Genomic DNA, 115343 nt, shown 5'->3' with positions numbered 1-115343 from the left:
ATTAAAAGCCATATATGGTTACACATAATTCAGACTTTTAAGGTTGCTGCAGCGAGGCAATAATTCATCTATTTTCAACCTGAAGGAATATCATGTTAAAAAAATACTTACTTGTTTTACCGATTTCTATTTTAACCGCCTGCGCGGGTTATTATCCTTATCCGCAATTTGAACCCGGTTATCCGACCCCTTCCGTGCAGTATGATGATGAAGAACATGCTGTTTTCAGCACCCGCCGCACGCATGAACCGAAATATCAGGATCCAAGATACAAAATTTCTACGGAAGACATGGAAAAATTCGTTTTAGCCAAAAATAACCTGGAATATTGTTTGTTGCCGGAACTGGGTAAGCAATCGGATGAACGTGTTACCGCCCTTGAAAAACGACTATTAAAAGATATGATCAATGACGAGTTGGCGAAGATTGTGGGCAAAGCGTCGGCACGCACGATTTTTGACGATCAGTCTTCTTACGATTATTTTCAATTTAAGTATCAACAACTCAATCACGATGTGAATAACATTCGTGAATTTGAATGCCGTGATTTGAAACGGCGTTTTCGTGATCGCCTCAACGAACGCAAACGCCGGCAAGGCTTAGCGGGCGACAGTCGTTCTGTTGAAAACCAAGTGCAAAAGCAACGACAAACGATAGATGACGCGTTTCGCCGTTTTCACACGCAACGAGAATCTATTGAACGCCAAATTCGCGGAGAAAGCGAACCGCTCTATAAAAGCAATAAAAATATCAATGTAGATTGGACGGATCCGTATTCGCGGGGTTGGTAAAGCATGGCGCGGCAGCTAATTCTCCTTGTTGGAGACGATGCCACGTTAGCGCGCCAATGGGAATACTTTCCTACCCTGAAAAGTGCGGTGTGGATTGGCGGTGTTTTGCCGCACTTTCCTGCTCAACCTCATTTCCCTTTTAGCAAAAGTAAAAATCTGCTCGGCAGCGAATTCCCCGCGCTCATTTATGATGGGCGCCAAGGCATTCATTTAGATGCCTTCGCTATTGCCGCCGGTGCGCTGTCGGAAGGCGGCACATTATTGCTGTTATTCAATGAGTGGCAGGATTTGGCGGCACAACCCGACGGCGACAGCCTGCGTTGGAGTAGTGAAAAACACCCGATAAACACACCGCACTTTATTGCTTTTCTACAAGAAAAAATCCGGAAATACAGCTTCCCCATTTATCAACATTTGCCGTCTGCGCTCGTTTTCCCTAAGATTGAAAAGTTGCTTTCAGAACAACACCAACCGACCCAGGAACAAGCCCATTTATTGCGGCAAATGGCGAAATCTGATGCGGAGATGTTAATCGTTACGGCAAAGCGCGGGCGGGGAAAATCCGCTTTGGCGGGCTTGTTCGCCAAACAGCAATTAGCGGCAAATAAGCCCGTTCTATTGACGGCGCCGAACAAAAGTGTGGTCAAGATTTTCAATGAATTTTCCGGTGCGGAAATCCCCTTTATGCCGCCTGATGAACTGCGTCGAAAGATTGACGAAGACCTGCGACCGTTCTCGGATCATTGGTTGTTTGTGGACGAAGCGGCGATGATCCCGTTGGATACGCTGTTTGGTTTAACGACCGCCTTTAAACGCATTGTGCTGACGACCACCATTCACAGCTACGAAGGCACGGGCAGGGGCTTCTTGTTAAAATTTATGGCGAAAACCGACCGCACTTTACGGCATTTTGAATTGTTCAGCCCGTTACGTTGGCAGGCGGATGACAAACTGGAGCGCTTTATTGATGAATTGTTGTTGTGTGATTGCGAAGATCGTCTGACGCAACCGCGTTACGATGCCAACCTTGCCAAACAGATTCAGATTGTTTACGAAGAACAGATTCCGCCTTATCAAATCGAATCGGTTTATGGCTTGCTGACCTTGGCGCATTACCGTACCTCGCCGTTGGATTTACGTCGATTATTGGATGCGCCGCGACAACAATTTTATCTTGCGCAGACGCAGGAGGTCTTGTTGGGTTGTGTGTGGGCGGTGCCGGAGGGCGAATTTGGTGACGACGTATTAATTCGTCAAATTCGGCGCGGACAACGTCGTCCACGTGGTAATTTGGTGGCGCAAATGTTATGTTTTCAGGCGGGATTGGAACAGGCGTGCAAATTACGCTCATTGCGCATTTCCCGTATCGCCGTGCAACCCAACTGGCAGCAGCGGGGACTGGGGCAGCGTTTAATTGAACAGGTTAAACAACAACGTGCGGTGGATTTCCTTTCCGTCAGTTTCGGTTACACCCCCGAGCTGCTGGCGTTTTGGCAAAAGTGCGGTTTTATTTTGGTGCATTTCAGCGAAAGCAAAGATGCGGGCAGCGGCTGTTATTCCGTAGTGGCATTGTGCCCGCTGACGGAGCGAGGACGGGCGTTGGTGCAACAGGCGGAACAACAATTTACACGCAATCTGCCCCTTTCATTGCACCCGCTGGCGACACAATTTGTCGGAACCGAAACGGATTGGTCGCTCAATGAAGCCGACTGGCAATGCTTGGCGGATTTTGCCGATTTCTTCCTGCCGTTGGCGTTTGCTTTGCCCGCTATTCGGCGCTTGATGAAATTAAACGGGGATCGGGATTTTCCTTTATTGACAGCCTATTGCAAGCGTCCTGATGACATTCAACATAAAAAAACGTGGCTGACAAATTGTCGGTTAGAAGTGAAGAAAGGGTTGCAAAAAAATTTCGCCTTCTTATGATAACAACCCAGAATAAAACGGCACGACTAAGGAGGCAACTATGACTGAAGAAGCCAAAAAAGGTTGGTTAAAACGCGCTTGGGATGCGTATTCCGATTTCTGCAAAGAAGCCGGCGTGGATCAAGGCACTTGCCGGGGCTGCGTACCGGTGGTGAAGTTTGATGAAGATCCCGAACCTAAGGAAAAAACGCCGAAGGAGAAAGAAACGCACTAAGCGTGGATACCCAGGGCAATGCCTTGCCCTAGGTAGGATTACTGTCTTTTTATACAGATCTTTATTGGAAATCCCCCTTGTTTGCGCTAAACTAACGGCAATTTTTTTCTTACTCTTTTGTCGTTTTATGCAAACTCAATTTTTTCATCTCGAAATTCCTACCCAAGCGAATGATCATAAAATTTTAGCCAATATCCTGCCCGGCGCGGATAGCCTTGCCATTAGCGAAATTGCCGCGCAGTTTGACGGTCTAACCGTGGTGGTGACCAATGACACCCGAAGTGCGGTGCGTTTGGAGAAAGAATTAAAGCAACCGGCGCCTTCCGCGTTATCGCAAAACGTGACTTTTTTCCCCGATTGGGAAACCCTGCCTTATGACAGTTTTTCGCCTCATCAGGATATTATTTCCGCACGTTTAAGTGCCTTATTTCATTTGCAACAGCGCAAGCAAGGTATTTTTATTTTACCTGTCGCTACCTTAATGCAGCGGGTTTGCCCGCCGTCTTATTTGCAGCATAACGTATTGCTGATTAACAAAGGCGATCGTTTTGTCATCGAATCCCTTCGCCTGCAATTGGAGAAAGCGGGCTATCGCGCCGTGGAACAGGTGCTGGAACATGGCGAATATGCGGTGCGCGGCGCGTTGTTGGATTTGTTTCCGATGGGAAGTGCAGAGCCTTTTCGCTTAGATTTTTTTGATGATGAAATTGATTCCATTCGCACTTTTGATGTGGACACCCAGCGTACGTTGCAGGAAATCGACCAAATCAATTTATTGCCGGCACATGAATTTCCGACGGATAGCACGGGTATTGAATTTTTCCGTAGCCAATTTCGGGCGGAATTCGGGGAAATCCGACGGGATCCGGAACACATTTATCAACAGGTCAGCAAAGGCACGTTGGCGGCAGGTATTGAATATTGGCAACCGTTGTTTTTTGAGCAAATGGCGACCTTGTTCGATTATTTCCCGGCAAATACGCTGTTTATTACCGCCGAGCAAAATCAAGCCCAAGGCGAGCGTTTTTACACCGATGCGCAGCAGCGTTTTGAAAGTCGTCGCGTAGATCCTATGCGTCCGCTGTTACCGCCCGATAAACTTTGGTTGCGCATTGATGACGTGAATCGTCATTTGAAGCAGTATCCCGCCATTGCGCTAAAAGCGGAAAAAGTGCGGTCGTCTGCGCGGCAGAAAAATTTAGCGATTGCGCCGGTGCCGCCGTTGACCATTCAATCTCAACAAAAAGAACCTTTGCATCAACTGCGTCAATTTATTGAGCAATTTAAAGGCAATATTTTATTTATCGTGGAAACGGAAGGGCGCCGCGAAACCTTGCTGAGTCTGCTTGCGCCGTTAAAACTCAAACCGAAACAAATTCATACTTTAGCCCAGGCGGAAGAACAAAAATTTGCGTTAATGGTCAGTCCGTTGGAGCATGGCTTTATCATTGAACAAGGTACTCCGCTTGCGATTATTTGTGAAACGGAGTTGCTAGGCGAACGCGTGCAACAACGGCAACGGGACAAATCCCGCACGGTGAATCCCGACACCTTGATTCGTAACCTGGCGGAACTGCAAATCGGTCAGCCCGTGGTGCATTTGGAGCATGGCGTAGGGCGCTATGGCGGTTTGGTAACGTTGGAAAACGGCGGCGTGAAAGCGGAATATTTGCTGCTTAACTATGCTAACAATTCCAAATTGTATGTGCCGGTGGCATCTTTACATTTGATCAGCCGCTATGTGGGCGGTTCCGATGAAACGGCACCGTTGCACAAATTAGGTTCTGAAGCCTGGGGCAAAGCACGCAGCAAAGCCGCGGAGAAAATCCGCGATGTAGCGGCGGAATTGTTGGATGTGTACGCCCAGCGGGAAGCACAAAAAGGCTTTTCGTTTCAATATGATCGTGAAGAATTTCAACAATTCACCGCGACGTTTCCTTTTGAAGAAACTCATGATCAGCTGATGGCGATTAACGCGGTGATTTCCGACATGACCCAACCGAAAGCCATGGACCGCTTGGTGTGCGGCGATGTGGGATTCGGCAAAACGGAAGTGGCAATGCGCGCGGCGTTTTTGGCGGTGATGAATCACAAACAGGTCGCCGTTTTGGTGCCGACCACGCTGTTAGCGCAACAACATTTTGATAATTTTAAAGATCGTTTCGCCAATCTGCCGGTAAACGTGGAAATGCTGTCCCGTTTTAAAACCGCCAAAGAACAAAAACGGGTGATTCAGGATTTAGCCGACGGCAAAGTGGATATTCTGATCGGCACCCATAAAATCATTCAAGGCGATGTACAATTTCACGATCTGGGCTTATTGATTATCGACGAAGAACATCGCTTTGGCGTGCGCCAGAAAGAAAAAATGAAACAATTGCGCGCCAATATTGATATTCTCACCCTCACCGCGACGCCGATTCCGCGCACCTTAAATATGGCGATGAACGGCATTCGCGATCTTTCCATTATTTCTACACCGCCGGCGCGCCGTTTAACCATTAAAACGTTCGTGCGTCAAACGGACGATTTGGTCATTCGCGAGGCGATCTTGCGTGAAATTCTGCGTGGCGGGCAGGTGTATTATTTGCATAACGATGTGGCGAGCATTGAAAATACGGCGGAAAAACTGACCGCACTTGTGCCGGAAGCGCGCGTCACCGTGGGGCACGGGCAAATGCGCGAGCGGGAGCTGGAGCGCGTGATGTCGGATTTTTATCATCAACGTTATAACGTGTTGGTGTGTTCTACCATTATTGAAACGGGCATCGATGTGCCGACCGCTAATACCATTATTATTGAACGCGCCGATAATTTCGGCTTGGCGCAGTTACACCAGCTTCGTGGGCGAGTAGGGCGTTCCCATCATCAAGCCTATGCCTATTTGCTCACTCCGCCGCCAAAACTGATGACCAAAGACGCGCAAAAACGTTTAGAAGCCTTGGAAAGTCTGGATAACCTCGGGGCGGGCTTCATCTTGGCAACCCACGATTTGGAAATCCGTGGTGCCGGCGAATTGCTGGGCAACGAACAAAGCGGGCAAATTGAAAGCATCGGTTTTTCTCTTTATATGGAATTGCTGGAACGCGCCGTGAAGGCCCTAAAAGAAGGGCGTGAACCGTCGTTGGACGAACTGACCCAGCAACAAACGGAAATCGATTTGCGCGTGCCGTCCCTGTTGCGGGAAGATTATTTGGGCGATGTGAATATGCGCCTGTCTTTCTATAAACGCATTGCCGGCGCAGAAAATACGGAAGCCTTGGACGAGTTAAAAGTGGAGCTTATTGACCGCTTCGGTGCGCTTCCACAAGCCACTCGCAATTTATTGCAAATCGCCCAATTGCGTCTGGATTTAAAACCGCTCAACGTTATTCGATTGGATGCCAATGCGCAGGGCGGCTTTATTGAGTTTGCGCCGAACGCCGATTTGGACCCGACGATCTTTTTGCAGCTGATCCAACGCAATCCCTCCGTCTATCGCTTCGACGGCCCGCACAAATTCCGCTTTAGCAAAGATTTAACGGACAATAAAGTGCGGTTAGAATTTGTGGTGGATTTAGTGTGGGAATTGATTATCCCCCGATAATTTCTGCGGCTAATGAATTTCTCGGGTATTGAGCGATACGCTGTTTTTGCATACAATCTACCGACTTTTCACGTTAAAGAAAAACTCAAAAGGAGAACCAGATGTATTTCGATCAAATCAAAGCCGAGCTTACCGAAGCGGCGGACGTATTAAACAAATTTTTATCTGATGACAACAACATTAAATTGATTCAACAGGCGGCATTATTAATCTCTGATAGTTTTAAACAAGGCGGTAAAGTGCTGTCTTGCGGGAACGGCGGTTCACATTGTGACGCCATGCACTTTGCGGAAGAATTAACCGGCCGCTACCGTGAAAACCGTCCCGGTTATCCGGCAATCGCCATTTCCGATGTCAGCCATTTGAGCTGCGTAAGTAACGATTTCGGCTACGATTATGTGTTTTCCCGTTATGTAGAAGCCGTGGGGCAAAAAGGCGACGTGCTGTTCGGTTTATCCACCTCCGGCAATTCTAAAAACGTGCTTAACGCTATTGAAGCGGCAAAAGCCAAAGGTATGAAGGTGATTGCGATGACCGGCAAAGACGGTGGCAAAATGGCGGGGCTTGCTGATGTGGAAATTCGCGTGCCGCATTTCCGTTACGCAGATCGTATTCAGGAAATCCACATTAAAGTGATTCACATTTTGATGATGTTAATTGAATTCGAAATGGCGAAAGCAGAATAAAAGTGCGGTCATTTTGACAAACGTTTTTAAAATCCCAAAATGAGTTGGGATTTTTTATAAGTTTCATTTGCATAATTATTCACTAAATACTAATATGTTTTCAATTTTAACGATGACTAAATGTAGAGAAGTAACAAACAATGACAATTAGTGTTGAGAATTTGAATTTTTTTTATGGCGCGAACCAAGCCTTGTTTGATATTAACTTAACCGCCGATGATGGCGATGTACTAGTGTTGCTGGGACCAAGTGGGGCGGGGAAAAGCACCTTAATTCGTACCCTGAACCTGTTGGAAGTGCCGCAATCCGGTAAATTGAGCATTGCCAATAACCAGTTTGATTTATCTTCCGGTAACGACCCGAAACAGCTTCGCCAATTGCGTCGCGATGTGGGCATGGTGTTCCAGCAATATAATTTGTGGCCGCACATGACGGTGTTACAGAATTTAATTGAAGCGCCAATGAAAATTCTCGGTGTCAGCGAAACGGAAGCCAAGCAACGGGCACTTGAATTATTACAGCGTTTGCGTTTGGATGAATTCGCCGATCGTTTTCCGTTGCATTTGTCCGGCGGTCAGCAACAGCGTGTGGCGATTGCCCGCGCATTAATGATGAAGCCGCAAGTGTTGTTATTTGACGAGCCTACGGCGGCGCTGGATCCGGAAATTACCGCGCAGATCGTGTCCATTATTGAAGAATTGCAACAAACCGGTATTACGCAGGTTATCGTCACCCACGAGGTGAATGTGGCGAAAAAAGTGGCGACCAAAGTGGTGTATATGGAACAGGGGCATATTATTGAAATCGGTGATAAGACCTGCTTTGAACAGCCGCATACGGAACAATTTAAACAATATTTATCACATAATATTTAACATTGAGTAGGAGAAATAACATGAAAAAATTACTGCTAAGCGCCATTTTATTGGGTTCCGCCGTTGTGGCTAACGCACAGGATTTAACTTTCGCCATGGAACCGAGCTACCCGCCGTTTGAATTCACTAACGAAAAAGGCGAAATTATCGGTTTTGATGTGGACATTGCGAACGCCATTTGTAAAGAAATTCAAGCTACCTGCCATTTTAAAGGTGAAGCCTTTGATTCTTTAATTACCAATTTAAGATCAAAGCGTTTTGATGCGGCAATTTCCGCCATGGATATTACCGAAGCGCGCGCGAAACAAGTGTTATTCTCCGATCCTTATTATGACAGCACCGCAAGTTACGTGGCGTTAAAAGGCAAAGCCACATTGGACAGCGCGAAAAATGTCGGCGTGCAAAACGGCACCACCTTCCAACAATATACCGTTGCCGAAACCAAACAATATGCACCGAAATCTTACGCCAGCCTGCAAGATGCGATTCTGGACTTAAAAAACGGGCGTATTGATATTATCTTCGGTGATACTGCCGTGCTTGCGGACATGATTTCCAAAGAGGCGGAAATTCAATTTGTCGGTGACAAAGTGACCAATAAAAAATATTTCGGTAATGGGTTGGGTATAGCCATGAACAAATCCAACAAAGTCTTGACGGAAAGCCTTAATAAAGTTTTGGCGGCGATCAAAGCTAACGGCGAGTATCAAAAAATCTATGATAAATGGATGACCAAATAATCTTATGTTTTCCGATTATTTTTCTTTAATGTTTACCGCAGCCCTGATGACTTTGGGGCTTGCGGTTTGTTCGTTGGTGCTTGGGCTGATTTTGGGGATGCTGTTCGCTGTGCTGGAAGCCAACCGCTTTGTGGGCAAACCGATGGCGGTGTTTGTCGCCTTATTACGCGGCTTACCGGAAATTCTGGTGGTGTTACTGGTGTATTTCGGTTCCAGCGAAGTGGTGGAAATGATCACCGGCGATTACATCGAATTCGGTGCGTTCGGTTGCGGTGTGTTTGCCCTTTCCCTTATTTTTGCGGCTTATGCTTCACAAACGTTGCGCGGTGCCATTCAGGCGATTGCTAAAGGTCAATGGGAATCCGGCGCGGCATTAGGCTTGAGTAAAGGCTATACTTTCATTCATATCGTTATGCCGCAAGTATGGCGTCACGCGCTGCCGGGCTTGAGCAATCAATGGTTAGTGTTGTTGAAAGATACTGCACTCATTTCTTTAATCGGGGTGGATGATTTAATGCGTCAGGCACAGCTGATTAACACCAATACCCATCAGCCTTTCACTTGGTATGGCATTGCTGCCTTGATTTACTTACTGGTCACTTTAGTGAGCCAAGTGGGTATTCGTAAATTAGAACTGCGTTTTACCCGCTTTGAAAGAGGAGTGTAATGATGTTTCAAGAGTATTTAAGCGTTATTGCACAGGGCATTCCTACCAGTTTGTTATTAACCGTCGTTTCATTGGCGATTGCGTTTTTCTTGGCGCTGGTGCTGACCGTTTTGCTTACTATGGGCAATAAAGCGGTTAAAAGTGCGGTCAATTTATACCTTACTTTATTCACCGGCACGCCGTTATTGGTGCAATTCTTTTTGATTTATGCGGGACCGGGGCAATTTCAGTGGATCGTCAACAGCCCATTGTGGTCGGTGTTATCTAATGCGTGGTTTTGCGCGGCGTTGACATTGGCGTTAAACAGTTCGGCATATTCCACCCAATTATTCCACGGCGCGGTAAAAGCCATTCCGAAAGTACAATGGGAAAGTTGCGAAGCGCTTGGGTTAAGCCGTTTACAAACCTTGAAAATCTTGATTCCGTATGCGTTAAAACGCGCATTGCCTTCGTATTCCAATGAAATTATTTTGGTGTTTAAAGGCACAGCGTTGGCGTCCACCATTACTATCATGGATATTATGGGTTACGCCCGCCAGCTTTATGGCACGGACTACGATGCGCTTACGATTTATGGTATTGCCGGCGGTATTTATCTGATTATCACCGGTATCGCAACACTCTTATTGCGCAGACTGGAAAACAAAGTACTTGCCTTTGAGCGCTTGGCTATGAAAAGCGTCTAAAAAGTGCGGTGATTTTTCCAAGCGTTTTTTAAAGTAGACTAAACCCTACAAGAGAACCTGAATAAAGGGCTTGCGAAGATTAAGAATAATAATGAATGTCCGAGAATTTATGCTAAATGGGTAGAGAAGTAGGTATCGAAAAGTGGGCGGAATGTCGCCCTTTGTTATTTACTATTGGCTATCCGGCAGGCCATAATCAGCACCAATTAAAATTGTCCTAAAATTAAGTGGAATTTCATGTTTTCAGGGTAGTGATATAACATGATTTCTGTGACGAAATAAGTTTTGATAAAGCGTATAACCCGGCGATTTTTTGTTTAAAACATAAGAAATTTATACCGCACTTTTTCGTTCAGCATGAAAATGTGATTAACATCACATTTTGTAAAGATATTTTGAAGCGAAGGATCATAGTTTATTTACTTAATAGTAACCGCACCCTAAAATAGCTTCGCTTGCTCGGTTTCGAGTTTAAATCAACCCGAACCGATGATTTCTCTGATTCATTAAATTCACTTTTCTCTCTCTGTAGGATGCTTATATGTTGTGGTTTTTCTTCTGTGTTTTAATGTTGATTTTAGGGTATTTTATTTATGGCAAAGTCGTCGAAAAGATTTTTGCTATTAATCCCAAACGTCAAACGCCTGCTTACGAACTCACTGATGGCGTGGATTACATGCCAATGTCAAAAACCAAAATTTGGTTAATCCAATTACTAAATATTGCCGGTACCGGTCCGATTTTTGGTCCGATTCTGGGAGCGTTATACGGACCGGTGGCAATGTTGTGGATTGTGCTCGGTTGTATTTTTGCCGGTGCGGTGCACGATTATTTCTGCGGTATGTTAAGTATTCGTCACGGTGGCGCAACCATGCCTTATTTGGCAGGCAAATTTTTAGGTCGTCCAGTTAAAGTTTTCATTAATCTTTTAGCGCTGATTCTTCTTTTATTAGTCGGGGTGGTATTTGTGGCAAGCCCTGCACAGTTAATGGGTACCATCACGATGGATATTTTCGGCGTATCACAAGGTGCTTTGCAACTAGGTGATGCTGAAGTGCTACATCATTCCGTTGAAGCCGGTGGTATTCAAGTATGGGGCATGGATAAAGCAACAGTGGTTTCTGTTTGGACACTCGCTATTTTTGCTTACTATATCCTTGCTACCTTATTGCCAATTGATAAAATTATCGGTCGAATTTATCCGCTCTTTGGTGCGTTATTACTCTTCATGTCTGTGGGTATGGTGTATGGTTTAGTCTCTGCACATTTCAGTGCTGCGGATCCAATTGAATTCTTCCGCACGGTGGATGCAGATGGTCAAGGTTTAACTTGGGATAAATTTACACAAAACTTCCAAGTAAAAGGTGATGTTCCGATTTGGCCGCTCCTGTTCTTAACCATTTCCTGTGGTGCACTGTCCGGCTTCCATGCCACTCAAACTCCATTAATGGCACGTTGTGCAGAAAATGAAAAAGAAGGTCGCTTTATTTTCTATGGTGCGATGATTACGGAAGGTATTATTGCTTTAGTCTGGTGTACGGTCGGTCTTGCATTCTATGAGAATCCACAAGCGTTACAAGACGCGATCACTGCGGGTTCACCGTCTAAGGTTGTATATGACAGTTCATTACATTTCTTAGGTTTTGTAGGGGGGATTTTTGCCGTGTTAGGTGTAGTGGTATTACCAATTACATCCGGCGATACAGCCTTCCGTGCGGCACGTTTACAATTGGCGGAAATCTTCCGTGTTGATCAACGTGTACTTTCCAAACGTTTATTGATTGCACTTCCATTGTTTGCGTTAGGTTATTTTGTCTCTACCATTGACTTCAGCGTGTTATGGCGCTATTTCACTTGGGCAAACCAAATGACTGCTATGGTGATGTTATGGACAGCGGCAGCTTATTTGTATCGCTACCATAAATTCCACTGGGTAGCTTCAATCCCGGCATGGTTTATCACCACCGTTTGTGCGACCTACCTGTACTACAACAAGATCGGTTTTAGCTTAGATTATCAGTTGTCTGTTTATTTAGGTTTCGCAACCACCATCGTATGCGTTGTATTGTTCTTCGTATTGGTTAAACGTTCGGGTGAGCCGGATCCTGATGCGTTAGAGGATAACTTCGCAAAACAATAAAAATTTCTACCGCACTTTTGTGGTAAGCATTTAAAGCACACACCCTGCTAATGAAAATTGGCAGGGTGTTTTTTTATATCTGTGATTTCGGCTTAAAAAGATCCTGACTTAAAAAACTTTACGTAGAAGATCCTGAAACAGCTTGCAACTTGAGCAAACAAATAATAAACTTAGCGGAAAGTGGTAGAAAGTGTTTTTTTGTGGAGAATTTTGGAAGAAAATCCCAAATTCTGACCATCCAAACGGAAAAAAGGAATAAATTGATGTTTCGTGGAGCTTCGGCGGTTAATTTAGATGCGAAGGGTAGAATTTCTATCCCGACCCGCTATCGCGCCGAACTTTTGGAACAAAATCAAGGGCAAATGGTTTGCACCGTGGATATTCGTCAACCTTGTTTATTGCTTTATCCGTTGCAGGAATGGGAAGTTATTGAACAAAAGCTACTCGAACTTTCCAACTTTGATCCTGTACAACGCAGTTTGCAACGGGTGATGTTGGGTTATGCCACCGAGTGTGAGTTGGATAGTGCAGGGCGGATTTTAATTAGCGGTCCACTGCGCCAACACGCCAAATTAGAAAAATCCATTATGCTGGTCGGGCAATTAAATAAATTTGAAATCTGGAGTGATGCGGAATGGAAAGCCCAGGTGGAACAAGACATGGCATTAGGTGCAACGGATACTTTTGCATTATCGGAAAAATTAAAAACGCTGTCATTATAAGAGGCAAACTCACAGAACAGCGGCACTAGCAAAAGATAAGCGGCAGTTACGCCGCTCTATCTTCTCTTTATTTTACATTGTAATTTTTATTTACCATTGGTAATGGATTATGACGCATTTAAATACCTTTTCTTCAACTGAGCATTTGACGGTTTTATTACATGAAACCGTGGACGGCTTGGCGTTGAAAGAAAACGGCATTTATATTGATGGTACGTTTGGGCGTGGTGGACACTCCCGTTTAATCCTTTCCCAATTATCGGTGAACGGCAAGTTGATTGCCATCGATCGCGATCCGCAGGCGGTAGCTGAAGCACAAAAAATTCAAGATCCGCGTTTTCATATTGAACACAATACTTTCTCGGAAATCCTGCCGATTTGTGAAAAATTCGGTTTAGTCGGCAAGGTTGATGGCATTTTGCTTGATCTTGGCGTGTCTTCGCCGCAATTGGACGATGCAGAACGCGGTTTCAGTTTTATGAAAGATGGTCCGTTAGATATGCGGATGGACAGTTCAAAAGGCATATCTGCTGCCGAATGGCTTGCACAGGTTTCCGAGCAGGATTTGGCATGGGTGTTAAAAACCTTCGGTGAGGAACGTTTTGCCAAGCGCATCGCCAAAGTCATCGTCGACTACAACAAAAGTGCGGTGCAAAATGGCGGTGAATTTTTAGCGCGCACTTTGCAACTCGCAGAACTCATTACACAGGCAGTGCCGTTTAAAGATAAATACAAACATCCGGCAACCCGCAGCTTTCAGGCAATTCGGATTTATATTAATGCCGAGTTGGATGAATTGGAAAATGTATTGCAGTCCGCATTAAGCGTGTTAGCCCCTAAGGGGCGTTTATCCGTGATCAGTTTCCATTCGCTGGAAGATCGTATGGTCAAGCAATTTATGCGCAAACAAAGCCAAGGCGAAGTCATTCCGAAAGGGCTTCCGTTACGCGAAGATCAAATTCAGCGCAATCGGAGGTTAAAAGTGATCGGTAAAGCGATTATGCCGAGTGAAGCCGAGATTGTACAAAACCCAAGAGCCAGAAGTGCCGTGTTGCGCATTGCGGAGAGAATAAACTGATGTTGGAAAATAACGATAGATACCCGTTACAAGACATTATTATGGAAGACTTATTTACGTCGAATAAGTTTGTCTTTATCTTGTTATTTTTGATTGTCATTACTGCGCTCGGCACAGTGTGGATTACCCATAAAACGCGGAGTCTGGTGGCGGAAAAAGGCGATTTGGTTCTTCAGCACCAAGCATTAGAAAACGAATTTTTAAATTTAAAATTGGAAGAGGCGACACAAAGCGATAACACTCGAATTGAAGCAATTGCCAAACAATTAGGCATGCAGCGTGCAACCCCCGAACAAGAAGTTGTTATTCTTGAGTAAAGCTGAAGGTGATGAAAATGGTGAAATTTAATAAATCGGTAAAACCTTTAAAACCAAAGAAAACGACAAAAACTTCTTCTAAAAGCGGTTCTGCGGTAAAACCGAACAAACCGAAACAAGTCTATGAAAGAAGTTTCCTGAAAGGCCGTTATTTCTCCGCACTAAGTTTTATTGTGGTGGGGTTAACCGCACTTATCGCTCAAGCGGCTTACATTCAAATTGTGAATGCCGATCCGTTGGTTAACGAGGCGGATAAGCGCTCCTTGCGCAAACAGGAAGTACAGTTCGTACGCGGTTCGATTTTAGATCGTAATGGTCAGTTGCTTTCCGTTAGCGTGCCGATGTATTCCGTGGTTGCCGATCCAAAATTCATTTTTGATGAAAACTCGCTGAAGGATAAAGAACGTTGGCAAAAACTGGCGGAAGCCTTGGGTATTTCATACAGCAATTTACTTAAACGGGTGGAAAAAGATCCGAAATCCCGCTTCGTGTATTTATCCCGTCAGATTTCCCCGACACTGGCAAGCTATGTTAAAGATTTAAAAATTACCGGCATTGTGTTGAAATCAGAGTCTCGCCGTTTTTATCCTCGTGTGGAAGAAACCGCACATTTAATTGGTTATACCAACATTGATGGGGCGGGTATTGAAGGTATCGAGAAAAGTTTTGATTCCATGTTGATCGGCAAGTCCGGTTTGCGTACTTATCGTAAAGATAAACTTGGCAATATCGTGGAAAATATTGCGGATGTGAAGAAATATGATGCGCAAGACGTGACCTTAAGTATCGACGAAAAATTACAATCCATGGTGTACCGTGAAATTAAGAAAGCGGTGGCGGAAAATAAAGCGGAATCAGGCACCGCCGTGTTGGTGGATGTACGGACCGGTGAGGTGCTGGCGATGGCGAATGCGCCGTCTTATAACCCGAATAACCGTACCGGTCTGAAATCCGAATTGACGCGAAATCGTGCGATTACCGATACCTTTGAACCGGGTTCCACTGTAAAACCGTTCGTTGTTTTGACCGCACTTCAACGTGGTGCAGTGCGTCGTGACGAAGTGATTAATACCGGTCCGTTAGTCTTAAACGGTCATGCAGTCAAAGACGTGGCACCTCGTGATAAATTAACTTTAGACGGTATTTTGGAAAACTCCAGTAACCGTGGTGTGAGCCGTTTGGCGTTGCGTATGCCGCCGAATGCGTTGATGGAAACCTATCAAAATGCGGGATTAGGTAAAGCAACGGATTTAGGTTTAATCGGTGAGCAATCCGGTTTATTGAATGCACATCGTGCCCGTTGGTCGGATATTGAGCGCGCCAATGTGGCTTATGGTTACGGAATCAATGCTACGCCTTTACAAATTGCACGTGCTTATATGACGTTAGGCAGTTTTGGGATTTATCGCCCGTTATCCATTACTAAAGTAGATCCGCCGGTAGTGGGGAATCGTGTGTTCTCTGAAAAAATCACCCGTGAAGTGGTTAACATGATGGAAAAAGTGGCGATTAAAAACGGTCGTGCCATGGTGGATGGTTATCGTGTCGGTGTGAAAACCGGTACGGCGAAAAAATTGGAAAACGGTCGTTATGTAGATAAATATGTGGCGTACACCGCAGGTATCGCACCGATTTCCGACCCACGTTATGCTTTGGTGGTTCTGATTAACGATCCGAAAGCAGGTCAATACTACGGTGGTGCAGTATCTGCACCGTTGTTCTCCAGCATTATGGGTTACGCATTACGCGCCAACAATATTGCGCCGGATGGTTTGGGGCAGGAAAAAACGGTAAAACGCACTGTGCGTTTGAGTGATAAAAAAGCGAGTGGCGTAAACTAAATTGATGAGAAAAAACAATGCACCGATTAACCGCACTTTTAGGGATTGATATTGCCGGAGACATCAACCTTACCGAAATGACATTAGACAGCCGTACTGCAAAGGCCGGCTGTCTTTTTATTGCCATTAAAGGGCACCAAACCGACGGTCGCCAATACATTCCGCAAGCCTTACGCAACGGCGCAAGTGCGGTCATTTTTGAAGCCGATTCTGCACAGCAACATCTTCAGGTTCATTACGAACAGGGGATTCCTCTCATTGCCTTTTATCGGCTAAGCGAAAATTTATCCCGTCTCGCCGATGTGTTTTATCAATATCCCTCCAAACACTTAACTTTGGTGGGCGTGACAGGTACCAACGGCAAAACTACAACTGCCCAATTATTGGCACAATGGACGCAACTGTTAGGACACACCGGTGCTGTGATGGGCACCATCGGTAACGGTTTATTCGGTCAGGTAAAAGAAGCCGCTAATACCACCGGTTCCGCCGTCGAGATTCAATCTTCGCTGGCGGATTTCGTCGCAAAAGGGGCAGACTTTGCGGCGATTGAAGTGTCTTCCCATGGTTTGGTACAGCATCGGGTAGAATCCGTGCATTTCAGCGCGGCGGTGTTTACCAATTTAAGCCGCGATCATTTGGATTACCATCACACCATGGAAAATTACGCAGCGGCAAAAAAACGCCTGTTTACCGAGCTGGATAGTCGTTATCAGATTATTGACGCGGATGATCCCGTCGGTGCGGTGTGGTTGGCGGAAATGCCTCATGCTGTGGCGGTCAGCGCTAAGGCGGATTTTCTCCCGCAACAAGCCAACTGGCTGAAAGCTGTCGATGTGCGTTTTAATCACAAAGGTGCAACGATTCAGTTTGAATCCTCCTGGGGCAACGGCGAATTACAAAGCCCGCTTATCGGTGCGTTTAATGTGAGCAATTTATTGTTGGTGACCGCAACCTTGCTAACGCTTGATTATCCCTTATCCGGCCTCATTAACAGCGTACATAAATTAACCGGCGTATGCGGTCGTATGGAAATGCTACACACACCACAGAAACCGACGGTGATTGTGGATTATGCACATACACCCGACGCATTGGAAAAAGCCTTACAGGCGGCACGACTACATTGCCGTGGTAAACTTTGGTGCATTTTTGGCTGTGGCGGCGATCGTGACAGCGGTAAACGCCCACTAATGGCAAAAATTGCCGAGCAGTTGGCGGATCATGTTATTGCCACCGACGACAATCCACGCACGGAAGAACCGAAGAAAATCATGGCGGATATTTTAAACGGTTTTGTTCATCCGCAAAGCGTGCAAGTTATTCATCAGCGTGCACAAGCCATTGCTACCGCGATTAAAAGTGCAGTGGAAAATGACGTTATTTTAATTGCCGGTAAAGGGCACGAAGACTATCAAATTATCGGCAAAACCAAATATCATTTTTCCGATCAGGAAGTGGTTCGTAACTATTTATCTCAATAAAAACAAATGATTACATTATCTCTTTCACAAATTGCCGCCATTTTAGGAGCAGAACTCATGGGCGATGGTACGGTTATCGTCGAAAACGTGAGTACGGATAGCCGTCAGGCGGTCAATAAAGGGTTATTTTTTGCCCTTAAAGGCGAAAATTTTGATGCGCACCATTATGTTGCCAAAGCTGCCGAACAAGGTTGTGTGGCGGCGGTGGTTGAACATCCGACAGAAGGCAATATCGCCCGGCTTATCGTTAAAGACAGTCGTCTTGCTTTGGGGCGGCTTGCCAAATGGCTGCGTGAAAAAATTAACCCGAAAGTGGTGGCGATGACGGGATCTTCCGGTAAAACCACGGTGAAAGAGATGGTTGCCTCCATTTTGCAACAAAGTGCGGTGGATTCTGACGACGTTTTATTTACTCAAGGCAATTTTAACAACGACATCGGCGTGCCGCTCACTTTGTTACGTTTAACAGAACAGCATAAATTCGCGGTGATCGAACTCGGCGCCAATCATATCGGCGAAATCGCGTACACGACTTCCTTGGCGCAACCTGATGTGGCGCTGGTCAATAATGTCATGGCGGCGCATTTGGAAGGTTTTGGTTCCCTTGACGGCGTGGCGACGGCAAAAGGCGAAATCTTTCGCGGCTTGACGGAAAACGGCGTTGCCATTATCAATTTGGCACATAATTATCAGCAAAAATGGCAGGCGGACATCGGTCGGCACGCCGTGCAGTATTTTGCTTACGATAACCCGCGGGCGGATTTTTACGCCGAACAAATTCATTTCTCCGAACAAGGCGCCTATTTCTTACTCCACACGCCGCAAGGCCGCGTGCAAATCAATTCACCGTATTTGGGTGAGCATAATATCTCTAATGCGTTGGCGGCAACTGCCTTGGCGATGAACGTGGGTGCCACCACGGCGCAGGTGAAAAAAGGGTTGGAAACGCCCTCTTTGGTGAAAGGGCGTTTGTTCCCGATTCAGCCTTGTGAAAATCTGTTATTGCTGGACGATACTTACAACGCCAATGTGGGATCTATGAAATCGGCGATTTCCGTGTTACAAAAATATCCTGCTTTTCGCGTCTTTGTTGTTGGTGATATGGGCGAATTAGGCGATAATGCGCAACTTTGCCATCAAGAGGTGGGGGAGTTCGCTCATGCCGCCAAGTTAGACTTAGTGCTTTCTTTCGGGTGTTCCAGTGGCGTTATAAGTGCGGTTAATTCGGGACGCCATTTTACCGATAAAACGGAACTTGTAACTTATTTAACACCGATTATTCAACAACAATTAGCACAACAAAAAGTCGTTGTTTTGGTGAAAGGATCACGCAGCATGAAAATGGAAGAAGTGATCGATTTATTAAAAGGTAATTTTTTATGTTAGTTTGGATTGCTGAGTTTTTAACCAAATATTATTCGAGTTTCCACGTTATTTCCTATATTACCGTGCGCGCTATTTTAGCCTTATTGACCGCGCTTTTAGTGTCTTTATGGATTGGTCCGAAAGTTATTCGTCGCTTACAAATGTTAAAATTCGGTCAGGTCGTGCGTAACGACGGACCGGAAAGTCATTTTGCCAAAAAAGGCACACCGACCATGGGAGGCGTGATGATTTTATTTGCCATCGGCGTGAGTACCTTACTTTGGGCGGATTTGCGTAATCCGTACGTTTGGTTCAGTTTATTCGTGTTATTCGGTTATGGCACGGTCGGTTTTGTGGACGATTACCGCAAAATTACCCGCAAAAGTACCGATGGCTTAATTGCCCGCTGGAAATATTTTTGGCTGTCCGTGGTCGCTCTAGTGGCAATTTTCGGTATGTACGCCATGGGTAAAGATACCGATGCTACCCGTTTGGTGGTGCCGTTTTTTAAAGAATTTATGCCACAACTCGGTGTCTTTTATATCGTGCTGTCTTATTTCGTTATCGTCGGCTCCAGTAACGCGGTGAATTTCACCGACGGCTTGGACGGCTTGGCAATTATGCCGACGGTGCTTGTTGCCGGTGCATTTGCCTTGGTGGCATGGGCGACGGGGAACATTAATTTCGCCGAATATTTACACATTCCGTATATTAAATTCAGTGCGGAATTAGTGGTGTTCTGTACCGCCATTGTGGGTGCCGGTTTGGGTTTTCTTTGGTTCAATACTTATCCTGCGCAGGTGTTTATGGGCGATGTAGGCTCATTAGCATTAGGCGGTGCGCTGGGCGTGATTGCCGTGTTAGTGCGTCAGGAATTTTTATTATTAATTATGGGCGGCGTGTTTGTCATGGAAACCCTGTCCGTCATTTTACAAGTGGGCTCCTACAAACTGCGTAATAAACAACGTATTTTCCTGATGGCGCCGATTCATCACCATTTCGAGAAAAAAGGCTGGCCGGAGCCGCGCGTGATTGTGCGTTTCTGGATCATTTCCCTGATGCTCGTGTTAATCGGTTTGGTGACGTTAAAACTGCGTTAAGCGGTCATTTTTGAGAGAGAATTTCAATGCAATATCAAGATAAAAAAGTCACGGTAATCGGGTTAGGCAAAACAGGCTTATCCTGTGTGGATTTTCTGCGTGCCAAACAGGCGGATGTGCGTGTCATAGATACGCGTCAACATCCTGCGGGCGCTGAGCAGCTTGATAAAGCGATTCCTCTGCATACGGGCGGTTTAAACCAGCAATGGCTGCTGGAAAGCGATCTGATTGTTATCAGCCCGGGGCTGGCGGTAAAAACACCTGAAATTCAGACCGCACTTCAAGCAGGTGTCGAGGTGGTGGGCGACATCGAATTATTCTGTCGCGAGGCGGATAAACCGATTGTGGCAATTACCGGTTCCAACGGTAAAAGCACTGTCACCACATTGGTGGCGGAAATGGCGAAGGCCGCCGGTTTAAGAGTGGGTATGGGCGGCAATATTGGTATTCCGGCACTTTCCCTGTTAAATCAACAACATGATTTGTATGTGTTGGAACTGTCCAGCTTCCAATTGGAAACCACCTATTCCCTCAAGGCTGTGGCGGCAACAGTATTAAACGTGACCGAAGATCACATGAATCGCTATGTGGATCTGCAGGATTATCGCCACGCGAAATTAAACATTTACAATCATTGCCAAACGGCGGTGATTAATGCGGAAGATGCATTGACGTTGCCAACGACCCAGCGACCGCAAAAGCAGGTTTCTTTTGGTGAAAACCACGCGGATTATTGGTTAAAAACCGAAAATAACAAAACCTATTTAATGGCGTACGATGAAGCGGTGTTAGCCTGTGATGAAATGAAATTGACCGGTCGCCATAATTACATGAATGCCTTGGCTGCCATTGCGTTGGCACAGGCGGCAGGCATAAATTTAACCGGAATTCGAACCGCACTTTGTGCGTTCGGTGGTTTGGAGCACCGCTTCCAAGTGGCGCATATCGCTGACGGCGTGCGCTGGATTAACGATTCCAAAGCCACTAATGTGGGTAGCACCGTTGCCGCCTTAACCGGTTTGCAGGTAGCGGGCAAGCTCCATTTATTGCTCGGCGGTGACGGCAAAGGCGCGGATTTCTCCGAATTGGCACGCTTAATTAATCAACCGCACATTTACTGCTATTGTTTCGGTCGCGACGGCAAACAGTTAGCCGCACTCTCTTCCCAAAGCCAATTATTTGACACCATGGAACACGCCATTGCGGCGATTCGTCCGCAGCTACAGGCAGGCGACATGGTGCTGTTATCACCGGCTTGCGCCAGTTTGGATCAATTCAGCTGTTTTGAAGCTCGCGGTGATGAATTTACGCGTTTGTCACGCTTAAGTTAAAGACGGGTTGGCACATGGGATTTTGGGATAGGTTCAAAGAAAGCAGTCAAAACGCCACCACAGTGGCGCCGACCAGTTTGCTATACGACCGCGCGTTATTGTGGTTGTATTTGGTGTTGTTGCTCATCGGTTTATTAGCGGTGTCCTCCGCTTCCATTCCGGTGGGGACCCGCTTGTATAATGATGCTTTTTATTTTGTCAAACGCGATATTATTTACATCATTTTGTCCTGTTTCACCTGTTACATCACCTTACAAATTTCCATGGAAAAATGGCAAAAATGGCATGCCAGATTATTTTGGGTTGCGATTATTCTGCTTGTTCTTGTGATGATTCCGGGCATCGGGCGTGAAGTTAACGGCGCACGCCGTTGGATTCCTATGGGGTTATTTAATTTCCAGCCGGCGGAATTCGCCAAATTAGCCTTAACCTGTTTCCTCGCCAGTTATTTCACCCGCCGTTATGACGAAGTGCGTAGTCGCAAACTGAGCGCGTTTAAGCCCTTTGTGGTGATGGGTGTCATGGGTTGTTTTCTGATTGTACAACCTGATTTGGGAAGTACTGTCGTATTATTTATTATCACTTTCGGCTTATTATTTATCGTCGGTGCCAACTTCTGGCAGTTCATCGGTTTAATCAGTATGGGCGTGTTCATGTTCGTGTGGTTGGTGCTTTCTTCCGCTTATCGACTGAAACGTATCATAGGTTTTATGGATCCTTTCAAAGACCCTTATGATACCGGTTTCCAATTATCCAACTCCTTAATGGCGTTCGGGCGCGGCGGCTTTTTCGGCGAGGGGTTAGGCAATTCCATCTTAAAACTGGAATATTTGCCCGAAGCGCATACGGACTTTGTGATGGCGATTGTGGGTGAAGAATTTGGTTTCTTCGGCATTTTCGTTATTATTATTTTGCTTGGGTTGTTGGTTTTTCGTGCCATGAAAATCGGGCGCGAATCCTTAATGTTAGAACAGCGCTTTAAAGGTTTTTTAGCGTTTGGTATCAGTTTCTGGATTTTCTTCCAGGGCTTCGTCAACCTCGGTATGGCGCTTGGTATGTTGCCGACCAAAGGCTTAACGTTCCCGCTCATCAGCTATGGCGGTTCCAGTATCATCATTATGTCCGTCACCATCGGTATGTTATTGCGTATTGACCATGAAAATCGCTTAATGCGTGGCGGTCAGGCGCGATTACGGGATGACTAAAGTGCGGTCGTTTTTTTCAGTGTTTTTTTAGAGAAGAAATATGGGTAAAAAATTATTAGTGATGGCAGGCGGAACGGGCGGACATGTTTTTCCTGCCATTGCCGTTGCACAAGAATTACAACAGCAAGGCTGGGAAATCCGCTGGCTGGGCACCAAAGACAGAATGGAAGCTCAATTGGTTCCAAAACACGGCATTCCCATCGAATTTATCCAAATTTCAGGTTTACGCGGCAAAGGCATCAAGAGTTTATTATTGGCGCCTTTTGCCATTTTGCGCGCAGTATGTCAGGCGCGTAATATCATCAAGCAATATCAGCCTAACGCCGTATTAGGCATGGGCGGTTATGTGTCCGGTCCGGGCGGGCTTGCGGCGAAACTCTGCGGCGTGCCGGTGGTGTTGCATGAACAAAATGCCATTGCCGGGTTGACCAATAGTGGGTTGTCAAAAATTGCCACCCGCGTGCTGCAAGCGTTCCCGAACGCCTTTCCTCATGCGGAAGTGGTGGGCAACCCCGTGCGCCGTGATTTATTCCAAACGGAAGCGCCGCAACAGCGTTTTGCCGCGCGTAATAAAACGTTGCGCATTTTAGTAGTCGGCGGTAGCCAAGGGGCACGAGTGCTGAATCAAACCGTGCCGCAAGTGGCGGTGAAACTTACCGCGCAGGGATTGGATATTTATGTGCGCCATCAGGTTGGCAAAGGCAATTTGGCGGGCATTGAAGAAGTTTATCAGGCAAATCACAACGGCGTTGCCACCGAATTTATTGACGACATGGCGGAAGCCTACGCGTGGGCGGACATTGTCATTTGCCGCTCCGGCGCGTTGACCGTATGCGAACTGGCGGCGGTGGGCACACCGGCAATTTTCGTGCCGTTTCAACATAAAGATCGTCAGCAGTTTTTGAATGCGAAATATTTAGCGGATGCAGGCGCGGCAGTCATTATTGAGCAGCCGGAATTTACCGAAGAACGTCTGTTGCGCGAAATAACCCCGTTATTGGCGGATCGTGAAAAATTATTAACCATGGCGTTAAATGCAAAAAAAATGGCGACACCGAGAGCGGCAAAACGGGTTGCCGAGGTGATTGAAGACGTCGCGAGCTAAGCGAAAGGTGCGGTCGTTTTTCGCGGTGTTTTTGCCTCTGATGATTCGCACGGGAGAGAAGGAAATAATCATGGAAAATTATCATCAACAGATTAGAAACATCATTCCGGAAATGCGCCGAGTAAAACAAATTCATTTTATCGGCATCGGCGGCGCGGGGATGTGTGGTATTGCGGAAATTTTATTGAACGAAGGCTATTCGATCTCCGGTTCGGATATTGCCGAAAGTGCAGTTACTCAGTGCTTAACCAAAGCCGGGGCGAAAGTGTTTATCGGACATCAAGCGGAGAATATTGTAGGCGCCAGCGTGGTGGTGATTTCCTCTGCCATTCATGGCGATAACCCGGAAGTGATGGCGGCGAAAGAAGCCCGTATTCCGGTGATTCAACGTGCACAAATGCTGGCGGAGTTAATGCGTTTCCGCCACGGTATTGCCGTTGCCGGTACGCACGGTAAAACCACCACTACCGCGATGGTTTCCATGATTTACGCCGAAGCGGGATTGGACCCGACGTTCGTTAACGGTGGCTTGGTGAAATCCGCAGGCACCAATGCTCATTTAGGCTGTAGCCGTTATTTGATCGCCGAAGCCGACGAAAGTGACGCGTCTTTTCTGCATTTGCAACCGATGATTTCCATCGTGACGAATATTGAACCGGATCACATGGATACCTATCACGGCGATTTTGATGAAATGAAACAAACCTATGTGAATTTTCTGCATAATTTGCCGTTTTATGGTTTGGCGGTGTTATGTGCCGATGATGAGGTGCTGATGGAGTTGGTTCCGCTGGTCGGGCGTCAGGTGATCACTTACGGCTTTAGTGAAAATGCCGATTATCGCATTGAAGATTATCAACAAACCGGTTTTCAGGGGCATTACACGGTGATTTGCCCGAACGGTGAGCGTATTGATGTGTTGCTGAATGTGCCGGGACGCCATAATGCACTGAATGCTACCGCCGCCTTGGTGGTCGCCAAAGAAGAAGGCATTAAAAATGACGCTATTTTAGCCGCGTTGGCGGATTTCCAAGGCGCAGGACGTCGTTTCGATCAATTGGGACAATTTATCCGCCCGAACGGTAAAGTGATGTTGGTGGACGATTACGGTCATCATCCGACGGAAGTGGGCGTTACCATTCAAGCGGCGCGTCAAGGCTGGGAAAATAAACGTATTGTGATGATTTTCCAGCCGCACCGTTATTCCCGCACCCGCGATTTATTTGATGATTTCGTGCAGGTGTTATCTCAAGTGGATGCGTTGATTATGTTGGATGTGTATCCGGCAGGCGAAGCGCCGATAGTAGGCGCGGATAGTAAGGCATTGTGCCGTTCTATTCGTAATCTGGGAAAAGTGGATCCGATTTTGGTTTCCGATACGGAACAGTTGGGTGAGGTGCTCGATCAGATTATTCAGGATGGCGATTTAATTTTGGCGCAGGGCGCCGGTAGCGTGAGTAAACTTTCACGTCAGTTGGTGGAATGTTGGACGAAAGAATAAGTGGATAATAAGATGAGTAAAACATTAAAACAGGAAAAAATCGCCGTTTTATTAGGCGGAACCTCCGCAGAACGCGAGGTGTCTTTAAATTCGGGGGAAGCAGTATTAAATGCGTTGCGTAAACAAGGGTATGACGCCCATCCGATTGATCCGAAAACCTTTCCGGTAGCGACCTTAAAAGAACAGGGATTTGATCGCGTGTTTAATATTTTGCACGGTCGCGGCGGCGAAGACGGCACGATGCAGGGCTTATTAGAGCAAATCGGCATTCCTTATACCGGTTGCGGCGTGATGACTTCTGCGTTAACTATGGATAAAATGCGTACTAAAATGTTGTGGAAGGCATTTGGTTTGCCGGTCGCCGAGATGGAAATCGTGACGACGGAAAATAGAGTAAACTTAAACCCGGAGTCTGTGGTCAAAAAGCTAGGATTACCGCTGATGGTTAAGCCTTCTCTGGAAGGTTCCAGCGTGGGGTTAACCAAAGTCAAAGCTGTGGATGAACTGGAAAGTGCGGTGGATTTCGCGCTTAAATTCGATAACACGGTGTTAATTGAAGAATGGCTTGCCGGCGATGAATTTACCGTGCCGGTGCTGGATAATGAAGTTTTGCCTTCCATTAAAATTGTGCCGGAAGGTGAGTTTTATGATTACGACGCGAAATACATCTCTGACAATACGCAATATTTTTGCCCGGCGGGATTAAGCGAGGAGCGTGAACAGGAGCTCCGCCGTTTGGTAAAACAGGCCTATGATGTGGTGGGCTGTCGTGGTTGGAGCCGTATTGATGTGATGGCGGATGCGGAAGGAAAGTTCCGTTTGGTGGAAGTTAATACCAACCCTGGCATGACCAGCCACAGTTTATTCCCGAAATCGGCGGCAACGGTCGGCTATTCTTTTGCGCAGTTGGTTGAGAAAATTTTAGAGTTGAGCGCGGAATGAATTTACTAAAACGCAAAACCCCACAAAATATAAGATATGGTGAACCTAAATCAAAAGTTTTTGTGCAAATTAAATTATTACTTGTGCTATTATGCGTTGGCATTTTGTTCTATTCTTGTTCAAATTGGCAAAATTTTTTAGAAAAATTAGATAGTAAGCCAATCAGCGCATTTGCTTTGGTCGGCACGCCGAATTTTACCGATGATGCGGATGTGCGCGAAGCCCTGCTGAAAATGGGAGAACTTAAAGGGTTTTTCGGTCAGGATGCCGATTTAATTCGTGAACAAATTGAGACAATGCCTTGGATTAAAGGCGCGGTTGTTCGCAAAATGTGGCCGAACAGGTTAAGCATTTGGGTTACGGAGTATCAACCGGTCGCTATTTGGAACGAAACCGAATTCCTCTCAAAAGACGGCGTGGTTTTTCAGCTGCCGATGAATAAATTGAAAGAGCAGCATCTGCCTCGTTTGTCCGGACCCGATTTCCAAAGTGAAAAAGTGCTGGATGCCTGGAATAGAATTTATGCCGATTTAAAACAAAAAGGGTTAACCCTTAAAGCGGTTGCTATTGACGCACGCGGCGCTTGGCAGGTGGTATTGGATAATGATGTGGTGCTGAAACTTGGGCGTGGTGAGTGGAAAACAAAACTGGATCGTTTTGTGACCATTTATCCGCAAATTGAGGTGCCTGAAAATAAAAAACTCTCCTATGTGGATTTGCGTTACGCTTCCGGTGCTTCGGTGGGTATGGTTGATTTAAATTAATGATTAACAGTGTGAAGTTAGAAAATGTCTAAAATTGTGGAATCAAAGACGATTGTTGGTTTGGAAGTGGGTACTTCTAAAGTCGTTGCCGTAGTCGGTGAAGTTTTACCGGACGGTGTCGTAAATGTGCTTGGCGTGGGCAGTTGTCCGTCTAAAGGGATCGATAAAGGAAGCATTACTGACCTCAATGCGGTGGTTATATCTATTCAACGGGCTATTGAAGCGGCCGAATCCGTTGCCGATTGCCGGATTATGAGCGTGACTTTGGCGATTACCGGTGAGCATATTCAAAGCCTGAATGAGAATGGCTTTGTACCTATTGCCGAAGGCGAGGTGACCCAAGATGAAATTGATTCTGCTATTCACACGGCAAGCTCGGTTAAAATGCCGGAAGGATTGTCGTTACTTCACATTATTCCGCAAGAATTTGCTGTCGATAAGCAAATGAACATTAAAAATCCGTTGGGCTTACAAGGTGTTCGTTTAAAAGCGCAGACTCACTTAATCGCTTGTCATCAGGACTGGTTAAATAACCTGAAGAAGGCGGTAGAACGTTGTAAATTAAAAGTCGATAAGATTGTGTTCTCAGGCTTGGCTTCCAGCTATTCCGTTTTAACCGAAGATGAAAAAGATTTAGGGGTTTGTTTGATTGATTTCGGTGCCGGTACCATGGACATTATGGTGTATATCAACGGTGCATTGCGTTTCAGTAAAGTGATTCCTTATGCCGGTAATCGTGTCACCGATGATATTGCGTATGCTTGTGCCACTTCTAGAATGGAGGCGGAAAGCATCAAAGTGAATCATGGTAGTGCATTAACGCCGCCGAAATATCATGCCGACAAGAAAATTGAAGTTTCCAGTATCGGCGGGCGAGGCCCTCGCACATTAACAAAAGAACAGCTTTCTTTAGTAACTTCGGCCCGTTATAAAGAACTATTGAGTTTGGTGAAAAATGAATTAATTTATTTGAAAACGGATTTGGAAGCTAAACATATTAAGTTTGATCTCATTGCCGGCGTTGTGATTACCGGTGGTGGTGCACAAATTGAAGACTTGAAAGATAGTGCGGCGGAAGTGTTTGGGCAAAATGCGCAGGTGAGAATTGGTAGCCCGCTAAATATTACCGGTTTGACCGATTATGTGAACAAACCGCAATACGCGACTGTCATTGGTTTGTTGCAATATGAACATAGCAATGAGGATGAAGGGCCGCTTAATGATGAGAATTCGGATAGCGGATTTTTTAGCGCATGCGGTAAGGTAGTGAAAAAAATTTTTAATAAAGTGCGGTCGGAATTTTGAGAATTTTGATTTTTCATCTACAATATGAACAGTTTGGGTTTTAATATATGCTGATAGTGTGTCGGCAGTGACGGAGAATAAGTATGTTTGAGCCAGTAGATTATGATCTCGGTGAAATGAATGGAGCACTGATTAAAGTGGTCGGTGTCGGTGGCGGTGGCGGTAATGCCGTTAACCACATGGTTGCCACGATGGTTAAAGATGATATTGGCGGTGCCCTTGTTGATGAAACAATGTTGAACACTGATGAACATGGAAAAATCATGTTCTATGCCATTAATACCGATGCACAGGCATTGCGTAAAAGCCAAGTGCAGCAAACGGTTCAAATTGGTGCGAATACCACCAAGGGTTTGGGCGCGGGTGCCAACCCGAATGTCGGACGTAAAGCCGCAGAAGACGATCAGGATGCCATTCGTCAAATGTTAGAAGGCGCTGATATGGTGTTTATCGCTGCCGGCATGGGTGGTGGTACAGGCACAGGTGCTGCACCGATAGTCGCTCAAATCGCAAAAGAATTGGGTATTCTTACCGTTGCTGTGGTTACCAAGCCATTTGCTTTTGAAGGTAAGAAACGAATGATGTTCGCCGAAATGGGGATTAAAGAATTATCCAAACATGTAGATTCCCTAATCATCATCCCAAATGAACAATTAGCCAAGGTTATGCCGAAAAATGCAACATTAATGCAAGCTTTCTCCGCCGCTAATGATGTGTTGCGTAATTCTGTTACCGGTATTTCGGATATGATTACCTCTCCGGGTTTAATTAACGTGGACTTTGCCGATGTTCGTACCGTAATGTCGGAGATGGGGCAGGCAATGATTGGTTTTGGTTCTGCATTGGGTTCACCGGGTGAAGGTCGTGCGGAAGATGCAGCTAAAATTGCAGTGAAAAGTGACTTGTTAGAGCGTGTGGATTTATCCGGTGCCAGAGGGGTATTGGTTAATATTACGGCCGGTATGGACTTAGGCTTAACCGAGTTCCAGGCAGTAGGCGATACAATTAAAGCATTTGCTTCTGATGAGGCTACGGTTGTAGTCGGTACAACATTGGTGCCTGATATGGTGGATGAAATCCGCGTAACCATTGTTGCAACAGGTATTGGTGAACCCGAAGCGCCGGAGATTCAAATTTCTCCACGTCCACAAGCAGCCCCGAATAATCAACCGATAAATACTCAGTTCGGCGCGCCGAGAACAAATGCGCCAACTTATGGACATAGTGCACAGGATGCGAATAATTTGTCCAATAACCAGCAAAACGTACAACGTAGTAGAGACGATTTAGATACGCCGATTACCGAACGCTTGAAAGATACTAATTTGTTCAATGTTCAAGGTTTTATGCGTAATGGCGATAAATAATATTATCTTGTGGTAACAGCAAGTTAAGAGAAAGGTTATGATTAAACAAAGAACATTAAAACAAAGTATAAAAGTTACCGGTGTGGGATTACACAGTGGTGATAAGGTTACTTTGGTTTTACGTCCTGCAATGCCGAATACCGGTGTTGTTTATTGCCGCACCGATTTGAATCCGCCGGTTACCTTTCCGGCGAATGCTAATGCAGTGCACGATACTATGCTTTGTACTTGTTTAGTGAATGAGCAGGGTGTGCGAATTTCAACGGTTGAACATCTAAATGCGGCTTTAGCAGGACTTGGTATCGATAACATTATTGTTGAAGTGGATGCGCCTGAAATTCCAATTATGGATGGTAGTGCAAGCCCGTTTATTTATTTATTATTAGATGCAGGCATTGAAGAACAAAATGCACCGAAAAAATTCATTCGTGTCAAACAAAAAGTTCGCGTGGAAGATGGTGATAAATGGGCGGAATTTTCTCCTTATAATGGTTTCCGTTTGAATTTCACTATTGATTTTAATCATCCGGTAATTAGCGAAGATGTACGTAATTATGTGATGGATTTCTCCGCGCAAGCATTTGTTCAGCAAATCAGCCGCGCGAGAACTTTTGGTTTTATGAAAGATATTGAGTATCTTCAATCTCAAGGTTTAGCGTTAGGCGGCAGTTTAGATAATGCTATCGTACTGGATGATTATCGCATTCTGAATGAGGACGGTTTGCGTTTCAAAGATGAACTGGTCCGTCACAAAATGCTGGATGCTATTGGTGATTTATATATGTGTGGTTATAACATTATCGGTGATTTCAAAGCCTATAAATCAGGTCATGGTTTAAACAATAAATTATTAAGAGCGGTATTGGATAATCAAGAAGCGTGGGAACTCGTAACCTTCGAAGACAAAGAACAAGTCCCACAAGGTTATATTTCTCCCGCACAAATATTGATTTAATAAAATGATTCTAAGAGCTATATTTCTTCGGAAATATAGCTCTTTTTTTCGCTACCTTTTCATAAAGCCACCTTAAAATAGTGGATTTTTTTGTCTTTCTTTTCCATAAAAGTGCGGTTAAAAAAGTAATATATTTTCAATACTTATTTTATTTATTGCCTTTGAGGTGTAACAAATGTGAATACAAAGGAAATATTATGTCATTGGATTTAAGTGAAATTCGTCGGCAAATTACGCAAATTGACCGTAGTTTATTGAAACTGCTGTCCGAGCGCCATCGTTTGGCGTTTGATGTGGTGCGGAGCAAAGAAGTGACGCAAAAGCCGTTGCGTGATGCCGCCCGTGAAGAACAGTTATTGCAGGAACTGATACAGTTCACGGAAAACGAAAACTATCAGCTTGAACCGCAATATATCACTTCGATTTTTCAGAAAATCATTGAAGATTCGGTGCTAACGCAGCAGGTCTATTTGCAGAAGAAACTTAATGAACAGCGTGAACAGGATATTCATATTGCGTTTCTCGGCAAACGCGGTTCGTATTCTCATCTGGCGGCGCGTAATTATGCCACCCGTTATCAGGAGCAACTGGTTGAAATCAGTTGTGCGAGTTTTGAACAGGTGTTTGAGAAAGTGCGTAATGGCGAAGCGGATTACGGCGTTCTGCCGTTGGAGAACACCACTTCCGGCGCCATTAACGAAGTGTATGATTTGTTACAGCACACCGATTTATTTTTGGTGGGCGAACTTGCCTATCCGATTCAACATTGCGTGTTAGTGAATGAACAGGATGATTTGAGCAAAATTGATACCTTGTACAGCCACCCACAAGTGATTCAACAATGCAGTCAATTTATCCAAGGTTTACGGGTGCATATTGAATATTGTGAAAGTAGCCTCCCATGCCATGCAGTTGGTTGCCGGTTTAAATAAGCCGAATATTGCGGCATTAGGTAATGAGGACGGCGGCAAGTTGTATGGCTTGAAAGTGTTGCGACGCAATATCGCCAACCAAGAAAACAATATTACCCGTTTTATCGTGATCGCGAAGAAAGCACACAGCGTCTCCCCGCAAATTCACACCAAAACGCTATTGTTAATGAGCACAGGGCAACAAGCGGGATCTTTGGTTGACGCCTTATTGGTGTTTAAAAAGCACCATATTAATATGACAAAGCTGGAGTCCCGCCCGATTTACGGTAAGCCTTGGGAGGAAATGTTTTATTTGGAAATTGAAGCCAACATTCACCACCCTGATACGCAAGCTGCGTTGGAAGAATTAAAAAAATTCAGTAATTATCTGAAAATTCTGGGGTGTTATCCAAGCGAAATTGTCAAACCGACAGTGCTCCCCGAATAACTTCCAACATCAAAGTGCGGTTGAAAAAATACTTAAATTTTCAACCGCACTTTTTTTACTACAGCTCTTGAAATTTTGCCTTCCGCACTTATATCCATAACGTTTTTAATTTATCAACATAAGTAGGAAGAAGATGAGTACAAATCAAGAAACCCGCGGCTTCCAGTCGGAAGTCAAACAACTGTTACAATTAATGATCCATTCTTTATATTCCAATAAAGAAATTTTCTTGCGCGAGCTGATTTCCAACGCCTCCGATGCGGCGGATAAATTGCGTTTTAAAGCTCTTTCCAATCCGGATTTATATGCAGGCGACGGCGAATTGCGCGTGTGTATCAGCTTTGACAGCGAGAAAGGCACCTTAACCGTAAGCGATAATGGTATCGGTATGACCCGCGAGCAGGTTATCGATCATTTGGGTACGATCGCCAAATCCGGCACGAAAGAATTTTTAGCGGCTCTCGGCAGCGACCAGGCGAAAGATAGCCAGCTTATCGGTCAATTCGGTGTGGGATTTTATTCCGCCTTTATCGTCGCTGATAAAGTCACCGTGAAAACCCGTGCGGCTGGCGAGCCGGCAGACAAAGGCGTGCTTTGGGAATCGGCAGGCGAAGGCGATTATACGGTAGCGGACATTGAGAAAAAATCTCGTGGCACCGATGTGATTTTGCACTTACGCGACGATGAAAAAGAATTCTTAAATGAATGGCGTTTACGCGACATTATCGGTAAATATTCCGATCATATCGGTCTGCCGGTGGAAATGCTGACCAAAGAATATGAGGACGAAGGCAAAGAAATCGGCGAAAAATGGGAAAAAATCAACAAATCCGATGCTCTTTGGACGCGTAGTAAAAATGAGATTTCCGATGAAGAATACAAAGAATTCTACAAGCATTTAAGCCATGATTTCGCCGACCCGCTATTGTGGGCGCATAACAAAGTAGAAGGCAATCAGGAATATACCAGCCTGCTTTATGTGCCGTCCAAAGCGCCTTGGGATTTGTTTAATCGTGAGCATAAGCACGGTTTGAAGCTCTATGTGCAACGCGTGTTTATCATGGATGACGCGGAACAATTCATGCCGAATTATCTGCGTTTTATGCGCGGCTTAATTGATAGTAACGATTTGCCGTTAAACGTGTCCCGTGAAATCTTGCAAGACAACAAAGTCACGGCGGCGTTACGCAAAGCCTTAACCAAACGTTCCTTACAAATGCTGGAAAAATTGGCGAAAGACGATGCGGAAAAATACCAACAGTTCTGGAAAGAATTCGGCTTGGTGTTAAAAGAAGGGCCAGCGGAAGATTTTGCCAACAAAGAAGCCATCGCCAAATTGTTACGTTTTGCCTCCACCCACAATGACAGCAGCGAGCAAAATGTGTCTTTGGAAGACTATGTTTCCCGCATGAAAGAAGGGCAAAAAGCCATTTATTACATCACGGCGGACAGCTACGTGGCGGCGAGAAACAGCCCGCACTTGGAGTTGTTCAATAAAAAAGGCATTGAAGTGTTGCTGTTATCCGATCGCATTGACGAATGGATGCTGAGTTACTTAACGGAATTCGACGGCAAACCGTTACAAAGCATCACCAAAGCAGATCTGGATTTGGGCGATTTGGCGGACAAAGAGGCGGAAGAACAAAAAGCACAAGACGAATCTTTCGGCAGTTTTGTTGAGCGCGTCAAAACCTTGTTGGGCGGGCGTGTGAAAGAAGTGCGTTTAACCCACCGTTTAACCGACACCCCGGCAGTGGTTTCCACCGATAACGATCAAATGACCACGCAAATGGCAAAACTTTTTGCCGCCGCAGGTCAACCGGTGCCGGAAGTAAAATACACCTTCGAGCTAAATCCGGAACATCACTTGGTGAAAAAAGTCGCTGAAATTGCCGATGAAGCACAATTCGCCGATTGGGTGGAATTGTTACTGGAACAAGCCATGCTTGCCGAACGCGGTTCCTTAGAAAACCCGGCAGCGTTTATTAAACGCATCAATAAGTTATTAGGCTAATCGGCTGAATTTCGGTTAAAATCCCTATTCTGAATTGAATGGGGATTTTTTATTTAGGAGAAACTATGATTATTGTTTACGGCATTAAAAACTGCGACACGGTGAAGAAAGCATTGAAATGGCTTGCGGATCATCAGATTGAACACAAACTGCATGATTACCGCGTGGATGGGTTGGATAAGGCTTCTTTACAACAGGCGGAAGCACAATTTGGTTGGGAAAACTTGGTGAATAAACGCAGCACCACCTGGCGTAATCTTGACGAGCAAATCAAAAAAACACTTTCAAAATCCACCGCACTTTCTGTGCTTGCCGATAATCCAACCTTAATCAAACGCCCGATTATTTTGCAAGAGGGAAAGGCGTTGATTGGGTTTAGCGAAAAAGAATATCAGGCAGCGTTTAATTAACGTATTGTTCATACACACCTAGCACGAGGCGTGCTAGGTTCGATAATCCTCGCCTCCTCCGGAGGCGATATAAAAGCCGTAGAACGGCTTGGTTTAATTAACCCCAGACGGCTCGTATGGGGATAGGGAATAGTTAATGAAAGAAAAAGTTGTCTCTTTGGCGCAAGCATTAATCCGTCGTCCTTCCATCAGCCCGAATGACGAAGGCTGCCAGCAGCTGATTGCAGAACGGTTAGAAAAACTCGGTTTTCAAATTGAATGGCTGCCTTTTAACGACACGCTAAATTTATGGGCGAAACATGGCAGTGGCGATCCTGTCATTGCCTTTGCCGGGCATACGGATGTGGTGCCGACGGGCGATGAAAGCCAATGGACTTATCCGCCTTTCGACGCAAAAATTGTGGACGATATGCTTTATGGACGCGGTGCGGCGGATATGAAAGGATCACTGGCAGCAATGGTAGTGGCAACGGAAGAATATGTAAAAGCCCATCCGAATCATCAAGGCACCATCGCGTTGTTAATTACTTCCGATGAAGAAGCTGCTGCGAAAGACGGCACGGTGCGTGTGGTGGAAACCTTAATGGCGCGCGGCGAAAAGATCACTTATTGCATGGTGGGCGAGCCTTCCAGTACGCAAACCTTGGGCGATGTAGTGAAAAACGGTCGCCGTGGTTCCATCACAGGCAATCTGTATATTCAGGGCATTCAAGGGCACGTTGCCTATCCCCATCTGGCGGAGAATCCTATTCACAAAGCCGCGCCGTTCTTGCAGGAGCTCACCACATACCAATGGGACAACGGCAATGACTTTTTTCCTCCAACCAGTCTGCAAATCGCTAATATTCATGCCGGCACCGGCAGCAATAATGTGATTCCGGGCGAGCTTTATGTGCAATTTAATTTGCGTTATTGCACGGAAGTGACGGACGGGATGATTAAGCAGAAAGTCGCCGAGATGCTGGAAAAACACGGGCTGAAGTATCGTATTGAATGGAATCTTTCCGGCAAGCCGTTTTTAACCAAACCGGGAAAACTGGTGAGTGCGTTGGTGGACAGCCTGCAACAAATCGCAGGCATTACGCCGAAATTGGAAACCGGTGGTGGCACCTCAGACGGACGTTTTATTGCCCTCATGGGCGCGGAAGTGGTGGAATTCGGACCGCTTAACGCCACCATTCATAAAGTAAACGAGTGCGTGAGCGTGGAAGATCTTGGCAAATGCGGTCAGATTTACCATCAAATGTTAGTGAATTTATTGGAACATTAAAATGAGCTTAACCCCTGAAATGCTTTGTGGCAAATCGCGTGAACATTTAGTAAACCTGCCGATACCCCATTCACCCAATCATTTCTTACAGGCGCAGGCAGCGAAAGCCTTTCAAGGCTTACAAAAAAGTGCGGTAAAAAATGGCTTTAATTTACAGCCGGCGAGCAGTTTTCGTGATTTTGCACGTCAGCAGTTGATTTGGAATGGCAAATTTAACGCTGAACGTAAAGTGCATGATGACGCAGGTAAGGCGTTAGATTTAACCAAATTGAACGACTGGCAAAAATGTCAGGTGATTTTGCGTTGGTCGGCGTTGCCGGGGGCGAGCCGCCATCATTGGGGCACGGAAATTGATATTTTTGATCCTGATTTATTACCGCCGGGTCAGGCATTACAACTTGAACCTTGGGAATATGAACAAGGCGGTTATTTCTTTGGATTGAGCGAATTTCTCGCGGAAAATCTACCGCACTTTGATTTCGTCCTGCCGTTTATGAAAATGCCGGAAGGGAAAAAAATCGGGCACGAACCTTGGCATATTAGCTATGTTCCCCTGGCGGAAAAGGCGAAACAGCAATTTTCAGCGGCGGTGTTATTGCAGGCATGGGAAAATGAGGACATTGCCGGCAAGGCAGTTTTACAGCAGCACCTGCCACAGATTTTCGAGCAATATTTCGTGTAATTTTGGTAAAGGTAAAAGTGCGGTCGGTTTTCCAGACGTTTTTCATACCCGAAAAACAATCTGAAAACCGACCGCACTTTTTTTGTTTATACTTTGTTATATTTCTATGGTCTATGATCGGTTTACGTGATGTCACAAACTTTTGTGACCGAGTTCAAAAATCTAAACATTTTGCGAAGAATGACGTTTTTTTTTGTTACAAATGAAAGTATCCTAATTGCCGGTAGTAATTTAAGGAGCGAAAGATGTATCAGTTTCAGCAATTTACTCAAAGTGATATTGAAATTGTAAAGGATGAAACAGTTTATCAAGGTTTTTTTAAGCTGAATAAGGTTCAGTTTCGACATAAACTTTTTAACGGCGGCTGGAGCGGGATCGTCACCCGCGAGCTGCTGCTTAAAGGTGCCGCGTCGGCGGTAGTGGCTTATGACCCCGTGTTAGACAAGGTGGTTTTGGTGGAGCAAGTGCGTATCGGCGCTTATGACCCGAAACTGCAACAATCACCGTGGTTGCTGGAACTCATCGCCGGCATGGTAGAAGAAGGCGAAACGCCGGAAAATGTGGCTCTGCGGGAAAGTGAAGAAGAAGCGGGTGCGCAAATTAGCCATTTGCAACATTGCTTGAGCGTATGGGACAGCCCGGGCGGCGTGCTGGAGCGGATCCATTTGTTCGTGGGTAACGTTGACAGCACAAACATTGGTGGCATTCACGGTTTAGCGGAAGAAAACGAAGATATTCGAGTTCATGTCGTCAGTAGGGAAACCTCGTATCAATGGATTTGTGAGGGTAAAATTGATAACGGCATTGCAGTAATGGGATTACAGTGGCTGGAGTTAAATTACCGAAAATTGCAGGCGCAGTGGCTGTAAACATGCCATAGGTAATTTAGACTAAGTTTAATACGGAAATAGGAGTTTATTTGTTAAATACCTATAAATATGATACCCGGCAAGAGGTGTTTCGTGTCATTCAAATCACGGATCCCCATTTATTTAAAGACGCAACCGGCGAGTTATTGGGGGTCAATACTCAAGAAAGCTTTTCACAGGTGTTAAGTGAAATTCGGCAACAATCCTATGATTATGATCTGGTGTTAGCCACCGGCGATTTGGTTCAAGACAGCAGCGAAGAAGGCTATCTGCGTTTTTGCGAAAGCGTTAAGCCCCTTGAGAAAACCGTATTTTGGATCCCCGGCAACCACGATTTTCAACCGAAAATGTTTGATATTCTCAAACGTGACAATATTTGTGATAAAAAGCACATTCTGTTAGGAGAAAATTGGCAAATTCTGTTACTGGACAGTCAAATCGCCGGCGTGCCCCACGGTCAGCTCGGGCAATATCAGCTGGATTGGCTGATGGCGAAGCTGAAAGAACATCCGCAGCGTTATTCATTAGTGGTGTTGCATCATCATATTTTATCCACCCATTCCGCCTGGCTGGATCAACATAATCTGCGTAACGCACACGAATTGGCTTACACGCTGGCGCCGTTTAATAATGTGAAAGGCATTTTATACGGGCATATTCATCAGCAAGTGGACGGCGAATGGAACGGTTACAAAATTATGGCAACGCCTTCTACAGGCATTCAATTCAAACCGGATAGCAATACCTTCGCCCTAGACACTGCTCAACCGGGCTGGCGTGAAATTGAATTGTACGCCGACGGACGCATCGAAACCCGCGTTAAACGCATTCAACACAAAACTTTTCTGCCGAATTTACAGGAAGAAGGGTATTGATTGGCATTAACGGCATTATGTAGCAGTTGCACAAAGATTTAACCGATTGAAAATACTAAAATCCTTGGAATTTTACTCAATAGGGATTTTTCTATTATGTCACAAAAATTATCCAAGCACGAATTAATCTCTCGCTTGCTATCACTAAAAGAAAAGCAAGATGAATTGACTATTCAAATACAACTTTTAACACAAGAAATGAATGCGTTAATTCAGTCGTATATGCCAAAAGAACCTAAACCATCATCTTTAATTACAGCACGATGGGTTACCTAAGTATTACAAGAAAATCGGCAGGGGCCGTTTTGCGGTGAGATAGCCGAAAAGGTTTTAGCTTTAACAGGAAACCCGCAATTTGTTGATATTGGAAATAAACACTATAAAGCGGTTAATTGGATTTTACTTAGATTGCATAAGCAAGGAATTGTCGAATGTACGGCAAGATTTTGGCGGTTAAAACCGTTCAAATAGGGTAGAAAATAGCGGTAGAAATACCGTTATTGTCGCTTATAATTTCATTTTAAGAGAGGACGGCACAACATTTTGTGTTGTTTCTTCTTTCTTATTTTTAGCTTCATCTAACAACGCCTTAAATTGTTTTTTAGCATTAGGCATTGATGCTTGCATTGCAGGGTGATTTTGCATTTGTTGAGTGAAATAGATAGTTTCTGCCATCTTATTTAGCTCAAGTGCAATTTGTTCAACGTCCATAATCTTATTAAGTAGCGGATCCGCTTGGATATTTTGACTATATAGGCTGACTAATTTATCAGGATCTTGAGCGAAACCTTTTAATCGTTCGGCAAGTTCAGGCGTAAAGGCTTCGGGGTATTGTTTGGCGAGAAAATGTAGGTCAAATAAATCACGTCCTTTAGTTCGCGTGTTATCGCTATCATAAGCTGCGTGCAGTTTGTTATCAATAATGCGTTCCACTGATGAAAAACGAATGCCATCTTTAACCGTAATTTGATCATCTGATGCTGGCGTTCGATAAGAAATTTCCATTTTTAGTGCATCTTTAACACCTGTATCACGGATATGATAATTCACAATATAACGACTCACTGTGTCTGTATCTTTTTTCACATTAATATCATCAATCACAATACCGTGTGGGGCGGACGCTTTGATTTTGTTGAGTAAATTCAGTTTTTTGGACGAGTCAAAATCCAAATCTTCGGAAAAGCGGTTTAAGCCGTAGCCGAGATAAAGTGCTGTGCCACCTTTCAGTACTAAAGGCGTATCGGTAAGATTTTTCAGGATACTCACCATCAATTTTTCGTGATGTTTATCGCGTTCGGTGATTAGATTATCGGGTTTTTGCGTTTCCATAATTGTAAGTTTTCCCTTTCTTGTTCGGTTAAATTGGGTTCGAGCTGGTTCAATAAATCGTAAACCGATTGTTTATCTTCATCGCTAGGAAACCATTCATCAAGCATAACTTCTCCAAGTGAACCAGTTTGAAGTACGGCGGTGTAGAGGTAATCAACGCAAGCACGAGGGTGGTCGGCAAGCCAAACAGGATAATTTTCAGGGTAATATCCCATTTCATTTAATCGTTGGGTGCCATCAATTACGCCTAGATTACCCAATAGATGATTGGTGTTCCTTTTTTGGCTTTCACCATAAATGTAAAAATCTTGCGGATAAGCATCGTCATTCAATGCCGCTGCACTATGCCAATCGCCAGTACCGTTTGGGCTATGTACGTTTAATGCCACGATGCTACTTACATAGCGCCCAGGGTTTGTTTGAGGGATATACAGCATAAACTTTCCTTAAACTTGATTATGTTTTAAGCTAATTATCTTTGAATTTCCATTTCACGTCCACCACATTAATTTCTAACTGTTCTACAACACCCTTATCCAGCCAATGTTAATACCCCACGCATGGGAACCGTAGGTTGAGGGTGAATGATAGGTTCTTGACCGCATTTTATTAACACGCGTTTGATCAGTTCATTCACGGTAAAATATCGGGCATTAAAGTGCGGTTGGTTTCAACGGCGTTTTTTTAAAGGGGATTTTCCATCCCTTTATTTCTTTGCTAAAATTCACCGCACTTTTCTTTGTGTTCGCTGTGGTTAGCGACCTTCCCACATAAAAAACTCAGGATTTATTATGTCAAATCAGCCTAACAAAGCCCTCGTGATTTTTTCCGGTGGGCAAGATTCCACCACCTGCCTGTTTCTCGCCATGCAAGAATTCGGCGCAGAAAATGTCGAAGTCATCACATTCCAATACGGTCAACGTCATGCCATTGAACTGGAAAAAGCCCGATGGATTGCACAGGATTTAAAGGTAAAGCAAACGGTGCTCGATACCAGCGTCATTAAAGCCATTACCCACAACGCCTTAATGGATCCGAACGCGCCAATCAGTCAAAAAGACAATGAATTGCCGAATACTTTCGTTGACGGACGCAACGCCTTATTTTTACTTTACGCCGCCATTTACGCCAAAAGCCAAGGCATTCGCGTTATTTATACCGGCGTGTGCGAAACGGATTTTAGCGGCTATCCCGATTGCCGCGATGTTTTCGTCAAATCTATGAATGTTACCTTAAACCTTGCCATGGCTTACCCTTTTGAAATCCGCACACCGTTAATGTGGCTGGATAAAAAAGAAACCTGGGCGCTGGCGGATCAACTTGGCGCGTTTGATTATATCCGCCGGCACACCCACACTTGCTACAACGGTGTCGAAGGCGGTTGCGGCGAATGCCCGAGTTGCGTTTTGCGCGAACGTGGATTGAAGGCGTATTTGCCGGAACGTGAGGAAAAATGCCTGAGAAAACAACCGCACTTTCGAGGGAGTAACATTTAAAAATTAGTTCAATTCAATATGTCATGTGAAATTAAACTTAAAAATTCACAGTTTCCCTTGTTTAAATTAGTTTAATTTAATATGCTGTATTGAGTTAAACTAATTTTGAGAGTGAATATGTACCTTTCCCGCCAAATCCAACCTTTAGTAAGTCGTCTACTTAAGCAATTTCCGGCAGTTCTTGTCACCGGTGCGAGACAGGTCGGTAAATCGACGTTGTTAAAGCATATCGCAAAAGATTACGCTTATTTGACCTTCGACGATCCTCTGCTGCTGGAACAAGCCAAACAAGAACCGCGTTTATTCTTTTTAAATCACGCAGGTAATGTGATTTTAGACGAAGTGCAGTATGCACAAGAATTGTTTTCTTTATTAAAGCTTGAAATCGATAAACAGCAAAAAAATGGGATGTTTTTGCTTTCCGGTTCACAGGCCTTTGAGCTTATGCAAAATGTCAGTGAAACACTGGCGGGCAGAATCGCTATTCTCAAACTACAAGGATTATCGCTACGTGAAATATTAAACGTTGAGTTTTACCTGCCTTTTATTCCCAGTAGGGATTATTTAGCGAGCAGAGAGAAAATGCTGAAATCGCCTGAAAATATCTGGCAAATTATTCATAAAGGCGATATGCCGCGTTTATATCAGCAGGAAACAGATTGGGAAATTTACTATTCTTCCTACGTTTCCACTTACATTGAAAGGGATGTGCGCCAGCTCACCAATATTACCAATACAACGGATTTTACCCGCTTTATGGTGGCGTTGGCGTCCCGCAGTGGAGAGTTATTGAACTACAGTAATGTGGCACAGGAAGTTGGCGTCTCTAACGAAACGATTAAACGCTGGACGGCGATTTTACAGACCTCAGGCATTATTTATTTGTTACAGCCTTATAGTAATAATCATCTGAAACGCACCATTAAAACCCCGAAGATTTATTTTCTGAACACCGGTCTCATGGCATATTTAACCAAATGGCTTACACCGGAGACCATTTCTAAAGGTGCAAAGAGCGGTCAATTTTTTGAGAGTTTTGTGGTGAGTGAAATTATAAAATCTTTCACGAATAACGGCATTGAACCACCACTTTATTTTTATCGTAATACCAATCAGAAGGAAATTGATTTGATTATTGAATACGATCGCACGATTTATCCCATTGAAATCAAAACGACTGCTAACCCGAATAAAAAAATGGCAAAAAGTTTTGCGTTGTTAAATTCGCTTGGGAAAGAATCTACTATCGGGCTGGGGGTGATTATTAATCAGTATCCGAATAAGCATTATTTGGCAGAGAATCTGGTGGCGTTACCTGTTAGGTATTTATAATCATCCTAAAAAACTGACTTTCGTCAGGTTTGCTTCGTTTTTAGTCCATTGCCGACCAGGCACCGATAATAAGGTGTTTTATGGTGTAGTCTTATTTTGATTGACGTTTAACACAATTCGAAACCGTGCTTTGCCTGATTTCAATCGCGCAATAGCTTCATTTGCTTTTGTGAGCGGAAAGATTTCTACCTGCGGTTTTACGCCTGAAAGTACACTAAATTTGAGCGTGCATTCTGCGTCAAATGGCGTACCTGTTAACGAACCTTGGATCCTTTGTTCTTTGCCTACTATACGGTTGAGCGGCAGTGCTAAAGGCTCGCCGCTTGCGCCCAACAGCAACAATTTTCCTCTTGCTTTTAAGCTTTTTGCCACATCGCCGATGGTTTCGGCGTCGGTTATAGTGCTAAGGATTAAATCTGCACCGCCCAATTCACGTAAAAAATCCACCGCACTTTGTTTTGCTAAATTAACGTAATGATGTGCACCAAGCGAGGTCATTTTTTCGGATAAGTCTTGCCGCCCGATAGATACCACTTCAAAGCCCATTTTTTGCGCGTATTGGACCGCCAAATGGCCTAAGCCTCCTGTGCCAAGCACTGCCACTGTGTCGCCGGCTTTGGTATCGCTGTTACGTAGTGCATTAAAAGTTGCTAAGCCGGCACAAAGTAATGGAGCCGCGTCAGTGCTATTCAGGCTTTCGGGTATGGCAACCAAACCTGTTTGGTTCACGATCATCAGCTCGGCATAACCGCCATCACGGCTTGCGCCTATGTAGCTTTGGTGCGCACAATGCACAAATTGTCCCGCACGGCATGCATCGCACTCATGACAATGTCCGCCAAGCCGACCTACACCAACCCGTTGTCCTACCTGCCAGCGCTTTGAAACAGCTTCACCTTTAGCCAGGAGCCACCCGACCACTTCATGCCCGATAACGCGTGGGGTTTGTAAGTTATGTTTGATATCGCCCAAATCTGCCCCGCACACGCCACAGGCTTCTACTTGAATCAATACTTGATGAGCGGTGGGCAATACGGTTTGCTTTTCGGTTAGTACTAAATCTCCTTGTGGCGTGGTTTGCATAGCTAAATAAGTTTTGGGAATCATAGCTTTTCCTCGTAAAAGTGAGTAAGTTTTTTAATGATTAAGTTTATTTTAAGGATAAAAAGTTGATATTTTCAATAGGTTTAAAATTAATGTAAAAATTCCCCTTACCTATTTCGCTTTATTTAATATGTACAAATCCGGATTTTCTTAAAAGTGCGGTCAGTTTTCACGATGAATTTAAAATATCCGCAAAATCCACCGCACTTCAACCTATTTAACGGCTAAAACTGCTATAATTCCGCCAATTTTTTCTACATATTTGAGACCGGTATGAAACAACTTTTTGCCACCACAGCCCGTGGATTTGAAGAACTTTTGAAATCTGAATTAACCGACCTAGGCGCGCGCGATGCGAAAGTGACGCAGGGCGGCGTGCATTATTGGGCGGATGATGAAACCCTGTATCGCACCTTGCTTTGGAGCCGTTTGAGTTCGCGCATTTTATTGCCTATCGTGCAAGCCAAAGTGTTCAGTGATTTGGATTTATATTCTGCGGTGGTGGGCGTGAACTGGCTGGATTATTTCGATGAAAAAGTCCATTTTTTCGTGGATTTTAACGGCACGAACCAAGAAATTCGCCACACCCAATTCGGCGCTATGCGTGTGAAAGACGGCATTGTGGATTATTTTGAACGTCATGGACGTGCGCGCCCGAACGTCGATAAAGAACAGCCAGATATTCGTATTCATGCTTATCTGAACCGTGATGAGGTGGTGCTTTCTCTGGATTTAAGCGGCGATGCACTACATATGCGCGGTTATCGTGAGGACACCGGCAAAGCGCCGTTGCGTGAAACTTTGGCGGCGGCGATTGTGATGCGTTCCGGTTGGCAGCAAGGCACGCCGTTGGTGGACCCCATGTGCGGTTCCGGCACCTTGCTGATTGAAGCGGCGCAAATGGAAGCGAAAATTGCACCGCAGTTATATCGCTTACATTGGGGCTTTGATTTCTGGCGGGGGCATAATCAGGCGGTGTGGGAAAAGGTGAAAGAAGAGGCTTTAGCCTTGGTGGACGCGGAAAAACAACGGGAAAATCCACTGCACTTTTATGGCTTCGATTTGGATCATCGAGTGCTGCAAAAAGCCAAACAAAATGCCAAAAGTGCCGGTGTGGCACATTTAATGCAATGGCAACAGGGCGATGTGGCGGCGCTTAAAAATCCAAGCCCAAACACCACGGGCACAGTGATTTGTAACCCGCCGTACGGCGAACGATTGGGCACAACGCCTGCATTGATTGCCTTGTATTCCGTGTTCGGGCAACGATTAAAACAACAATTCGCCGGTTGGAACGCGTCCGTTTTCAGTGGCGAACCGAGCCTGTTGGATTGTTTACGTTTGCGTTCCCATCGTCAGTTCAAAGCGAAAAACGGACCTTTGGATTGTGTGCAGAAAAACTACCAACTCGCTGAACGGGCAGCGCAAAGTGCGGTGGAAAACGCTGCCGAATTTGACCGCACTTCTGCCGCTTCTGCTCATGTCGCACCGGGTTTTGCCAATCGACTGCAGAAAAATATCAAGAAAATCGAAAAATGGGCGAAACAGCAGGGGTTGGATGCCTATCGTTTATATGACGCGGATTTGCCGGAATATAATTTGGCGGTGGATCGTTATGCCGATCATATTGTGGTGCAGGAATATGCCGCACCGAAAAATATTGATGAAAACAAAGCCCGCCAGCGTTTGTTGGATGCCGTGAATGCCACGTTAAACGTCACGGGCGTGGAGACCAATAAATTGATTTTGAAAGTGCGCCAGAAACAAAAAGGCACCAATCAATATGAAAAATTGGCGAATAAAGGCGAGTATTTTTATGTGAATGAATATGGCGCAAAATTGTGGGTGAACCTGACGGATTATTTGGATACGGGCTTGTTTTTGGATCACCGCCTGACCCGAAAAATGTTGGGTGAAATGGCGCAGGGCAAGGATTTTCTGAATCTGTTTGCTTACACCGGTTCCGCCACCGTTCACGCAGCACTTGGCGGGGCGAAATCCACCACTACGGTAGATATGTCAAATACCTATATTAACTGGGCGGAACAAAATTTATTGCTCAATGACATTGAAGGCAAGCAGCACAAACTCATTCAAGCGGATTGTCTGCAATGGCTGGAAAAATGCGATCGTCAATTTGATTTGATTTTTGTTGATCCACCGACATTTTCTAATTCCAAACGTATGGAAGACAGCTGGGATGTGCAACGGGATCACATTAAGTTAATGACGAATTTAAAACGCATTCTGCGCCCGAACGGCACCATCGTGTTTTCCAACAATAAACGCGGGTTCAAAATGGATTTTGTCGGTTTGGAAGCGTTGGGATTAAGTGCGGTGGAAATTTCCCGCAAAACATTGCCGTTGGATTTTGAGCGCAATAAGCAGATTCATAATTGTTGGGTGGTGCAGGCGAAATAGAAAACGCGCAAAAAAGAGACCGCACTTTTTGGTAAAACAATGATGACAGACATAAAAAACGCCCCGCATTGAGAGCGTTTTTTGTTGCTATTTGGGTTAGATATTGCACACAGCGAATAACACGATAATGCTATAAAGTGTTGCCAAACCGTAGAAGATGAATCCGCCGGCTGGGACGTGAACTTTAATGTCGTGCATTCCGTGGTGGACGCGGTGTAAGCCAGCCCACATCGGGAAGATGGTGAGCACGAGGATAACTAATTTGCCGAACCAATGGTGCGCGAAGGCAATGATGTTATCCGGGCTGACTAAGCCGAAAGGCAATAATAAACCGATGATCAGAATGAGTACCGGGAAAGCTAGACCGCTAACCATGCCACCCGCACTGAACATTAACCATACAGGCGGTTCGTTTGAACGTTTTGGATTTTGATTAACCATGTCTCCTCCCTAGATAAATACAAGTACTAAAGCCAATACGGTGACGGCGACGAATAATCCGCGTAACGCGTTTTTGATTAATGTCGGCGGTAATCCGGTGCTGCCGGACATAACTTCACCGGTCATGTCAAATAATGTCACGGCGTGCAACAATAATGCAGCAAGTGAAATAATGTTGAGAATCACTACAATCGGATTTTGCAGGAATGGAATGAAGCTTGCGATAAAACCGTCCGCTTTACCCAAACAAATCACACCGTAAAGCAACACCAGGCTGAACCAGACGGTCGGTAGTGCGGTGGCTTCACGCACCATATAGAATTTGTAGAAATCCCAACTTTTCCACCAAGTCGGGGTGATTTCACGGACGTATTTTTTACGTTTAGTTACGGTTGTTGTCATAATCTCTCCCCTTATGCTTTCGGTTTAAGCATGGAAATCAGATAGTCTTTCGCACTTTCTAATTTACCTTGGTTAATGGCGGTTGCCGGGCCTACGTGTTTCGGACAAACTTCGGAACAGGCACCGACGAAGGTACAGGACCAAACGCCGTTTTCGCCGTTCATGATTTTCATCCGTTCCGCTTGACCGTGGTCACGGTTATCTAAGTTATAACGGTGTGCCAAGGTTAACGCGGCAGGACCGACGAATTCAGGATTTAAACCGAATTGCGGGCAAGCGGCATAGCATAAGCCACAGTTGATACACATGGAGAATTGACGGTATTTTTCCAATTGTGCCGGTGTTTGTTTGGTACGGCTTTTTGCCAATTCTTTTGACGGATGCGGTTTGCCGTCTAATTCCGGCATTTTGTTGCCGATAATGTAAGGCTTGATGGCTTCCAGACTTTCGATGAAATGGCTTAGGTCAACCACTAAGTCACGTTCAATCGGGAAGTTGGCGAGCGGCTCGATACGCATATGACCGCTGTAGTCGCGCAGGAAGGTTTTACACGCCAGTTTCGGAATGTTGTTGACCATCATCCCGCAAGAACCGCAAATCGCCATACGGCAAGACCAGCGATAGGAAAGTTCTGGTTCCAATTTATCTTTAATGTAACCTAAGGCATCAAGCAACGAGGTTTGGCTGTCGAAAGGTACTTGGTAAGTTTTTAAGTGCGGCTCTTTATCGACTTCAGAATTGTAACGTAGAATCTCAACGTTCATGATTGGTTGTTCGGCCATGTTATTACTCCTTACCCGCTTGAGCTTGTTCTTTCGCCTTCGCTGCCGCTTCTGCAGCTTCTGCTTCCGCGCCGTAAACACGTTTTGCCGGTTGTGATTTGGTGATTTTCACCGGGCTGTATTCGATACGCGGTGCGCCGTTTTCGTTATAAAACGCTAAGGTATGTTTTAAGTAGTTCACATCATCACGTTCGGTGTAATCCAAGCGTTGGTGCGCGCCACGGGATTCTTTACGTTCAATAGCGGAATTGGCGATAGATTGTGCCACATCCAGGATATAACCTAATTCCACGGTGTAGAGCACGTTTGTGTTGAACACGCTGGAACGATCGGTAATACGAATATGTTTGTAACGTTCTTTGAGTTCGGCGATTTTATCCACCGCTTGTTGCATACTTTCTTGGGTACGATAAATACCGCAACCTTCTTCCATGGCTTGACCCATTTCATCACGAATATCGGACCAGGATTCGGTACCTTCTTGATCGTATAATGCGTTCAAACGATTAACAATGTCTTGTGCTTGCGCATCTACTGCCGCTTGGTTGGCAGGAGTAGTTTCAACGGCGCGTTGTGCGGCGTATTTACCGGCGACGCGACCTAATACCACTAATTCAGCCAAGGAGTTGGAGCCTAAACGGTTGGCACCGTGTAAGCCGGAAGAGGCACATTCGCCCACAGCAAATAAGCCTTTAATGCGGGTTTCGCTGTTGAAGTCAACTTCGATACCGCCCATAGTGTAGTGTACAACAGGACGTACCGGAATCGGCGCTTGTGCCGGATCCACACCTTCATAAGCTTTCGCCAATTCGCAAATGAACGGTAAACGCTCGTGTAAGTATTTTTCACCGAGATGGCGTAAATCCAAATGCACCACATCAACGCCTTTCGCGGTTTTTAACGTGTTGCCTTTACGCCATTCTTGCCAGAAAGCTTGGGAAACTTTATCGCGCGGACCTAATTCCATGTATTTGTTTTCCGGTTTGCCGATTGGGGTTTCCGGTCCCAAACCGTAATCTTGTAAGTAGCGGTAGCCGTCTTTATTGACCAAAATACCGCCTTCACCACGACAACCTTCGGTCATTAAGATGCCGGTGTTCGGTAAGCCGGTCGGGTGATATTGGACGAATTCCATGTCGCGCAGAGGAACGCCGTGACGATATGCCATGGATAAGCCGTCACCGGTCACGATACCGCCGTTGGTATTGAAACGGAATGCACGGCAACCACCGCCGGTTGCGATAACCACCGCATTGGCATTGATTTGTACCAAGGTGCCTTCCATCATGTTCATGGCAACCATACCGCGGGCATGAACGTCATCTACTAAAATATCCAACACGAAGTGTTCATCGAAACGGATGATTTGCGGGAATTGAATGGAGGTTTGGAATAAGGTGTGAAGCAAATGGAAACCGGTTTTATCGGCGGCGAACCAAGTACGTTCGATTTTCATTCCACCGAAACGACGCACGTTCACATCACCATCGGTTTTACGACTCCAAGGGCAGCCCCAACGTTCAAGCTGAGTCATTTCCACCGGGGAATGTTCAACGAAATATTCCACCACATCTTGTTCACATAACCAGTCACCACCGGCAACGGTATCATGGAAGTGTTTGTCGTAGGAATCTTCTTCTTTAATGACTGCCGCAGCACCACCTTCAGCCGCAACAGTATGACTGCGCATTGGATAAACTTTTGATATTAAAGCAATTTTAAGATTTGGATTAGCTTGAGCTGCAGCAATCGCCGCACGTAAACCACCACCACCTGCGCCAACAATGGCGATATCGACGTTAACAGTTTGCACGATATTCCTCCAAGTAAAGGGATAGTAATAAAAAATACCAAATAACTTTGGACCGTTAGGGTAGCGTCATTTTGCCACTATTTGGGGGGATTAAAATCTTTTTTCTCACTTTTGTTATACTTTCGTGATCTAACTCAAAAAAGTTAGAAAGAAGAGTGAGTTGTTCGTTTTTTATTCTTAAATATTGTGCAAAAATACACGGTGAGAGTAAAAAGTGCGGTCGATTCTCAAGGTGTTTTTGCATTTGTGCCGACTTGCTTTAGAATGAACCGATAATTTCCCCCCACCAAAATGAAAGGCCATTTTTATGTTGGAACAGGAACAATGGCAGCCCACGGCATCCATTAAAAATTTACTTGCCCGCGCCAAATTCATGGCGGAAATTCGTCGATTTTTCACCGATCGTGGTTTATTGGAAGTGGAAACACCGGTGTTAAGCGAATTTGGTGTGACAGATGTTCACCTTGCTACCTTTAGCACGGAATTCATTTCCCCTTTCGGCGAGCAATCTAAAAAATTGTGGCTTTCCACCAGCCCGGAATATCACATGAAACGTTTGTTGGCGGCGGGCAGCGGTCCGATTTTTCAAATCGGCAAAGTGTTTCGTAACGAAGAAGCAGGCAATCGTCACAATCCGGAATTTACCATGCTGGAATGGTATCGCCCGCATTTCGATATGTACCGTTTAATCAATGAAGTGGATGATTTGTTGCAGCAGATTCTGGAATGCCCACCGGCGGAGAGCATGAGTTATCAGTTCGCTTTTCAGCAATATGTGGGCTTGGATCCTTTATCGGCGGAACATGAAGAATTGGTGGAAAAAGCCAAAAAATATCAACTGATGAACGCCGAAGAAGAAAATCGCGACACTTTGTTACAATTCCTTTTCAGCGCCGTGGTGGAAGCGCAAATCGGGCAGGAAAGCCCCGTGGTGGTGTATCATTTCCCGGCAAGTCAGGCGGCGTTGGCACAAATCAGTTCGGAAGATTTACGGGTGGCCGAACGTTTCGAGTTTTACTATAAAGGCTTGGAGCTTGCCAATGGTTTTCATGAACTGTCCGACGCGCGCGAACAATTAAGACGTTTTGAACAGGATAATCACCAGCGGGAAAAAATGGGCTTGCCGCCACAAACGATTGATACCCGTTTGTTATCCGCTTTGCAAGCTGGCATTCCGAACTGTTCCGGTGTGGCGCTTGGCGTGGATCGTCTGTTGATGATTGCCATGGGTGCGGAAAGCATTAAAGAAGTGATTTCTTTCGCCATTGATAATGCCTAGTAATACGCAGGCGATAAAAGTACGGTGAAAAAATAATGTGTTTTTCGGCCGCACTTTTGGCTCACTTATTTCAAAATAAACATCGGTGTTTGGCTGACCGGATCGCGATGAATCTCCACATCCAGGTCAAACACGGTTTTCAAAAGTTCTTCCGACATCACTTCATCCGGCGTGCCTTTCGCCATCAGGTTGCCGTCTTTTAGCACGACCAAATAATCGCAGTAACGACAGGCTTGGTTTAAATCATGCAGTACGGTGATCACGGTTTTGCCGTTTTGTTGCATTTGGCGCATCATGCCCATGAGTTCCGCTTGGCGGTTTAAATCGAGATAAGTGGTGGGTTCATCTAACAAAACCAATTCCGCATCCTGCGCCAATGTCATGGCTAAGAATACCCGTTGTTGCTGACCGCCGGATAAATCGGAGACTAATCTGTTCGCCAACTCTGTGGTGTGGGTTTGTTCCATTGACCAGGTTACCAACGCTTCATCTTTATCGTTCAATTTGCCCCATAAATTTAAATAAGGCGAACGACCGTAGGCGATCAGCTCGCGCACTTTAATGCCCTCCGGCACTAAATGTTGTTGCGGCAGGAAAGACAGGGCTTTGGCGTATTCTTTCGGGGTGCTTTGCCAAATATCTTTGCCATGATGTGTAATCTTGCCGGTACGCGGTTTTAGCAGGCGGGCAATGGCTTTCAGGGTGGTGGATTTGCCGCAACCGTTCGGTCCGATTAAGGCAATCACTTGGTTATGCGGAAAGTCCAACGACAAATCCTGCACGATGATTTTATTTTGATAACCCAATTGTAAGTTGTTGATAACAATACTCATTATTTGGTTCTCATCAATAAATAGAAGAAGTAAGGGGCGCCGATAATGGCGGTCAGAATGCCTGCCGGCAACTCGGTCGGCGGATCGATGACGCGCGCTAAAATATCGGAAATTTGTAGCAATAACGCTCCGATTAACAATGCCGCAGGCAGTAAAGTGCGGTGTCGTCCGCCCACCAATTTGCGTGCCAAATGCGGTGCGACCAAACCTAAAAAGGCGATAGGGCCGCAAATGGCGACAGCGGTGGTGGAGAGCGCTACTGCCAGCACTAAGACGAAAATCTGAGTTTTGTTGACGTGAATGCCCAAGGTGGCGGCTTTATTTTCGCCCAAGCCCAAGGTGTCGAGATCGCGGCAAAAAATGAACGGTAGGGGCAGCAGAAGGAATAGCCAAGGCAACACCACATTCGCGTAGGTCCAGCTTCTTCCCCATAAACTGCCTGTCAGCCAGAGCATTGCCGTGTTGATTTCTACAGGATTGGTGAGCATCACATAATGGTTGATCGCCGCCCACAAGGCGGAAATCGCCACTCCGATGATCGCCATTCTGATCGGACGGAAATTAAAGCCGCAAATCACCCATAACAAGATGAAAGACAATATGCCGCCGATAAACGCAAAGAATGGAATCCAGTAAAAGGCGAGGTTCGGCAAAAAGATTAATATGGCGATGGCAACCAGCCCCGCCGCGTTATTAATGCCCAGAATATCCGGTGACGCTAACGGATTACGCACCACACTTTGCACCAACACCCCGGAAATGGCTAATGTACCGCCGATAAAAATTGCCAGCAACGCACGGGGCAGGCGGTATTCAATCAGCGTGAAATGGTTTTTATCGTCGGAATTAAACGCCGCGACAATTTCCGAAAAGGAGAGGGTATAAGTGCCTAAGCGAAGACTTAAAATAAATAAGGCAATAACGGCGACCACGGCAAACGGGTAAAAACCGAGAGAAAGCAATTTATGATAGGCATTTTTCATCAGCGTCTTCCTCTGGCAAATAACACGAATACCGGTGCGCCGATGAGTGCCAATACCGCGCCGGCAGGCACTTCGTTTGGAAAATTGACCGCTCTTGCCATGGTGTCTGCGATGAGCATTAACATGGCGCCAAGCAACATGGACATGGGGAGGGATTTGCGTAAATCGTAACCGATCCAATAACGCGCCAAATGGGGAATCAGCAGTCCGATAAACGCCACCGGACCGGCAACGCTGACGGCGGAACCGACGATGAGTAATGCCATAATATTGGCATACCAACGTAAGCGGAAAAGGTTGATTCCCAAAGAACGGGCGGATTCATCGCTGAGATTGAGCAGGTTTAACTTGCTGGCGAAGAAGAGACAAAATAACGCACTTGATAGTAAGAAAGGCCAAATGATATGCCATTCTTTCCAGCGTGCGTGAGAAATTCCGCCGGCAAGCCAACTCATGACGCCGAAGGCGTTATCATCGGCGACGATTAAGAGTAATTTCGTGGCGGCGGCGCAGAGTAAGGAAACGGCGATACCGGCAAGAATGACGCGACTGCGATCGCCGCTATTGTCGTGCCAGGCATTGCTGATAAGCATCACGGTAAGCCAGCTGATGCCGCCCCCGATGCTTGCGATTAAAGCAATGCTGTAACCGGATAGCAGCGAAGGGCTGAGGACGCTGGCGATGACCATTGCCAATCCGGCGCCTGAGTTGACGCTTAACAGGGAAGGGGAGGCTAATGGGTTGCGGGTGACGGTTTGCAATAATGCGCCGGCGACCGCTAAATTTGCTCCAAGGGCGATTGCCACCAAAGCACGCGGAAAGCGTAAACCCACCACGGTAATTTTCGCCAGATCATCCCCGTCGGGTAAAAAGGCGTTTAAGGCATCTAACGGAGCAATGGCGATGGGGTAATACAAAAACAGGCTTCCCCATAACAGGAAAGCCAGTAAGATAATGGGCAAGCCCCAACGAACGGTGGTGCTTAACATTATTTTTGCTGCACAAATTGCTCAACTTGCTTCGCCATAATTTCACTGGCCGCCATACCGCGTCCGCGCGCCCACATATCGGCATCAACGCTGAGCACCTGTTTGGCTTTTACCGCCGGAATTGCCTGCCACAAAGGCTCGCTTTCCCATTTGCGGGCGATACTTTCCTGACGATAGTGTGCAATGAACAAATAATCCGGTTTTTCCATGACCAATTGTTCCAGGTTGATTTCCACGAAGGCTTGCGTGCTGTTTGGTAATTTCGGCGTTTCAAAACCGAGTACGCCTAAGAAGCTGGCGACATAGCCGTTGTCGTTTTGTAGGTTGAATTTATCTTCGCGGGACGTGCCGAATACGCCTTTTTGTCCTTTCACATTAATGGATTTGGCAATGTTATCGATGTATTGGTTATGTTTGTTGATTTGCAGTTTCATTTCGCCGCCTTTGCCCAAGACATCACCAATTTTCTGCGCGGTTTCCAGGTTTTCCTGATAGCTTTCATGGCGGGAATCAAACATCATGGTCGGGGCGATTTTTTTCAGTTCGCCATACACGGCGGTGTGGCGGGAAGGATCGGCGATGATTAAATCGGGTTTTAACGCCGCGATGGCTTCAAGGCTCGGTTGCGAGCGGGTACCGACGGATTGCCAAGGTTTAATTTTGTCGCGTACTTCTTTCAAAATCCGCTCTTTGTTGTTGTCATCGGCAACCCCGACAGGACTAACGCCCACTTGTGCCAACGCATCCACAAAGGAATATTCCAACGCCACAATACGGGTTGGTGTTTGATCAATAGTAAATTCGCCTTTTGCATCGGTAACCGTTACTGCGCCGGCGTGAGTTGAACCAATAAAGAGAAGTGAAGCGAAAGTCGCTTTTAAAAAGTTTTTCATTTCCGAGTCCTAATGTTAAAAAAACCGCTCAGATTATACACAGAAACTCGGAATTGAGAATAGTTCTTTTTAACCTCCGACCACGTCGATAATCATCACTTCTGATTGTGAACCTAAACGCATCGGCACGCCCCAAAAGCCATAACCGGAGGTGACGAAGAAGTGTACACCGTTAATTTGTTCGTAACCGTAACTTAAACGGTAAATGAATTTGACAATCAGATTCGCCGGGAAAATTTGTCCGTTGTGGGCGTGCCCGGAGAGTTGAATATCAATAGGCAGCTTGGCGTGCTGTTCAATTTCCGATGGGCGATGATCTAACAGGATAATCGGCAGATTAGTATCTACGCCTTTCAATAATTGTTCCGTAGAAGGGCGGTTGGTCACCAAATCATCGTTGCGCCCGATTAATACGAAGCGATTATCCACCACCAGGCTTTCATCCATCAGTGGAATAATGCCGGCTTTCCGAATTTCCCGCTCAATGCGCGCCTGATCGCCGAAAAAATCATGATTGCCAAGGGTGGCATAGACGCCGAGCGGCGCTTTCAGTTTGGCTAAGTGCGGTTGCATTTTCTCCGCTAAATAAGCATTGACGTTATCGTCCATAATGTCGCCCGGCAGCAGAATAATATCCACTTTTTCCCGTTGCATAATGTCTGCAAGTTTATCCAGTTGTTTCCCGCCGAAAAACTTGCCTAAATGGGTGTCGCTTGCCATGCCGATCCGCAACGGCTTCATCGATTTGTCCAAATGCACCTGATAATGGCGCACTACCGGTGTGTAAGCGTTATATAAACCGACAGTAATAAAACTCAAAAAAAGGATTGGATAAAGCCATTTTAAAGAATGACGCCATTTTTTGCGCAATGAATAGAGAAAACCGACGATCAAACTGCTGAACGTTGAAAAGAGCAAAAGGGTTAAAATCAAGGCGGTGACACGAAAACTTTCCGTGTAAAGACGTAATGGCGCACTTAATACGAGCGCATTTAGTCCAAGAAATAGCACAATAGTCAGTGTGCGGCGTGTTTTGCCGTTAAGGTTAAATATCCAGTTAAGTGTTTGGCTAAAACCAAATAGCATAAATTGCAGTGCCAGCATAGCGGCTAGCATGGTGATGTAATATCGGGTTTCCATGATTTTTCCTGTTTACAGTGGCTAAAAAATGCGGTGGTTTTTTTCAGTAAATTTAAGGGCGGATAATAATATGAATGGTGGTATGAGGCAATGTAACGGTAAAATTGATCGTTTCCAAGCGGCAAATTTTTCGCTAAAATGCGTACACTTTTTTACTCAACTTTTTAATAACGGAAGAAAATTTATGTTCGGAAAAGGCGGATTGGGCAATTTAATGAAACAAGCCCAACAAATGCAAGATCGTATGCAAAAAATGCAGGAAGAAATTGCGCAACTGGAAGTGACCGGCGAATCAGGCGCGGGCTTAGTGAAAATCACCATCAACGGCGCCCACAACTGCCGTCGTGTAGAAATCGATCCTTCTTTAATGGAAGACGATAAAGAAATGTTGGAAGACTTAATCGCCGCGGCATTTAACGATGCGGTGCGTCGTGCCGAAGAGTTACAAAAAGAAAAAATGGCGTCAGTCACCGCCGGTATGTCTTTACCGCCGGGCTTCAAAATGCCGTTTTAAAAAACGTCCTAAAAAACGACCGCACTTTTTCTTCATTAACGGCAAAGTGCGGTTTATTTTTTCAGCAAATCCATCGGGAACCTTATGCAAACCAGCCCCTTGTTAGAAAATCTGATCGAAAGTTTACGCGTATTGCCGGGCGTCGGTCCGAAATCCGCGCAACGTATGGCGTATCATTTATTGCAACGCAATCGCAGCGGCGGAATGCGCTTGGCGCAAGGGCTGACGGAAGCGATGTCGAAAATCGGGCATTGTGAACATTGCCGCACTTTTACGGAAGAAGATGTGTGCAACATTTGTAGTAATCCACGCCGTCAAAATTCGGGCTTGCTTTGCGTGGTGGAAACGCCGGCGGATATTCTTGCTATTGAGCAAACAGGGCAGTTTTCCGGGCGTTATTTCGTGCTGATGGGGCATTTGTCGCCGCTGGACGGTATCGGCCCGCGCGAAATCGGCTTGGATTTGTTGCAAAAACGCCTGCAAACGGAATCTTTCAATGAAGTGATTTTAGCCACTAACCCGACGGTAGAAGGCGACGCCACAGCAAACTACATTGCGGAACTTTGCCTACAACAAAACGTCAAAGTCAGCCGTATTGCCCACGGCATTCCGGTGGGTGGCGAATTGGAAATGGTGGACGGCACCACGCTGACCCATTCCTTCTTAGGTCGCCGTGAAATCGGCTAACTCCTCTTTTCGTTTCCTCCCGTTTCTTGTTATGCGACTTTTTATAGCGGAAAAACCCAGTCTCGGACGCGCCATCGCCGATGTGTTGCCGAAACCGCATCAGCGCGGTGACGGTTTTATTAAATGCGGCGAGAACGACTGTGTCACTTGGTGCGTGGGGCATTTGCTGGAACAGGCGGAACCTGATGCGTACGACGCGCGTTTCAAACAATGGCGGCTGGAAGATTTGCCCATCGTGCCGCAAAAATGGCAACTCATTCCGAAAAAAGAAACCCACAAACAGCTGAAAACCGTTGAAAAATTAGTGCAGCAAGCGGATGTCTTGGTCAACGCCGGCGACCCCGATCGCGAAGGGCAGTTGTTGGTGGACGAAGTGTTCAGTTATCTCAACCTGTCGGCGGAAAAACGCAATGCCATTCAACGCTGTTTAATCAGCGATTTGAACCCAAGTGCGGTAGAAAAAGCCATCAAAAAATTGCAGCCGAATCGTGATTTTGTCCCGCTTGCTACTTCTGCCTTAGCCCGCGCCCGTGCCGATTGGTTATACGGCATTAACATGACCCGCGCCTATACTATTCACGGTCGGCAGGCGGGCTACGACGGCGTGCTTTCCGTCGGGCGCGTACAAACACCGGTGCTTGGTTTAATCGTGCGCCGTGATTTGGAAATCGAACATTTTCAGCCGAAAGATTTTTTTGAAGTGCTGGCTTGGGTGCGGGATCCGAAAGGTGAAAAAACACCTGAAAAACCGACCGCACTTTTTTCCGCGTTATGGCAACCGAGCAAAGCCTGCGAAGATTATCAGGACGATGACGGACGCGTGTTATCCCGCGCGCTGACGGAAAATGTGGTAAAACGCATTGCCGACCAACCGGCGGAAGTCACCGATTACACGGACAAACGAGAGAAAGAAACGGCGCCTTTGCCTTATTCGTTATCCGCCCTGCAAATTGATGCCGCCAAGCGTTTTGGGATGTCGGCGCAGGAGGTGCTGGACACGTGTCAGCGCTTGTATGAAACCTACAAATTGATTACTTATCCCCGTTCCGATTGTCGCTATTTACCACAAGAGCATTTTGCCGACCGAATGGCGGTGATGAATGCGATTTCCAGTCATTTATCCCAATTTCAGCCGTTGCCGGAAATCATCGATCCCGAGCAGAAAAATCGTTGCTGGAACGATAAAAAAGTGGAGGCGCACCACGCCATTATTCCCACGGCAAAAAATCGCCCGGTAGGTTTGACTTCGGCAGAACAAAATGTGTATTTTCTGATTGCCCGCCAATACCTCATGCAATTTTGTCCTGATGCGGAATACCGCAAATGTAAAATCACCTTAAATATCGCCGGCGGAACCTTTGTGGCGCAGGCGCGCAATTTGCAAATTGCCGGCTGGAAGCAACTTTGGGGCAAAGAGGACAGCGACGATGAACAGCAGGACGCGCTGCTGCCCGTGGTAAAAAAAGGGCAAATACTGCATTGCGAAAAGGGCGAGATTGTCAGTAAAAAAACGCAGCCGCCGAAACCCTTCACCGACGCGACTTTGCTTTCCGCCATGACAGGCATTGCCCGCTTCGTGCAGGATAAAGAATTGAAAAAAATCCTACGTGAAACCGACGGCTTGGGCACTGAAGCCACCCGTGCGGGCATCATCGAGTTGTTGTTTAAACGCGGTTTTCTGTATAAAAAAGGACGCAATATTCACAGCACCGAAGCAGGGAGGATTCTGATTAACGCCTTGCCTGATGTGGCAACCCAGCCCGATATGACCGCACATTGGGAATCCCAGTTGGACGGTATTAGCCGCAAACAGGCGAGTTATCAGCAATTTATGGAAAACCTGACGCAACTTTTGCCGGAATTGTTGCATTACATTAATTTTTCCGCCTTGCGTGAGTTAAGTCGGCATAATTCGGGTGTCAAAAAGCAGGGCATTAAAAAGAAAACATCGAGAATCACGAAAAGTTAACGGGAACGGAAAAGTGCGGTGGTTTTTAGCGGTGTTTTTTCTGATCGAATTTGCGCTAAACCGCCTAAAAATGCACAAAATGACTTGCGAAACGACAAGATATCCGTTAATATCTGCGCCGTTATTTTTCATTAAAATTTGCTAAATCAGAGAAGATAAAATGTACTCAGCTTTGTTAATCATTTATTTGGTCGTTTCCATTGCCCTTATCGCGTTTATCCTGTTACAACAAGGTAAAGGCGCAGATGCAGGCGCATCTTTCGGTGGTGGCGCGTCCGGTACGGTTTTCGGTTCCGCCGGTGCAGGTAACTTCCTGTCCCGAACCACAGCGATTTTAGCAACTATCTTCTTTATTATCAGTATCGTTATCGGCAACATCAATTCGCACAGAAACAACGTAAAACAAGGCGCATTTGACGATTTATCCGGCACAGCGGAACAAATTCAGCAGCAACAGCAACAACAAGCACCAGCTGCATTAGACACAAAAAACAACGATATTCCTCAATAAAATTTATCAAATTAAGCTCTGGTGGTGGAATTGGTAGACACGCTATCTTGAGGGGGTAGTGACCGTAGGTCGTGCGAGTTCAAGTCTCGCCCAGAGCACCAATTTTGAAAAGATCGCAATTTTGCGGTCTTTTTTTGTTGTATTTTTTCTTACACCTTCTTGCACTCACTCCTTGCTATTACAGGCTTTATTTAAATTTCTATCTTGTCTGGTTTTATTTCTTTTTACGTTTTCTTACGTTTACAACCGCTTATTTTAGTTATATGCTTAGTTATATGTTTTGAGTTTCTGAAAATGGGTATAGCTAAAATTTGATGAAAGCTTGTCCAAAAAGGGCTTATTCAAATTTGCCGATATAATAGGAAAATAGGGGCTTGAATTGGCACGTTTAACCAAACCGCTTACAAATACCGAAGTTAACAATGCTAAACCAAAGGCGAAGGAGTACACCCTATCAGACGGGAACGGTCTTTATTTGTTGGTGAAACCAAACGGCTCAAAGTTATGGCGGTTTAACTATTACAAACCATTCACACAGCCGAAGAAAAGGGCATTAATTGGCGTTGGTAAATTCCCTGATATTTCATTGCAACAAGCGAGGGAAATAAGAGAAAAATATTTATCCTTACTTGCTCAAAATATCGATCCGCAACAGCACAAAATAAGAACGGAACAAGCGGAACAGACGCGCTTATTGAGCACCTTCAGGGCAGTGGCTGAACATTGGAAGGAAAGCAAAGCGAGCAATATTAAGGCTTTAACCTTAAAGAAATATTGGGCGATTGTTGAGCATTATCTATTGCCTGTGTTGGCAGATTATCCTGTTAGTGATATTACTCCGGCAACGGCGAAGATAGCGCTGGAAATCCCTTATAGACAAGATAAGGCGGAAATGTACCGAAAATCAGTAAAGTTACTTAATGCCATTTTAAATCATGCGGTTTATTTCCACCACCAGCACCGGCGAACAACGCCGCTTCATGATCGAGCGTTTAAGAGAGCGCCCGCACAGCACAAACGAATTGCGACAAATGGGAATTTATTACCCACCCTCACGGATTAAGGAGCTGCGCAATCAAGGTTATTTGATTGATACGTTCTACCGAGAGGAAACCGACAGCACGGGCTTAACTCACCGCGTAAACGGTGGTGGAAAGTTATTTAATGAATTAGCCAAGGGCACCAATTTAACCCAAGAACAGACCGCACTTTTGAAGGCGTTTAATCAGGTGAACGGCTATCTAATCTATAAGTTTTCAGAAGTGGCAGAGCAAATAGACCAGCTCAATATTGAGCGCGTTGAAGAGCAAAAAACGACGGATAGCAAAATGAATTAATCCACCAACAAGACAGGGCGAGACAATCGCCCTTTTTTGTTTGCCTGTGGGTAGCACCCCCAACAGGGGTTGTAAATCCCTAAGCTACTCCGAGCCAAGGACCGCCCCACTAACTCAATTTTTACACCCGCGAAATTAAGATTTCAGATGACAGATAAAAATTCACCTATTAAGAAAGAGAGTAAAAAGGTACTCCCGAGGCGATACCCCAAGCCACGGGGTCAGACGCGCGCGGTTTCCAACAAATTTTCACATTCTTAGCCATCATCATCTTTTCATGGTTGTCACTTGCATGGGGTTAACTTATAAATTGCCGGATCTATTTTTATAGAGTTCGAAAATTCCCTGGCAAGAATCTATTGTTCAATGATTAAGCAAAATAGGGTATGACTTTTTGATTTAGTTATACGTTTAGTTATACGGTAAAGATTTTTAAAAATCTAACTTTAGTAACGATATGGATTGATTTGACTTAGTTCAAGTCTCGCCCAGGCACCAATTTATAAAAGATCTCGGTTTTGCGGTCTTTTTTATTGATTTTCTACATGTTATCTCACTATTTTAAATTAAGGAGTTTTCTATGAAAAAATTATCTGTTTCTCTTATTTTGGCCGGTTCTTTGCTTGCTTTGGCTGGTTGTGAAGAAAAGAATATGACAATTTATGATTATCTTCAGAACGAAGAACTGTTAAATAAAACATTAAATGAATGTATTAGTGGAGCTTTAAATGATGAACACAAATGTCAGACGGTAAAGGGTGCTTATGCTAATATAGATAGTTTTAAAAATGGCTCATTAAGTGAAGAACATCTAAAAATGCTTGGTAAAAAATAAGCCAAATAATGTTTTTACTCGAATTGATACCTTTCTGAATGAATTTTTAACGGGTATTACAGGGCATATTCAGAAATTGTTATCGTTGGGGTGGGATTATTCGATAGTTTACTTGAAACCACTTCTGACTTTTCAGATGTTGTTGGAAGAATTGGAAAGTAGAACTGCCTATAGTAACACTAAGTTGTATTGGTTTTAAATTAATGGTGATTCCAATTTTAAGTCATTTATTTTAGATTTTAAAATAAATGAGAATTAATTGATATTTTCTAAGTAAGATTTTCCCAGTTGATTCATTTGGCGTTGAATCCAAATTTGTCTGCGTTTGGTATAGAGTCCGGGCGCATCGACTTTGTAAATAATCGGGTTGGGCAACACAGCGGCTAAAAGTGCGGCTTCATTTTGCGATAAATTTTTTGCCGACTTTTTGAAATAAAAACGGCTTGCTGCTTCCACACCATAAATGCCATTCCCGAATTCGGCAATATTTAAATACACTTCTAAAATGCGTTTTTTTGACCACAAGGTTTCCAGCATCAAGGTCGTCGGCACTTCAATGGCTTTACGTAACCAGCTTTGCCCATGCCATAAATAAAGGTTTTTGGCTGTTTGTTGGGAAATGCTGGAGGCGCCGCGAATTCGTGTGCTTTTTTGATTATGTGAAAAAGCACTTTTTATGGCGCTGAAATCAAAACCGTAATGTTCGGGAAAATTCTGATCCTCGGCAGCAATGACGGCAAGCTGCATTTGCCAGGAGATTTCATCTAAGCTGACCCAATCGTAGCGCGTTTCATAGCCAAAATCGCCGGAGAATAAATGCGCCGCTTTCTGTTGCAGCATATAGGTGGAGTAGGGGATGGGAATGAAGCGAAAGGCGAAGGTAATCACCGCCATCGCCAGCAAAAAACGACATAAAAAACGCACCGCACTTTTGGTGGAGAACTTCCTGAAAAAAGTAAATCTGCGCAACTTCAGGTTACGCAGATTTAGCCATTCCAAAGGGGATTTAGTGATTTTTTTCTTGCTCATTGAGTTGTGTTTTTATCCAGTCAACGAAAGCGGGATCCATGGTTTTTAGCATATTGGATCCCCGTGTGATGGTTGCCGCGCTGGTGTTCAGATTTTGCTGAATTTCCCGTTGCGGCAAATTTTTATTGAGTAACCGGGCGACAATTTGGAGCCGAAGCCCCAGCGCGTCGCGCTCATCCGGCGTTAGTAATAAGGTTAATACATCCTGTGCTTTGCCTTGTTCAAATGCGGTTTGCAGTATATTAAGAAAGGCGTTCCATTGTTCTAAGTTGCGACTAATGTACATATTAACAATCCTATACTATTAAACTAGTTCGCCTAGTATAGCCGATCGTATTCCTCATTGCTAAAGGTTTGTGGATCTTCTTTTTTCTGCAGAATTTGATAGTAAAAATCGTAAGTTAACACATTTTGCACATAGCCTCGGGTTTCATAAAACGGAATGGATGCCACAAATTCATCCATTGCCAGCTTGCCATTGGCGCGCGCCAGCCATTTTTCTACGCGATGGGCGCCTGCGTTATAAGCGGAAGCGATCAAAATGCGGTTGTTCGGATATTTGGCATTCAGTTCCGCCAGATGTGCCGTGCCGAGCAAAATATTATTGAGCGGCTTGAATAAATCCCCTTCGCCCGTATAAGGCAATTTTGCGTTGTTTGCCGTGGCTTTTGCGGTGCTTGGCAGCAGTTGCATTAAACCCCGTGCATTGGCGGAAGATTGCGCCTGCGGGTTCCACGCGCTTTCCTGGCGGGCGATTGCCATGGCGAACGTTTTCGTCACATTATTATTCGCTACTGCCTGCGGTTTATTGTTGTTGATAAATTTCGGGCTGAGCGCAATATCAAAATAATCGCTATAGGCATTTGGCAAGCGTAACTGAATGTAATTAAAGGCTTTTGCCATAATGGAGCCGTCCACGCCCAAATCAAACCAGTTTTGTTGATTGGCGTATTGACTGAGCGCGATTTGTTTTTCTTTTTTATTTTCACCGGAAAGATTTTCCAGCAGGAAACGCCAACGCTGTTTTGCCGCGCCGAGGCGATCTAATTGACGTAATTCGGCGATTTCGTCTAATGTCGGGTTAACGGCTTTGTAGGTATCCGCCCAGGTAGCATCGGTGATACTCGGTGCTATGAGCAGTTTTGGCTGACCGAAATCATAACCGCTGCCACGAGTTTTCGGATCCAGTTTTGCCGCCGCCAGCATCGGATAAAAGCCCCGTTCGTGCGAAAGTGCGGTCAATATTTCCTGCGTTTTTTTGCTGTTGGTTTTCGCCATATTTTTTGCCTGCCAATAACGCCATTCCTGTTTCTGTTTGCCTTCTGCCGATAGGGAGTTGAGCCATGGGGTTAAATCGGTTTTTTGCCTAATTGCCATGCGCAAGCGGCGCTCGGTGAGATTGTCGGCATTGAGCTTGGCGACTTCCACATCACGCCATAATTGAAAGCTTGGGCTTTCGTTATCAAAGAAACGCCCGAGAAAGGCGATTTTCCACTCACGAATTTCGGCTTCGCTCAGTTGCCAATCTTTCGCCCATTGTGCATAAGCGGCAAAGTTAGGTTCTTTCATATTTTCCGGCAGCGTACGCAAATAACGGGTGAAACTTTGCAGCACGGCAAATTTCAGCATGATTTTATTATTGGCTTCGACCGGCGGTAATTTGGCTAATTCCGGTAAACTTGCCGGTGTTTTTAATAATTTCTGCAAACGTTGTAAACGTGAGGCAACTATTTCGTTTTCTTTGACATTACCCGCCTTCTTTAACTCTGTTGCTAACAATTCCAAGCCTTTTACATTGTTTTTGATAAAGAGATTCTCAGCTTTTTGATACACTTTTTCTGCCATTCTGCCGCCGTCGGAATACCATTTTTCCCGTAGCTGAGCATCGTTTGGCAGTTCACTATTGTTTAACCAAAGCTGCTCATAACGGGCGATGATTTTCGATACATTCGCATTCGGATTTTTATCAGATTCGGCACGTTTGCGCCCCAGTTGATATTCGGCATTCAACACTGCAAGTTGGGTTTCCAACTCTTTCGGTTTAACCCGTTGCGCGTGACCAACTAAGCCTTCAAGATCTTCCGTGTTGATAAATAAGGTAAAAAGTCTTTGTTCCAATTTTTCCCGTAGAAAATGAGTCGGATGCTTTTCGATAAATTGCTCAATGTCCTGTTTTAGCGCCTTAACTTCTCCCTTCGATGTGTCGTGATTTACGCTTTTAATGCAGGCGTCGAAATAAGCCGCTATGGCATCTGTTTGCAACGGATAGCCTTTCAAATCCTCAATCAGTTTCAGGAATACAGTTTGGTTGATAAAAACGCCGTTATTTTTGACCGCACTTTTCAGCAGGCTTTCTAACTGCAGAAAAGTTGCACGCTGTTTTAGCCGTTCTAATTCTGCGTGGTGTTGCTCCGGTTTGGCGTGCGTATGGGCAACATTCGCTTTATGCGTTGTCGCCTTGTGCTGATTGGCAAAGGAGGAGGAAAGTGCGGTCAAAATTAACAGTGAAATTGTTGTTTGTTTCAAATATCGCATAGTTATTTTCCTGTGGTGAATATGAGAAAGGTAGATGGTAAGTCTGCCTTTGAAAATGGGCTGAAAGCTGAAATATCGTTGTTAAAGCCGACGGCTGTATTTTAATTTATTGATATTATGACATGATATAAGCCCGCGTCGGGAGGCGCACGCTATCAGTTAAGTGTTATCCATTCGGCGTTATCTATCAAACTGCCGCTATCAATTAAAACACTTTCTTAAATGGCTTAACAATTACCTCGCCATATACGCCGGCTTCTACATAAGGATCCTGTGCTGCCCAGTCTTTTGCGGCTTGTAGGCTATCAAATTGTGCGATGACGGTGGAGCCTGAAAAACCCGCGTCGCCCGGGTTTTCATCATCAATTGCCGGATTCGGACCGGCGGTGAGTAAACGATTTTCTGCCTGTAATTGGGTTAAGCGCGCGAGATGTTGCTCACGCACGCTCAAACGTTGTGCCAAGGTATTCGGTTTGTCTTGCGCAAATATAACGTAGTACATGATTATTTCTCCGTTTGATGGGCTTGAATTTGTGCTAAGGCGTTATCCAATTCATGGTTGTTTTCACGGGGAATCGCTCTGGATTTGCCCTCGTTGTTTACGGCGACGAAGGTAAATACCGCTTCGGTGACGCAATAACGTTCACCGATGGGTTCGCTTGCCACTTTTTTCACCCACACTTCCACTTTGATTTTGAGCGAACTGCGACCCACATATAAACAGCGTCCGTAACAGCAGACCACATCTCCGACCGTCACCGGACGGATGAAGTTCATACTTTCTACCGCCACGGTCACAACACGCCCGTGGGCAATTTCTTTGGCGAGAATGGCGCCGCCCATATCCATTTGCGACATAATCCAGCCGCCGAAAATATCGCCATTGGCGTTGGTGTCGGAAGGCATCGCCAAGGTTCTTAACAGTAATGTACCGTGCGGTTGGGTGCTTCTTGGATCAACTGGTTGATGTACCATAATTTATTCCTTTGTTTGTTCCTGTTCGTTTTTAGGTAAATAACGGTAAATATAAAGACCGGTAATGAGAGTGGCAACAAACGTCATGCCGATAATGCCGAAGGATTTAAAGTCCACCCAAATATCGTCGGAGAGATATTGGCTGATGTAAATGTTCACCAGCATACACAAAATGAAGAACCCGCTCCAGCCGAGATTTACATTTTTCCACACAGCTTCGGGCAATTCGATTTCTTTACCGAGCAATTGTTTGATGAGCAGCTTTTTGAAACCGAATTGAGCGATTAATAACACCAACGCGAAAAGAGCATAGATAATCGTGACTTTCCATTTTAAAAATTCAAGATCGTTGAAATAAGCGGTAAGTGTACCGAAGAAAATCACCGCGCCGGCAACGAATTTTTGCTGAGCTTCAATTTTGCCGTATTTCACTTTCAAAATGATAAATTGCACGATGGTGGCAATCACCAAGGTGACTGCCGCTGCGCGAATACCCATTAGTTTGTACATGGCGAAGAATAAAATAAGCGGAATAAATTCAAGGAGTTGTTTCATTTATATTATACCTTTGGAAGAAAGCGTGTGTAAAAACGGTAGGTCACAATTAATGCAAAGATATTCAAGAATGCCACCATGATACCTGTAATCAACGCCATGATTGAATTAGTTGAAAAACTGACAAGAAAATTTTCTGCTATCGGTATAAGAAAATAGATGAGTAAACAGAAAATAACTAACATAGAAACGCGCCCGATAGCAGCGTGCCATATCGTTTTTCCGCAAGTGTTCACGGTGTCATCTGTCAGCAAGTAATGCACCGGCGCTAAACAGAGGCGAATGTATAATCCAATACCGATAATGATAGCAAGTAGTGAGATGATTGATGGTTGTATTTTCTGTTGAATTGCAATTATCGCTTCGGCCAGTCCGATGAAGATTGGAATACATATCACAAAGCTAATCAAAATTGCTCCCCAAATACGTTTTAAGGTTATGGAGAAGCTGTGTTGCAAGGTATTAAAGTGACGCAGACTGATTTGGTGAATACTCACCAAGCACCATGCACTGATAAAAATATAGATAAATTGTTTCAGAAAAAAGAAGATTACTAAATCTATAGCTTGTCCCTCTGACATCGCAGGAGAGATTTGTTTTTCGGTTAAGGAAATAATGACTTCATTTGGCAACATTGACGATTGCAACAATGCTATGGCGATGTTGGCAAAGAAATAGAGTGCCGACAATATAGTGACACTTTGTTTTTCATTTTGTATGAAATGGAAGCTATCTTTAATGATTTGGGTAAAGTTAATTGGCATTTCATCTACTCAATTTGATGTGAAATAAAGTGCTTAATTATACTGTCCTTTTGGGATAAAAACATAAAAAACTCCATTTTGATTTAACACAATGTTTTCCTTATGAAGGATGATGTAAAAATGATGTAGATTCTCTAAATTATTTTCTCTAATTTCCAAAAATTTGATTGAGATCACATATTGCATTACTCATAAAGTGGTATATTTCACCGCGCTTAATAAACACATTTTTATTAGGGATAAACGTTATAATAATTTTTAGGAGTTCATTATGCAAAAGCACAAAATTATCTTAGGTTTGGCGTCTGTTTTAGCAATGGGAGCGGTAAATGCTCATGAAGCAGGCAGCTTTATTGTTCGCGGTGGTGGTATTTTTGTTTCTGCCAATTCCAGTTCAGCCACTAAAACCCCGATTAATGTGAATTTAGATGTTGGAGATAACGCACAGTTAGGTTTAACCGGCACTTATATGTTCACTGACAATTTTGGAATTTAGTTATTGGGTGCAACGCCTTTTTCCCATAAAATTAGTGCGACTGTACCGGCGCTTAAGTTAGGCTTAGGTGATGTGGTTAAACTTAAACAATTGCCGCCCAGCCTGTATGCTCAATATTATTTCTTAGATCAAGATTCCGGTTCCCGCCCTTATGTCGGGGCAGGTATTAACTATACCCGCTTCTTTAGTGCAAAACCGATGGTAAATGCTGTTACTGATCTTGATGTGAAAAAACACTCTTTTAGCCCTATATTAAATGCCGGTATCGATATTAAATTAACCGATAACGTGTATTTAAATACCGCGATGTGGTACACCAAAATTAAAACAACCGCTAAATTTAAAGCGTTAGGAGCGGCTCATGAAGTAAAAATTAAATTGGATCCTCTTGTGTTCTTCACCGGTTTAGCATACCGCTTCTGATTTTTCTTCTTTTGTTTCTCATTGAAAAATTGGGCTTTCGCTGCCCAATTTTTTCTTCTTTTTTTATCATATCGAAGTATCTAACATTTCCTGTGCGTTGGCTAAAACGGCATCGGTGATTTTGCTTCCGCCCAATAACTTCGCCAGCGCTTTCACCCGTTGTTGAGCGGAAAGTGCGGTCATTCTTGTCTCCGTTTTTTGATCAACGGCGGATTTTTCTACAGAAAAATGATGTGTGCCGTGGCAGGCGACCTGTGGCAAATGGGTGACGCAAATGACCTGGCATTTTTCACTGAGTTTTCGTAATAGTTTTCCGACTACATTAGCAGTGGCGCCGCTTATTCCCACATCAATTTCATCGAAAATTAAGGTTGGGATCGCCGTTTGGTTAGAAGCTTGCACCTGAATCGCCAGTGCAATGCGGGAAAGTTCACCGCCGGAAGCAATTTTTGCGAGCGGCTGGGCGGTTTGTCCCAGGTTGCTTTGCAGCGTGAATGTGGCGAAATCTGCGCCGTTTGCCCCGATTTTGTCGTAATCTGTGTCCAGTGTAATGAAAAATTCCGCGTGTTCCATGGCGAGCTGTTTAATGGATTTGGTTACTTGTTGCGCCAATTTTTGTGCTCCGCTTTGGCGACTTTGATGAAGTGCGGTGGCGCTGGCGAGCATTTTTTCATGCGCTGCCTCCGCTTGCTTAATGAGCTCTTCTTCGCTGTCGGAAAATGCTTCTAACGCATTCAATTCCGCTTTTAATTGGTGGTGCAATTCCACCAATTCCTGTGGTTTTACATTATGTTTGCGTGCCAGTTGAACCGCCTGTCCGATGCGTTGTTCAATATTCGCCAACAGTGAGGGATCTTGCTCAATATTGCTGCTTAATGATTGTATTTCACCTGTGGCTTCCTGCACCTGAATCATCGCCTCATTGAGTAAATTTTGTACTTCTGCGTAACGGCTATCCAGTTTGCAAAGCTCGTCTAAATGTTTTGTGGCACGATAGAGCAGGGAGTCTACGCTCACTGTTTCATTTTCGCTTAACAGTTGTAATACGGATTGGGAAAGCTGGGTCAATTCTTCGCTATTGGACAAACGGTTATGATCCGCCTCCAATTCTGCATATTCATTGGCTTTCAAATTGAATTCATCCAGTTCGCTGACTTGATATTGCAAGAGTTGCTTTCGGGCTTCATTTCCCGCACATTTTTGCTGAAAGGTTTTCATTTGCTGTTGCAGATCGCGCCAGCGTTGGTAATCTGTTTGCATTTGTTGTAAAAGGGCGGGGTGATGACAAAAACTGTCCACCAGTTGTAGCTGATATTCGTTTTTTAATAACAGTTGTGAAGCGTGTTGTCCGCTGATTTGAATCAGGTGTTGCCCGATTTCTTTGAGCTGCGCAGCGGCGACGGGAATGCCGTTAATAAAACTTTTAGAGCGTCCGTCATGATTAATCATGCGGCGTAAAATACACTCTTCGGGATTGTCTTGATCCTGTAAGTCGTGCTCCAACAGAAATTGGTAGGCGGGATTGTTTCGGCTGATTTGAAAGGTAGCGCAAATGTCGGCGCGTTCCTGCCCTTCGCGTAGCATGGAAGCTTCTATACGTTGCCCCAAACAAACGCCTAAGGCATCAATGGCAATGGATTTTCCTGCGCCGGTTTCGCCCGTAATCACGGACATGCCTTGCATTAATTCAATGTTTAAGTGGCGTACGATAGCAAAATTATTGATAGTGAGTTGGGTTAACATAAACAATCCTCTTTACTGTATGTTTGTCAGTATAATACTGTTCTAATATACAGTAAAGCGAATTTTTATTGCGTTAGGATTTATTGCGTAACCAACCTAATTTAGAACTTAATACTTTGTAATAATTGTAGTTTTTTAGGTGCAGCAAACGTAGCTTATGTTCGCTTTTTTGGATGTGCACCACATCATAAGGGGAGAACGGCATGGTGATTTGGCTGTCGCAGCCCACTTCCAGTTGTGAAGTATTGTATTCGGCGAAACGCATGGAAATTTTGCTGTTGCCGTCAATCACCAAAGGGCGTGAAGTCAGGGTGTGTGGAAACATCGGCACCAAAGCGATGGCATCCAGTTTCGGCGTTAAAATCGGACCGCCGGCGGACAGCGAATAAGCGGTGGAACCGGTGGGCGTGGAAATAATTAAACCGTCAGAACGTTGGGAAAAGGCAAATTGATTGTTAATGTGTACATGAAAATCAATCATGTGGGCGATTTTTGCCGGGTGAATCACCACTTCATTAACGGCGATACCGCTTGCGACAATTTCATTATCTCGCTCAATAGAGGCTTTTAATAAAAAGCGCTCTTCCACAAAAAACTCGCCGTGTTCCAAACAGGCTTGCAACTGTGCATAGGCGTTTTTCGGGTCAATGTCCGTTAAAAAACCTAAGTTTCCGCGGTTAATGCCTATGAGCGGAATGTCGTATTTGGCAAGGATTCGCGCACGCCCCAGCATATTGCCGTCACCGCCGATAACGATAGCAAGCTGCGCTTCGCTGCCGATTTCATCAACGGACGCCAAATGTTTCGGCGGAAGTTCGATTTTTTCCCCGATTTCCCGTTCAACCAGAACATGATAACCGTGCTCCAACAGCCAAAAAAACAGGTTTTTATGCATTTGCAGGTTTAAGTCATTTCTCGGTTTCCCCACCAAACCAATGGTCTGAAATGACGTGTGTAAGCTGTGCGGTTTCACCGCATTTAAGGTATTCATATTTATCTTGTGATTAACTTGAATTCGGAAAATTGGGCATTATATTACAACAGAACGCCTTTTGCTTGCCAGTCGGCGCACATGGTAAGTTTAAGATTTTTTGCTATAATCGCCCAAATTTGACTCAAGGAGAAATAAGAATGACAAACCACCAAAGCGCAGATAATCAGCACGAATTGGAACAAGAGATTCAACCGGAAGACGTTGTTGATGAACTAAAAGAACAGGGTGAAGACCCGTTGGAAGAAGCTATTGCGCGTGTTCAGGAATTGGAAGCGCAACTTGCCGAAACCTCAAAAAAAGAACAGGATTTATTGCTACGTACCCGCGCCGAAATCGATAATATTCGTCGTCGCACCGAACAAGATATTGAAAAAGCGCATAAATTTGCTTTGGAAAAATTTGCCAAAGACATTTTAAATACGATCGATAATTTAGAGCGCGCACTGGCCACCCCGGCAAATACCGAAGATGACAGCGTAAAAGCACTGTTTGATGGCGTTGAACTGACTTTAAAAGAATTATTGGCAACGGTTGCCCGCTTCGGTATTGAACCTGTCGGCGCGGTCGGTGAAGTCTTCGACCCGGAATTACACCAAGCCATTTCCATGCAGCCGGCGGAAGGTTTTCAAAGCAACCAAATCACCGCCGTATTACAAAAAGGCTACTTGTTAAACGGACGCGTCATCCGCCCGGCAATGGTGATGGTGGCGGCGTAAGTTAATGCCAAATCGGATAAAAGTGCGGTCGTTTTGAAAAACGTTTTTTAAAACGACCGCACTTTAAAGCGAAAGAAAAGGAGAAGCGAGGGCTTCTCCTTTTTGTTTGGTTAGAATTCAAGTTGCATTGAAAGTCTATAATTACGACCCGGCGCGTTGAAGCGGTTGATACCCAATCCACTCTTTTGGTCAATCAGATTACTTGTACCAAATGGGCGGATTGATCTCGCAGAATCCCAAGTAATATATTTTCTGTTTGTGAGATTATACACTCCGGCTCTTAAAGTTAAATTTTTGATTGGCTTAATGTAACCGAGTAAATCTATCGTTGTATAAGAATTACTACGCCATTTGATGGAGCTGTCTTTTTTTCCTTCCTCTTTGTGGTACATATTGTAAGTATCTTTAGCTTGTTTTGCACCGGCATGAGTTATATACAGATCTAAACCGAATTTATCATCAGAATGAACATAACCTATACCATAAACAGCCGTTCTGGGCTGAATTGCGTTCATCGGAATATCGCCATCCATTCTCCCTTTTTGGTAAGTGTATTTATAACTTAAATTAAATCCATTAAGGATTTTTGCTAAATCATTAAGAGAAATTTGAGATACGATTTCAAAACCCGTTACTTTTGCATTGGGTCTGTTTATATTTTGATATACATTAAACGGGCGTAACTTAGAATGCCCTTGTAGTTGTTTGTTGCCTTTGTATACCAAATCAATGAAGTTATTATACCGGGTCTCAAATACAGACGTAGAAATATAACCCATATCATTATGTAAGGTTACGGACAATTCTTTCGTTTTTGCTGTTTCTTGCTCAAGATCCTTATTGGGTAATACAGAGAAATCAGGGTGTTTAAAGGTAAAATAAATCTCATCACCGGTTGGTGCCCGGAATGCTTTGCTATATTTCGCCTGCAAACGTAACCAATCTAGTGGATCTACCGTCGTATTCAATGAATATGAGCTGGCAGAGAACTTTTTCGGCTGTGCAATTTTTTTAATATTCGCATTTGCGTTAGCTTCCCGTCTTGCCTGATTTTCAGGAGATGTTAAATCGGATGGATCAAACTTTGGATCTGTTATATACAGATTAGTTACCAGATCATCAGGAATTTTGGGGGTGACGCCAGGGATATATTCCGGATTATATTTCACACGGTCATAACGGTAACCGACACCGAAACTGAAGTAATCATTTAATTTGAAATCGTCAATAAAGTACAGTGCACCTGTTTTAGTTTTCACAGGAATTAGGAAAGAATAAACATTCTTTCTATTGCAAAGTGCGTTGTAGCGATCCGGATTATTTATTGAAGGTGAACAATCTTTAGGATACTGAGCCCACCACTTTATATTTCTAGCACTGATGCCTGAAATATTTATCATTTCTTTTTTAGATTCTGCCCATAGCCCACCATAGAACAGATCATGTTCTGTACCGGAGATTTCAATATGCTTTGTTAAATCAATATTGATCTGCTTTGTTTTGGTTGTAAGATCACGCTGAGTCCATAAGTTTTCTTGATAGCCGGATTTATTTGGCATGAAAAATACCGGACCGCTTAATTGATCCTTACTCATTACTTTAGTTTTGGCATATTTTTTACCATCACGTTCAAAAACTTCGAATGGAATATCAACCGGTGTTCCATCACGTTGAAAACCCCCAATCGTTTTTTTATTACAGTTTATAGCATCACAGCTTAATATATGTGAAGTATTTGTTGTCAGAGTTTGTTCATCACCAATAACCTCTTCCGATTTTAAATCGTATTCTTTCCCATTTATTTCAAAGGATTTTTTAGCCGGAGCTCCGGGGATTTTTAGTTCAACAGTACAGAAATTACTCGGATCTGTTTCATCTTCTTCACAGTATTTAGAATATTTTACCCCCGGATATTTTTGTTCCAGCACATGCCATTGTGCTTTTTGCCACCGGTATTTTGCAGTGCTACTTGGATCTAAAGGGACTTGCTCTTTTATTGTTTTTGTTTGTGCCGGAGTATTTGTATATTTGGCTAATTTATTATCATTACCGACAAGTTTATTATCCTCATTATATTTCATACCTAACTTATTTTGTGAGGTAGGGCACTTATCATTTCCATCACAATAATCATCTGTTCTTGCTCGGGTTGTAATTTTTTGTTGGGAATAGGTGATTTTCAATGTATCCCAAAGCGGTGTTGTTGTGAAGTTTTCATAGGTAAAGGCGAAATTTTTACGTTCTACTTTATCATTGGTGTGACGTAACTCTTCCTCATCATAGGTTCTAAATTGAGTATTTGGCTTTAATGTGTAAGAAAAATCATGTCCTTTAGAGGTTTGCTTATATAAATCTGCCATAACGGAGAAGCGGTGGTTATCTGTTGGTTGAAATGCAAATTTCAACAATTTACTGTCTAAAGTGCGGCGATAGGGATCGGCCTTCTCTCTGGTTTTTCCCTGAACTCTCTCGTTGTAGTTTTTGTAACCAAAATTCTCTAATTCATGTCCTTTGCGTGATGTAAAAACAGCAATTGCGTCAAAATATTTATAGCGACCGGCAAGCGTTAGTGTATTGAGATTTTGGTTATCTGCTGTGTTGTAGCCCCGCTTGTAGGAAGCATAATAGTTTTTATCGGTCAAATAGTCGCGTGCATCCTTGGTTTCAAAACTGACCGAACCACCTAATGCGCCACTACCTGATTTTAAAGAATCAGCACCTTTTCGGATCGTGACTTGTTTTAGTGTCTCAATTTCTGCACTATTACGTGTATTATTAAAATTACCGTAACCTTCAAATAATTCTTTAAAACCTTGTGATGAGATGGTTTCTGCTTGTGCCAGTCCGTCAATTTGAATCGCAACCCGATTTTCCTCCACACCACGCACAGCAAAGCCGCTATTACCGAAACGCCCCGCTTCGACTACCGTTACACCGGTGTCATAACGAACTAAATCTTTTACATCTTGAGCTTGTTGCTTCTCTAATTTTTTCGCACTTTTAACCGTTTCACCGATTTTGGGCGGGGTTCTATCATCAGAATTTCCATTGCCTTCACTGCTGCCTGAAACCACAATTTCATTTAATTTTTCCTGTGTGTCGTTTTGGGCGTAGGCAGTGGAAACGCTTAAAGCAAGGAAAATAATATGAGAGGAGAGGTAGCCTAATTTTAATTTGCTCATATGTGACCCTCGGTATGCGAATTTTACTTCTGTGGATAAATGAAAATAATTCGCGCAATGATAATGAAATTCATTTCTTTTGCAAGAAATAAAGATAAGTTACATTGAGCTTATTTGATATATGTCATGATTGTTCAGCTTTTGAAGGAAATAAATCTCATCGGTGGAATAGGTCTTATCATAAAGTTATTAGAGATTTTCAATGGACGTTCCCTTCAGCAGCTTACGTATCCAGCTGCGACTTGCTGATAGGTGGTGAATTAAGTCTTCACTCAGCGGGAGTGGTTCGTTGTGAATCAATGACGCTAAGGTTTCGCCCAATATCGGAGCGGAGGTTAAGCCACGTGAGCCGAGGGCGCCGATTAAATAGAGATTCGGATAGTGGGCGGCAGGCGGAATGGATTGTTTGCGGCGGCGGAGGTTAAACAGATTTTTGTAATCCGCACATTGGCGATCAAAGTCAGGCACATTTCCCATCATCGGAATACGATCCCGTACGGCACAGCGCACGCCGATTCGCGCTAAATTGGCGGAGGTATCCACATCGTTTACCCAAGGCATTTCGGCTAAGTTTCTTTGGATTTTTGCCTGATTTTCCTGTTGTTCCTGTTCGCTGAAGGTGCGGTCGGCGCAATCGCGCACATGGCTGGCACCGATGCAATGGCTGGTTTTTGCTTGATCCGCAGGCGTGAGATAGCCGTCGTAGCAGAGCACGGATTTCAGTTTCAACAAATTTGCCGAGGTAGGAATTTGGCTGACCTGACCGCGCACGGCATAGAGCGGCAAATGCTGCGTTTGCAGGAACTGAGGGAGCTGATGTCCGTTCGCCAGCACCACAATTTGATGTTGAAAGCGTTCGCCTTGTTCATTGGTGAGCTGCCAGTGGTCGCCCAGCCATGAAAGTGCTGTCATTTTTTCCTGCGTTTTTAAGATCAAGCCCTGTTGTTGTAAGTGCGCAAAAAGATTTTGCACCAGTTGCTGTGGCGCAAGCCATGCCCCTTGGGGGATAAATCCGCCGCCACAAGGCAACGGCAAACCGACTTTTTCGCTTAATTCCGCCTGCGTTAAGGCTTGATAAAGATCGGTGGGCAAGTGATATTGCGAAATGTGATGTAATTTGACCGCACTTTTTTCGTTATAGCCGCACAATGCCACGCCGCAAAATTCATGTTCAAAGTCGATGTGTTTTTCCGCTTCGTGTAACAGTTGTAAGCCGTAAGCAAAGGCGTGAATGTAAAAGCGAATGTTGCGTTCGTCATCGTCGCTGAGTTGCGGATAAAAAGCGCCTTGTTTGTTGCCGGAAGCGTTCATCGCCGGTTGCGGATCTTCGCAATACAAGGTGACCTTGGTGCCTCGTTGAATGAGGGAAAGAGCGGTAAACACCGACGCCACGCCTCCGCCGATAATGGCGACATCGGCTTTTTCTTGAAATTGTGCCGCTTGCGGAAGATACCAGGGGGTGAAAAGTGCGGTGGGTTTTATAAACGTTTTTTCACCCGCCAAACATTCCCGTTTTTTGCCGAAGCCTTTGCGTTTTTGCACGCTGAATCCCGCATTTTCCAGGCCTTTGCGCACCGCGCTTGCTGCGGTGAAGGTGGCGAAGGTGCCGTGCGATTTGGTGTAGCGATACATTTGCGCGTACAGTCCGTCGTTCCACATTTCGGGATTTTTGCTCGGCGCGAAACCGTCTAAAAACCAAGCGTCGATTTTCTCCCGCATATAATCGCCGAGTTGCGGCAAATTGGTGTGAATATCACCGAACCATAAATCAAGGGTAGTTTCTTCAAAATGAAAACGATAGCAGCCTTCAATGGGTTCCAACCAATACGCCTGTAATTGTTCGGCGAGGGCGAAAAATTGTGGGTAATGCTGATGGGCGCGTTTCAGGGCTTCCGAGGTCAGCGGGTATTTTTCAAAGGAAAGGAAAAATAAGCGTCGTAATTTTGCTTGCGGAAATTGCTGACGAAATTCCCGGAAAAGCATTGTGACGGCAAAGAAATTCAGCCCTGTGCCGAAGCCGGTTTCCGCAATGACGAAATGCGCCGGCTCATGACTTTGCCAGCGCTGCCATAATTGGTTGCCCTGTTGAAAAACATGGCGACTTTCTTCTAAACCGTCCTGATTGGAAAAATAGACGTCATCAAATTGATTGGAAACGGGCGTGTTTTCTTGGTTGAATGTGATGTCGGCGTGAGTAATAACGCGCATTGGTCTTGCTTTCCTCTGTTAATTTTCAAGATGGCTATATGATACGCCGATTTTGCCTAACTGGTCTAACGTTATAATTAATGCTTGCAATATTCTGATTTCATAGTAAATTGCCTTTCAGCTAACATATGTAAGTCGAATTTCCCTCTAACAGATTAAGGAACAGAGAATGAAAAGAGTCGTAATTACCGGATTTGGTATCATTTCGAGTATTGGTAACAATAAAGAAGAAGTATTGGCTTCGTTAAAAGCCGGTAAATCCGGTATTGAAGTGGTTCCCGAATTTATCGAAATGAAAATGCGCAGCCATGTGGCGGGCACCGTTAAACTTAATCCGAGCGAATTAATTGATCGTAAAATTTATCGTTTCATGGGCGATGCTGCCGCCTATGCGTATCTTTCTATGAAAGAAGCCATCGAAGATGCCGGCTTAACGGAAGATCAAGTCTCCAACGAGCGCTCCGGTTTGGTGATCGGCGCAGGCACGGGTTCCGCCCATAACCAATTAATTGCTTGTGACGCCGTACGCGGTCCGCGCGGCGTGAAAGCTATCGGTCCTTATGCAGTAACCAAAACCATGGCGTCCAGCGTGTCCGCCTGTTTGGCAACCCCGTACAAAATCAAAGGTGTGAGTTACAGTATCAGCTCCGCGTGCGCCACTTCCGCACACTGTATCGGTAACGCTTACGAATTAATTCAATTAGGCAAGCAAGACATCGTTTTCGCCGGTGGAGCGGAGGAGCTGTCTTGGGAATGTGCCACTGAATTCGACGCCATGGGCGCTGTTTCCACCAAATACAACGACACCCCGACCAAAGCGTCCCGTGCCTACGATGCCAACCGTGACGGCTTCGTGATTGCCGGCGGCGGTGCAGTCGTGGTGGTGGAAGAATTGGAACACGCGTTAGCGCGCGGTGCGAAAATTTATGCGGAAATCGTGGGCTATGGCGCCACTTCCGATGGCTATGACATGGTGGCACCGAGCGGTGAAGGCGCAGAGCGCTGTATGAAACAAGCGATGGCAGGTTTGGATGCGCCTATTGATTACATCAACGTACATGGTACCTCCACCCCGGTGGGTGATGTGAAAGAATTGGGCGCGATTAAAAATGTGTTCGGCGATAAAATCCCGGCAATTTCTTCCACCAAATCCATGACCGGTCACTCTTTAGGCGCAGCTGGCGCGCATGAAGCCATTTATACTTTGTTAATGTTACACAATGATTTCATCGCCCCAAGCATTAACATTGAGACTCTGGACGAACAGGCGCAAGGTTGTAACATCGTCACTGAAACCGTTGAAAACGCCGGTTTGCAGACTGTGATGTCTAACAGCTTCGGCTTCGGTGGTACTAACGCCAGCCTCGTGTTCAAACGTTACAACGGTTAATCTCTCGGGGTAATTTTTCTCTTAAAGTGCGGTCGAAATTCATTGTGTTTTTCGACCGCACTTTTTTGTCTGGGCAAAACTTCTCCGCGTATTTTCTGTAGGGTACAATACTCATCCTTTTTCTCTTGTCACGAAATGCTATGAAAAATCTTAAAGACTTTGTTCGAGACTTTGTTCGACGCTATGTGGATTGGGTGATCCGTCTCGGGCGCATTCGCTTTTCTTTGCTTGGCGTAATGGTGCTGGCGGTGCTGGCACTTTGTACGCAAATTCTGCTTAGTTTGTTGGTAATGGGGAAAATTCTTTGGGCAGATGTGGCACGCTCCATTGTGTTCGGTTTGATTTCTGCGCCTTTTGTGATTTATTTTTTCACGGTATTGGTGGAAAAACTGGAACACTCCCGTCAGGCGCTTTCGTGTTCCGTAGAAGAGCTGCGCAGAGAAGTTCAAGAGCGGGTATCGGCGGAGAAGAAATTGTCGGAAGCTTTGGATAACCTGGAAAAAATCAACCGCGATAAAACCACCTTGATGACCACCATCAGTCACGAGTTACGCACGCCGTTAAACGGCATTATCGGCTTGAGCCGTATTTTGTTGGAAGAAAATCCCTCCGAACGACAACAAAATTATCTTAAAACTATCAACAGCAGTGCCCTTTCTCTCGCCCATATTTTTAGTGACATCATTGATTTAGAAAAAATTGATGCGAAACGTATTGAACTCAATCGTAAAGCCACGGATTTATACGCGTTGCTCAATGACATTGCCAATTTCGCGTTATTAATGACGGAAGAAAAGCATTTGCAATTTCAATTGGTTTGCCCGCCGACGCTACCTAATTGGCTGATGTTGGACGGCGTGCGGTTAAACCAAGTGCTGTGGAATTTGATCAATAACGCGGTGAAATTCACTCAACAGGGCAGCGTTACCTTATCTGTGGAGCAGACAGCAGAGGAAGAATTTGCGTTGCGCGTAACAGATACCGGTATCGGTATTGTCGAGCAGGATTTGCAGAAGATTTTTGAACTATATTATCAAGCGGGTTCTGATGCTAATAAATCCTTAGGCAGCGGCATCGGGTTGTCCGTGTCAAAAACCATTGCACAACTGATGGGTGGCGATTTAACCGTCAGTAGCGAAGTGGGCAAGGGTTCGACCTTCTTATTTACGTTCAAAGCCCGACAAGCTATCAAGCCGGTAGAAGAAGATGAACATTTGCCGCTAAAACTAAACATTCTTTTGGTAGAAGATATTGAAGTGAATGTGGTGGTGGCGAAATCTATGTTGGAGAAATTGGGTTATCAAATTGATATCGCCATGACCGGCGCCGAAGCCATTCGCAAATTTGAACAAAATTACTACGATCTGGTGTTTCTGGATATTCAGCTGCCCGATATGTCAGGCTTTGATATTGCCGCCCACTTCCGCCAAAACTACGAAAACGGCGTTTATGATTTTCTCCCGCCGCTTATTGCGCTGACGGCAAATGTGGTGCAGAAAAAACAGGAATATCTGGCGCAAGGCATGGACGATGTGATTCATAAGCCGCTCTCTTTAGAGGAACTGAGACATTGCCTGCATGATTATTTCGGCGAAGAACTGACTCAATTCAACCTGCCGAGCAATAAACCGCAAGCGGAATCTGTGGAGTTGGATACGAAAATGCTCACGGAGTTGGTGGAAATGCTGGGGGCGGATTTCGTGAAAAACAATCTCATTTTATTCGAGCAAACCATGCAGGATTATGTCGCCGAGCTACAACAGGCTTATCAGGCGTATTTGAACGATCCGCACACTCAACCGGAGGTGCTATCCATCGTGCATAAAATCAAAGGCGCACTGGCTTCCGTGGGGTTAAAACGCTTACAATGGATTGCCGCGCAGGCACAGAATGCCGACACGGCAGACTGGCAGGGCAATATCGCTCATTGGGTGAATTTGCTGGCAAAAGAATGGCAAACCGATGTAGCGAAATTACGGGAGTGGTTGGCAGGTTATTGATCGAAAAACGGTTGGAACAACGACCGCACTTCAAAAAGTACGGTCGTTGTTTATGGCGTTTTTCTGTAGAAAATTATTTTTTCTTCGCGTATTTCAAGGAGTCGATGGCAACGGCAAGGATGATGATGCTACCTTTGATGATGTATTGCCAGTAAGGGTTGACGCCGATGTAGGTTAAGCCGTAGTTGATGACGGTGAAGATAATCACCCCGGTGATAACGCCGATAACCGTACCCACACCGCCGGCGAAGGAGACGCCGCCCACTACGCAGGCTGCGATGGCGTCTAATTCGTACATGAAGCCGAGGTTATTGGTCGCACTGCCGATACGACCGGCCTCCAACATACCGCCGAAGGCGTAGAACATCCCGGCGATGATGTAGATTACCACGAGGTTACGCGCTACATTAACACCGGACACTTTTGCCGCTTCCGGGTTGCCACCAATGGCGAAGATGTTTTTTCCGAAGCGGGTTTTATTCCACATGACCCACACCAGGAAGGCACAAATGGCGGCGTAAATGGTGATGTAGGAAAGTTTAAATGAGCCGATGCGGAAGAAACCTTGAGCGAAGGTGGAGAAGTTTTCGCTGAAACCGGCAATCGGGGAACCGCCCACGGTATCGTAATAGAGGGAGTTGAAACCGTACACGATGATCATGGTGCCCATGGTGGCGATAAATGGTGTCACGTTCAGATAAGCGATAACTAAGCCGTTGACCAAACCGATAACCGCACCCACGGCACAGACCGCAAGAATGACTACCGGAATCGGAATTTCGCCCAAATCCGGGAACACGCGGTTTATGTTTTCCATGGATTGCAACATAGTGGCGGAAATCACCGCCGCCAAACCAACCTGACGACCAGCGGATAAGTCGGTGCCTTGTGTCACCAGTAAGCCGGCAACCCCAAGGGCGATGATTAAACGCACGGAAGATTGGGTAAGAATGTTACTGAAGTTCATTAAGTTAAGAAATGACGGATCCTGTGCGATGATGATGCCAAGTAAAATCAATAACACAAAATAAATCGCATTCTGTTTCAGAAAATCAAAGGATTTATTTTTTTCTAAAGCACTCATAATGTATTCCTTTCCTATTTATAAATATTTTGCCGCAAGTTGCAAAATTTCTTCTTGTGAGGTGTTCGCGGTTTCCACAATACCGGCGACTTTACCGTTACTCATCACCAAAATTCGGTCGGTGACCCCAAGCAATTCAGGCATTTCGGAAGAAATCATAATGATGCCTTTGTCTTTTTTGGCGAGTTCCTGAATGAGTTGGTAAATTTCAAATTTCGCACCGATGTCGATACCACGGGTCGGTTCGTCCAGCATGAGAATTTCCGGTTGGGTAAGTAACCAGCGTCCGATAATCACTTTTTGTTGGTTACCGCCGGAAAGGGAACCGATCGTGGTTTTGTGGGACGGTGTTTTCACGTTCATGGAATCAATCACCCATTGGGTGTCGCTGCGCATTTTTTTGTTGCTCAGTAATTTCCAGGAGGTGAGATAGGATTTCATATTGGAAATCAAAGAATTGAATTCAATGCTTAAATTGGAATAAATCCCGGTGGAGCGGCGTTCTTCGGTCACCAGCGCAAAGCCGTTATTGATGGCTTCAAGTGCGGTGTGATTTTTCACTGTTTTTCCGTGCAAGGTAATGGTGCCGCTTTTCAGTTCACGCACGCCGAAAATGGCTTCCACCACATCCGTACGTTTTGCTCCGACCAAGCCGGCGATACCTAAAATTTCACCTTTGCGCAAATCGAATGACACGTCCTGAATGGACGGTTGATTAAGTGCGGTCAGATTTTCTACCGTTAAAATCACTTCTTTCGGCGTATTGGTTTTTTCCGGGAAGCGTTGGGTCAGCTCACGACCCACCATCATGGAAACAATTTGTTCCATGGTGGAACCTTTCACCGGCACGGTGTTAATCCATTTGCCATCGCGTAAAATGGTGATTTCGTCGCAAATTTTCAAGATTTCATCCATTTTGTGGGAAATATAAATAATGCCGCAACCGCGATCTTTGAGTTTTTGAATGATTTTAAACAGATGTTCCACTTCTTTTTCGGAAAGGGAGGATGTCGGTTCATCCATAATCACGATTTTGGCGTTATAAGAAAACGCTTTCGCAATTTCGATCATCTGCATTTGAGAAACGGAAAGTTTCGCCACTTTTTCTTTCGGATCAATATCAATATCCAACTCGTCAAAAATGGCTTTGGTATCACGATAGATTTTGGCGTGATCCACAAACGGTCCTTTCAGCGGATAACGTCCGAGCCACAGGTTATCCATTACGCTGGTCTGACGCACCAGATTCAATTCCTGGTGCACCATGGAAATGCCGTTTTCCAGGGCTTCTTTTGAGGTTTTAAAGTTAACGGGCTTGCCTAAAAATAAAATATCGCCTTCATCTTTAGCATAAATACCAAATAAACATTTTAGCAGTGTGGATTTACCCGCACCGTTTTCCCCCATCAATGCGTGTACAGAATGTGAACGGACGGTCAGATTCGCCTGATCTAAGGCTTTTACGCCCGGAAAGGATTTACTGACATCCTTCATCGTAAGCAGCACTTCACCGCTTTGACTTTGGTTTCCGCTTGGACTTTGATTTTGTTCTGTCATATCCAACCTCACAAAAAAGGGGAAGAGACTTCATCAGTGTCTATGCCTTCCCCTCTGAATTTAAAACAAATGATTTATTTTAAGAATTGAGACAAGTTGTCTTTATCTACGCCAACATAAGGAATGCGCACAACGCGATCTTTAAGCTCCCATTTGGTGCCTTCGGTAGCCGGTTTGCCGTTTGCCAGGTTGTTGGATAAATCCACAATCGCTTTACCTTGAGTCGCGCCGTCATTCAATACGGTACCTGCAATGTCGCCTTTCTTGATGAGTTGTAATACTTCAGGCAACGCATCTACCCCGAAAATCGGTAATTTTTTGCCGTGTGCTTTGGTTGCTTCCAATGCGCCCATCGCCATGCCGTCGTTGTTGGAAATAATGACTTCAATGTCATTGGCTTTAGAGCTGGATAACCACGCATCCATTTTGTCTTTTGCCAGTGCCGCATCCCACATCCCGGTGTCGATAAAGAGTTGTTCCGTTGGAATGCCTTGCGCGTTTAGTTGCTCAATCACATACTTGGTACGTGCTTCCGCATCAGGGTGGCCCGGTTCGCCTTTTAATAACACATATTGGATTTTGCCGTCTTTATTTAAGTCTAATGCCGGCATGGCTTTCCATTGTTTAGCGATTAAATCCCCTTGGATTAAACCGGATTCTTTCGGATCCGTACCTACATAATAAGCGTTTTCATAGCTGCCAATGACTTTTGCACCCGGATCTTTGTTGAAGAACACCACCGGGATATTATCCGGTTTGGCTTTGCCGATAATTGTCGGTGCGGCGGAAGGGTCAACCAAGTTAATGGCAAGCGCTTTCACACCTTTGGAAAGTAATACGTCCACCTGGTCGTTTTGGATAGATTGTGCGTTTTGAGAATCATTCATCAGCAGTTTTACGTTTTGTAATTGTTCTGCATTTTTTTGAATTTCTTTACGCATTAAAGACATGAAATTGTCATCATATTTGTAAATGGTTACACCGATACGGGTTTCTGCTTGTGTTGTACTGATGCCGATACCAAAAACTATCGAGAAAACCACCGCACTTAATACTGTTTTTTTCATACTAGATGTTCTCCATTGACTGTTTTAAAATTGGAAGAGGTATTTAACATGATAATTTTTAAGGAATTATTATCAATTCTTACCTTTTTACACTGCAATCGGTACTCAGGTAATTGGACGTAGCATACAGGTTTTTATGTTTCAAGACTGTGATCATATTCACATTTATGAAAACGATTACATCTTTAATGTAAAAAATAGTTAAAATTTAGCGTTATTCTCCCGTGTGATGTATATTTTCGACGGAAAAACGTTGAACCAAGGTCGGATTGAATTGGGGGTTAATGGGCAGGCAAATGTCCATATCCACCAGACCTAGTGCCAGTTTTGCTGCATAATTCGCCATGAGATCAATGGGATAGCGAATAGTAGTTAATTTCGGTACCAAATAGCGGGCGATAGGCATATCGTCAAAGCCGATAATGGAAAATTGCTTCGGCACTTTGATATTGTTTTCATTTAAGACGGATAACGCGCCCGCCGCCATGGAATCGTTATACGCCACCACTGCCGTGAGATTGTCGTTATAACTCAAGAGGTTAATCATGGCTTCTTCCCCGCCTTCAAAATCCGGTGAATTATGCACAATGGCGTTTTCTACTATAGGAATATGGTGTTCGGTCAGCGCATTCAAATAACCTTGTTTACGTTCTGTTTCATCGTTAATTTTATGATTGGAGCCGATGTAACCGATATGTCGATGACCGGCTTGAATCAGGGTGTTGGTGGCGATAAAAGTGCCTTTTCGATTGTCCAGGCTGACGCAGCGGGATTCATAACCTTTAATGCAGCGATTGATAATCACCATGCCGGGAACTGAATCCAAGTATTCCGCCAGGGTTTGATCATCCAAAGCTTTAGAATGCACCACCAAACAATTGCAACGTTTTCGTAACAGGGTATCGATTGCATCACGTTCTTTTTCCGCCTGATGGTATCCCATGCCGATCAAAATATTTTTGCCGTGCTCCATTGCCACATGATCTACCGCTTTAACCAAAATGGCGAAAAACGAATCCGTGACATCGGTGACCACCACGCCAAGAGTATCAGAACTTTGCGAAGCCAATGCCTGCGCGTTGGCGTTAGGGCGATAGCCTAATTGCTCAATGGCATTTAACACTAAATGGCGGGTCTTGTCCTTCGTTGAAGGATGATTGTTTAATACTCTGGAAACCGTTGCGACAGATACGCCGGCTTGGTTGGCGACATCTCGAATTGTGACCATGGAATACCTTTATTATGTCGTTAAAATTAGGCAAATCATAATCCTAAATTTTTCTTTTTGAAAACGCTTACTTTAAAAATTGCCGGGTTCGTCACAAAATTTTCCGTTTTCTGACGTGTTTTTACGATAAAGCATGGGCGAAATGTATTTTTGTGATCCCGCTAACAGTTTATTTCGTTAAATATGGTATGGTATGACATATTTTTTGTAATCGTTTTCATAAGCTAAAAATCAATTTATCGAGGCACATTATGTCAACCGTTTTTGACCCGACAGAACACCCCCATCGCCGATATAACCCGTTGATTAACCAATGGGTTTTGGTTTCCCCCCACCGTGCCAAACGCCCTTGGCAAGGACAACGGGAAAAAGTGAGTGAAGAACAAAAGCCGAGTCATGACCCGAGCTGCTATCTTTGCCCGTGTAATAAACGCATCACCGGCGAACCGAATCCGGATTATCACAAGCCTTATGTATTCAAAAACGATTTTTCCGCACTGTTGGAAGATACGCCGGCACCGCAGCAGAACGACAATCCACTGTTCCAAAGTTCGCAAGCCCGTGGAGAAAGTCGTGTGATTTGCTTCTCGCCCGACCACAGCAAAACGTTGCCATTATTGACCGCACTTGAGATCGAGGAAGTCATTAAAGTGTGGCAGGAACAACTCCGTGAACTGGGGCAAAAATACCAATGGGTACAGATTTTTGAAAACAAAGGTGCCGCAATGGGCTGCTCCAACCCACACCCGCATGGTCAAATCTGGGCGAACAGCTTCCTGCCGAACGAGGTGGCTAGGGAAGATAAAGCACAATGTCAATATTATGAAAAACATGGTGCCGTGCTGTTGGTGGACTATGTTCAACAGGAATTGGAAAGAAAAGAGCGCATCGTGGTAGAAACCGCGCACTGGCTTGCCGTCGTGCCTTATTGGGCGGTCTGGCCTTTTGAAATCCTATTGCTACCGAAAGCCCACGTTAAACGCTTAACGGAATTAAGCGATGCGCAGGCGAAAGATTTGGCGGTGATTCTTAAAAAGCTCACCACTAAATATGACAACCTGTTTGAAACCTCTTTCCCGTATTCCATGGGCTTCCACGCCGCCCCGTTTAATGGCGAAGAAAACGCACATTGGCAACTGCACGCCCACTTTTACCCGCCGCTTTTACGTTCCGCCACCGTACGCAAGTTTATGGTGGGCTACGAAATGCTCGGCGAAAGCCAACGCGATTTAACGGCGGAACAGGCGGCAGAAAGATTGCGTGCGTTGAGTGAAGTACATTATAAAGTGCGGTGAAATTTCACATCGTTTTGTAGGGACAGGCTTAAAGCCAAATTCACGAAAATTCAAAAGGATATATTTATGCTCCCAATTGAAAAATCTCAATACATTTTCACCCAAAAACACCATAAGCAGTCTGAACTCACCGTTTATGCGCCCGGGCGTGTCAATATCATCGGTGAACATACCGACTACAACGACGGTTTCGTGATGCCTTGCGCCATTAACTACGGCACGGCGATTGCCGGGGCGAAACGCAGCGACCATATTTGGAACGTCTATGCCGCGGATTTGGATTTATCCGATGAATTTTCCCTTGATGGCCAGCTCCCTCAAAGTGAACAAAAATGGGCGAATTATGTGCGTGGAGTAGTGAAATTTATTCAGGAGCGTTGCCCGAATTTCAAACAGGGCGCGGATTTGGTGATTTCCGGCAACGTGCCGCATTCTTCGGGCTTGAGCTCATCGGCAGCGCTTGAGGTGGCAACAGGAAAGTTCTGTCAGCAACTGGGCGATTTGCCTTTAAGCCATACGGAGCTTGCGCTCATCGGCCAACAAGCGGAAAACAAATTTGTCGGTGCCAACTGCGGCAATATGGATCAGCTGATTTCCGCCCTCGGGCAACAGGATCATCTGTTGATGATTGACTGCCGTAGTCTGGAAACCCTGCCGACACCCGTGCCGCACGATGTGGCAGTGATTATCGTGAACTCCAATGTGCCGCACGATTTGGTGACGGGCGAATACAATACTCGTCGTCAGCAATGTGAATGCGCGGCGGCGTTTTTCGGCGTGAAAGCCCTGCGTGATGTTTCCGTCGCTCAATTTAAGGAAAGAGAGGCAGAATTGACCGCACTTTATCCGCTGGCAGCCAAACGCGCCAGACACGTTGTGACGGAAAATCAGCGGGTGCTGGATGCGGTGGAAGCCTTGAAGCGTAATGATTTAACCCGTCTCGGCGAGTTAATGGGGCAGTCACATGATTCCATGCGCGACGATTTCGAAATCACCGTGCCGCAAATTGATTATCTGGTGGAATTGGCACAATTGGTCATCGGCAAAAATGGCGGCGCACGCATGACCGGCGGCGGTTTCGGCGGTTGTATTGTCGCCCTTGCGCCCCATGACAAAGTGGACGCGGTGCGCAAAATCATTGCGGAGAATTATGAAAAACAAACGGGCTTGAAAGAAGATTTCTACGTTTGCACCGCTTCACAAGGAGTATGCGTATGCTAGAACAACGTGCACAAAGCACTGCACCGGACGGCTTGCCGTTTAACCTGTTTATCTTGCAAAACGCACAAGGTATGCGCGTGCAATTTACCGACTGGGGTGCGACTTGGATCTCTTGTTGTCTGCCGGTCAACGGCGAATTGCGTGAAGTGCTGTTGGGCTGCAAATTGGAAGATTATCCCGTTCAACAAGCCTACTTAGGCGTGAGCGTAGGACGCTATGCCAATCGTATCGCCAACGCGCAATTTCCGTTGAATGGCAAAGTTGTGCGCTTAACCGCCAACCAAGGCAAACACCAACTGCACGGCGGAAACGGTTTCGATAAACGCCGTTGGACGTTGGAAAAGTGCGGTGAAAATTTTGTGTGTTTTTCATTGTATTCCGCCGACGGCGATCAAGGTTTCCCCGGCAATGTGAAGGCGACGGTAACTTACACCTTGACGGAAGATAATGCGGTTAAAATCGAATATGCCGCCCAAAGCGATCAGGATACCGCACTGAATTTAACCAATCACGCCTATTTCAATTTAGAAAATGCGATGCAGGGCGCAGATGTGCGCAACCATAGCTTGCGCCTCAACGCCGATTTTTATTTACCGGTGGATAGCGAAGGCATTCCTAACTCGCCGCTCAAACATGTTGTCGGCACCGGCTTTGATTTCCGCATAGCCAAGCCAATTAAACAGGATTTTTTGCAAGGAGAACAGCTTGCTGCCAAAGGCTACGACCATTCTTTTATTGTGAATAAAGCCTGGCAAAAACCTTGTGTTCTGCTCACCTCTCCAAACGGCGATTTAAGCCTGGAAGTGCTGACTTCACAAGCCGCCTTACAGGTTTACACCGGCAACTTCCTCGCCGGCACGCCGACCCGTGAGGGTGCTCAATATGCCGACTACCACGGCATCGCCCTGGAAACCCAATGCCTTCCCGATACCCCAAATCACCCCGAATGGCAAAATTACGGCGGCATTGTAAAAGCAGGCGAAGAATATTACCAATGGACGGAATATCGATTTAAAGGAAATTAAAAAACAAAAAGTGCGGTAAAAATTTCATGTGTTTTTTGATTAACGGTTTTTATTTTTGTATAATCGGCGACGTTTTAATGCGTTATCGCAGAATCTTATGTCCGTGTGGTGGAATTGGTAGACACGTTAGGTTCAGGTCCTAATGCCTTAATCGGTGTGCAGGTTCAAGTCCTGTCGCGGACACCAAATCAAAAACGGTGCAGATCATCAAGGTCTGCACCGTTTTTTATCCTTGTTCAGCGATTTTATAATGTGAGTTGCTATTTATTCTTCAGTTAGAGAATAAAGTAAATTTTTGCCTTTTTCATAGCTAAGAATTTGCATTACACCATGCTTGAAAGTAATCCCCTGAGGGTTTTCAATACCATTAAATTCATAAACATGAGTGATTTCTCTTGTGATTGGATTTATTTCTAACACTTGAGAAAATTGCTTGCTTACTGCGTATAGATTTCCATTATAGGCAGTTAATCCTGTGATGTAATAATCACCTATACTTTTTCCTTCTGTTAGCGCTATTCCCTTTTTTACTTTCGGGGTGAATTCCTCAGAAAGAATATTGTCACTTTTATCGAAGCGGGAAATTATGAGCTTCTGATTTTTGGAATTCGGTACAGTAGCTGTATAGATGCTATTGTTTTCCGGTAAGTAAGCCATTGATAGAACGTGAAATAGGCGCGAGCGTACAGTGTTATAAGCACCACGGGCAGTTACAACATAATTATTTAGGCCTTCTATAAAACTCGGGTAGTTTTCTTTTGCAGTACGATTTGCATCTTCTTTAAAGAATACAAAAATTTTGTTCCACCCTAGTACGCCAAACTCATCTTCATTGAAGAATGCACTGCCTACCGGAATACGTCCATTAGCTCCGTTTAAATGATCTAACACGGAAAAGCGTTGAATTTCACTTAATGTATCATTAAGTAAGTATAATCCCCATTTTTCGGTGGAAATAAAGTATTTATCCTTTCCGTTATAAGCAATATCTGTTGCAGGGGCGTTTAGTGGTATGGTTATGGCTTCTTGTTTTTGAATCACTAATTTTCCGGTAGAAGACAATGGAGCTTGTCTTGCATCAGTCGTAAATTGCATAGCGGTTGTTGGTTGACTTGGCAAATCCGGTGCTTCTACATGCCAAGTATTGCGTAATGATGTCGGTCTGCTAAGACGTTTCCAGCTTTCAGTAGTCCAGTACCAATAATCGGAATTAAACGATAATCTTGCAGGATTACTAACTCCCATATTCGGAGGAAGTCCTGTACTTATGAATGCCTGAACCATATTGCCACAGATGACAATCATGAATATAGCCATACATGTTTTACTTAATATGTTCAATTGTTTATGAGATTGACTAACAAAGTTGTAAATATCTTTAGTAAAACAAAAAATTAAGGCGACAAAAATGAGAACTACAGCATGGATTACCATTGGCCAGCTATAAGTATGAGCACCTAAAATTTCAGCCCACCAACCTTGATGAATATCCCATGCAAAGCTGCCGGAGGAATGTCTAAAGCCGGCAAATATACCAAATACCGCGATAAATATTACCCAGCCGATATATTTAGGTTTTGGTCCATATCGTATTATTAGGAAAGTAAACATTACTTCAGCGAACATTAGCATACGGTGAGCCCAGCAAAGAATACAGGGGGACTCTTTATCAATAAAGCCCAGATAAAAAGAGGCAACACCCAAGACCGTTGCAATAGAAAGCGCAGATAAGCTTAGTATTCCATTGAATATTTTTTCATTCATGTTTTGCTCCTTACTCAATCAATAGGTAACACCCGGAAGAATCATTGTTTTCGTCGCCATAAAGAATACAAAAAATGCACTTAATACGACTACGCATGTAATCCTATAGGCTATTTTTTCTCCTTTGGGCTTAGAAAAAATTAAATAAGCCGCAATCAAATATAAAAAAAGCTGTAACATTTCCATATATACTCCTTAAATTTATCTGTATTAAACGATATTTAGCGGTTAGTAAGTGAAGATAGAATCATTTTAGTTATTCTATATTTTTCTTACAACTAAGCTAAATTGAACAGGAATTCCCACCACGCCATACCGATAGTTAAGTGGACGATTAAGCTGCCGAAGGCAATGATGGCGCCGGCGGTCCACCAGGATTTGATGTCGTTATAGCCGGCTCCAAATGCAATCGGACCCGGGCCGCCGCCGTAGTGCGTGACGGAACCACCGTAGGAATTGGCAAATAACAAGCCTAATGCCAATAATTCTGTAGGTGCACCGGCAACGTGACCGACGGTAGCGAATACCGGTACCATGGCGGCGACATAGGCACCGCCGGAGGCGAACAGATAACGCACGGCAACGCTGAGGGTTAAGATCACAATAAGGGCTAAAGTGCCTTGTCCTTCAAATTGTAAAACGGATTTTAAGGATTCGGCTAACCAGTCGAAGAATTTGGCTTTTTCAAGCAAGCCGGACATCCCGATGATACCGCCGTACCAAATTAAGGTATTCCAGCCGCCTTTGCTTTTTAAAATATCGTCCCAGGATACGATATTTAACACGATACAACACACCATCACGATTAATGCTACGATGGTCGCGTTGACGTTTAACGCAGAGGAGAAAATCCAGCCGAAGAGGGCAATGACGAATAACACGATTAACGCTTTTTCGCGGAATGACATTGGGCCGAGTTCTTCCAAGCCTTTTTTCGAGATGGCTTTGTTATCCACCTCTTTCATTTCCGGCGAGGAAACCCAGTAGCAGATTAACGGAATCACGAATAAGCACAGTAAGCCCGGTACGGACGCGGCTAAGAACCAGTGTAACCAGTCAATGTTGAAGCCGAGAATCGGCGCCATTAAGGAAAGGGCGAGGGCGTTCGGCGCCATAGCGGTTAAGAAAATGTAAGATGTGGTTTTTACCACCATGTACACGTTCATCATCAAATAGCGACCGGCTTTTTTCGGGCTTTTTTCCGGGTCTGAACCTAATGCCACCGCCACACTGTTAATGATAGGGAAAATAATCCCGCCTGAACGCGCGGTGTTGGACGGCGTTGCAGGGGAGAGCAGTAAATCCAGGAACATGGTCACATAACCCAAACGCAATGTGGTGCTGCCCATGGCGCCGATCATGTGATAAGCGATACGTTTACCGAGACCGGTGATAACGAACGCGGAGCTTAATGTGAAGGCAGTAAAAATCAACCACGTGGTGCCTGATTTATAACCGTTGAGAATGTCGCCGGCTTTCAGAAATTCTGCTGCACCGCTAGTATTACCGATAATCGCGCCGGACACCGCAACCGCCGCCAGCAAGATTACCGGTTCGCTGTACGGTTTTAACACCAAGCCGACGATGGTGGCGATATAAACCCCAAGTAAACGCCAGGCGATCAGAGAAAGTCCCTCCGGCGCCGGCAAAATAAAGGTGACCAACGGTATGGCTACCAAGATCGCCAGTTTTGCATTTTTAGATAATGCCATGTGAATTACCTCTTAAAGTTTGAAAGAAAATCATCAGCGCCAACAAATCGGCGCTACCGCCTGCGCTTAAATTTCGCGCAATGCAGGCGACATCAAATTTCATTAAGGCTTGTGTCAGTTTCGCTTTATCCGACACAACGGTTTGATCTGCAAGCAGATCTTTAGCTGTTTGCTGCACAAAATGTAATCCTTCCATACCGCCGCGATGTACTACGTTCGTGTCGGCATTGGTCGCCATTAAATGCAATAACAGAATGAGTAAACGATGTTCCCAATCCCGCTGATGATCTTCATCCAACAGGGGCAACAACGTTTGAATTTGTTGAAAACCACTTTCCGCTTCGCCGCGCGCGCCGGTTAAACCGAATTGACGGAATAATCGCACGCCGGCGGTGATCGGCAAATGGTGGGGATAATGTTGTAGCTCGGCAGTCAAGCCTTGCGCAAACTGCTCCACCAAATCACAAATGGATTTAACCGCAAAAACCACCGCACTTTGCGATAAATCCTGTTGCTGCAACAAGCGCCCGATGGCGGTACATACCAAACCAAAGGAGAAAATCGCGCCTTTGTGCGTATTCACCCCATGGGTCGCTTTAAACATCGCCTTTTCGGCAAGAACACCCAACGGACGAACCTGCGCTAAGATTTGCGATGGCGGCAGAGACGCCGTTTGCATCCCTTTTAATACGAACGCCGTAAAAAAAGGTGCCAAACTGACCGCACTTTGCTCGAAGGTTTGCAGGTTCATGTCCTTGTGCGCCCCGTTATTGATGGCATCCACCAAGCCGGGTTTCGGCGACAAACGGGCTTCCTGAATTAATGCAGAACAAACCGCGTTGCCGATTTGTTCCGCCAAATCATGTTGTTGCGCCCGTTTGTGCATTTCCGCCAGAATCTCCGCAACACCATGGGCGCGCGATCTGGCACAGACTTTGGCATCCGCACCGCACACCAGACAGGTTCGCGGCGGCATACCGAAATCGCTTCGACTAAGCAGATTGCCTTCGTGATCAAATACGTCCAAATCCCAAAGACGGGCGAGAGGAAGGCTTTCTTCCAGTTCGATCATTGCCGCTTTCAGTGCTTTGGCGTACATCGGCAACACAAAAAACGCTTCATGCCCCGTTTCCAACGGACGAATCCGTTCTGCGCTTGGGGTGATGGCTAACTGCGTAAAAAGTGCGGTGAGTTTTTCCAGCGTTTTTGCAAAGACATAATCCAGCAGGGCATTTTTTTTCACCCCGCCCACCGCGGTCAACGTGACGCAAAGCAACGTTTGACCGTACTGCGCCAATAGCTTTTGTTGCAGCAACGCACGCGCTTCCCGCGCAGATAAAAGCTGCTCAAGGGAGATTTCGGTTCCGGTGGTGGAAAAATTTTTTAGGGATATTGTCATAAAAATAACTGTAAAAACGACCGCACTTTATGAGTGTTTAGTAATCGCTACTTATTTAGTTACTGTTATTTATTTTAGTAACCGTGACTTATTACGATGGAGCGCGTTTCCCGACGCGTGCCTTCATTTTCTTATTTTTTATCAGCGCGCGTCAGAAGGCGCGCGCTATCGGTTGAGCGAAGAAAGTCGCCCTTTATTCTTTCACCTGATAAACCGTATCAATCACCGTTCCGTCGCGATACCGCACGACCGCTACCGGTTTATCGGTAAACTCGATTTCTTTCGGTTTGCCGGTGAGGCTGTAAGTGCGTTCACACAGTTGCTCAATGGTGAATAACGGAATGCCGGCGGCGGTTAATGCCTCAATGAGATCCGGACGTTTTGGATTCACGGCAACGCCGTGGTCGGTGACTAAAATGTCGATATTTTCGCCCGGGGTCACGCAGGTGATCACGTTTTCCACTACGGTCGGGATACGTCCGCGTACTAATGGCGCAACGATAATCGCCACCTGCGCGGAAGAAGCGGTGTCGCAGTGACCGCCTGACGCGCCGCGAATCACGCCGTCGGAGCCGGTGAGTACGTTCACGTTAAATTTAGTGTCAATTTCCAAGGCGGAAAGAATGACCACGTCCAAACGTTCTACGGAAGCCCCTTTGGAGCTGTAGTTGGCGTATTGGTTGGCGGACACTTCAATGTGGTTCGGGTTGCGCGCCAGGGATTCGGCGGCAACGGCATCGAAACTTTGCACGTCGATGAGTTTTTTGATTAAGCCTTTCTCGTGCAGATCCACCATGCTGGCGGTGATTCCGCCGAGGGCGAAGTCGGCTTTAATGTTGTCGCGCGCCATTTTTTCTTCAAGGAAACGGGTGACCGCAAGGGATGCGCCGCCGGTACCGGTTTGTAAGGAAAAACCGTCTTTGAAATAACCGCAGGCAAAAATCACTTCGGCACATTTACGGGCGATAAGTAATTCGCGCGGATTGGTGGTCATACGGGTAGCACCGCCGCCGATTTTTTTCGGATCGCCCACGGCATCCACTTGTACGATAAGATCCACTTTGTCTTGACCGATACTAATCGGGTGGTGCGGGTAGTCGGCGAATTCTTCCGTTAATAACACCACTTTGTCGGCAAATTCCGCATCCACGCGGGCGTAACCGAGGGAGCCGCATTTGCTTTTGCCGCTGAAGCCATTGGCATTACCGAATTTATCGCAGCAAGGTACGCCTAAAAAGGCAACGTCGATTTTCAGTTCACCGGATTTCACTAAATGCACGCGACCGCCGTGGGAGTGAATGTTGACCGGTTCGTCTAATAAGCCGCGGGAGATTTCTTCCGCCAACTGACCGCGTAAACCGGAGGAATAAATTTTGGTCACCACGCCGTTTTTGATGTGTTCGATGAGCGGTGAGTGGCTATCGATTAATGAACTGGAGGCAAGGGTCAGATTTTTGAAGCCCATTTCTGCGATTTTGTCCATCACCATGTTGACCACGAAGTCACCGGCGCGGAAGGCGTGGTGGAAGGACACGGTCATGCCGTCTTTTAAGCCGGCGCGTTTAATCGCGTCTTCCAACGAGTCGCAGATTTTGCGATCTTTCGCCGTGCGGGCAAGGGATTCCGCTTTCGGTACTGCCTGATACACCGGACGATTGGCATTGAATTTTGCAATGCGTTGTTCTCTTGTTGTCATTTTTCTTATCTCCCTTACTCTTCACGAATGCCTGATTTTGCGCGTTCTAACACGAGTTTCGCACGATCAATAATCGGCGCATCAATCATTTTACCGTTTAATGAAACCACGCCGGAACCTTGGCGTTCCGCTTCTTCCGCCGCTTCAATAATGCGTTTTGCCTGATCCACGTCTTTTTGTGTCGGTGCGAACAAGTTGTGTAACAATTCAATTTGACGCGGATTGATTAAGGATTTGCCATCGAAGCCGAGCTGTTTAATTAACGCTGCTTCTTTCAAGAAACCTTCTTCATTGTTGGCGTTGGAATACACCGTATCAAAGGCTTGAATGCCGGCTGCACGCGCCGCTTGTAAAATGGAACAACGGGCTAATAAAAGCTCAATACCTTCCGGCGAGCGTTCGGTTTTCAGGTTGCGTACATAGTCTTCTGCGCCCAAGGCAATGCCGATTAAACGCTTGGAAGCAGTGGCGATTTGATTGGCTTGGGTGATGCCCAGCGGCGATTCGATGGCAGCGAGCATTTTGGTGGAACCCACTTCACGGCCGTAGGTTTTTTCGATTTCGGTGATTTCGCGATCCATATCGATCACATCTTGCGCCGTTTCGGTTTTCGGCATCCGTACCACATCCACACCGGCACGCACTACGGCGTTTAAGTCTGCTAAACCAAATTCAGAATCTAATGGATTCACACGCACCACGGTTTCAATGTCTTTGTACAGCGGATGTTGCAGGGCGTGCGCTACCAATAAACGGGCGGTATCTTTTTCTTTCAACGCCACCGCATCTTCCAGGTCGAACATGATGGAATCCGGTTTATAAATAAAACTGTTACTTAACATTGCCGCATTTGAACCCGGCACGAACAGCATACTTCTTCTTAATTTCATAGCACCGCCTCCCAGTTAATGTTTTCGTCTGTGGCGCGTAACACTGCCGCTTTCACTCGTGCCTGTAACACACAATCAAGGGCGCCCTTGTCTTCAATGATCACTTGCGCCGCGGTGACGTTCAATTTGTTTAGCACCGCACGCACGGTCGCGTCGATTTGCTCTCCGAATTGCTTGGCGACCGAGCTGTTGATTTCAATATCTAATGAATCAAAAGGCTGAATCCGTACTTGTGCGTCACTGGATTCCAGTGTGCCGGCAACGGCTGCTTTCGTTATCTTCATAGGTTTTCCTTCTATTGGGTGATAATTAAAAAAACGTTTTTAAAAACGACCGCACTTTTGCAAATAATTTAACGTGCTGCTTGGTACAAATTCCGCCAATGCCGTCCAATGCTTTTCGGCTAATAATTTTCTGACGACGGAGGCGGAAATGGCTTGCCCGTTGATGGTTTTACGCGGGATTTCGATGACGTCGATTTTCGGCGCGTCCATTTCGGCCTCCATCAGCCAGTAGAACATTTGGCGGTTATATTCCGCGGTGACCGCGCAAGTCGGTTCCGTCCCTACAAAGCGGCGGTTAATGCCCAATGCGGGCGCGATATAACGGCGGAATAATTTCAAATCTACGGCAAAATAGCTGTCGTCGGTAATTTTTTGGTCTTTTAGGAAATAATCGGGAAAGGTGACTCGGGAAATAATGTAGTCGGAGCCGGAATGAAGGGTGATATTGGTTAAATCGGCAATGCCTTGTTGGGTTAATGTAAAACGTTCCTCGTAAGAAAATTGCGAGGCATCTTCACCCACCACGAATAAATGCAAGTGATCGCATTGTTGCAGCGCCTGTTCGATTAAATACCGATGCCCCAGGGTGAACGGATTGGCATTCATCACGATAGCGCCGATGTGCTGCCCGGATACCCGCATGGCGCGCCATTTTTCGCATTGTTTTTGCAATCGGGTGGCGCTGTTTTCCAGCAGCACGACGTAAGGATAAGCATCGGAAATGGTGTAAAAACCGCAGGCGTTAAAGAGTTTTTCGTATTCGGGTTTGGTGTAAATGAAGAGGTGGGGGCGATGGAGTTCGTAGGCGAGATTGACTAATTCGGTGCCAAGCTGTAGGGCAACACCGTTGCCGCGCTGGGATTCGTCAATGGCGACGCATTTGATGATGTTACCCGCCAAACCGCCGCAAACCGCAATCTGTTGCGCCTCGTCGTAACCCACGATGAAATACTCGATTTGCGCATCTAAATTTAATTCGTTTTTGGCTAAAAATTCGCGGATAGCACTGAGATCTTTATGCGCCGTAGATAGTCGCTCAAACTGCATTTGCCCTCCGGTAAAAAACGAAAAAAGTTGGCGTATTTTACTTGAGTTTCATCTTTTTTGCTAACACAAAAGGCGTATTGTTGATTTTATTCAGTTTTCTGCAGATTTTCTTTTTTGCCATGATTTTGTGACATAGCACAAAATTCGCAGAAAAAAACGACCGCACTTTTGTTCTTCCTTTTGCGCTTTCGGGGCAAATATGATACTTTTCGCCTGTCAATCCGATGGTAATATTTTTAATTTTTATGAACGAAGAACACTCGACCAACCAATCTGAAGTTACTAAAAAATCTTTTTTCCAATCCCTTTTCGGGCGTTTCTTTCAAGGCGAGCTTAAAAATCGCGATGATTTAGTGGAAGTGATCCGAGATTCCGAACAAAACGATTTAATCGACCAAAATACCCGTGAAATGATTGAAGGCGTGATGGAAATCGCTGAGTTGCGCGTGCGCGATATTATGATTCCGCGCTCTCAAATCGTGTTTATCGAAACCGATCAGGATTTGGATTCCTGTTTGGACACCATCATTGAATCCGCCCATTCCCGTTTCCCGGTGATTGCCGATGCGGACGACCGCGACAATATCGTCGGCATTCTGCACGCCAAAGATTTATTGAAATTTCTGCGCGCCAATGCGGAAGAATTTAATTTGTTGACGATGATTCGCCCGACCATGATCGTGCCGGAAAGCAAACGAGTAGACAGAATGCTGAAGGATTTCCGTTCCGAGCGCTTCCACATGGCGATTGTGGTGGATGAATTCGGCGCTGTGTCGGGTTTGGTGACCATTGAAGATGTGTTGGAACAAATCGTCGGGGATATTGAAGACGAATTCGATGAAGAAGAAGTGGCGGATATTCGCCAGCTTTCCCGCCACACCTATGCCGTGCGGGCATTGACGGACATTGCAGATTTCAATCAACAATTCAATACCCAATACGCCGATGAAGAAGTGGACACCGTCGGCGGTTTGGTGATGCAGGCATTTGGCTATTTGCCGAAACGCGGCGAAGAAATCACGCTGGATAACCTGCATTTTAAAGTTACCTCCGCCGACAGCCGCCGCATTATCCAACTCCGCGTTACCGTGCCGGACGAGCATTTGCCGGAGATGGAAAAAGAGGAAGAGGTTGTGGCGTAGTTTCTTCTTTCCCCTCTTTAGAAAAGAGGGGCGGGGGGAGAGTTGAACGATAACGGTGGCGCGCGTCTCCCGATCACAGCTGTTCGAAACATTATAATTCATTGATATTTTTAAATATCTTGCCTTCCTCCGTTTACGGGCAAGGTGCCCGAAGGGCGGAAGGGGGGATTTATCTTGATTTTTTCACAAGATCATGCTTAAAAATTGAGATTTTACCCCCCCCTCAGGGCTTCGCCCAGCTCCCCCTGTGAACGAGGGGAGCCAAGTTTTTTTTCTTTTTATATAAGTAGTTACAATGTTTCGAACAGCTGTGGTTTCCCGACGCGTGCCGTTTATTTCATTAAATAACGAAAATTTAGGAATTGCGTTAGAAAACGCGCGCTATCCCGCTTATGAACAAATATTTCACTTATCTTATCGCACTCATTTCCGGCGCTGCCGGCGTGTTTGCCTTTGCACCCTTTTATTATTGGGGCTTGTCTTACATCTCCCTGTTCGGTTTGATTTGGGTGATAAAAACACCGCAAAAATCCACCGCACTTTTGTCCGCCTTTTTATGGGGCTTGAGCTTTTTTACCTTCGGTGTGAACTGGCTGCACGTCAGCATTCACCAATTTGGCGGCGCGCCGTTGGCGTTGAGCTATTTCTTGGTGGTATTGCTGGCAGCGTATTTGTCGTTGTATCCGCTCCTGTTCGCCTATTTAGTACGTCGTTTGCAGGTGCAACGGGCGGTACTTTACCCCGTGCTGTGGACGTTTACCGAATTCTTGCGCGGTTGGGTGTTTACCGGTTTCCCTTGGCTGCAATTCGGTTATACCCAAATTGACAGCCCCTTTGCCGGAGTAGCGCCGATTTTCGGCGTGACGGGTTTAACCTTCTTCGTGATGTTTATAAGTGCGGTCATTTTTAACATCGTTTCTGCACTGACAACCCCGCCGAAAAAAGCCAATGTGGCGGTGACGAATGGGTTGATTTTGGCGGTTATCGGTGGCGTTGCTGCTTACACGTCGCAACTCAACTATGTAAAAGAGAACGCCGAAAAAGCCCTTAATATTACTTTGGTGCAGGGCAATATTGAGCAAAATCTGAAATGGGATCCCAATTATTTGTATCAAACCATGGAAAATTACGGGCGTTTGATTGGCGATAATCTGGGCAAAACGGATTTGATTATTCTGCCGGAAGTGGCGTTTCCGACCTACGAAAATGACATTCAGCCTTTTTTCCAAGCCTTGCAATCATTGGCGGAAAAAGCGGATACGGAAGTGATGGCGGGCACGCTTTATCAGGATGAAAGCGTGGGTAAATCGCTTAATTCCATTGTGGTGGTAGGCAGCAAAAGCGCGCCATACCATATGCAAACCGATAATCGTTACAGCAAGCATCATCTCGTGCCGTTCGGTGAATATGTGCCGCTGGAAAGCATTTTGCGTTCGCTCGGTTCGGTGTTCAATTTACCGATGTCCGCTTTCCAAAGCGGCGATGCGGTGCAGAAACCGTTACAGGCGAAGAACCTGAACTTCACGGCGGCGATTTGTTACGAGATTATTTTAGGCGCGCAATTACAACAAAATCTCACGGCAAACAGCGATTTTATCGTCACCATTTCTAACGATGCCTGGTTCGGCAACTCCATCGGTCCGTGGCAGCATTTGCAAATGGCGCAAATGCGTGCGCTGGAGTTTGGCAAGCCGGTGATTCGCGCCACTAATACGGGCGTTACTGCCTTTATTGATGCGCAGGGCAAAATCGTGGCGCAGGCACCGCAATTCGTGGAAACGGTGTTAACCCGTAAAATTGCACCGACCGAAGGCAAAACGCCGTATGCCATGTTTGGCGATATGCCGTTGTATGCCTTAAGTGCGGTGTTTTTCTTGTTGCATTTACTGGGAATGTGGCTACAGCGTATCATGCTGAGAAAGGCGCAAAAAGACTAAAGAAAAAAGTAAAAACACCGGATAAATGCCGGTGTTTTTGTTTTGGGTGATTAAGCCGACAATTAACGGCTGCGGAAAATGATGCGGCCTTTACTTAAATCGTATGGCGTCATTTCTACGGTGACTTTATCGCCGGTTAAGATACGGATGTAGTTTTTACGCATTTTGCCGGAAATGTGAGCAGTTACCACGTGACCGTTTTCCAACTCAACGCGAAACATGGTATTTGGCAAGGTTTCTAAAATCGTGCCTTGCATTTCAATGGAATCTTCTTTTGACATTTAATCCTCTAAAATAATTAATCAGTGCTACCGCCGGTTTCCGTTGGCGGAATCTTGTACAAAAATTCGGTGCGGATTATACCGTTTTTGTTGATGGCAAGAAAGTTTTTTAAATCAAGAAGCCTGCCGGAATCGGCTTTTTCTTCGATTCATGGTGAGAAAATCCGTAAAAGCTGATATATTAAAAACGATTATCATTTGTTTCCAATGGGAGAAATTATGTCCATGCAAGTTTTGCTTTCGAACCAACCGGCATCTGCCGCGTGGGGCGAAAAAGCGTTAATCAGTTTCAACGAAGATAAAGCCACCATTCATTTAACCGATTTTTCCGACCGCACTTCCGTACAAAAAGCCGCACGCAAATTACAAAATCAAGGCATTTCCAATGTCACATTAAGTGGCGAACATTGGCAGCTGGAAAATTGCTGGGCGTTTTATCAAGGCTTTTATAATGCTAAGAAACACTTCAAGGTTCAATTCCCGACCTTATCTGCCGCACAACAGCAGGAACTGAATCATCGCATTCAATGCGGCGATTTCGTTCGTGAAATCATTAATTTACCTGCCGCTATTTTAACCCCGGAAGAACTTGCCCAGCGCGCGGCGAAGTTTATCGTTCAAACGGCAGAGCAACAGGGCAAAAAAAGTGCGGTTGGTTTTTCCATCGTTTCTCGTGAGGAGTTGCTTGAGCGCGGTTACCACGGCTTATGGCAGGTGGGAAAAGGCTCGCAAAATCTGCCGGCAATGTTGCAGTTGGATTTCAACCCGACGGGCAGCCCTGATGCGCCCGTGCTGGCGTGTTTGGTAGGCAAAGGCATTACCTTTGACAGCGGCGGTTACAGCATTAAACCGAGCGACGGCATGAGCACCATGCGCACCGACATGGGTGGCGCGGCGTTATTAACGGGTGCGTTGGGGTTGGCAATTTTACGCGGCTTAAATCAGCGGGTGAAATTATTCCTTTGCTGCGCAGAAAATTTGGTCAGCAGTCGTGCCTTTAAATTGGGCGACATTATCCAGTATCGCAACGGCGTGACCGTGGAAATTCTGAACACCGACGCGGAAGGACGCTTAGTGTTGGCGGACGGTTTAATTGACGCCGATGCGCAACAACCGCAATTTATCGTGGATTGCGCCACTTTAACGGGTGCCGCAAAAGTCGCCGTCGGCAACGATTATCACAGTGTGTTGTCTATGGATGATAACTTGGTCGGCGAATTATTCCGTTCTGCCGAGCAGGAACAGGAAGCGTTTTGGCGTTTGCCGTTTGCGGAGCTACATCGCGGACAGATTAAAACCGCCTTCGCCGATATTGCCAACACCGGCACGGTTCCCATCGGCGCAGGTGCCAGCACTGCCACCGCTTTTTTATCCTATTTCGTGAAAAATTATCAACAGCATTGGCTGCACATTGATTGCTCCGCCACCTATCGCAAAACGCCAAGCGATTTATGGGCGACCGGTGCCACCGGTATTGGTGTGCAAACTTTAGCCAATCTATTAATTACTAAAGCAAATCAACAGTAAGAGGAGGTTACATGAGCTTACAACGAACATTATCCATTATTAAACCGGATGCGGTGAAACGCCACTTAGTCGGCGCAATTTTGGCGCGCTTTGAGCAACAGGGTTTTAAAATTGTGGCAGCAAAAATGTTGCATTTAACGCAGGAGCAGGCGGAAGGTTTTTATGTCGAACACCAAGGCAAACCTTTTTTTGTGTCGTTGGTGGAATACATGACATCCGCCCCTGTGTTGGTTAGCGTATTGGAAAAAGAAAACGCCGTGCAGGATTACCGCACTTTAATTGGCAGTACTAACCCTGAGAACGCTGCCAAAGGCACGATTCGCCGTGATTTTGCCTTAAGCCAACAGGAAAACTCCGTACATGGTTCCGACAGTCCGGAAAGTGCTGCCCGTGAAATCGCCTATTTTTTCGTGAGCGATGAGATTAGTCATTATTAGGATCGAACAATAAGCCCTTTCGTGAAAACAGAATGGCTTTTTAACAGAGAAGTGTGCTCTGTTTTTTTATATTAATTTAATTATTTAATGAGAGTAAGTTAGCAAAAGGTTACAAAACTTCTACAAGGAATTTTTATGAATTATATTAAGAAAATTATTTTATCTCTTTTCCTACTGGGACTATTTAGCGTGTTGAATTGTTGCGTAAAAGGCAATTCCATATATCCGCAAAAAATAAGTACCAAGCAGACCGGATTAATGCTGGACATCGCCCGACATTTTTATTCACCCGAGGTGATTAAATCCTTTATTGATACCATCAGCCTTTCCGGCGGTAATTTTCTGCACCTGCATTTTTCCGACCATGAAAACTATGCGATAGAAAGCCATTTACTTAATCAACGTGCGGAAAATGCCGTGCAGGGCAAAGACGGTATTTATATTAACCCTTATACCGGAAAGCCATTCTTGAGTTATCGGCAACTTGACGATATCAAAGCCTATGCTAAGGCAAAAGGCATTGAGTTGATTCCCGAGCTTGACAGTCCGAATCACATGACGGCGATCTTTAAACTGGTGCAAAAAGACAGAGGGGTCAAGTATCTTCAAGGATTAAAATCACGCCAGGTAGATGATGAAATTGATATTACTAATGCTGACAGTATTGCCTTTATGCAATCTTTAATGAATGAGGTTATTGATATTTTTGGCGACACGAGTCAGCATTTTCATATTGGTGGCGATGAATTTGGTTATTCTGTGGAAAGTAATCATGAGTTTATTACGTATGCCAATAAACTATCCTACTTTTTAGAGAAAAAGGGGTTGAAAACCCGAATGTGGAATGACGGATTAATTAAAAGTACTTTTGAGCAAATCAACCCGAATATTGAAATTACTTATTGGAGCTATGATGGCGATACGCAGGACAAAAATGAAGCTGCCGAGCGTCGTGATATGCGGGTCAGTTTGCCGGAGTTGCTGGCGAAAGGCTTTACTGTCCTGAACTATAATTCCTATTATCTTTACATTGTTCCGAAAGCTTCACCAACCTTCTCGCAAGATGCCGCCTTTGCCGCCAAAGATGTTATAAAAAATTGGGATCTTGGTGTTTGGGATGGACGAAACACCAAAAACCGCGTACAAAATACTCATGAAATAGCCGGCGCAGCATTATCGATCTGGGGAGAAGATGCAAAAGCGCTGAAAGACGAAACAATTCAGAAAAACACGAAAAGTTTATTGGAAGCGGTGATTCATAAGACGAATGGGGATGAGTGAAAATAGATTGCTAACGCGTGTTCAAAATAAAAGTGCGGTCAATTTAAAAAACATTTTTCAAATCGACCGCACTTTTTATCTATCCCTTCCTAATTCACTTCTCGGAACATAATTTCACTCGGGATTACGGAGCCTTGCCAGTAGAGTTCGCTTGCGACTTTTTCTGCTAATTGTAGGAAGCTGTGGGCGATTTCGCTGTCCGGGGCGGCGATGACGGTCGGTTCGCCGCGATCCAGATCTTGACGGAGGCGGATGTGCAACGGTTGCTGACCCAATACTTTGATGTTGTATTTATCCGCGATGCATTCCGCGCCGCCGGTGCCGAAGATGGCTTCTTGGTGACCGCAGTTGCTACAAATATGCATGGACATATTCTCTACAATGCCCAATACAGGCACGGAAACCCGTTCAAACATGGCGATACCTTTTACCGCATCCAATAACGCAATGTCTTGCGGTGTGGTGACGACCACCGCGCCGGTGACCGGAATTTGTTGGGACAAGGTGAGCTGAATATCGCCGGTGCCCGGAGGCATATCGATGACGAGGTAATCCAAGTCCGGCCATAAAGTTTCTTGTAATAATTGGCTTAAGGCACTGCTTGCCATCGGGCCGCGCCAAATGGTGGCGTTATCTTCGTCCATGAGAAAGCCGATGGAGTTGGCGTATAAACCGTGTGCTTGAATAGGGGTGATGTGTTTGTTGTCCGGCGATGTCGGGCGTTGGTGCGGTGCGCCGAGCATATGCGGAATGGACGGTCCGTAAATATCCGCGTCTAAGATGCCCACGCGTGCACCTTGTAGGTGCAAGGCGATGGCGAGGTTCACGGAAATGGTGGATTTGCCCACGCCGCCTTTGCCGGAGCTCACGGCAATAATGTTCTTCACGCCTTTTACCGCCGGGTGATTGTTGGCGCGTTTTAAGGTGGCGATTTGGTAGTTAAGCTGCCATTTCGCGTTTTTTGCGTCCGCTATCTGTTTTAACGGTGCGGTCAAAGCATTTTTTAAGTCCGCAAAGGCGGTGTTCCATGCAAAAGGCATGGTGATTTCAATGCGTAAGGTGTCGCCGCCTTTTTCAACTTTCTTTAAGGTATTGAGGGAAATGAGATCTTTTTGCAGGGTAGGGTGTTGAAAGTCTTTGAATAACCGAACAATCCGTTTCTTTTGTTGTTCCGTTAAATTTTCTGAAAATAACGTCGCCATAATGTCGTCCTTTCTAATGTAGCAAATTAGTTCGCTATATTTAATCACTCCCGCCTTTATCTGTTAAGTTAAAAATGTCTAAACCATGATTAAACTAGAAAAAATACCCTCAATAAGGTAACATAAGCGCCAATTTTTTCCCTGTTTTTCACGAATTCTTAAGGTTAATATTATGTCGAATAATAAACGTAAAATCCTCGTGACTTGTGCCTTGCCTTATGCCAATGGTCCGATCCATTTAGGGCATATGCTGGAACATATTCAAGCGGATATTTGGGTGCGTTTTCAACGAATGCGCGGCAATGAAATTCACTTTGTTTGTGCCGATGACGCGCATGGCACGCCGATTATGTTAAAAGCCGATCAAATGGGCATCACGCCGGAACAATTGATTGATGATGTGCGCCAAAAACACATGGCGGATTTTGCCGGCTTTAACATCAGTTTTGATAACTACCACTCCACCCATAGCGAAGAAAATCGCGAACTTTCCGAATTAATTTACAACCGCTTGAAAGAAAACGGTTTTATTAAAAGCCGTACCATTTCTCAATTATATGATCCGGAAAAAGGGATGTTTTTGCCCGATCGTTTCGTAAAAGGCACTTGCCCGAAATGTAAATCGCCTGATCAATACGGCGATAACTGTGAAGTGTGCGCGGCAACTTACAGCCCGACGGAATTGATTAGTCCGCGTTCTGTGGTTTCCGGTGCGACGCCGGTGATGAAAGACTCCGAACATTTCTTCTTTGATTTGCCGAGTTTTGAAGCCATGTTGAAAAACTGGCTGGGTTCCGGTTCCTTGCAATCGGAAGTGGTGAATAAAATGCAGGAATGGTTTGAAGCGGGTCTGCAACAGTGGGACATTTCCCGTGACGCGCCGTATTTCGGCTTCCAAATTCCGAATGAGGAAGGCAAATATTTCTATGTGTGGCTGGATGCGCCGATTGGCTATATGGCGTCCTTCAAAAATCTGTGTAAACGCGAAAGCCACATTGATTTTGACGGTTTGTGGCGCAAAGACAGCGACGCGGAACTGTATCATTTCATCGGCAAAGACATTATGTATTTCCACAGCCTGTTCTGGCCGGCAATGCTGGAAGGTGCCGATTTCCGTAAACCGAGCAATATTTTCGTGCACGGCTATGTGACGGTGAACGGTGAGAAAATGTCGAAATCCCGTGGCACTTTCATTCAAGCGGCAACTTATTTGAAGTACTTGGATCCGGAATGTTTGCGCTATTACTACGCGGCGAAACTGAGCAATCGCATTGATGATTTGGATTTGAACTTAGAGGATTTCGTACAGCGCGTGAATACGGATTTGGTGAATAAACTTGTTAATTTGGCTTCCCGTAATGCCGGCTTTATTCAAAAACGTTTCGATGGAAAATTGGCAGCGAGTTTGGACGATCAAGCCTTATTTGATGAATTTATTGCTCAATCGGAACAGATCGCCGCTTATTATGAAAACCGCGAATTCGGCAAAGCCATTCGTGAAATCATGGCGTTAACGGACAAAGCCAATAAATACATTGATGACAAAGTCCCTTGGGTGATTGCCAAAGAAGCAGGCAAAGACGCGGAATTACAAGCGGTTTGCTCTATGGGCATTCAGTTATTCCGCGTGCTTATGGGCTATTTAAAACCGGTGTTGCCGAAACTTGCCGAACGGGCGGAAGCCTTCCTGCAATCTAAATTAACTTGGGCGAATTTGGCGCAACCATTGCTAAATCACCCAATCGCCCCGTTCAAAGCCTTGTTCTCCCGTTTGGACGGCAAACAAATTGAAGCCATGATCGAAGCGTCCAAAGCGGAAAATGCACAGGTCAATGCACCTGCCACGGCGAAAAGTGCGGTCAAAAATACCGGTGAATCTGCGGGCGGCATTGAGCCGATTGCGGAAACTATCACCATTGACGATTTTGCCAAATTGGATTTACGTGTGGCGAAAGTGTTGAAATGCGAAGCCGTGCCGGAATCCAATAAATTATTGCGTTTTGAATTGGATTTAGGCGATCACAAACGCCAAGTGTTCTCCGGTATTAAAGCGGCTTACGACAAACCGGAAGAATTAGAAGGGCGTTTTGTGATTATGGTGGCAAACCTGGCACCGCGCAAAATGAAATTTGGTGTATCCGAAGGCATGATTTTAAGTGCGGGAACGGGCGGTGCCGATTTATTCTTGTTGTCTGCCGACGAAGGCGTGACGGCGGGAATGCAGGTGAAGTAGTCAATAATGACAAATTTATCGGACAGACTTTATGTCTGTCCGATAACCCGATGATATGAAAAGGACAGGCATAAAGCCTATCCTTATAGTTAAAGTCTGCGATTAAAGTGCGGTTGCTTTTCCGAGAGAATTTTTACTCGTACTCTTCCAACCACTTCAGCAAAATGGCTTCTAAAATGGATTCGTTAGATTTTTGCGGATCGTCATCAAAATTGTCCAGCTCACAAATCCAGCGGTGCAGATCGGTAAAACGCACGGTTTTTGGATCCAAGTCCGGGTTATTGTCATACAAGGTTTCGGCAATTTGCTGCGTGTCAGTCCATTTCATTAATGCGCTGCCTCATTTGCGTGGTTGATGTTATATTTCGGAATTTCCACCACTAAATCTTCATCACCGATGATACATTGGCAAGACAAGCGGCTGTCTATTTCCAAGCCCCAGGCTTTGTCTAACATATCTTCTTCCTGGTCGCATGGTTCATTTAATGAATCGCCGCCTTCGCGCACCACCACGTGGCAGGTGGTGCAGGCGCAGGAACCGTCACAGGCGTGGTGAATTTCCACGCCGGCGTTATGGGCGACCTCTAATAAATTGTCACCGGCGGCGGCATCAACCACCATGCCTTCCGGGCAAAACTCTTCATTGGGTAAAAAAATCACTTTTGGCATGCTAAACGTCCTCATTTTCCTACAATATCTTCAACGGATTGACCTGCCAGCGCGGCGCGAATAGATTTATCCATACGGCGTGCGGCAAAGTCCTGCGTTGCCAGATCTAATGCTTTGATTCCTTGCTTGATAGCAATGTAATCTTCTTGTTGTTTTAACTGTTCCAACGAAATAATCGTATTTTTGACCGCACTTAATTCGTCGTCATCTAATAAATCATAATCTTGCGCCAGTGCCGAACGCACGCTTTCCAGTACGCGCTCTGCTTCCACCCGTTGTTCCGCCAATAAGCGCGCTTGAATGTCCTCTTTGGCATTTTCCATGGAGGCCTTCAACATATTGGCGATTTCATCGTCCGTTAAACCGTAAGACGGTTTTACCTGAATGGACGATTGCACGCCGGTGGTTTTTTCCATGGCAGTGACGCTTAATAAACCGTCCGCATCTACCTGATAAGTCACGCGAATATGCGCTGCGCCGGCTGCCATTGGTGGAATGCCGCGCAGGGTGAAACGGGCAAGGGAGCGACAGTCGGTAACCATTTCCCGTTCCCCTTGTACGATATGCACGGACATGGCGGTTTGCCCGTCTTTAAAGGTGGTAAATTCCTGCGCGCGCGCCACCGGAATGGTGGTGTTGCGCGGAATGATTTTTTCCACCAAGCCGCCCATGGTCTCAATGCCGAGGGACAGCGGAATCACATCCAATAACAACAAATCAGAATCCGGTTTGTTACCGGCAAGAATATCCGCTTGAATCGCCGCGCCTAATGCCACTACTTTGTCGGGGTCAATGGAAGTTAGCGGTTGTTTTTGGAAAAACTTACCCACTTGTTCACGCACGTAAGGCACGCGGGTGGAGCCACCCACCATGACCACTTCGTGTACTTCGTCCGCTTCTACGCCGGCGTCTTTTAAGGCGCGACGGCAAGCTAACAGCGAACGTTTGACTAAAGGCTGAATCAGTTCGTTAAATTGTTCGCGGGTGATGTTGCCCAACCAATTGCGGTAATGGATCTGTGTTTCCGTTTCGTGGCTGAGGGTTAATTTAAGTTGATTGGCTAATTCAATGAGTTCGCGGTATTGGCTGTCGTTTTCCGGTTTCATCGCGGATTGTTCGATAATCCAATTCGCCAATAATAAATCGAAATCGTCGCCGCCCAGCGCCGTGTCGCCGCCGGTTGCTAACACTTCAAACACGCCACGGGAAAGGCGTAAAATTGAAATATCAAATGTGCCGCCACCCAAATCATACACCGCAATGACGCCTTCTTGTCCGCTATCCAAACCGTAAGCGATGGCGGCAGCGGTGGGTTCGTTGAGTAAACGTAGTACATTTAATCCGGCGAGTTTTGCCGCGTCTTTGGTGCTTTGGCGTTGTGCGTCGTCAAAATAGGCGGGGACGGTAATCACCGCGCCCACGAGGCTTCCGCCCAAGCGCTGCTCACCAAGTGCGGTCAGTTTTTTCAGTATTTCTGCAGAAATTTCAATGGGGCTGCGGGCGCCTTGTGTGGTTTGCAGTAAAGGCAAGCCGTTTTCGCTGGCAACAAATTGATAAGGTAAATTAGGGTAGCGTTGTTGAATATCTGCCAGGCTGCGACCAATTAAACGTTTGACGGAAATTACGGTATTTTGCGGATCATGCACCGCAAGTTCAGCAGCTTCATAGCCCACGATAATCTTGTCATCGCCGCCAAAATGCACCACGGACGGCAACAACGGGCGATCTTGCCCGTCGAGTAAAATTTCGCTGTGGCCATTGCGCACGGAGGCAATGAGGGAATTGGTGGTGCCGAGATCAATGCCTACCGCCAGTTTATGTTGATGCGGTGCGGCGCTTTGACCGGGCTCTGCAATTTGAAGTAATGCCATGTTATATCTCGATGTTTTTATTATAAATCAAATAGATTTTCTTCAACCCGTTCAATTTCGGCTTGGAGTTTTTTGATAAAACGTAATTTATCCGTAATCGCCCGCGCCGTTTGCCATTGTTGTTCGTTAAGTGCGGTGGATAATTCCGTTAAAATGGCGCCGCGGGTTTGCTGAATTTCTTGGCTGAAAGCGGTTAATTCGTTGGCATTTTTTTGCTGTTCGATATTTTCCAGGGTTTCCCGCCATTCCATTTGCTGCATCAAAAAGGCAATATCATTGGTGCTTTTTTCTTCTACGTTTTCCGTTTCGCCGGTGTTGATGTCGATAATGCTGTCGGCGCGTGCGATGGGATCTTTTAAAATGCGCAGGGCATCATTAATTTCCGCCGATTTTTGAATAGCGAGGCGCTGTTCCTGTGCGGAAGCCGCGGAGAAATTATCCGGATGTAGGGATTTTTGCAGCGCCAGATAACGTTCGTTTAATAACGCCGCATCCACTTGAAACGCAACGGGCAAATCAAATAAAGCAAAGGGATTGTTCATAACTGTCTCAATTATACGTTAAAGCTTTCACCGCAACCGCATTCGTCTTTCACGTTCGGATTAGCGAATTTAAAACCTTCGTTTAAGCCTTCTTTGGTGAAATCCAATTGGGTGCCGTCTAAATACACTAAACTTTTGGTATCGACGATGACTTTCACGCCGTGTTGCTCAAACACCTGATCGTCTTCGTTTAACGCATCCACAAATTCCAGCATATAAGACAAACCGGAACAACCTGAGGTTTTGACGCCTAAGCGCAAGCCGATACCTTTTCCGCGTTTTGCTAAAAATGTTTTCACGCGATCTGCCGCGCTTTCGGTGAGAGTGATAGACATATTTTATTTCTCCAAAACTAACAAATCGGACGATAACCGCGATCTTTCTTAATTTAGAAAAAGACAAAAGTGCGGTGGAATTTTTCGGTGTTTTGAAAAACATACAGAAAAGCGACCGCACTTTTATGTTATTAAGAACCTTTTTTCGCTTTGTAATCGGCAATCGCCGCTTTAATGGCGTCTTCTGCCAAAATAGAGCAGTGAACTTTTACCGGCGGTAATTCAAGTTCTTCGGCAATTTGGCTGTTTTTGATCGCACCCGCTTCTTCCAGGGATTTGCCTTTCACCCATTCGGTGATTAAGGAGCTGGATGCGATGGCGGAACCACAGCCGTAGGTTTTGAATTTCGCATCTTCAATAATGCCGTCGTCGTTGACGCGGATTTGTAACTGCATAACGTCACCACAGGCCGGTGCACCGACCATGCCGGTGCCGACGGCGCTGTCTTTTCTATCCATTGAACCGACGTTGCGTGGGTTTTCGTAATGATCGATAACTTTGTTACTGTATGTCATTTTTCTGTTCCTTTCCTAAAATAATGTGGCTAATCAGGCGGCTTCCATCGCCCGTCGAATTAGTGGGCTGACCACTCAATGGTGTTTAAATCAATGCCTTCTTTGAACATATCCCAAAGCGGGGATAATTCACGCAATTTTTCTACCGCACCTTTCATCAGGCTTACGGTATAGTCGATTTCTTCTTCCGTGGTGAAACGACCTAAGGTGAAACGAATAGAACTGTGTGCTAATTCGTCGTTACGACCTAATGCACGTAGGATATAAGACGGCTCCAGGCTGGCGGAAGTACAAGCGGAACCGGAGGAAACCGCGATGTCACGCAACGCCATTATTAATGATTCACCTTCTACATAGTTGAAACTGATGTTCAGGTTATTGGCGACGCGGTGTTCCATAGAACCGTTCACATAGGTTTCTTCGATGTTTTTTAAGCCGTTGTACAGGCGATCGCGAAGGGCTTTAATGCGAGGAATTTCCGTTGCCATTTCTTCTTTAGCAATCCGATAAGCTTCGCCCATGCCGACGATTTGGTGTACCGGTAAGGTACCGGAACGCATACCGCGTTCGTGTCCGCCGCCGTGAATAATGGCTTCTAAACGAATGCGTGGTTTCCGACGCACATATAAGGCGCCGATGCCTTTTGGTCCGTATAATTTGTGGCCGGACATGGACATTAAATCCACCGGCAATTCGGCAAGATTAATTTCCACTTTGCCAACGCTTTGGGTTGCATCTACATGGAAAATAGTTTTGTTGGCGCGGCACAGTTCACCGATAGCCTTGATGTCTTGAATCACGCCGATTTCGTTATTGACGTGCATGATTGAAGCTAAAATGGTGTCCGGGCGTAATGCCGCTTTGAATTTTTCCAAATCGATTAAACCGTCGGATTCCGGTTCCAAGTAAGTGACTTCAAAGCCTTCGCGCTCCAATTGACGGCAGGTATCGAGCACTGCTTTATGCTCGGTTTTGCAAGTGATAATGTGCTTACCTTTGGTTTGATAAAAATGCGCAGCGCCTTTAATGGCGAGGTTGTCGGATTCCGTTGCTCCGGAGGTAAACACGATTTCACGGGAATCGGCACCGATTAAATCGGCAATTTGATTACGGGCAACGTCGACCGCTTCTTCCGCTTGCCAGCCGAATTTGTGCGAACGGGAAGCAGGGTTACCGAAAACACCGTTGATGGTTAAATATTCCATCATTTTTTTTGCTACACGTTTATCTACCGGACAGGTTGCCGCATAATCTAAATAAATGGGTAGTTTCATTATTCACTCCTAAATAGTTATAATTTGACCGTACCTAGCTATTTGGTGGGTCATTAGCCGTTTACCACGACTAAATTTTCAAAATTCTGATTTTTATTAGGGGAGGCAACGCCCTGTTGTCTGCCTTTTTGTTGGAGTACTAATTCTTCCAAGGTAATTTCACTTAAGAAATCTTCAATGCGTTGACTCAATTTTTCCCATAAGGAATGGGTTAGGCATTCGGAACCGTTGCTACAGTTGCCATGTCCAAGGCAAGCTGTCGTTTCAATATTTTCGTTGACGGCAGTAATAATCATCGCAATGGAAATCTCACTTGGTGCAAAGCCCAATTTGTAACCGCCGCCCGGTCCGCGCACGCTTTTCACCACATTGTGCCGACGCAGTTTGGCAAACAATTGTTCTAAGTAAGATAAAGAAATATGTTGTCGTTCGGAAATATCAGACAAGCTCACAGGACCATCATTGGCATAAAGAGCAATGTCTAAAATTGCGGTTACCGCATAACGACCTTTGGAAGTTAATTTCATGTTTTTGTGTTCCTAATAAAATTATGAATGCGAAAAATCTTTACATTGTTGACTTATTTAGTCAACTATTATCCCTGTCAAGATTTAAGTTTTTTTTCTACCGCACTTAACATACCAAGCAGAATGTTTAATTCTGTTTTTTCTATCCCTGCACGGTTGTATAAACGTCTTAGCCTTTGCATAACGCCCTGATTCTGAATGAACCCAACAGAACGATAAAGCTGCTCCGTATGGCTAAAAAAATATTCTAATTCCTCCATCTGCGGGTAAATATTCGCGTTATTGCGGATATTTTGGGAAGGTGATGCAATCGTTTGAGTCAAATATGCCATTCTGACTTCATAAGCGATTAATTGCACCGCCATGGCAAGATTAAGTGAGGTATAATCGGGATTAGCGGGAATAGTCACATGATAGTGGCATTTGAGTAATTCTTCATTAGTTAAGCCGACGCGTTCGCGCCCGAACACAATGGCGACTTTCCCGTTTGTTGCGTAAGCAACGGCTTTTTTGCCGCACTCACGCGGTTCAATAAGCGAATTCTGCAAATGGCGCAATCTTGCGCTGGTACCGATGACTAAAGAGCAATCGGCGACCGCTTGTGAAAAGCTTTCCGCTGTGACCGCACTTTTCACCACATCTTCCGCACCGGCGGCAAGGGCGATAGCCTGATCATCCTCGCTTTGTTTCGGCGCGACTAACACTAAATCCGTTAATCCCATTGTCTTCATTGCCCGTGCAGCAGAACCGATGTTGCCGCTGTGTGAGGTTTCAATTAAAACAATCCGAATATTTTTTAACATTATTTTTACTACATGATTTAATATATTAGCTATTCTAACATAATACCCTTTATTTTTAGTCAACAATTCTAGAGATTTTTCTGATAGCTATTTCCTTATAAACTGCTTATAATTTGAGATCCGATTGTTCTTTAAAATCTGGTGGAATTTATGAATCCAATGTTAAATATCGCGATTCGTGCAGCACGAAAAGCGGGCAATATTATTGCGAAAAACTATGAGCGTCGTGACGATATCGAAACGATGGAAAAAAGTAAAAATGATTATGTGACGAATGTTGATAAAGCGTCTGAAGCAGCGATTATCGAAGTCATCAAAAAATCCTATCCGGAACATACCATCATTACCGAGGAAAGTGGTGCACTGGAAGGGAGCGATAATGACGTGCAATGGGTGATTGATCCGCTGGATGGCACCACCAATTTCGTGAAAGGCTTACCGCATTTTGCCGTTTCTATTGCCATTCGTGTTAAAGGCCGCACCGAAGTGGGCGTGGTTTATGATCCAATCCTTAACGAACTTTTCACTGCCGTGCGTGGCGAAGGCGCAAAATTAAACGAATTACGTTTACGCGTTGAAAACAAACGCGATTTAAACGGCGCTATTTTAGCCACCGGTTTTCCGTTCAAACAAACCAAATATATGTCGATGCAATTCAACATGATGCAAAGCCTGATTGCCGACGTGGCGGATTTCCGTCGTGCAGGCTCCGCTGCGTTGGATCTTTGCTATGTTGCGGCAGGTCGCGTCGATGGCTATTTTGAGTACGGTATCAAAGCTTGGGATGTGGCGGCAGGCGATTTAATCGTGCGTGAAGCGGGCGGCATCGTCACCGACTACAACGCCGGTCATGCCTATTTGAAATGCGGTCATATCGTGGCAGCCGCTCCGCGGGTTTTAAAAGAAATCCTCGGCAAAATCCAACCTGCTGTTGCCGACGACTTAAAATAAGATTTAAAACGACCGCACTTCAAATAAAGTGCGGTCGTTTTCTTTGGTGTTTTTAGTTGTTCGGTTGTTCGGTTTTTCGATTTGATTTGGTTGAACTGCTTCTTGTTTTTCACCCTCTGATTGAGGCGGTATTTCCACTTGCGGTTTTACTTCCTCCGCTTCCTCTTGCGGTTCAACTTCTTCCGTTTGTTTTAATATTTCCTGCCGGATTTCTTCCTCGGTTTTGCCGTTAATAAACGTGCCTTTGTCGGTTTTTTCCAGTTTAATTACGT

At 45.3% G+C, this 115343-nt stretch carries 103 protein-coding genes, 2 tRNA genes and 3 pseudogenes (1 of these 108 running past the window's edge); 61 read left to right on the top strand and 47 right to left on the bottom strand.

Annotated features, from left to right (window positions below; genetic code table 11):
* The first annotated feature begins 92 nt into the window (after positions 1-92).
* The 34 genes and pseudogenes from A3CS_RS0100860 (at position 93) to A3CS_RS1000000111240 (ending at position 38448) form a co-directional block, all read left to right on the top strand.
* The gene (locus A3CS_RS0100860) at positions 93-791 is read left to right on the top strand and encodes a DUF5358 family protein (protein ID WP_005538955.1); all 699 of its coding nucleotides are present in this window, start codon (positions 93-95) and stop codon (positions 789-791) included.
* 3 nt (positions 792-794) lie between these two features.
* Complete coding sequence (locus A3CS_RS0100855) at positions 795-2717, top strand: tRNA(Met) cytidine acetyltransferase TmcA (RefSeq protein ID WP_005588023.1); 1923 nt, start codon at positions 795-797, stop codon at positions 2715-2717.
* A gap of 40 nt (positions 2718-2757) precedes the next feature.
* On the top strand, positions 2758-2931 hold the full coding sequence (locus A3CS_RS1000000111950) for a DUF5363 domain-containing protein (protein WP_005546808.1): 174 nt from the start codon (positions 2758-2760) through the stop codon (positions 2929-2931).
* A 127-nt stretch (positions 2932-3058) separates the two neighbouring features.
* Positions 3059-6517: a transcription-repair coupling factor gene (gene mfd / locus A3CS_RS0100845; RefSeq protein ID WP_005588021.1), complete on the top strand. Its 3459-nt coding sequence runs from the start codon at positions 3059-3061 to the stop codon at positions 6515-6517.
* 101 nt (positions 6518-6618) lie between these two features.
* Complete coding sequence (lpcA, locus tag A3CS_RS0100840) at positions 6619-7203, top strand: D-sedoheptulose 7-phosphate isomerase (RefSeq protein WP_005538945.1); 585 nt, start codon at positions 6619-6621, stop codon at positions 7201-7203.
* 140 nt (positions 7204-7343) lie between these two features.
* Complete coding sequence (gene artP / locus A3CS_RS0100835; RefSeq protein WP_005546806.1) at positions 7344-8078, top strand: arginine ABC transporter ATP-binding protein ArtP; 735 nt, start codon at positions 7344-7346, stop codon at positions 8076-8078.
* A 20-nt stretch (positions 8079-8098) separates the two neighbouring features.
* The gene (locus A3CS_RS0100830) at positions 8099-8818 is read left to right on the top strand and encodes a lysine/arginine/ornithine ABC transporter substrate-binding protein (protein WP_005546804.1); all 720 of its coding nucleotides are present in this window, start codon (positions 8099-8101) and stop codon (positions 8816-8818) included.
* A gap of 4 nt (positions 8819-8822) precedes the next feature.
* On the top strand, positions 8823-9485 hold the full coding sequence (gene artQ, locus A3CS_RS0100825; RefSeq protein ID WP_005546802.1) for an arginine ABC transporter permease ArtQ: 663 nt from the start codon (positions 8823-8825) through the stop codon (positions 9483-9485).
* A 2-nt stretch (positions 9486-9487) separates the two neighbouring features.
* Complete coding sequence (gene artM / locus A3CS_RS0100820) at positions 9488-10171, top strand: arginine ABC transporter permease ArtM (RefSeq protein ID WP_005588018.1); 684 nt, start codon at positions 9488-9490, stop codon at positions 10169-10171.
* A gap of 541 nt (positions 10172-10712) precedes the next feature.
* Positions 10713-12311, top strand: a complete 1599-nt coding sequence (locus A3CS_RS0100815) for a carbon starvation CstA family protein (protein WP_005573823.1) — start codon at positions 10713-10715, stop codon at positions 12309-12311.
* A 263-nt stretch (positions 12312-12574) separates the two neighbouring features.
* The gene (gene mraZ, locus A3CS_RS0100810) at positions 12575-13033 is read left to right on the top strand and encodes a division/cell wall cluster transcriptional repressor MraZ (RefSeq protein ID WP_005588016.1); all 459 of its coding nucleotides are present in this window, start codon (positions 12575-12577) and stop codon (positions 13031-13033) included.
* A gap of 109 nt (positions 13034-13142) precedes the next feature.
* On the top strand, positions 13143-14111 hold the full coding sequence (rsmH, locus tag A3CS_RS0100805; RefSeq protein WP_005546795.1) for a 16S rRNA (cytosine(1402)-N(4))-methyltransferase RsmH: 969 nt from the start codon (positions 13143-13145) through the stop codon (positions 14109-14111).
* Positions 14111-14428, top strand: a complete 318-nt coding sequence (gene ftsL / locus A3CS_RS0100800) for a cell division protein FtsL (RefSeq protein WP_005546793.1) — start codon at positions 14111-14113, stop codon at positions 14426-14428. The genes rsmH and ftsL overlap by 1 nt, the downstream gene beginning before the upstream one ends.
* Before the next feature lie 17 nt (positions 14429-14445).
* The gene (gene ftsI / locus A3CS_RS0100795; RefSeq protein WP_005566708.1) at positions 14446-16269 is read left to right on the top strand and encodes a peptidoglycan glycosyltransferase FtsI; all 1824 of its coding nucleotides are present in this window, start codon (positions 14446-14448) and stop codon (positions 16267-16269) included.
* 17 nt (positions 16270-16286) lie between these two features.
* On the top strand, positions 16287-17753 hold the full coding sequence (gene murE / locus A3CS_RS0100790) for a UDP-N-acetylmuramoyl-L-alanyl-D-glutamate--2,6-diaminopimelate ligase (protein ID WP_005546788.1): 1467 nt from the start codon (positions 16287-16289) through the stop codon (positions 17751-17753).
* A gap of 6 nt (positions 17754-17759) precedes the next feature.
* Positions 17760-19139, top strand: coding sequence for a UDP-N-acetylmuramoyl-tripeptide--D-alanyl-D-alanine ligase (gene murF / locus A3CS_RS0100785; protein WP_005546786.1), 1380 nt, complete (start codon positions 17760-17762; stop codon positions 19137-19139).
* Positions 19133-20218, top strand: a complete 1086-nt coding sequence (gene mraY / locus A3CS_RS0100780; protein ID WP_005539053.1) for a phospho-N-acetylmuramoyl-pentapeptide-transferase — start codon at positions 19133-19135, stop codon at positions 20216-20218. The genes murF and mraY overlap by 7 nt, the downstream gene beginning before the upstream one ends.
* Before the next feature lie 26 nt (positions 20219-20244).
* Positions 20245-21549, top strand: a complete 1305-nt coding sequence (gene murD, locus A3CS_RS0100775) for a UDP-N-acetylmuramoyl-L-alanine--D-glutamate ligase (RefSeq protein ID WP_005546781.1) — start codon at positions 20245-20247, stop codon at positions 21547-21549.
* Between the two features lie 14 nt (positions 21550-21563).
* Positions 21564-22754 (top strand): putative lipid II flippase FtsW, encoded by a 1191-nt coding sequence (gene ftsW / locus A3CS_RS0100770; protein WP_005539056.1) that lies wholly within the window; start codon positions 21564-21566, stop codon positions 22752-22754.
* A 40-nt stretch (positions 22755-22794) separates the two neighbouring features.
* Complete coding sequence (murG, locus tag A3CS_RS0100765; protein ID WP_005546779.1) at positions 22795-23859, top strand: undecaprenyldiphospho-muramoylpentapeptide beta-N-acetylglucosaminyltransferase; 1065 nt, start codon at positions 22795-22797, stop codon at positions 23857-23859.
* Between the two features lie 70 nt (positions 23860-23929).
* Positions 23930-25360, top strand: coding sequence for a UDP-N-acetylmuramate--L-alanine ligase (gene murC, locus A3CS_RS0100760; RefSeq protein ID WP_005546777.1), 1431 nt, complete (start codon positions 23930-23932; stop codon positions 25358-25360).
* Between the two features lie 12 nt (positions 25361-25372).
* Entirely contained in the window at positions 25373-26302 is a 930-nt protein-coding gene (locus A3CS_RS0100755) for a D-alanine--D-alanine ligase (protein WP_005588014.1), read from the top strand.
* On the top strand, positions 26299-27066 hold the full coding sequence (locus A3CS_RS0100750; protein ID WP_005546773.1) for a cell division protein FtsQ/DivIB: 768 nt from the start codon (positions 26299-26301) through the stop codon (positions 27064-27066). The genes A3CS_RS0100755 and A3CS_RS0100750 overlap by 4 nt, the downstream gene beginning before the upstream one ends.
* Before the next feature lie 24 nt (positions 27067-27090).
* Entirely contained in the window at positions 27091-28371 is a 1281-nt protein-coding gene (ftsA, locus tag A3CS_RS0100745; protein ID WP_005546770.1) for a cell division protein FtsA, read from the top strand.
* A gap of 83 nt (positions 28372-28454) precedes the next feature.
* Entirely contained in the window at positions 28455-29738 is a 1284-nt protein-coding gene (gene ftsZ, locus A3CS_RS0100740; protein WP_005546768.1) for a cell division protein FtsZ, read from the top strand.
* A 37-nt stretch (positions 29739-29775) separates the two neighbouring features.
* Entirely contained in the window at positions 29776-30693 is a 918-nt protein-coding gene (lpxC, locus tag A3CS_RS0100735; RefSeq protein WP_005539072.1) for a UDP-3-O-acyl-N-acetylglucosamine deacetylase, read from the top strand.
* A 197-nt stretch (positions 30694-30890) separates the two neighbouring features.
* Positions 30891-32052, top strand: a pseudogene (locus A3CS_RS01000000110750) (chorismate mutase).
* A 133-nt stretch (positions 32053-32185) separates the two neighbouring features.
* Positions 32186-34066 carry a molecular chaperone HtpG gene (gene htpG, locus A3CS_RS0100725; protein ID WP_005546761.1) on the top strand — a complete coding sequence of 627 codons (1881 nt, stop codon included), beginning with the start codon at positions 32186-32188 and terminating at the stop codon, positions 34064-34066.
* Positions 34067-34131: 65 nt separating this feature from the next.
* Positions 34132-34476 (top strand): ArsC family reductase, encoded by a 345-nt coding sequence (locus tag A3CS_RS0100720; RefSeq protein WP_005546759.1) that lies wholly within the window; start codon positions 34132-34134, stop codon positions 34474-34476.
* Positions 34477-34612: 136 nt separating this feature from the next.
* Positions 34613-35746, top strand: coding sequence for a succinyl-diaminopimelate desuccinylase (dapE, locus tag A3CS_RS0100715; protein WP_005546757.1), 1134 nt, complete (start codon positions 34613-34615; stop codon positions 35744-35746).
* Between the two features lies 1 nt (position 35747).
* On the top strand, positions 35748-36428 hold the full coding sequence (locus A3CS_RS0100710; RefSeq protein ID WP_005560555.1) for a M15 family metallopeptidase: 681 nt from the start codon (positions 35748-35750) through the stop codon (positions 36426-36428).
* 245 nt (positions 36429-36673) lie between these two features.
* The gene (nudF, locus tag A3CS_RS0100705; protein ID WP_005546754.1) at positions 36674-37297 is read left to right on the top strand and encodes an ADP-ribose diphosphatase; all 624 of its coding nucleotides are present in this window, start codon (positions 36674-36676) and stop codon (positions 37295-37297) included.
* A 50-nt stretch (positions 37298-37347) separates the two neighbouring features.
* Positions 37348-38172: a 3',5'-cyclic-AMP phosphodiesterase gene (gene cpdA, locus A3CS_RS0100700; protein WP_005546752.1), complete on the top strand. Its 825-nt coding sequence runs from the start codon at positions 37348-37350 to the stop codon at positions 38170-38172.
* Between the two features lie 96 nt (positions 38173-38268).
* Positions 38269-38448, top strand: a complete 180-nt coding sequence (locus A3CS_RS1000000111240; protein WP_005573798.1) for a hypothetical protein — start codon at positions 38269-38271, stop codon at positions 38446-38448.
* A 231-nt stretch (positions 38449-38679) separates the two neighbouring features.
* Here the strand turns inward: A3CS_RS1000000111240 and A3CS_RS0100695 are convergent, their stop codons facing one another.
* Both A3CS_RS0100695 and A3CS_RS0100690 read right to left on the bottom strand, forming a co-directional pair.
* The gene (locus A3CS_RS0100695; RefSeq protein WP_005546751.1) at positions 38680-39504 is read right to left on the bottom strand and encodes a nucleotidyl transferase AbiEii/AbiGii toxin family protein; all 825 of its coding nucleotides are present in this window, start codon (positions 39502-39504) and stop codon (positions 38680-38682) included.
* Positions 39477-39941, bottom strand: coding sequence for a hypothetical protein (locus A3CS_RS0100690; RefSeq protein WP_005546748.1), 465 nt, complete (start codon positions 39939-39941; stop codon positions 39477-39479). Before A3CS_RS0100690 ends, A3CS_RS0100695 begins: the two co-directional genes overlap by 28 nt.
* 354 nt (positions 39942-40295) lie before the next feature.
* On the opposite strand from A3CS_RS0100690, the gene queC reads away from it, so the two are divergent.
* Together queC and A3CS_RS0100680 are read left to right on the top strand one after the other, a co-directional pair.
* Positions 40296-41000, top strand: a complete 705-nt coding sequence (queC, locus tag A3CS_RS0100685; protein ID WP_005546747.1) for a 7-cyano-7-deazaguanine synthase QueC — start codon at positions 40296-40298, stop codon at positions 40998-41000.
* Between the two features lie 117 nt (positions 41001-41117).
* Positions 41118-42332, top strand: coding sequence for an ATP-binding protein (locus A3CS_RS0100680; protein ID WP_005546745.1), 1215 nt, complete (start codon positions 41118-41120; stop codon positions 42330-42332).
* 78 nt (positions 42333-42410) lie between these two features.
* Here A3CS_RS0100680 and A3CS_RS0100675 read toward each other — a convergent pair whose 3' ends face one another.
* The gene (locus A3CS_RS0100675) at positions 42411-43439 is read right to left on the bottom strand and encodes an alcohol dehydrogenase (RefSeq protein ID WP_005546742.1); all 1029 of its coding nucleotides are present in this window, start codon (positions 43437-43439) and stop codon (positions 42411-42413) included.
* Between the two features lie 270 nt (positions 43440-43709).
* Here A3CS_RS0100675 and rlmKL point away from each other — a divergent pair, with 270 nt between their 5' ends.
* Complete coding sequence (gene rlmKL, locus A3CS_RS0100670; protein WP_019518144.1) at positions 43710-45857, top strand: bifunctional 23S rRNA (guanine(2069)-N(7))-methyltransferase RlmK/23S rRNA (guanine(2445)-N(2))-methyltransferase RlmL; 2148 nt, start codon at positions 43710-43712, stop codon at positions 45855-45857.
* A 96-nt stretch (positions 45858-45953) separates the two neighbouring features.
* On the opposite strand, the gene frdD is transcribed toward rlmKL, so the two are convergent.
* From frdD to frdA, 4 genes are read right to left on the bottom strand one after another with little or no spacing between them, the layout of a single operon-like run.
* On the bottom strand, positions 45954-46298 hold the full coding sequence (frdD, locus tag A3CS_RS0100665; protein WP_005542720.1) for a fumarate reductase subunit FrdD: 345 nt from the start codon (positions 46296-46298) through the stop codon (positions 45954-45956).
* A 9-nt stretch (positions 46299-46307) separates the two neighbouring features.
* On the bottom strand, positions 46308-46700 hold the full coding sequence (frdC, locus tag A3CS_RS0100660) for a fumarate reductase subunit FrdC (RefSeq protein WP_005546735.1): 393 nt from the start codon (positions 46698-46700) through the stop codon (positions 46308-46310).
* Positions 46701-46711: 11 nt separating this feature from the next.
* Complete coding sequence (locus tag A3CS_RS0100655; RefSeq protein WP_005546732.1) at positions 46712-47482, bottom strand: succinate dehydrogenase/fumarate reductase iron-sulfur subunit; 771 nt, start codon at positions 47480-47482, stop codon at positions 46712-46714.
* A gap of 4 nt (positions 47483-47486) precedes the next feature.
* Positions 47487-49295 (bottom strand): fumarate reductase (quinol) flavoprotein subunit, encoded by a 1809-nt coding sequence (frdA, locus tag A3CS_RS0100650; RefSeq protein WP_005546730.1) that lies wholly within the window; start codon positions 49293-49295, stop codon positions 47487-47489.
* A gap of 307 nt (positions 49296-49602) precedes the next feature.
* Between frdA and epmA the strand changes: the two genes are divergently transcribed.
* Positions 49603-50574: an elongation factor P--(R)-beta-lysine ligase gene (gene epmA / locus A3CS_RS0100645; protein ID WP_005546728.1), complete on the top strand. Its 972-nt coding sequence runs from the start codon at positions 49603-49605 to the stop codon at positions 50572-50574.
* 65 nt (positions 50575-50639) lie between these two features.
* Here epmA and fecE read toward each other — a convergent pair whose 3' ends face one another.
* The 5 genes from fecE to A3CS_RS0100620 form a co-directional block, all read right to left on the bottom strand.
* Complete coding sequence (gene fecE, locus A3CS_RS0100640; RefSeq protein ID WP_005546725.1) at positions 50640-51407, bottom strand: Fe(3+) dicitrate ABC transporter ATP-binding protein FecE; 768 nt, start codon at positions 51405-51407, stop codon at positions 50640-50642.
* Positions 51407-52390, bottom strand: a complete 984-nt coding sequence (fecD, locus tag A3CS_RS0100635) for a Fe(3+) dicitrate ABC transporter permease subunit FecD (RefSeq protein WP_005546723.1) — start codon at positions 52388-52390, stop codon at positions 51407-51409. Before fecD ends, fecE begins: the two co-directional genes overlap by 1 nt.
* Positions 52390-53379: an iron-dicitrate ABC transporter permease FecC gene (fecC, locus tag A3CS_RS0100630; protein ID WP_005546721.1), complete on the bottom strand. Its 990-nt coding sequence runs from the start codon at positions 53377-53379 to the stop codon at positions 52390-52392. The genes fecD and fecC overlap by 1 nt, the downstream gene beginning before the upstream one ends.
* Positions 53379-54272, bottom strand: coding sequence for a Fe(3+) dicitrate ABC transporter substrate-binding protein FecB (locus A3CS_RS0100625; RefSeq protein WP_005546719.1), 894 nt, complete (start codon positions 54270-54272; stop codon positions 53379-53381). Before A3CS_RS0100625 ends, fecC begins: the two co-directional genes overlap by 1 nt.
* 69 nt (positions 54273-54341) lie before the next feature.
* Positions 54342-55412 carry a metallophosphoesterase gene (locus A3CS_RS0100620; RefSeq protein ID WP_019518143.1) on the bottom strand — a complete coding sequence of 357 codons (1071 nt, stop codon included), beginning with the start codon at positions 55410-55412 and terminating at the stop codon, positions 54342-54344.
* A 184-nt stretch (positions 55413-55596) separates the two neighbouring features.
* Here A3CS_RS0100620 and A3CS_RS0100615 point away from each other — a divergent pair, with 184 nt between their 5' ends.
* The 8 genes and pseudogenes from A3CS_RS0100615 (at position 55597) to A3CS_RS0100580 (ending at position 61265) form a co-directional block, all read left to right on the top strand.
* Positions 55597-55926, top strand: a complete 330-nt coding sequence (locus A3CS_RS0100615; protein WP_005546714.1) for a YbaB/EbfC family nucleoid-associated protein — start codon at positions 55597-55599, stop codon at positions 55924-55926.
* A gap of 84 nt (positions 55927-56010) precedes the next feature.
* Positions 56011-56613, top strand: a complete 603-nt coding sequence (gene recR, locus A3CS_RS0100610) for a recombination mediator RecR (RefSeq protein ID WP_005542695.1) — start codon at positions 56011-56013, stop codon at positions 56611-56613.
* A gap of 31 nt (positions 56614-56644) precedes the next feature.
* Positions 56645-58582 carry a DNA topoisomerase III gene (locus A3CS_RS0100605; RefSeq protein WP_005546712.1) on the top strand — a complete coding sequence of 646 codons (1938 nt, stop codon included), beginning with the start codon at positions 56645-56647 and terminating at the stop codon, positions 58580-58582.
* A 160-nt stretch (positions 58583-58742) separates the two neighbouring features.
* Positions 58743-59093 carry a preprotein translocase subunit SecG gene (secG, locus tag A3CS_RS0100600; RefSeq protein ID WP_005546710.1) on the top strand — a complete coding sequence of 117 codons (351 nt, stop codon included), beginning with the start codon at positions 58743-58745 and terminating at the stop codon, positions 59091-59093.
* A 15-nt stretch (positions 59094-59108) separates the two neighbouring features.
* Positions 59109-59194 (top strand) — tRNA-Leu (locus tag A3CS_RS0100595).
* A 278-nt stretch (positions 59195-59472) separates the two neighbouring features.
* Entirely contained in the window at positions 59473-60156 is a 684-nt protein-coding gene (locus tag A3CS_RS0100590) for an integrase arm-type DNA-binding domain-containing protein (protein ID WP_019518142.1), read from the top strand.
* Positions 60074-60318: pseudogene (locus tag A3CS_RS1000000112430) on the top strand (helix-turn-helix domain-containing protein). Before A3CS_RS0100590 ends, A3CS_RS1000000112430 begins: the two are co-directional and overlap by 83 nt.
* A gap of 692 nt (positions 60319-61010) precedes the next feature.
* Positions 61011-61265: an EexN family lipoprotein gene (locus A3CS_RS0100580; RefSeq protein ID WP_005573779.1), complete on the top strand. Its 255-nt coding sequence runs from the start codon at positions 61011-61013 to the stop codon at positions 61263-61265.
* A 255-nt stretch (positions 61266-61520) separates the two neighbouring features.
* On the opposite strand, the gene mtgA is transcribed toward A3CS_RS0100580, so the two are convergent.
* From mtgA to A3CS_RS0100545, 7 genes are all read right to left on the bottom strand, one after another.
* Complete coding sequence (gene mtgA, locus A3CS_RS0100575; protein ID WP_005546557.1) at positions 61521-62294, bottom strand: monofunctional biosynthetic peptidoglycan transglycosylase; 774 nt, start codon at positions 62292-62294, stop codon at positions 61521-61523.
* Entirely contained in the window at positions 62272-62580 is a 309-nt protein-coding gene (gene trpR, locus A3CS_RS0100570) for a trp operon repressor (RefSeq protein WP_005546559.1), read from the bottom strand. Before trpR ends, mtgA begins: the two co-directional genes overlap by 23 nt.
* A gap of 32 nt (positions 62581-62612) precedes the next feature.
* Positions 62613-64829, bottom strand: coding sequence for a transglycosylase SLT domain-containing protein (locus A3CS_RS0100565; protein ID WP_005587993.1), 2217 nt, complete (start codon positions 64827-64829; stop codon positions 62613-62615).
* A gap of 205 nt (positions 64830-65034) precedes the next feature.
* Positions 65035-65331: a YciI family protein gene (locus A3CS_RS0100560; protein WP_005542676.1), complete on the bottom strand. Its 297-nt coding sequence runs from the start codon at positions 65329-65331 to the stop codon at positions 65035-65037.
* A 2-nt stretch (positions 65332-65333) separates the two neighbouring features.
* Positions 65334-65804, bottom strand: a complete 471-nt coding sequence (gene yciA, locus A3CS_RS0100555; RefSeq protein WP_005542674.1) for an acyl-CoA thioester hydrolase YciA — start codon at positions 65802-65804, stop codon at positions 65334-65336.
* 3 nt (positions 65805-65807) lie between these two features.
* Positions 65808-66359, bottom strand: coding sequence for a septation protein A (locus A3CS_RS0100550; protein WP_005546564.1), 552 nt, complete (start codon positions 66357-66359; stop codon positions 65808-65810).
* 5 nt (positions 66360-66364) lie between these two features.
* Complete coding sequence (locus tag A3CS_RS0100545; protein WP_005587991.1) at positions 66365-67123, bottom strand: hypothetical protein; 759 nt, start codon at positions 67121-67123, stop codon at positions 66365-66367.
* Between the two features lie 271 nt (positions 67124-67394).
* Here A3CS_RS0100545 and A3CS_RS1000000111830 point away from each other — a divergent pair.
* Positions 67395-68042, top strand: a pseudogene (locus tag A3CS_RS1000000111830) (OmpW/AlkL family protein).
* 66 nt (positions 68043-68108) lie between these two features.
* Here the strand turns inward: A3CS_RS1000000111830 and recN are convergent.
* The gene (gene recN / locus A3CS_RS0100535) at positions 68109-69785 is read right to left on the bottom strand and encodes a DNA repair protein RecN (protein WP_005564065.1); all 1677 of its coding nucleotides are present in this window, start codon (positions 69783-69785) and stop codon (positions 68109-68111) included.
* 73 nt (positions 69786-69858) lie between these two features.
* The gene (locus A3CS_RS0100530) at positions 69859-70776 is read right to left on the bottom strand and encodes an NAD(+) kinase (protein WP_005546573.1); all 918 of its coding nucleotides are present in this window, start codon (positions 70774-70776) and stop codon (positions 69859-69861) included.
* 140 nt (positions 70777-70916) lie between these two features.
* Here A3CS_RS0100530 and grpE point away from each other — a divergent pair, with 140 nt between their 5' ends.
* Entirely contained in the window at positions 70917-71495 is a 579-nt protein-coding gene (gene grpE / locus A3CS_RS0100525) for a nucleotide exchange factor GrpE (protein ID WP_005546575.1), read from the top strand.
* 110 nt (positions 71496-71605) lie between these two features.
* Here the strand turns inward: grpE and A3CS_RS0100520 are convergent, their stop codons facing one another.
* Together A3CS_RS0100520 and mnmC are read right to left on the bottom strand one after the other, a co-directional pair.
* Positions 71606-74677 carry a TonB-dependent hemoglobin/transferrin/lactoferrin family receptor gene (locus tag A3CS_RS0100520; protein WP_005546577.1) on the bottom strand — a complete coding sequence of 1024 codons (3072 nt, stop codon included), beginning with the start codon at positions 74675-74677 and terminating at the stop codon, positions 71606-71608.
* Between the two features lie 189 nt (positions 74678-74866).
* The gene (mnmC, locus tag A3CS_RS0100515; RefSeq protein WP_005546579.1) at positions 74867-76885 is read right to left on the bottom strand and encodes a bifunctional tRNA (5-methylaminomethyl-2-thiouridine)(34)-methyltransferase MnmD/FAD-dependent 5-carboxymethylaminomethyl-2-thiouridine(34) oxidoreductase MnmC; all 2019 of its coding nucleotides are present in this window, start codon (positions 76883-76885) and stop codon (positions 74867-74869) included.
* A gap of 169 nt (positions 76886-77054) precedes the next feature.
* Between mnmC and fabB the strand changes: the two genes are divergently transcribed.
* Complete coding sequence (gene fabB, locus A3CS_RS0100510; protein WP_005551205.1) at positions 77055-78275, top strand: beta-ketoacyl-ACP synthase I; 1221 nt, start codon at positions 77055-77057, stop codon at positions 78273-78275.
* 140 nt (positions 78276-78415) lie between these two features.
* The gene (locus A3CS_RS0100505; RefSeq protein WP_005546582.1) at positions 78416-80275 is read left to right on the top strand and encodes an ATP-binding protein; all 1860 of its coding nucleotides are present in this window, start codon (positions 78416-78418) and stop codon (positions 80273-80275) included.
* 73 nt (positions 80276-80348) lie between these two features.
* Here A3CS_RS0100505 and mglC read toward each other — a convergent pair whose 3' ends face one another.
* The 4 genes from mglC to A3CS_RS0100485 all read right to left on the bottom strand — a co-directional run bounded on the left by mglC (position 80349) and on the right by A3CS_RS0100485 (position 85211).
* The gene (mglC, locus tag A3CS_RS0100500; protein WP_005546584.1) at positions 80349-81359 is read right to left on the bottom strand and encodes a galactose/methyl galactoside ABC transporter permease MglC; all 1011 of its coding nucleotides are present in this window, start codon (positions 81357-81359) and stop codon (positions 80349-80351) included.
* Between the two features lie 18 nt (positions 81360-81377).
* On the bottom strand, positions 81378-82916 hold the full coding sequence (gene mglA, locus A3CS_RS0100495; RefSeq protein ID WP_005546586.1) for a galactose/methyl galactoside ABC transporter ATP-binding protein MglA: 1539 nt from the start codon (positions 82914-82916) through the stop codon (positions 81378-81380).
* A gap of 74 nt (positions 82917-82990) precedes the next feature.
* Positions 82991-83983, bottom strand: a complete 993-nt coding sequence (mglB, locus tag A3CS_RS0100490) for a galactose/glucose ABC transporter substrate-binding protein MglB (protein WP_005587985.1) — start codon at positions 83981-83983, stop codon at positions 82991-82993.
* Positions 83984-84197: 214 nt separating this feature from the next.
* Entirely contained in the window at positions 84198-85211 is a 1014-nt protein-coding gene (locus A3CS_RS0100485; protein WP_005567849.1) for a substrate-binding domain-containing protein, read from the bottom strand.
* Between the two features lie 251 nt (positions 85212-85462).
* Here A3CS_RS0100485 and galT point away from each other — a divergent pair, with 251 nt between their 5' ends.
* From galT to A3CS_RS0100465, 4 genes are all read left to right on the top strand, one after another.
* Complete coding sequence (galT, locus tag A3CS_RS0100480; protein ID WP_005546591.1) at positions 85463-86506, top strand: galactose-1-phosphate uridylyltransferase; 1044 nt, start codon at positions 85463-85465, stop codon at positions 86504-86506.
* A gap of 66 nt (positions 86507-86572) precedes the next feature.
* Positions 86573-87727 carry a galactokinase gene (gene galK, locus A3CS_RS0100475; RefSeq protein ID WP_005546593.1) on the top strand — a complete coding sequence of 385 codons (1155 nt, stop codon included), beginning with the start codon at positions 86573-86575 and terminating at the stop codon, positions 87725-87727.
* Positions 87721-88752 carry a galactose-1-epimerase gene (galM, locus tag A3CS_RS0100470; RefSeq protein ID WP_005567842.1) on the top strand — a complete coding sequence of 344 codons (1032 nt, stop codon included), beginning with the start codon at positions 87721-87723 and terminating at the stop codon, positions 88750-88752. The genes galK and galM overlap by 7 nt, the downstream gene beginning before the upstream one ends.
* Before the next feature lie 99 nt (positions 88753-88851).
* A tRNA-Leu gene (locus A3CS_RS0100465) sits at positions 88852-88938 on the top strand.
* A 78-nt stretch (positions 88939-89016) separates the two neighbouring features.
* Here the strand turns inward: A3CS_RS0100465 and A3CS_RS0100460 are convergent.
* The 8 genes from A3CS_RS0100460 to citC all read right to left on the bottom strand — a co-directional run bounded on the left by A3CS_RS0100460 (position 89017) and on the right by citC (position 97544).
* Positions 89017-90516, bottom strand: a complete 1500-nt coding sequence (locus A3CS_RS0100460) for a disulfide bond formation protein B (RefSeq protein WP_005546598.1) — start codon at positions 90514-90516, stop codon at positions 89017-89019.
* An 18-nt stretch (positions 90517-90534) separates the two neighbouring features.
* Positions 90535-90702 (bottom strand): hypothetical protein, encoded by a 168-nt coding sequence (locus A3CS_RS1000000111990; RefSeq protein WP_005542624.1) that lies wholly within the window; start codon positions 90700-90702, stop codon positions 90535-90537.
* A 92-nt stretch (positions 90703-90794) separates the two neighbouring features.
* Complete coding sequence (locus tag A3CS_RS0100450; protein WP_005542618.1) at positions 90795-92228, bottom strand: anion permease; 1434 nt, start codon at positions 92226-92228, stop codon at positions 90795-90797.
* Entirely contained in the window at positions 92215-93627 is a 1413-nt protein-coding gene (gene citG / locus A3CS_RS0100445) for a triphosphoribosyl-dephospho-CoA synthase CitG (protein ID WP_019518141.1), read from the bottom strand. The genes A3CS_RS0100450 and citG overlap by 14 nt, the downstream gene beginning before the upstream one ends.
* A 193-nt stretch (positions 93628-93820) precedes the next feature.
* Positions 93821-95323: a citrate lyase subunit alpha gene (citF, locus tag A3CS_RS0100440; RefSeq protein WP_019518140.1), complete on the bottom strand. Its 1503-nt coding sequence runs from the start codon at positions 95321-95323 to the stop codon at positions 93821-93823.
* A gap of 14 nt (positions 95324-95337) precedes the next feature.
* Positions 95338-96213, bottom strand: a complete 876-nt coding sequence (gene citE, locus A3CS_RS0100435; RefSeq protein ID WP_019518139.1) for a citrate (pro-3S)-lyase subunit beta — start codon at positions 96211-96213, stop codon at positions 95338-95340.
* Positions 96210-96497: a citrate lyase acyl carrier protein gene (gene citD / locus A3CS_RS0100430; protein WP_005541883.1), complete on the bottom strand. Its 288-nt coding sequence runs from the start codon at positions 96495-96497 to the stop codon at positions 96210-96212. The genes citE and citD overlap by 4 nt, the downstream gene beginning before the upstream one ends.
* Before the next feature lie 39 nt (positions 96498-96536).
* Positions 96537-97544, bottom strand: a complete 1008-nt coding sequence (gene citC, locus A3CS_RS0100425) for a [citrate (pro-3S)-lyase] ligase (protein ID WP_005546605.1) — start codon at positions 97542-97544, stop codon at positions 96537-96539.
* A 245-nt stretch (positions 97545-97789) separates the two neighbouring features.
* On the opposite strand from citC, the gene corC reads away from it, so the two are divergent.
* On the top strand, positions 97790-98686 hold the full coding sequence (gene corC / locus A3CS_RS0100420; protein ID WP_005546609.1) for a CNNM family magnesium/cobalt transport protein CorC: 897 nt from the start codon (positions 97790-97792) through the stop codon (positions 98684-98686).
* A gap of 392 nt (positions 98687-99078) precedes the next feature.
* Positions 99079-100623 carry an apolipoprotein N-acyltransferase gene (gene lnt / locus A3CS_RS0100415; RefSeq protein WP_005546611.1) on the top strand — a complete coding sequence of 515 codons (1545 nt, stop codon included), beginning with the start codon at positions 99079-99081 and terminating at the stop codon, positions 100621-100623.
* A 62-nt stretch (positions 100624-100685) separates the two neighbouring features.
* On the opposite strand, the gene infA is transcribed toward lnt, so the two are convergent.
* A complete protein-coding gene (gene infA / locus A3CS_RS0100410) occupies positions 100686-100904 on the bottom strand; it encodes a translation initiation factor IF-1 (protein WP_005541870.1) in 219 nt (72 codons plus the stop codon).
* A 219-nt stretch (positions 100905-101123) separates the two neighbouring features.
* Between infA and pepB the strand changes: the two genes are divergently transcribed.
* The 3 genes from pepB (at position 101124) to dspB (ending at position 104149) form a co-directional block, all read left to right on the top strand.
* Entirely contained in the window at positions 101124-102431 is a 1308-nt protein-coding gene (gene pepB, locus A3CS_RS0100405; protein ID WP_005567820.1) for an aminopeptidase PepB, read from the top strand.
* Positions 102432-102442: 11 nt separating this feature from the next.
* Positions 102443-102868, top strand: a complete 426-nt coding sequence (gene ndk / locus A3CS_RS0100400; RefSeq protein ID WP_005567819.1) for a nucleoside-diphosphate kinase — start codon at positions 102443-102445, stop codon at positions 102866-102868.
* Positions 102869-103003: 135 nt separating this feature from the next.
* Positions 103004-104149: a glycoside hydrolase dispersin B gene (dspB, locus tag A3CS_RS0100395; RefSeq protein WP_005546617.1), complete on the top strand. Its 1146-nt coding sequence runs from the start codon at positions 103004-103006 to the stop codon at positions 104147-104149.
* An 89-nt stretch (positions 104150-104238) separates the two neighbouring features.
* On the opposite strand, the gene apbC is transcribed toward dspB, so the two are convergent.
* Positions 104239-105351, bottom strand: coding sequence for an iron-sulfur cluster carrier protein ApbC (gene apbC / locus A3CS_RS0100390; RefSeq protein WP_005574220.1), 1113 nt, complete (start codon positions 105349-105351; stop codon positions 104239-104241).
* A 172-nt stretch (positions 105352-105523) separates the two neighbouring features.
* Here apbC and metG point away from each other — a divergent pair, with 172 nt between their 5' ends.
* Positions 105524-107584 carry a methionine--tRNA ligase gene (gene metG / locus A3CS_RS0100385; protein ID WP_005546621.1) on the top strand — a complete coding sequence of 687 codons (2061 nt, stop codon included), beginning with the start codon at positions 105524-105526 and terminating at the stop codon, positions 107582-107584.
* Between the two features lie 133 nt (positions 107585-107717).
* Here the strand turns inward: metG and iscX are convergent, their stop codons facing one another.
* The 9 genes from iscX to trmJ form a co-directional block, all read right to left on the bottom strand.
* The gene (iscX, locus tag A3CS_RS0100380) at positions 107718-107912 is read right to left on the bottom strand and encodes a Fe-S cluster assembly protein IscX (protein ID WP_005546623.1); all 195 of its coding nucleotides are present in this window, start codon (positions 107910-107912) and stop codon (positions 107718-107720) included.
* A complete protein-coding gene (gene fdx / locus A3CS_RS0100375; RefSeq protein WP_005542241.1) occupies positions 107912-108253 on the bottom strand; it encodes an ISC system 2Fe-2S type ferredoxin in 342 nt (113 codons plus the stop codon). Before fdx ends, iscX begins: the two co-directional genes overlap by 1 nt.
* 11 nt (positions 108254-108264) lie before the next feature.
* Positions 108265-110124, bottom strand: coding sequence for a Fe-S protein assembly chaperone HscA (gene hscA, locus A3CS_RS0100370; protein WP_005546625.1), 1860 nt, complete (start codon positions 110122-110124; stop codon positions 108265-108267).
* 20 nt (positions 110125-110144) lie between these two features.
* A complete protein-coding gene (hscB, locus tag A3CS_RS0100365; RefSeq protein ID WP_005546627.1) occupies positions 110145-110666 on the bottom strand; it encodes a Fe-S protein assembly co-chaperone HscB in 522 nt (173 codons plus the stop codon).
* Between the two features lie 11 nt (positions 110667-110677).
* The gene (gene iscA / locus A3CS_RS0100360) at positions 110678-111001 is read right to left on the bottom strand and encodes an iron-sulfur cluster assembly protein IscA (RefSeq protein ID WP_005546629.1); all 324 of its coding nucleotides are present in this window, start codon (positions 110999-111001) and stop codon (positions 110678-110680) included.
* 131 nt (positions 111002-111132) lie between these two features.
* Positions 111133-111516, bottom strand: coding sequence for a Fe-S cluster assembly scaffold IscU (gene iscU / locus A3CS_RS0100355; RefSeq protein WP_005542252.1), 384 nt, complete (start codon positions 111514-111516; stop codon positions 111133-111135).
* 59 nt (positions 111517-111575) lie between these two features.
* Positions 111576-112790 (bottom strand): IscS subfamily cysteine desulfurase, encoded by a 1215-nt coding sequence (locus A3CS_RS0100350; protein ID WP_019518137.1) that lies wholly within the window; start codon positions 112788-112790, stop codon positions 111576-111578.
* Positions 112791-112843: 53 nt separating this feature from the next.
* On the bottom strand, positions 112844-113317 hold the full coding sequence (gene iscR / locus A3CS_RS0100345; RefSeq protein ID WP_005542255.1) for a Fe-S cluster assembly transcriptional regulator IscR: 474 nt from the start codon (positions 113315-113317) through the stop codon (positions 112844-112846).
* 77 nt (positions 113318-113394) lie between these two features.
* Positions 113395-114120, bottom strand: a complete 726-nt coding sequence (gene trmJ, locus A3CS_RS0100340; RefSeq protein WP_012820929.1) for a tRNA (cytosine(32)/uridine(32)-2'-O)-methyltransferase TrmJ — start codon at positions 114118-114120, stop codon at positions 113395-113397.
* Positions 114121-114270: 150 nt separating this feature from the next.
* On the opposite strand from trmJ, the gene suhB reads away from it, so the two are divergent.
* Positions 114271-115071: an inositol-1-monophosphatase gene (gene suhB / locus A3CS_RS0100335; RefSeq protein ID WP_005546635.1), complete on the top strand. Its 801-nt coding sequence runs from the start codon at positions 114271-114273 to the stop codon at positions 115069-115071.
* 3 nt (positions 115072-115074) lie between these two features.
* On the opposite strand, the gene A3CS_RS0100330 is transcribed toward suhB, so the two are convergent.
* Positions 115075-115343 carry the 3' end of a hypothetical protein gene (locus tag A3CS_RS0100330; protein ID WP_019518136.1) on the bottom strand. It continues 1900 nt past the right edge of the window, so 269 of the gene's 2169 nt are visible here — the last part of the coding sequence; the start codon falls outside the window, past its right edge; it ends in the stop codon at positions 115075-115077.

This window comes from Aggregatibacter actinomycetemcomitans DSM 8324 (assembly GCF_000372365.1).
Taxonomy (GTDB): Bacteria; Pseudomonadota; Gammaproteobacteria; order Enterobacterales; family Pasteurellaceae; genus Aggregatibacter; species Aggregatibacter actinomycetemcomitans.
This window is presented reverse-complemented; position numbering and strand designations above follow the sequence as displayed.

Excerpts from the sequence above, each read along its gene's own strand:
- iscA (WP_005546629.1), bottom strand. The coding sequence starts at position 111,001 with ATGTCTATCACTCTCACCGAAAGCGCGGCAGATCGCGTGAAAACATTT.
- mtgA (WP_005546557.1), bottom strand. The coding sequence starts at position 62,294 with ATGAGCAAGAAAAAAATCACTAAATCCCCTTTGGAATGGCTAAATCTG.
- galK (WP_005546593.1), top strand. The coding sequence starts at position 86,573 with ATGCTCCCAATTGAAAAATCTCAATACATTTTCACCCAAAAACACCAT.
- A3CS_RS0100620 (WP_019518143.1), bottom strand. The coding sequence starts at position 55,412 with ATGGAAACCCGATATTACATCACCATGCTAGCCGCTATGCTGGCACTG.
- A3CS_RS0100565 (WP_005587993.1), bottom strand. The coding sequence starts at position 64,829 with ATGCGATATTTGAAACAAACAACAATTTCACTGTTAATTTTGACCGCA.
- galM (WP_005567842.1), top strand. The coding sequence starts at position 87,721 with ATGCTAGAACAACGTGCACAAAGCACTGCACCGGACGGCTTGCCGTTT.
- artM (WP_005588018.1), top strand. The coding sequence starts at position 9,488 with ATGTTTCAAGAGTATTTAAGCGTTATTGCACAGGGCATTCCTACCAGT.
- A3CS_RS0100615 (WP_005546714.1), top strand. The coding sequence starts at position 55,597 with ATGTTCGGAAAAGGCGGATTGGGCAATTTAATGAAACAAGCCCAACAA.
- suhB (WP_005546635.1), top strand. The coding sequence starts at position 114,271 with ATGAATCCAATGTTAAATATCGCGATTCGTGCAGCACGAAAAGCGGGC.
- A3CS_RS1000000111240 (WP_005573798.1), top strand. The coding sequence starts at position 38,269 with ATGTCACAAAAATTATCCAAGCACGAATTAATCTCTCGCTTGCTATCA.
- dapE (WP_005546757.1), top strand. The coding sequence starts at position 34,613 with ATGAAAGAAAAAGTTGTCTCTTTGGCGCAAGCATTAATCCGTCGTCCT.
- murD (WP_005546781.1), top strand. The coding sequence starts at position 20,245 with ATGCAATATCAAGATAAAAAAGTCACGGTAATCGGGTTAGGCAAAACA.
- hscB (WP_005546627.1), bottom strand. The coding sequence starts at position 110,666 with ATGAACAATCCCTTTGCTTTATTTGATTTGCCCGTTGCGTTTCAAGTG.
- A3CS_RS0100860 (WP_005538955.1), top strand. The coding sequence starts at position 93 with ATGTTAAAAAAATACTTACTTGTTTTACCGATTTCTATTTTAACCGCC.
- A3CS_RS0100460 (WP_005546598.1), bottom strand. The coding sequence starts at position 90,516 with ATGAATGAAAAAATATTCAATGGAATACTAAGCTTATCTGCGCTTTCT.
- mraZ (WP_005588016.1), top strand. The coding sequence starts at position 12,575 with ATGTTTCGTGGAGCTTCGGCGGTTAATTTAGATGCGAAGGGTAGAATT.
- frdD (WP_005542720.1), bottom strand. The coding sequence starts at position 46,298 with ATGGTTAATCAAAATCCAAAACGTTCAAACGAACCGCCTGTATGGTTA.
- A3CS_RS0100855 (WP_005588023.1), top strand. The coding sequence starts at position 795 with ATGGCGCGGCAGCTAATTCTCCTTGTTGGAGACGATGCCACGTTAGCG.
- A3CS_RS1000000111950 (WP_005546808.1), top strand. The coding sequence starts at position 2,758 with ATGACTGAAGAAGCCAAAAAAGGTTGGTTAAAACGCGCTTGGGATGCG.
- murC (WP_005546777.1), top strand. The coding sequence starts at position 23,930 with ATGGAAAATTATCATCAACAGATTAGAAACATCATTCCGGAAATGCGC.
- mraY (WP_005539053.1), top strand. The coding sequence starts at position 19,133 with ATGTTAGTTTGGATTGCTGAGTTTTTAACCAAATATTATTCGAGTTTC.
- frdC (WP_005546735.1), bottom strand. The coding sequence starts at position 46,700 with ATGACAACAACCGTAACTAAACGTAAAAAATACGTCCGTGAAATCACC.
- lpxC (WP_005539072.1), top strand. The coding sequence starts at position 29,776 with ATGATTAAACAAAGAACATTAAAACAAAGTATAAAAGTTACCGGTGTG.
- epmA (WP_005546728.1), top strand. The coding sequence starts at position 49,603 with ATGTTGGAACAGGAACAATGGCAGCCCACGGCATCCATTAAAAATTTA.
- citG (WP_019518141.1), bottom strand. The coding sequence starts at position 93,627 with ATGACAATATCCCTAAAAAATTTTTCCACCACCGGAACCGAAATCTCC.
- yciA (WP_005542674.1), bottom strand. The coding sequence starts at position 65,804 with ATGGTACATCAACCAGTTGATCCAAGAAGCACCCAACCGCACGGTACA.
- ftsA (WP_005546770.1), top strand. The coding sequence starts at position 27,091 with ATGTCTAAAATTGTGGAATCAAAGACGATTGTTGGTTTGGAAGTGGGT.
- A3CS_RS0100695 (WP_005546751.1), bottom strand. The coding sequence starts at position 39,504 with ATGGAAACGCAAAAACCCGATAATCTAATCACCGAACGCGATAAACAT.
- trpR (WP_005546559.1), bottom strand. The coding sequence starts at position 62,580 with ATGTACATTAGTCGCAACTTAGAACAATGGAACGCCTTTCTTAATATA.
- mnmC (WP_005546579.1), bottom strand. The coding sequence starts at position 76,885 with ATGCGCGTTATTACTCACGCCGACATCACATTCAACCAAGAAAACACG.
- trmJ (WP_012820929.1), bottom strand. The coding sequence starts at position 114,120 with ATGTTAAAAAATATTCGGATTGTTTTAATTGAAACCTCACACAGCGGC.
- recN (WP_005564065.1), bottom strand. The coding sequence starts at position 69,785 with ATGTTAACCCAACTCACTATCAATAATTTTGCTATCGTACGCCACTTA.
- infA (WP_005541870.1), bottom strand. The coding sequence starts at position 100,904 with ATGTCAAAAGAAGATTCCATTGAAATGCAAGGCACGATTTTAGAAACC.
- A3CS_RS0100550 (WP_005546564.1), bottom strand. The coding sequence starts at position 66,359 with ATGAAACAACTCCTTGAATTTATTCCGCTTATTTTATTCTTCGCCATG.
- ftsZ (WP_005546768.1), top strand. The coding sequence starts at position 28,455 with ATGTTTGAGCCAGTAGATTATGATCTCGGTGAAATGAATGGAGCACTG.
- rsmH (WP_005546795.1), top strand. The coding sequence starts at position 13,143 with ATGACGCATTTAAATACCTTTTCTTCAACTGAGCATTTGACGGTTTTA.
- citE (WP_019518139.1), bottom strand. The coding sequence starts at position 96,213 with ATGAAATTAAGAAGAAGTATGCTGTTCGTGCCGGGTTCAAATGCGGCA.
- murG (WP_005546779.1), top strand. The coding sequence starts at position 22,795 with ATGGGTAAAAAATTATTAGTGATGGCAGGCGGAACGGGCGGACATGTT.
- artP (WP_005546806.1), top strand. The coding sequence starts at position 7,344 with ATGACAATTAGTGTTGAGAATTTGAATTTTTTTTATGGCGCGAACCAA.
- A3CS_RS0100485 (WP_005567849.1), bottom strand. The coding sequence starts at position 85,211 with ATGGTCACAATTCGAGATGTCGCCAACCAAGCCGGCGTATCTGTCGCA.
- fabB (WP_005551205.1), top strand. The coding sequence starts at position 77,055 with ATGAAAAGAGTCGTAATTACCGGATTTGGTATCATTTCGAGTATTGGT.
- apbC (WP_005574220.1), bottom strand. The coding sequence starts at position 105,351 with ATGGCGACGTTATTTTCAGAAAATTTAACGGAACAACAAAAGAAACGG.
- citF (WP_019518140.1), bottom strand. The coding sequence starts at position 95,323 with ATGACAACAAGAGAACAACGCATTGCAAAATTCAATGCCAATCGTCCG.
- A3CS_RS0100580 (WP_005573779.1), top strand. The coding sequence starts at position 61,011 with ATGAAAAAATTATCTGTTTCTCTTATTTTGGCCGGTTCTTTGCTTGCT.
- galT (WP_005546591.1), top strand. The coding sequence starts at position 85,463 with ATGTCAACCGTTTTTGACCCGACAGAACACCCCCATCGCCGATATAAC.
- fecD (WP_005546723.1), bottom strand. The coding sequence starts at position 52,390 with ATGAAAAATGCCTATCATAAATTGCTTTCTCTCGGTTTTTACCCGTTT.
- A3CS_RS0100680 (WP_005546745.1), top strand. The coding sequence starts at position 41,118 with ATGTACCTTTCCCGCCAAATCCAACCTTTAGTAAGTCGTCTACTTAAG.
- lpcA (WP_005538945.1), top strand. The coding sequence starts at position 6,619 with ATGTATTTCGATCAAATCAAAGCCGAGCTTACCGAAGCGGCGGACGTA.
- A3CS_RS0100625 (WP_005546719.1), bottom strand. The coding sequence starts at position 54,272 with ATGAAAAACTTTTTAAAAGCGACTTTCGCTTCACTTCTCTTTATTGGT.
- pepB (WP_005567820.1), top strand. The coding sequence starts at position 101,124 with ATGTCCATGCAAGTTTTGCTTTCGAACCAACCGGCATCTGCCGCGTGG.
- iscX (WP_005546623.1), bottom strand. The coding sequence starts at position 107,912 with ATGAAATGGACTGACACGCAGCAAATTGCCGAAACCTTGTATGACAAT.
- lnt (WP_005546611.1), top strand. The coding sequence starts at position 99,079 with ATGAACAAATATTTCACTTATCTTATCGCACTCATTTCCGGCGCTGCC.
- A3CS_RS0100350 (WP_019518137.1), bottom strand. The coding sequence starts at position 112,790 with ATGAAACTACCCATTTATTTAGATTATGCGGCAACCTGTCCGGTAGAT.
- fdx (WP_005542241.1), bottom strand. The coding sequence starts at position 108,253 with ATGCCAAAAGTGATTTTTTTACCCAATGAAGAGTTTTGCCCGGAAGGC.
- A3CS_RS0100505 (WP_005546582.1), top strand. The coding sequence starts at position 78,416 with ATGAAAAATCTTAAAGACTTTGTTCGAGACTTTGTTCGACGCTATGTG.
- secG (WP_005546710.1), top strand. The coding sequence starts at position 58,743 with ATGTACTCAGCTTTGTTAATCATTTATTTGGTCGTTTCCATTGCCCTT.
- A3CS_RS1000000111990 (WP_005542624.1), bottom strand. The coding sequence starts at position 90,702 with ATGGAAATGTTACAGCTTTTTTTATATTTGATTGCGGCTTATTTAATT.
- iscR (WP_005542255.1), bottom strand. The coding sequence starts at position 113,317 with ATGAAATTAACTTCCAAAGGTCGTTATGCGGTAACCGCAATTTTAGAC.
- A3CS_RS0100720 (WP_005546759.1), top strand. The coding sequence starts at position 34,132 with ATGATTATTGTTTACGGCATTAAAAACTGCGACACGGTGAAGAAAGCA.
- mglC (WP_005546584.1), bottom strand. The coding sequence starts at position 81,359 with ATGAGTGCTTTAGAAAAAAATAAATCCTTTGATTTTCTGAAACAGAAT.
- murE (WP_005546788.1), top strand. The coding sequence starts at position 16,287 with ATGCACCGATTAACCGCACTTTTAGGGATTGATATTGCCGGAGACATC.
- A3CS_RS0100710 (WP_005560555.1), top strand. The coding sequence starts at position 35,748 with ATGAGCTTAACCCCTGAAATGCTTTGTGGCAAATCGCGTGAACATTTA.
- ftsW (WP_005539056.1), top strand. The coding sequence starts at position 21,564 with ATGGGATTTTGGGATAGGTTCAAAGAAAGCAGTCAAAACGCCACCACA.
- murF (WP_005546786.1), top strand. The coding sequence starts at position 17,760 with ATGATTACATTATCTCTTTCACAAATTGCCGCCATTTTAGGAGCAGAA.
- fecE (WP_005546725.1), bottom strand. The coding sequence starts at position 51,407 with ATGAGTATTGTTATCAACAACTTACAATTGGGTTATCAAAATAAAATC.
- htpG (WP_005546761.1), top strand. The coding sequence starts at position 32,186 with ATGAGTACAAATCAAGAAACCCGCGGCTTCCAGTCGGAAGTCAAACAA.
- artQ (WP_005546802.1), top strand. The coding sequence starts at position 8,823 with ATGTTTTCCGATTATTTTTCTTTAATGTTTACCGCAGCCCTGATGACT.
- recR (WP_005542695.1), top strand. The coding sequence starts at position 56,011 with ATGCAAACCAGCCCCTTGTTAGAAAATCTGATCGAAAGTTTACGCGTA.
- metG (WP_005546621.1), top strand. The coding sequence starts at position 105,524 with ATGTCGAATAATAAACGTAAAATCCTCGTGACTTGTGCCTTGCCTTAT.
- ndk (WP_005567819.1), top strand. The coding sequence starts at position 102,443 with ATGAGCTTACAACGAACATTATCCATTATTAAACCGGATGCGGTGAAA.
- citD (WP_005541883.1), bottom strand. The coding sequence starts at position 96,497 with ATGAAGATAACGAAAGCAGCCGTTGCCGGCACACTGGAATCCAGTGAC.
- A3CS_RS0100545 (WP_005587991.1), bottom strand. The coding sequence starts at position 67,123 with ATGCCAATTAACTTTACCCAAATCATTAAAGATAGCTTCCATTTCATA.
- A3CS_RS0100450 (WP_005542618.1), bottom strand. The coding sequence starts at position 92,228 with ATGGCATTATCTAAAAATGCAAAACTGGCGATCTTGGTAGCCATACCG.
- A3CS_RS0100690 (WP_005546748.1), bottom strand. The coding sequence starts at position 39,941 with ATGCTGTATATCCCTCAAACAAACCCTGGGCGCTATGTAAGTAGCATC.
- A3CS_RS0100830 (WP_005546804.1), top strand. The coding sequence starts at position 8,099 with ATGAAAAAATTACTGCTAAGCGCCATTTTATTGGGTTCCGCCGTTGTG.
- corC (WP_005546609.1), top strand. The coding sequence starts at position 97,790 with ATGAACGAAGAACACTCGACCAACCAATCTGAAGTTACTAAAAAATCT.
- A3CS_RS0100560 (WP_005542676.1), bottom strand. The coding sequence starts at position 65,331 with ATGTACTACGTTATATTTGCGCAAGACAAACCGAATACCTTGGCACAA.
- ftsI (WP_005566708.1), top strand. The coding sequence starts at position 14,446 with ATGGTGAAATTTAATAAATCGGTAAAACCTTTAAAACCAAAGAAAACG.
- iscU (WP_005542252.1), bottom strand. The coding sequence starts at position 111,516 with ATGACATACAGTAACAAAGTTATCGATCATTACGAAAACCCACGCAAC.
- A3CS_RS0100605 (WP_005546712.1), top strand. The coding sequence starts at position 56,645 with ATGCGACTTTTTATAGCGGAAAAACCCAGTCTCGGACGCGCCATCGCC.
- citC (WP_005546605.1), bottom strand. The coding sequence starts at position 97,544 with ATGCAGTTTGAGCGACTATCTACGGCGCATAAAGATCTCAGTGCTATC.
- rlmKL (WP_019518144.1), top strand. The coding sequence starts at position 43,710 with ATGAAACAACTTTTTGCCACCACAGCCCGTGGATTTGAAGAACTTTTG.
- queC (WP_005546747.1), top strand. The coding sequence starts at position 40,296 with ATGTCAAATCAGCCTAACAAAGCCCTCGTGATTTTTTCCGGTGGGCAA.
- A3CS_RS0100655 (WP_005546732.1), bottom strand. The coding sequence starts at position 47,482 with ATGGCCGAACAACCAATCATGAACGTTGAGATTCTACGTTACAATTCT.
- mfd (WP_005588021.1), top strand. The coding sequence starts at position 3,059 with ATGCAAACTCAATTTTTTCATCTCGAAATTCCTACCCAAGCGAATGAT.
- mglA (WP_005546586.1), bottom strand. The coding sequence starts at position 82,916 with ATGACAGAACAAAATCAAAGTCCAAGCGGAAACCAAAGTCAAAGCGGT.
- fecC (WP_005546721.1), bottom strand. The coding sequence starts at position 53,379 with ATGTTAAGCACCACCGTTCGTTGGGGCTTGCCCATTATCTTACTGGCT.
- A3CS_RS0100815 (WP_005573823.1), top strand. The coding sequence starts at position 10,713 with ATGTTGTGGTTTTTCTTCTGTGTTTTAATGTTGATTTTAGGGTATTTT.
- A3CS_RS0100520 (WP_005546577.1), bottom strand. The coding sequence starts at position 74,677 with ATGAGCAAATTAAAATTAGGCTACCTCTCCTCTCATATTATTTTCCTT.
- ftsL (WP_005546793.1), top strand. The coding sequence starts at position 14,111 with ATGTTGGAAAATAACGATAGATACCCGTTACAAGACATTATTATGGAA.
- A3CS_RS0100530 (WP_005546573.1), bottom strand. The coding sequence starts at position 70,776 with ATGAATACCTTAAATGCGGTGAAACCGCACAGCTTACACACGTCATTT.
- A3CS_RS0100755 (WP_005588014.1), top strand. The coding sequence starts at position 25,373 with ATGAGTAAAACATTAAAACAGGAAAAAATCGCCGTTTTATTAGGCGGA.
- A3CS_RS0100750 (WP_005546773.1), top strand. The coding sequence starts at position 26,299 with ATGAATTTACTAAAACGCAAAACCCCACAAAATATAAGATATGGTGAA.
- nudF (WP_005546754.1), top strand. The coding sequence starts at position 36,674 with ATGTATCAGTTTCAGCAATTTACTCAAAGTGATATTGAAATTGTAAAG.
- A3CS_RS0100675 (WP_005546742.1), bottom strand. The coding sequence starts at position 43,439 with ATGATTCCCAAAACTTATTTAGCTATGCAAACCACGCCACAAGGAGAT.
- dspB (WP_005546617.1), top strand. The coding sequence starts at position 103,004 with ATGAATTATATTAAGAAAATTATTTTATCTCTTTTCCTACTGGGACTA.
- mglB (WP_005587985.1), bottom strand. The coding sequence starts at position 83,983 with ATGAAAAAAACAGTATTAAGTGCGGTGGTTTTCTCGATAGTTTTTGGT.
- hscA (WP_005546625.1), bottom strand. The coding sequence starts at position 110,124 with ATGGCATTACTTCAAATTGCAGAGCCCGGTCAAAGCGCCGCACCGCAT.
- grpE (WP_005546575.1), top strand. The coding sequence starts at position 70,917 with ATGACAAACCACCAAAGCGCAGATAATCAGCACGAATTGGAACAAGAG.